The sequence below is a fragment of the Candidatus Regiella endosymbiont of Tuberolachnus salignus genome (assembly GCF_964020115.1).
Classification (GTDB): Bacteria; Pseudomonadota; Gammaproteobacteria; order Enterobacterales; family Enterobacteriaceae; genus Regiella; species Regiella insecticola.
This window is the reverse complement of record NZ_OZ026542.1, coordinates 57,672-173,014: the sequence shown is the minus strand read 5'-3', so window position 1 is coordinate 173,014 and position 115,343 is coordinate 57,672. Positions and strand designations below refer to the sequence as shown.

Annotated in this window: 100 protein-coding genes, 3 tRNA genes, 3 rRNA genes and 8 pseudogenes (1 of these 114 only partly in view); 69 read left to right on the top strand and 45 right to left on the bottom strand. The window is 42.9% G+C overall.

All coding sequences use genetic code 11. The features are described 5' to 3' along the window. Positions 1-76 precede the first annotated feature (76 nt). Positions 77-709 carry a ribonuclease T gene (gene rnt, locus AACL30_RS00885; protein WP_339057486.1) on the top strand — a complete coding sequence of 211 codons (633 nt, stop codon included), beginning with the start codon at positions 77-79 and terminating at the stop codon, positions 707-709. A 34-nt stretch (positions 710-743) separates the two neighbouring features. Here rnt and grxD read toward each other — a convergent pair whose 3' ends face one another. Then, positions 744-1,091, bottom strand: a complete 348-nt coding sequence (gene grxD / locus AACL30_RS00880) for a Grx4 family monothiol glutaredoxin (protein ID WP_339057485.1) — start codon at positions 1,089-1,091, stop codon at positions 744-746. Positions 1,092-2,221: 1,130 nt separating this feature from the next. Between grxD and leuO the strand changes: the two genes are divergently transcribed. The 5 genes from leuO to pfkA all read left to right on the top strand — a co-directional run bounded on the left by leuO (position 2,222) and on the right by pfkA (position 6,780). Further along, on the top strand, positions 2,222-3,157 hold the full coding sequence (gene leuO, locus AACL30_RS00875) for a transcriptional regulator LeuO (RefSeq protein ID WP_339057484.1): 936 nt from the start codon (positions 2,222-2,224) through the stop codon (positions 3,155-3,157). A 421-nt stretch (positions 3,158-3,578) separates the two neighbouring features. Continuing rightward, positions 3,579-5,069 carry a PhoPQ-activated pathogenicity-related family protein gene (locus AACL30_RS00870; RefSeq protein WP_339057483.1) on the top strand — a complete coding sequence of 497 codons (1,491 nt, stop codon included), beginning with the start codon at positions 3,579-3,581 and terminating at the stop codon, positions 5,067-5,069. Between the two features lie 162 nt (positions 5,070-5,231). Beyond that, positions 5,232-5,411: a hypothetical protein gene (locus AACL30_RS00865; protein ID WP_339057482.1), complete on the top strand. Its 180-nt coding sequence runs from the start codon at positions 5,232-5,234 to the stop codon at positions 5,409-5,411. A gap of 65 nt (positions 5,412-5,476) precedes the next feature. Further along, the gene (locus tag AACL30_RS00860; protein ID WP_339057481.1) at positions 5,477-5,767 is read left to right on the top strand and encodes a hypothetical protein; all 291 of its coding nucleotides are present in this window, start codon (positions 5,477-5,479) and stop codon (positions 5,765-5,767) included. 29 nt (positions 5,768-5,796) lie between these two features. Then, positions 5,797-6,780 (top strand): 6-phosphofructokinase, encoded by a 984-nt coding sequence (gene pfkA, locus AACL30_RS00855; protein WP_339057480.1) that lies wholly within the window; start codon positions 5,797-5,799, stop codon positions 6,778-6,780. Positions 6,781-6,825: 45 nt separating this feature from the next. Here pfkA and hda read toward each other — a convergent pair whose 3' ends face one another. After that, a complete protein-coding gene (hda, locus tag AACL30_RS00850; RefSeq protein ID WP_176488455.1) occupies positions 6,826-7,533 on the bottom strand; it encodes a DnaA inactivator Hda in 708 nt (235 codons plus the stop codon). A 252-nt stretch (positions 7,534-7,785) separates the two neighbouring features. On the opposite strand from hda, the gene AACL30_RS00845 reads away from it, so the two are divergent. The 5 genes from AACL30_RS00845 to pssA all read left to right on the top strand — a co-directional run bounded on the left by AACL30_RS00845 (position 7,786) and on the right by pssA (position 12,177). Continuing rightward, positions 7,786-7,938 (top strand): hypothetical protein, encoded by a 153-nt coding sequence (locus AACL30_RS00845; protein ID WP_339057479.1) that lies wholly within the window; start codon positions 7,786-7,788, stop codon positions 7,936-7,938. A 26-nt stretch (positions 7,939-7,964) separates the two neighbouring features. Then, the gene (gene purM / locus AACL30_RS00840) at positions 7,965-9,020 is read left to right on the top strand and encodes a phosphoribosylformylglycinamidine cyclo-ligase (protein ID WP_339057478.1); all 1,056 of its coding nucleotides are present in this window, start codon (positions 7,965-7,967) and stop codon (positions 9,018-9,020) included. A gap of 16 nt (positions 9,021-9,036) precedes the next feature. Beyond that, positions 9,037-9,693: a phosphoribosylglycinamide formyltransferase gene (gene purN / locus AACL30_RS00835; RefSeq protein ID WP_339058368.1), complete on the top strand. Its 657-nt coding sequence runs from the start codon at positions 9,037-9,039 to the stop codon at positions 9,691-9,693. Between the two features lie 239 nt (positions 9,694-9,932). Further along, positions 9,933-10,523: a spermidine N1-acetyltransferase gene (gene speG, locus AACL30_RS00830; RefSeq protein ID WP_006704715.1), complete on the top strand. Its 591-nt coding sequence runs from the start codon at positions 9,933-9,935 to the stop codon at positions 10,521-10,523. Positions 10,524-10,821: 298 nt separating this feature from the next. Further along, positions 10,822-12,177 carry a CDP-diacylglycerol--serine O-phosphatidyltransferase gene (gene pssA, locus AACL30_RS00825; RefSeq protein ID WP_339057477.1) on the top strand — a complete coding sequence of 452 codons (1,356 nt, stop codon included), beginning with the start codon at positions 10,822-10,824 and terminating at the stop codon, positions 12,175-12,177. A 230-nt stretch (positions 12,178-12,407) separates the two neighbouring features. On the opposite strand, the gene mukB is transcribed toward pssA, so the two are convergent. From mukB to nadK, 9 genes are all read right to left on the bottom strand, one after another. Then, the gene (gene mukB / locus AACL30_RS00820; protein WP_339057476.1) at positions 12,408-16,871 is read right to left on the bottom strand and encodes a chromosome partition protein MukB; all 4,464 of its coding nucleotides are present in this window, start codon (positions 16,869-16,871) and stop codon (positions 12,408-12,410) included. A 15-nt stretch (positions 16,872-16,886) separates the two neighbouring features. Beyond that, positions 16,887-17,579, bottom strand: coding sequence for a chromosome partition protein MukE (gene mukE, locus AACL30_RS00815; protein WP_039907235.1), 693 nt, complete (start codon positions 17,577-17,579; stop codon positions 16,887-16,889). Beyond that, positions 17,560-19,005, bottom strand: a complete 1,446-nt coding sequence (locus tag AACL30_RS00810) for a chromosome partition protein MukF (protein WP_339057475.1) — start codon at positions 19,003-19,005, stop codon at positions 17,560-17,562. The genes mukE and AACL30_RS00810 overlap by 20 nt, the downstream gene beginning before the upstream one ends. A gap of 180 nt (positions 19,006-19,185) precedes the next feature. Continuing rightward, positions 19,186-19,944, bottom strand: coding sequence for a 3-deoxy-manno-octulosonate cytidylyltransferase (gene kdsB, locus AACL30_RS00805; RefSeq protein WP_339057474.1), 759 nt, complete (start codon positions 19,942-19,944; stop codon positions 19,186-19,188). Beyond that, a complete protein-coding gene (locus tag AACL30_RS00800; RefSeq protein ID WP_006706874.1) occupies positions 19,941-20,123 on the bottom strand; it encodes a Trm112 family protein in 183 nt (60 codons plus the stop codon). Before AACL30_RS00800 ends, kdsB begins: the two co-directional genes overlap by 4 nt. A 182-nt stretch (positions 20,124-20,305) precedes the next feature. Continuing rightward, a complete protein-coding gene (gene bamE, locus AACL30_RS00795; RefSeq protein ID WP_006706875.1) occupies positions 20,306-20,641 on the bottom strand; it encodes an outer membrane protein assembly factor BamE in 336 nt (111 codons plus the stop codon). Next, on the bottom strand, positions 20,631-20,753 hold the full coding sequence (locus tag AACL30_RS00790; RefSeq protein ID WP_339057473.1) for a hypothetical protein: 123 nt from the start codon (positions 20,751-20,753) through the stop codon (positions 20,631-20,633). Before AACL30_RS00790 ends, bamE begins: the two co-directional genes overlap by 11 nt. Positions 20,754-20,894: 141 nt before the next feature. Then, positions 20,895-22,559 carry a DNA repair protein RecN gene (gene recN / locus AACL30_RS00785; protein WP_339057472.1) on the bottom strand — a complete coding sequence of 555 codons (1,665 nt, stop codon included), beginning with the start codon at positions 22,557-22,559 and terminating at the stop codon, positions 20,895-20,897. A 101-nt stretch (positions 22,560-22,660) separates the two neighbouring features. Then, a complete protein-coding gene (nadK, locus tag AACL30_RS00780) occupies positions 22,661-23,554 on the bottom strand; it encodes an NAD(+) kinase (protein ID WP_339057471.1) in 894 nt (297 codons plus the stop codon). A gap of 233 nt (positions 23,555-23,787) precedes the next feature. Between nadK and grpE the strand changes: the two genes are divergently transcribed. Continuing rightward, entirely contained in the window at positions 23,788-24,417 is a 630-nt protein-coding gene (gene grpE, locus AACL30_RS00775) for a nucleotide exchange factor GrpE (protein WP_339057470.1), read from the top strand. Between the two features lie 215 nt (positions 24,418-24,632). Here the strand turns inward: grpE and ung are convergent, their stop codons facing one another. From ung to AACL30_RS00755, 4 genes are all read right to left on the bottom strand, one after another. Beyond that, positions 24,633-25,313, bottom strand: coding sequence for a uracil-DNA glycosylase (gene ung, locus AACL30_RS00770; protein WP_339057469.1), 681 nt, complete (start codon positions 25,311-25,313; stop codon positions 24,633-24,635). A gap of 169 nt (positions 25,314-25,482) precedes the next feature. Continuing rightward, a complete protein-coding gene (srmB, locus tag AACL30_RS00765; RefSeq protein ID WP_339058367.1) occupies positions 25,483-26,829 on the bottom strand; it encodes an ATP-dependent RNA helicase SrmB in 1,347 nt (448 codons plus the stop codon). A gap of 230 nt (positions 26,830-27,059) precedes the next feature. Beyond that, entirely contained in the window at positions 27,060-28,664 is a 1,605-nt protein-coding gene (nadB, locus tag AACL30_RS00760) for an L-aspartate oxidase (RefSeq protein WP_339057468.1), read from the bottom strand. A 311-nt stretch (positions 28,665-28,975) separates the two neighbouring features. Further along, on the bottom strand, positions 28,976-29,125 hold the full coding sequence (locus AACL30_RS00755; RefSeq protein ID WP_339057467.1) for a hypothetical protein: 150 nt from the start codon (positions 29,123-29,125) through the stop codon (positions 28,976-28,978). A 28-nt stretch (positions 29,126-29,153) separates the two neighbouring features. On the opposite strand from AACL30_RS00755, the gene rpoE reads away from it, so the two are divergent. The 5 genes from rpoE (at position 29,154) to thiD (ending at position 31,971) form a co-directional block, all read left to right on the top strand. Next, a complete protein-coding gene (gene rpoE / locus AACL30_RS00750; protein ID WP_339057466.1) occupies positions 29,154-29,729 on the top strand; it encodes an RNA polymerase sigma factor RpoE in 576 nt (191 codons plus the stop codon). 147 nt (positions 29,730-29,876) lie between these two features. Then, complete coding sequence (locus AACL30_RS00745; RefSeq protein WP_339057465.1) at positions 29,877-30,494, top strand: RseA family anti-sigma factor; 618 nt, start codon at positions 29,877-29,879, stop codon at positions 30,492-30,494. 3 nt (positions 30,495-30,497) lie between these two features. Continuing rightward, positions 30,498-31,034 carry a SoxR reducing system RseC family protein gene (locus tag AACL30_RS00740; RefSeq protein WP_339057464.1) on the top strand — a complete coding sequence of 179 codons (537 nt, stop codon included), beginning with the start codon at positions 30,498-30,500 and terminating at the stop codon, positions 31,032-31,034. Next, a complete protein-coding gene (locus AACL30_RS00735; protein WP_339057463.1) occupies positions 31,031-31,174 on the top strand; it encodes a hypothetical protein in 144 nt (47 codons plus the stop codon). The genes AACL30_RS00740 and AACL30_RS00735 overlap by 4 nt, the downstream gene beginning before the upstream one ends. Then, the gene (gene thiD / locus AACL30_RS00730) at positions 31,171-31,971 is read left to right on the top strand and encodes a bifunctional hydroxymethylpyrimidine kinase/phosphomethylpyrimidine kinase (protein ID WP_339057462.1); all 801 of its coding nucleotides are present in this window, start codon (positions 31,171-31,173) and stop codon (positions 31,969-31,971) included. Before AACL30_RS00735 ends, thiD begins: the two co-directional genes overlap by 4 nt. A 193-nt stretch (positions 31,972-32,164) precedes the next feature. Here thiD and sixA read toward each other — a convergent pair whose 3' ends face one another. The 4 genes from sixA to AACL30_RS00710 all read right to left on the bottom strand — a co-directional run bounded on the left by sixA (position 32,165) and on the right by AACL30_RS00710 (position 35,494). Beyond that, positions 32,165-32,668 (bottom strand): phosphohistidine phosphatase SixA, encoded by a 504-nt coding sequence (gene sixA / locus AACL30_RS00725; protein WP_339057461.1) that lies wholly within the window; start codon positions 32,666-32,668, stop codon positions 32,165-32,167. Positions 32,669-33,882: 1,214 nt separating this feature from the next. Further along, positions 33,883-34,719, bottom strand: coding sequence for a hypothetical protein (locus tag AACL30_RS00720; protein ID WP_339057460.1), 837 nt, complete (start codon positions 34,717-34,719; stop codon positions 33,883-33,885). A 6-nt stretch (positions 34,720-34,725) separates the two neighbouring features. Further along, a complete protein-coding gene (locus tag AACL30_RS00715; RefSeq protein ID WP_339058366.1) occupies positions 34,726-35,376 on the bottom strand; it encodes an NEL-type E3 ubiquitin ligase domain-containing protein in 651 nt (216 codons plus the stop codon). Continuing rightward, positions 35,324-35,494 carry a hypothetical protein gene (locus AACL30_RS00710; protein ID WP_339057459.1) on the bottom strand — a complete coding sequence of 57 codons (171 nt, stop codon included), beginning with the start codon at positions 35,492-35,494 and terminating at the stop codon, positions 35,324-35,326. Before AACL30_RS00710 ends, AACL30_RS00715 begins: the two co-directional genes overlap by 53 nt. Between AACL30_RS00710 and istA the strand changes: the two genes are divergently transcribed. The 4 genes and pseudogenes from istA to AACL30_RS00690 form a co-directional block, all read left to right on the top strand. Further along, positions 35,493-36,671: an IS21 family transposase gene (gene istA / locus AACL30_RS00705; protein ID WP_339056344.1), complete on the top strand. Its 1,179-nt coding sequence runs from the start codon at positions 35,493-35,495 to the stop codon at positions 36,669-36,671. The genes AACL30_RS00710 and istA overlap by 2 nt on opposite strands. Then, on the top strand, positions 36,668-37,465 hold the full coding sequence (gene istB, locus AACL30_RS00700; RefSeq protein WP_339058365.1) for an IS21-like element helper ATPase IstB: 798 nt from the start codon (positions 36,668-36,670) through the stop codon (positions 37,463-37,465). The genes istA and istB (AACL30_RS00700) overlap by 4 nt, the downstream gene beginning before the upstream one ends. Before the next feature lie 159 nt (positions 37,466-37,624). Then, positions 37,625-39,165, top strand: a protein-coding gene (locus AACL30_RS00695; protein WP_339057458.1) for an IS3 family transposase whose coding sequence is annotated in 2 segments (ribosomal slippage) — positions 37,625-38,099 and positions 38,099-39,165 — 1,542 coding nt in all. Because the reading frame shifts where the segments join, the coding sequence is not laid out codon by codon here. A 35-nt stretch (positions 39,166-39,200) separates the two neighbouring features. After that, positions 39,201-39,425, top strand: a pseudogene (locus AACL30_RS00690) (integrase core domain-containing protein); the annotation flags it as partial. A 133-nt stretch (positions 39,426-39,558) separates the two neighbouring features. On the opposite strand, the gene AACL30_RS00685 reads toward AACL30_RS00690, so the two are convergent. The 4 genes and pseudogenes from AACL30_RS00685 to AACL30_RS00670 all read right to left on the bottom strand — a co-directional run bounded on the left by AACL30_RS00685 (position 39,559) and on the right by AACL30_RS00670 (position 42,101). Beyond that, positions 39,559-40,122, bottom strand: coding sequence for a type II toxin-antitoxin system death-on-curing family toxin (locus AACL30_RS00685; protein ID WP_339057457.1), 564 nt, complete (start codon positions 40,120-40,122; stop codon positions 39,559-39,561). Then, positions 40,122-40,478, bottom strand: coding sequence for a type II toxin-antitoxin system prevent-host-death family antitoxin (locus AACL30_RS00680; protein ID WP_339057456.1), 357 nt, complete (start codon positions 40,476-40,478; stop codon positions 40,122-40,124). Before AACL30_RS00680 ends, AACL30_RS00685 begins: the two co-directional genes overlap by 1 nt. 211 nt (positions 40,479-40,689) lie before the next feature. Continuing rightward, a pseudogene (locus AACL30_RS00675) lies at positions 40,690-40,983 on the bottom strand (integrase core domain-containing protein); the annotation flags it as partial. A gap of 35 nt (positions 40,984-41,018) precedes the next feature. Next, the gene (locus AACL30_RS00670) at positions 41,019-42,101 is read right to left on the bottom strand and encodes an IS481 family transposase (protein ID WP_339057455.1); all 1,083 of its coding nucleotides are present in this window, start codon (positions 42,099-42,101) and stop codon (positions 41,019-41,021) included. Between the two features lie 1,026 nt (positions 42,102-43,127). Here AACL30_RS00670 and minC point away from each other — a divergent pair. From minC to minE, 3 genes are read left to right on the top strand one after another with little or no spacing between them, the layout of a single operon-like run. After that, entirely contained in the window at positions 43,128-43,820 is a 693-nt protein-coding gene (gene minC, locus AACL30_RS00665) for a septum site-determining protein MinC (protein WP_339058364.1), read from the top strand. Between the two features lie 15 nt (positions 43,821-43,835). After that, on the top strand, positions 43,836-44,651 hold the full coding sequence (gene minD / locus AACL30_RS00660; RefSeq protein ID WP_339057454.1) for a septum site-determining protein MinD: 816 nt from the start codon (positions 43,836-43,838) through the stop codon (positions 44,649-44,651). Positions 44,652-44,655: 4 nt separating this feature from the next. Beyond that, positions 44,656-44,925 carry a cell division topological specificity factor MinE gene (minE, locus tag AACL30_RS00655; RefSeq protein WP_006705902.1) on the top strand — a complete coding sequence of 90 codons (270 nt, stop codon included), beginning with the start codon at positions 44,656-44,658 and terminating at the stop codon, positions 44,923-44,925. 6 nt (positions 44,926-44,931) lie between these two features. On the opposite strand, the gene rnd is transcribed toward minE, so the two are convergent. Further along, positions 44,932-46,053 carry a ribonuclease D gene (gene rnd / locus AACL30_RS00650; RefSeq protein WP_339058363.1) on the bottom strand — a complete coding sequence of 374 codons (1,122 nt, stop codon included), beginning with the start codon at positions 46,051-46,053 and terminating at the stop codon, positions 44,932-44,934. A 225-nt stretch (positions 46,054-46,278) separates the two neighbouring features. On the opposite strand from rnd, the gene gyrA reads away from it, so the two are divergent. Beyond that, a complete protein-coding gene (gyrA, locus tag AACL30_RS00645; protein WP_339057453.1) occupies positions 46,279-48,879 on the top strand; it encodes a DNA topoisomerase (ATP-hydrolyzing) subunit A in 2,601 nt (866 codons plus the stop codon). Between the two features lie 104 nt (positions 48,880-48,983). Here the strand turns inward: gyrA and AACL30_RS00640 are convergent, their stop codons facing one another. Next, positions 48,984-50,999, bottom strand: a complete 2,016-nt coding sequence (locus AACL30_RS00640) for an LTA synthase family protein (RefSeq protein ID WP_339058362.1) — start codon at positions 50,997-50,999, stop codon at positions 48,984-48,986. 340 nt (positions 51,000-51,339) lie between these two features. Between AACL30_RS00640 and AACL30_RS00635 the strand changes: the two genes are divergently transcribed. After that, positions 51,340-52,314, top strand: a complete 975-nt coding sequence (locus AACL30_RS00635) for a hypothetical protein (RefSeq protein WP_339057452.1) — start codon at positions 51,340-51,342, stop codon at positions 52,312-52,314. Positions 52,315-52,548: 234 nt separating this feature from the next. Here AACL30_RS00635 and nfuA read toward each other — a convergent pair whose 3' ends face one another. Then, complete coding sequence (nfuA, locus tag AACL30_RS00630; protein WP_006704391.1) at positions 52,549-53,124, bottom strand: Fe-S biogenesis protein NfuA; 576 nt, start codon at positions 53,122-53,124, stop codon at positions 52,549-52,551. A gap of 81 nt (positions 53,125-53,205) precedes the next feature. On the opposite strand from nfuA, the gene AACL30_RS00625 reads away from it, so the two are divergent. Then, on the top strand, positions 53,206-53,448 hold the full coding sequence (locus AACL30_RS00625) for a hypothetical protein (protein WP_339057451.1): 243 nt from the start codon (positions 53,206-53,208) through the stop codon (positions 53,446-53,448). Here AACL30_RS00625 and gntX read toward each other — a convergent pair. Continuing rightward, positions 53,389-54,072 carry a DNA utilization protein GntX gene (gene gntX, locus AACL30_RS00620; RefSeq protein ID WP_339057450.1) on the bottom strand — a complete coding sequence of 228 codons (684 nt, stop codon included), beginning with the start codon at positions 54,070-54,072 and terminating at the stop codon, positions 53,389-53,391. The two genes, AACL30_RS00625 and gntX, sit on opposite strands and share 60 nt — an antisense overlap. Before the next feature lie 161 nt (positions 54,073-54,233). Here gntX and AACL30_RS00615 point away from each other — a divergent pair. Next, a pseudogene (locus AACL30_RS00615) lies at positions 54,234-54,530 on the top strand (alpha/beta fold hydrolase); the annotation flags it as partial. A gap of 16 nt (positions 54,531-54,546) precedes the next feature. Here AACL30_RS00615 and AACL30_RS00610 read toward each other — a convergent pair. After that, positions 54,547-55,509 (bottom strand): IS110 family transposase, encoded by a 963-nt coding sequence (locus tag AACL30_RS00610; RefSeq protein ID WP_339056657.1) that lies wholly within the window; start codon positions 55,507-55,509, stop codon positions 54,547-54,549. A 326-nt stretch (positions 55,510-55,835) separates the two neighbouring features. On the opposite strand from AACL30_RS00610, the gene AACL30_RS00605 reads away from it, so the two are divergent. Beyond that, positions 55,836-56,219, top strand: a complete 384-nt coding sequence (locus tag AACL30_RS00605; RefSeq protein ID WP_339057449.1) for a hypothetical protein — start codon at positions 55,836-55,838, stop codon at positions 56,217-56,219. A 50-nt stretch (positions 56,220-56,269) separates the two neighbouring features. On the opposite strand, the pseudogene rnr reads toward AACL30_RS00605, so the two are convergent. Both rnr and AACL30_RS00595 read right to left on the bottom strand, forming a co-directional pair. Beyond that, positions 56,270-58,573: pseudogene (rnr, locus tag AACL30_RS00600) on the bottom strand (ribonuclease R); the annotation flags it as partial. A 293-nt stretch (positions 58,574-58,866) separates the two neighbouring features. Continuing rightward, a complete protein-coding gene (locus tag AACL30_RS00595) occupies positions 58,867-60,165 on the bottom strand; it encodes an adenylosuccinate synthase (protein WP_339057448.1) in 1,299 nt (432 codons plus the stop codon). A gap of 292 nt (positions 60,166-60,457) precedes the next feature. Between AACL30_RS00595 and AACL30_RS00590 the strand changes: the two genes are divergently transcribed. After that, positions 60,458-61,144, top strand: a complete 687-nt coding sequence (locus AACL30_RS00590; RefSeq protein ID WP_339057447.1) for a DUF1190 family protein — start codon at positions 60,458-60,460, stop codon at positions 61,142-61,144. A 10-nt stretch (positions 61,145-61,154) separates the two neighbouring features. Then, complete coding sequence (locus tag AACL30_RS00585; protein ID WP_339057446.1) at positions 61,155-62,318, top strand: glutathionylspermidine synthase family protein; 1,164 nt, start codon at positions 61,155-61,157, stop codon at positions 62,316-62,318. Here the strand turns inward: AACL30_RS00585 and ribB are convergent. Then, positions 62,305-62,949 carry a 3,4-dihydroxy-2-butanone-4-phosphate synthase gene (gene ribB / locus AACL30_RS00580; RefSeq protein ID WP_339058361.1) on the bottom strand — a complete coding sequence of 215 codons (645 nt, stop codon included), beginning with the start codon at positions 62,947-62,949 and terminating at the stop codon, positions 62,305-62,307. The genes AACL30_RS00585 and ribB overlap by 14 nt on opposite strands. Before the next feature lie 420 nt (positions 62,950-63,369). Between ribB and AACL30_RS00575 the strand changes: the two genes are divergently transcribed. Then, positions 63,370-63,720: an accessory factor UbiK family protein gene (locus AACL30_RS00575; protein WP_339057445.1), complete on the top strand. Its 351-nt coding sequence runs from the start codon at positions 63,370-63,372 to the stop codon at positions 63,718-63,720. 204 nt (positions 63,721-63,924) lie between these two features. Here the strand turns inward: AACL30_RS00575 and AACL30_RS00570 are convergent, their stop codons facing one another. Next, positions 63,925-64,794, bottom strand: coding sequence for a DMT family transporter (locus AACL30_RS00570; protein WP_339057444.1), 870 nt, complete (start codon positions 64,792-64,794; stop codon positions 63,925-63,927). Positions 64,795-65,202: 408 nt separating this feature from the next. Between AACL30_RS00570 and AACL30_RS00565 the strand changes: the two genes are divergently transcribed. From AACL30_RS00565 to AACL30_RS00525, 9 genes are all read left to right on the top strand, one after another. Next, positions 65,203-66,324, top strand: a complete 1,122-nt coding sequence (locus tag AACL30_RS00565) for a DUF3410 domain-containing protein (RefSeq protein ID WP_339057443.1) — start codon at positions 65,203-65,205, stop codon at positions 66,322-66,324. 6 nt (positions 66,325-66,330) lie between these two features. After that, the gene (gene truA, locus AACL30_RS00560; RefSeq protein WP_339057442.1) at positions 66,331-67,197 is read left to right on the top strand and encodes a tRNA pseudouridine(38-40) synthase TruA; all 867 of its coding nucleotides are present in this window, start codon (positions 66,331-66,333) and stop codon (positions 67,195-67,197) included. Between the two features lie 34 nt (positions 67,198-67,231). Then, positions 67,232-67,894, top strand: a complete 663-nt coding sequence (locus AACL30_RS00555; RefSeq protein ID WP_176487390.1) for a DedA family protein — start codon at positions 67,232-67,234, stop codon at positions 67,892-67,894. 97 nt (positions 67,895-67,991) lie between these two features. Continuing rightward, complete coding sequence (gene accD, locus AACL30_RS00550; RefSeq protein WP_339057441.1) at positions 67,992-68,927, top strand: acetyl-CoA carboxylase, carboxyltransferase subunit beta; 936 nt, start codon at positions 67,992-67,994, stop codon at positions 68,925-68,927. 170 nt (positions 68,928-69,097) lie between these two features. Further along, the gene (folC, locus tag AACL30_RS00545) at positions 69,098-70,369 is read left to right on the top strand and encodes a bifunctional tetrahydrofolate synthase/dihydrofolate synthase (protein ID WP_339057440.1); all 1,272 of its coding nucleotides are present in this window, start codon (positions 69,098-69,100) and stop codon (positions 70,367-70,369) included. A 34-nt stretch (positions 70,370-70,403) separates the two neighbouring features. Further along, entirely contained in the window at positions 70,404-70,913 is a 510-nt protein-coding gene (locus AACL30_RS00540) for an SPOR domain-containing protein (RefSeq protein ID WP_339057439.1), read from the top strand. Between the two features lie 26 nt (positions 70,914-70,939). Continuing rightward, positions 70,940-71,440, top strand: coding sequence for a colicin V production protein (gene cvpA / locus AACL30_RS00535; RefSeq protein WP_339057438.1), 501 nt, complete (start codon positions 70,940-70,942; stop codon positions 71,438-71,440). 22 nt (positions 71,441-71,462) lie between these two features. Next, a complete protein-coding gene (gene purF, locus AACL30_RS00530) occupies positions 71,463-72,992 on the top strand; it encodes an amidophosphoribosyltransferase (RefSeq protein ID WP_339057437.1) in 1,530 nt (509 codons plus the stop codon). 82 nt (positions 72,993-73,074) lie between these two features. After that, positions 73,075-73,650 (top strand): UbiX family flavin prenyltransferase, encoded by a 576-nt coding sequence (locus tag AACL30_RS00525; protein WP_339057436.1) that lies wholly within the window; start codon positions 73,075-73,077, stop codon positions 73,648-73,650. Here the strand turns inward: AACL30_RS00525 and AACL30_RS00520 are convergent. Further along, entirely contained in the window at positions 73,625-73,768 is a 144-nt protein-coding gene (locus AACL30_RS00520) for a hypothetical protein (protein WP_218015654.1), read from the bottom strand. The genes AACL30_RS00525 and AACL30_RS00520 overlap by 26 nt on opposite strands. 115 nt (positions 73,769-73,883) lie before the next feature. Here AACL30_RS00520 and hmpA point away from each other — a divergent pair, with 115 nt between their 5' ends. The 6 genes from hmpA (at position 73,884) to AACL30_RS00490 (ending at position 80,617) form a co-directional block, all read left to right on the top strand. Then, positions 73,884-75,074 (top strand): NO-inducible flavohemoprotein, encoded by a 1,191-nt coding sequence (hmpA, locus tag AACL30_RS00515; protein ID WP_339057435.1) that lies wholly within the window; start codon positions 73,884-73,886, stop codon positions 75,072-75,074. 528 nt (positions 75,075-75,602) lie between these two features. Further along, a 16S ribosomal RNA gene (locus AACL30_RS00510) occupies positions 75,603-77,145 on the top strand. 101 nt (positions 77,146-77,246) lie between these two features. Further along, positions 77,247-77,322, top strand: a tRNA-Glu gene (locus AACL30_RS00505). A gap of 110 nt (positions 77,323-77,432) precedes the next feature. Next, a 23S ribosomal RNA gene (locus AACL30_RS00500) occupies positions 77,433-80,343 on the top strand. Positions 80,344-80,413: 70 nt separating this feature from the next. After that, positions 80,414-80,529 (top strand): 5S ribosomal RNA (rrf, locus tag AACL30_RS00495). Together the 16S, 23S and 5S rRNA genes with 2 tRNA genes alongside form the textbook arrangement of a ribosomal RNA operon. Positions 80,530-80,541: 12 nt before the next feature. Beyond that, positions 80,542-80,617: transfer RNA gene (locus AACL30_RS00490), tRNA-Thr, on the top strand. A gap of 161 nt (positions 80,618-80,778) precedes the next feature. Here AACL30_RS00490 and clpB read toward each other — a convergent pair. From clpB to AACL30_RS00475, 3 genes are all read right to left on the bottom strand, one after another. Beyond that, entirely contained in the window at positions 80,779-83,349 is a 2,571-nt protein-coding gene (clpB, locus tag AACL30_RS00485; protein WP_339057434.1) for an ATP-dependent chaperone ClpB, read from the bottom strand. A gap of 278 nt (positions 83,350-83,627) precedes the next feature. After that, on the bottom strand, positions 83,628-84,896 hold the full coding sequence (gene glyA, locus AACL30_RS00480; RefSeq protein WP_339057433.1) for a serine hydroxymethyltransferase: 1,269 nt from the start codon (positions 84,894-84,896) through the stop codon (positions 83,628-83,630). 39 nt (positions 84,897-84,935) lie between these two features. Beyond that, the gene (locus AACL30_RS00475) at positions 84,936-85,061 is read right to left on the bottom strand and encodes a hypothetical protein (RefSeq protein WP_339057432.1); all 126 of its coding nucleotides are present in this window, start codon (positions 85,059-85,061) and stop codon (positions 84,936-84,938) included. Between the two features lie 155 nt (positions 85,062-85,216). On the opposite strand from AACL30_RS00475, the gene queG reads away from it, so the two are divergent. After that, entirely contained in the window at positions 85,217-86,374 is a 1,158-nt protein-coding gene (gene queG / locus AACL30_RS00470) for a tRNA epoxyqueuosine(34) reductase QueG (RefSeq protein ID WP_339057431.1), read from the top strand. A 169-nt stretch (positions 86,375-86,543) separates the two neighbouring features. Here the strand turns inward: queG and ygfZ are convergent, their stop codons facing one another. Continuing rightward, positions 86,544-87,521 carry a tRNA-modifying protein YgfZ gene (gene ygfZ, locus AACL30_RS00465; RefSeq protein WP_339057430.1) on the bottom strand — a complete coding sequence of 326 codons (978 nt, stop codon included), beginning with the start codon at positions 87,519-87,521 and terminating at the stop codon, positions 86,544-86,546. Positions 87,522-87,566: 45 nt separating this feature from the next. On the opposite strand from ygfZ, the gene sdhE reads away from it, so the two are divergent. Together sdhE and AACL30_RS00455 are read left to right on the top strand one after the other, a co-directional pair. Continuing rightward, complete coding sequence (gene sdhE, locus AACL30_RS00460; protein ID WP_339058509.1) at positions 87,567-87,833, top strand: FAD assembly factor SdhE; 267 nt, start codon at positions 87,567-87,569, stop codon at positions 87,831-87,833. Continuing rightward, positions 87,814-88,344, top strand: a complete 531-nt coding sequence (locus AACL30_RS00455; protein ID WP_339057429.1) for a protein YgfX — start codon at positions 87,814-87,816, stop codon at positions 88,342-88,344. The genes sdhE and AACL30_RS00455 overlap by 20 nt, the downstream gene beginning before the upstream one ends. A 26-nt stretch (positions 88,345-88,370) precedes the next feature. On the opposite strand, the gene AACL30_RS00450 is transcribed toward AACL30_RS00455, so the two are convergent. Genes AACL30_RS00450 through aspA form a run of 3 tightly spaced genes read right to left on the bottom strand, consistent with a single transcriptional unit; the run spans position 88,371 to position 91,751 of the window. Then, positions 88,371-90,089 (bottom strand): protein-disulfide reductase DsbD, encoded by a 1,719-nt coding sequence (locus tag AACL30_RS00450; RefSeq protein WP_339057428.1) that lies wholly within the window; start codon positions 90,087-90,089, stop codon positions 88,371-88,373. Then, positions 90,086-90,241: a hypothetical protein gene (locus AACL30_RS00445; protein ID WP_339057427.1), complete on the bottom strand. Its 156-nt coding sequence runs from the start codon at positions 90,239-90,241 to the stop codon at positions 90,086-90,088. The genes AACL30_RS00450 and AACL30_RS00445 overlap by 4 nt, the downstream gene beginning before the upstream one ends. A gap of 43 nt (positions 90,242-90,284) precedes the next feature. After that, a complete protein-coding gene (gene aspA, locus AACL30_RS00440; protein WP_339058508.1) occupies positions 90,285-91,751 on the bottom strand; it encodes an aspartate ammonia-lyase in 1,467 nt (488 codons plus the stop codon). Positions 91,752-92,218: 467 nt separating this feature from the next. Here aspA and AACL30_RS00435 point away from each other — a divergent pair, with 467 nt between their 5' ends. The 3 genes from AACL30_RS00435 (at position 92,219) to groL (ending at position 94,884) form a co-directional block, all read left to right on the top strand. Continuing rightward, on the top strand, positions 92,219-92,686 hold the full coding sequence (locus AACL30_RS00435; RefSeq protein ID WP_039906996.1) for an FxsA family protein: 468 nt from the start codon (positions 92,219-92,221) through the stop codon (positions 92,684-92,686). 190 nt (positions 92,687-92,876) lie between these two features. Then, the gene (locus AACL30_RS00430) at positions 92,877-93,167 is read left to right on the top strand and encodes a co-chaperone GroES (RefSeq protein WP_339057426.1); all 291 of its coding nucleotides are present in this window, start codon (positions 92,877-92,879) and stop codon (positions 93,165-93,167) included. A gap of 58 nt (positions 93,168-93,225) precedes the next feature. Then, positions 93,226-94,884, top strand: coding sequence for a chaperonin GroEL (groL, locus tag AACL30_RS00425; RefSeq protein WP_339057425.1), 1,659 nt, complete (start codon positions 93,226-93,228; stop codon positions 94,882-94,884). 212 nt (positions 94,885-95,096) lie between these two features. Here groL and dbpA read toward each other — a convergent pair whose 3' ends face one another. Further along, positions 95,097-96,491, bottom strand: a complete 1,395-nt coding sequence (dbpA, locus tag AACL30_RS00420) for an ATP-dependent RNA helicase DbpA (protein WP_422389561.1) — start codon at positions 96,489-96,491, stop codon at positions 95,097-95,099. After that, a complete protein-coding gene (locus AACL30_RS00415) occupies positions 96,488-96,676 on the bottom strand; it encodes a YoaH family protein (protein ID WP_422389560.1) in 189 nt (62 codons plus the stop codon). Before AACL30_RS00415 ends, dbpA begins: the two co-directional genes overlap by 4 nt. 1,375 nt (positions 96,677-98,051) lie before the next feature. Between AACL30_RS00415 and hha the strand changes: the two genes are divergently transcribed. The 10 genes and pseudogenes from hha (at position 98,052) to AACL30_RS00365 (ending at position 107,968) form a co-directional block, all read left to right on the top strand. Further along, complete coding sequence (gene hha, locus AACL30_RS00410) at positions 98,052-98,255, top strand: hemolysin expression modulator Hha (protein ID WP_339057424.1); 204 nt, start codon at positions 98,052-98,054, stop codon at positions 98,253-98,255. 17 nt (positions 98,256-98,272) lie between these two features. After that, positions 98,273-98,758 carry a tRNA (adenosine(37)-N6)-threonylcarbamoyltransferase complex ATPase subunit type 1 TsaE gene (tsaE, locus tag AACL30_RS00405; protein WP_339057423.1) on the top strand — a complete coding sequence of 162 codons (486 nt, stop codon included), beginning with the start codon at positions 98,273-98,275 and terminating at the stop codon, positions 98,756-98,758. Continuing rightward, positions 98,727-100,049 (top strand): annotated as a pseudogene (gene amiB / locus AACL30_RS00400) (N-acetylmuramoyl-L-alanine amidase AmiB); the annotation flags it as partial. The gene tsaE and the pseudogene amiB, both read left to right, overlap by 32 nt. A 37-nt stretch (positions 100,050-100,086) precedes the next feature. Further along, on the top strand, positions 100,087-101,928 hold the full coding sequence (mutL, locus tag AACL30_RS00395; protein WP_339058506.1) for a DNA mismatch repair endonuclease MutL: 1,842 nt from the start codon (positions 100,087-100,089) through the stop codon (positions 101,926-101,928). Beyond that, complete coding sequence (gene miaA, locus AACL30_RS00390; RefSeq protein WP_339057422.1) at positions 101,915-102,886, top strand: tRNA (adenosine(37)-N6)-dimethylallyltransferase MiaA; 972 nt, start codon at positions 101,915-101,917, stop codon at positions 102,884-102,886. Before mutL ends, miaA begins: the two co-directional genes overlap by 14 nt. Before the next feature lie 348 nt (positions 102,887-103,234). Then, a pseudogene (gene hxsA4 / locus AACL30_RS00385) lies at positions 103,235-103,540 on the top strand (His-Xaa-Ser repeat protein HxsA4); the annotation flags it as partial. 148 nt (positions 103,541-103,688) lie between these two features. Continuing rightward, the gene (hflX, locus tag AACL30_RS00380) at positions 103,689-104,987 is read left to right on the top strand and encodes a ribosome rescue GTPase HflX (protein ID WP_339057421.1); all 1,299 of its coding nucleotides are present in this window, start codon (positions 103,689-103,691) and stop codon (positions 104,985-104,987) included. 230 nt (positions 104,988-105,217) lie between these two features. Further along, the gene (gene hflK / locus AACL30_RS00375; RefSeq protein WP_176488190.1) at positions 105,218-106,447 is read left to right on the top strand and encodes an FtsH protease activity modulator HflK; all 1,230 of its coding nucleotides are present in this window, start codon (positions 105,218-105,220) and stop codon (positions 106,445-106,447) included. A gap of 3 nt (positions 106,448-106,450) precedes the next feature. After that, positions 106,451-107,458 carry a protease modulator HflC gene (gene hflC, locus AACL30_RS00370; protein ID WP_339057420.1) on the top strand — a complete coding sequence of 336 codons (1,008 nt, stop codon included), beginning with the start codon at positions 106,451-106,453 and terminating at the stop codon, positions 107,456-107,458. Between the two features lie 180 nt (positions 107,459-107,638). Then, entirely contained in the window at positions 107,639-107,968 is a 330-nt protein-coding gene (locus AACL30_RS00365) for a TusE/DsrC/DsvC family sulfur relay protein (protein ID WP_339057418.1), read from the top strand. 167 nt (positions 107,969-108,135) lie between these two features. On the opposite strand, the gene ubiF is transcribed toward AACL30_RS00365, so the two are convergent. After that, on the bottom strand, positions 108,136-109,329 hold the full coding sequence (gene ubiF, locus AACL30_RS00360; RefSeq protein WP_339057417.1) for a 3-demethoxyubiquinol 3-hydroxylase: 1,194 nt from the start codon (positions 109,327-109,329) through the stop codon (positions 108,136-108,138). 33 nt (positions 109,330-109,362) lie between these two features. Next, positions 109,363-109,494, bottom strand: coding sequence for a hypothetical protein (locus AACL30_RS00355; protein ID WP_339057416.1), 132 nt, complete (start codon positions 109,492-109,494; stop codon positions 109,363-109,365). A gap of 56 nt (positions 109,495-109,550) precedes the next feature. Between AACL30_RS00355 and miaB the strand changes: the two genes are divergently transcribed. The 6 genes and pseudogenes from miaB to AACL30_RS00325 form a co-directional block, all read left to right on the top strand. After that, entirely contained in the window at positions 109,551-110,978 is a 1,428-nt protein-coding gene (gene miaB / locus AACL30_RS00350) for a tRNA (N6-isopentenyl adenosine(37)-C2)-methylthiotransferase MiaB (protein ID WP_339057415.1), read from the top strand. Positions 110,979-111,071: 93 nt separating this feature from the next. Further along, on the top strand, positions 111,072-111,215 hold the full coding sequence (locus AACL30_RS00345) for a hypothetical protein (RefSeq protein ID WP_339057414.1): 144 nt from the start codon (positions 111,072-111,074) through the stop codon (positions 111,213-111,215). A gap of 149 nt (positions 111,216-111,364) precedes the next feature. Continuing rightward, positions 111,365-111,440 (top strand) — tRNA-Ala (locus AACL30_RS00340). Between the two features lie 196 nt (positions 111,441-111,636). Beyond that, positions 111,637-112,664 (top strand): annotated as a pseudogene (locus tag AACL30_RS00335) (tyrosine-type recombinase/integrase). 467 nt (positions 112,665-113,131) lie between these two features. Then, entirely contained in the window at positions 113,132-114,094 is a 963-nt protein-coding gene (locus AACL30_RS00330; RefSeq protein WP_339056657.1) for an IS110 family transposase, read from the top strand. A 32-nt stretch (positions 114,095-114,126) separates the two neighbouring features. Further along, positions 114,127-114,858, top strand: a pseudogene (locus AACL30_RS00325) (IS5 family transposase); the annotation flags it as partial. Between the two features lie 34 nt (positions 114,859-114,892). On the opposite strand, the gene istB (AACL30_RS00320) reads toward AACL30_RS00325, so the two are convergent. Continuing rightward, positions 114,893-115,343: the 3' portion of an IS21-like element helper ATPase IstB gene (istB, locus tag AACL30_RS00320; protein WP_339058365.1), read on the bottom strand. The gene runs 347 nt beyond the window's last position; 451 of the gene's 798 nt are visible here — the last part of the coding sequence; its start codon lies beyond the right edge, outside the window — the gene reads right to left on this strand; the stop codon is at positions 114,893-114,895.

Below are 115,343 nucleotides of genomic sequence, written 5' to 3'. Positions count from 1 at the left end.
GCTGACATCATTTCCTGCATCCTACTCAAAAATTTGACATAATAACCGGCGCATTTCATTACAGATAAGAAACTTAATGGCAAATAAAGACAATATTAACAACCTAAGCCAGCGTTTTCGTGGATATTATCCAGTTGTTATTGATGTAGAGACCAGCGGATTTGATGCACAAACTAACGCATTATTAGAAATAGCAGCAGTGATTTTACAAATGGATGATGAGGGAGGGTTACATCCCGCTGAAACTTTGCATTTTCATGTCACCCCTTTTGAAGGCGCTATTTTAGAACAAGACTCGTTATCATTTAATGGAATAGATCCCAGCAATCCATTGAGGGGGGATATCAGTGAGCACGATGCCTTGCAAGCTATCTTCAAAGCGGTAAGAAAAAGAATGAAAGGGGAAGGTTGTACTCGAGCTGTCGTCGTTGCCCATAACGCGACCTTCGATCACCGTTTTATTATGGCTGCCGCTGAACGCACGGGGTTAAGAAAACACAATCCATTCCATTCTTTTGTCACTTTTGATACCGCTGCACTCAGTGCTTTAGTGTTGGGACAGACCGTGTTGGCCAAAGCCTGTTTAGAAGCTGGCATCACTTTTGAAAGTAGTCAAGCACATTCTGCCTTATACGATACCAAACAAACCGCTGAATTATTTTGCGAATTGGTCAACCGTTGGAAACGCTTAGGTGGCTGGCCGCTTTGAATTCGTAACCGTTTTATTAGACCTCTAAAGAAGTCTATTGTGAAATTTTAGCTTCTGGGGAACGGTATTTCTCAGCCGTTTCTTTTAATAGTGGTTGTAATTCACCATTTTTATTCATGTCATTCAGAATATCGTAACCGCCGATTAATTCACCCTCTACCCAAAGTTGAGGAAAAGTAGGCCAATTAGCAAATGTTGGAAGTTCCGCCCGAATATCCGGGTTTTGTAAGATATCCACGTGGGCGAAGGGTTCCTTACAATCCATAATCATTTTCACTGCACGTGCAGAAAACCCGCATTGTGGAAACAGTGGTGAACCTTTCATGTACAATATGACAGGATTTTCTGCTATCTGGCGCTTAATTTTTTCAATCGTCGTCATTTTTTACCTCCTTAATTGATTAGCTTTTGCTGATGTTAACACAAAAATAGCGCACTAATGCCTAGATTATAGTGATGCATGATTGATGCACGAAGAGCCTATTCGAAATTTCTTGTGCTCGCTGATACTTCGTCAATAGCGCGCTCAAAATGCTCATTGATTCTATCTAAACCACGCTCTTTAGAGCGTTTTTTAATCAATTTAGCATTGCTAAAGAAAATTTCGAATAGGCTTGTTAATAAAGCAAGCTGAGACTTAGAATAAATTGAAATAAAAAAATATTAAGAACAGCTAAAAAAATCCAAAAATCAGGTAACCGATACTAGCGGATATTTTTCATTAACTCTCGTGGTAAAAGGGTTGAAGGCAGTTATCCACCATTCCTGTGGATAACCCTGTGTATTAGCTATAGACAACTCATCATAAGCGAATGTTTACGCGGCTTGTACTAATGTTGTATATATTCTCAGCTTCTTATTAAATTACTTTTATAACAATGTTTTAACTAAAATCAATCCTAAAATTTTTTATCCATAAAACCTAGTCTAGTTTTGGATAAATTAATTTTTGTCACCTCCTCTAAATCTTAATTTGAGCGCCGTATATTGAATAAAAAACCAGCAATAAATATTGTATACAGCTACAGATGAACATTTTTAACGCTTTTTTGATGAGAAAGATAAAAAGCAGAGAAGATTTTAAATTATATTAATTAATTAAATAATATGTACAAATAATATTGATGTTATGTATTTTTTATTTTAATAAATTTATTCTGTTTGAAGTGGTAATTAACTAAAATTGATTTATTTATGCGGCCTAAGTTTTTTATCGTACATGTGTTATCATTGTTATCAATCAATTGTTATAAATTAATAGTAGTTGATTAATAGTAAAGATTTTTAATAAATATTTTTTATGTTTGATAATAAAAATATTCATAAGTTATGGGATGTTAAATCAGATAAAACTCAATTTTAACAAGGAAGAGACTCAATTGTTGTCGATAAGTGATAATAATTTAGATCGTGGGGGGGATGAGTGATGGGTCTTAGAGCCTATTAATTGCTCATTTCTTTCATATCTTCGGCCAATAGTCTCATTTGCATAGGGTTTAGTGGGAGTTAAGTATGTCTGGATACAATTTAGTAACAACTAATGGAATCACACAAAAAGAACAATCTGATGTGCATTTGAGAAGTGTTGATCTTAATTTGCTGACAGTATTTGATGCGGTAATGCAAATGCAAAATGTGACACGTGCTGCACAGTCGTTAGGGATGTCACAGCCAGCAGTAAGTAACGCAGTTGCACGCTTAAAAATTATGTTTGATGATGAGCTTTTTTTTCGTTATGGACGCGGTATCCAACCTACTTCACGAGCACGTGAACTTTTTGGTCCGGTACGTCAGGCATTACAATTAGTACACAATGAACTACCGGGTGCCAGTTTTGAACCTAAAAATAGTGAGCGTCTGTTTAATCTATCGATTTGTAGTCCTTTAGATGTTCGCTTAACTGCCCAGATAATTAATGCTGTTCGGCAAGCGGCGCCCTACGTACAGTTAACTATTAAATCCTATCTAAATGATAATATTGAACACCAACTACGCTATCAGGAAACCGAATTCGAAAGTGCAAATTTTCATCGGCTCGCGTTGTTTCATGATGAGCTGGTTTTAGCCGTGGCAAAAGATCACCCACGTATCGAAAATTCGATATCGGCAGAACAATTATTCCTTGAATCTCACGCCGTTGTTTCTCTGGATCACAAGGGTTCTTTTAGCAAACCTTATTATCAATCCACTGAAAGTATACAAGCGATAGCTTATGAAAGTACGGATATGAATAGTGTACTCAGTGTGGTATCACAAACCTATTTTGTGGCTATTGCTCCTCGCTGGTTAGTGCAAGCTTGCAATGGAACACTTAACTTAAAACCCGTTCCATTGCCTTGGGAAAATGCAAAGCGTGCTTGTAATCTAACCTGGCATGAATCAACCGACAGAGACAAAGGTCATCAATGGATGAAATCATTATTAAAGCAATTTAGTTTATCAGTGTAATTATTAAAGTAGTAAGGTTAAGCCTGTTCGAAGTATCAACGAATACAAAAAATTTCAAATATACCCTTCGTCTTTTAAGTTGCCTTCGGCTGCCAGGGCGGGCGACCGATGAGCGTAGACAGACTACCTGATGAGGCGAGTACCCGCAGCCAACAACGCGGCGGCTTCAAAGGCGAACGGTAACTTCATTGCAAAATTATTGCGCGTATGCTTAAGTTAATGCGGCCTAGGCCTAGTTTTCGTTGTGTACACAACAATACAAGTACTAGGTAATCCAAAATTCGCTCCACACAGTAAATCTAATCAAGAGCGTGGCTCTCAATAATCAGACTGTGGGGTCAGTATTCATTTTCAGTAAGCTCATGAGATAAATTATGACATACGATATTGTTGCTGATTTATACAATTTAGAGGGTAAGCAATGCCGAAATCATTCCATATTATTGCGATCATATTAGCAATGATGAATACTTGCTATGCTCGGCCAAATATAGAGCAATTGTTCTATGTTGATCAAACAGAGGTGACTTTTACTAATACACTTCCGTCCTATCTTAAGGAATTAGCAACACGGCCTATTGAATACACGTTTTTACGTAAAGAAAAACGGCCACAGCTTGAGTTACATCAATACCAGCTTACATCACAACATTGGTCTCCAGTTAAAACCCTTCATCCCGCTAAATGGCAGCACAATGTTGATATATTCATTCCTGATAATCCATTTTTACAGCGCGCACTTGTTATTGTGAATAATGGAATTAATCACAATATAAAAGCAATGGACTCTGTTCCAGCAACTGATTTCAGCGTGAGTACGCTAGAGAATATCGCCCGAGCAACCAATACAATCGTTATTTCTGTTGATAATATTCCAAATCAATATCTCACCTATGAAGAAAATGGGAAGCCTCTGAAAGAAGATGATAGTGTTGCTCACAGCTGGACATTATTTATGGAGCAGCCAGACAAGCAGCAGCTTATGCCTTTGCATATTCCGATGGCAATTTCGGTATCACAAGCATTGACATTGGCTCAACGTGAATTAAAACAGTGGAATATCGATAATTTTATTGTTTCTGGTATATCGAAAAGGGGATGGACAACCTGGTTAGCCGCAATAGCTGATCCACGTATTGATGCTATAGTTCCCTTTGCTATTGATTTGTTAGGAACAACAGCTGCGTTGAAACATATGTATCAATCTTACGGTGGAAACTGGCCAGCTGTATTCCATCCTTATTATCAAGAACGTATAGATGAAAAAATAGCAACGCCTGAATTTTTTAAGCTAATGCAGATAGGAGATCCACTGCAATATCTGGGCTCCATGTATGAATCACGTCTGGCGATTCCTAAATATATAATTAATGCGAGTGGCGATGATTTTTATGTCCCTGATAACAGCAAATTTTATTATGAAAAACTTCCAGGAAAAAAATCTTTACGTGTAGCCCCCAATTCTGATCACCGCGGTATAGCAAAATTTGCTGAGCAATCATTGACTGCATTTATCCGTCGTTTCCAGCGTTCGACACCACTACCCATATTGCATACTACGTTAAGACAGCAAGCAGGTAAGCCAATTCTCACCGTAAACTTTTCAGAAAAACCAGAAAAAGTGCAGCGTTGGACAGCTAAAAATCCGTTGGCACGCGATTTTCGTCATGCATGTGGTATTAGCTATAACGCATCACCGATTAATCTTACCACCAAAAAAGAGATTGAAATTTCGTTAAATACTCCGGGCAAGGGATGGGAGGCAACCTACATTGAAGCAACCTATGCTGATGGCTATATTGCGACAACACAAGTCTATATTACGCCTAACGATAAATACCCAATAACTGCCCCCCAGGCTAATGGAAAAATGTGTCAAACATTACCGGGTCGTGGTTTGAGAGAAAAATAAACTAATATTAGACCTCTTTCCAAACCGTAGTGTGGTGGCCAAATTAACTATGCCACTACACTCTGGAGAACTCATAAGCCTGCGCAGTAAAGCATCACCGCTCCAAATACCTTTGCCCAACAGGAGCTCGTTACTATTTAATTACATGTATACCCACAGCCCTTGAAGTTGCCGTTAGGCGGCCAGAGTGTGAGACCGATGAGCGTAGATAGACTACGTGATTCGGCGAACACCCGCAGCCAACAACGCGGCAGCTTCAAAGGCGAAGGGTATAGTCATATTTATAGGTTCGATTCCGAGTCTGCCAATTTATATTTATCGCTTTTAGCTCTATCCTTTTAGGAGACCTTTAAATTTAATCCAAATTTATCTTAAAATGCTAGGTGACATATAATATGCCTGGCTACATGGAGCATATATATAATGCTGATGGCGATGCTGGGGCTGATGTTGATGCTGGTAATACTGGGGCTGACCACATGGAGCATATACATAATATTGATGCCGGTGCTGGCGCTGGTGATGATTCTGATAATACTGTGGCTGGCCACATGGAGCACATACATAATACTGATGGCGCTGCTGGGGCTAGGGCTGATGTTGATAATACTGGGGCTAGCCACATGGGGCATATACATAATACTGATATGGATAATGCTGTTGCTAATCATATGAGCTGCATGAATGATATTGAGTAGAAATTTTTATATCTTATATAGAGGCGGTTATGGTTAAAAAAATTGGCGTATTAACAAGTGGTGGGGATGCGCCAGGAATGAATGCTGCCATCCGGGGAGTGGTACGTACTGCTCTGGCAGCAGGAAAAGAAGTCTATGGTATTTATGATGGGTATAAAGGTTTATATGAAAAGCGCGGCAAAGAATTAGATCGCTATAGTGTTTCAGATATGATTAATCGAGGCGGCACTTTTCTCGGCTCAGCCCGCTTTCCTGAGTTTAAGGATAAAAACATACGAAAACAAGCCATTGATAATATGGATGCTCTCGGCATTGATGGTTTGGTGGTCATTGGTGGCGATGGCTCTTATGCCGGAGCAGATCTGTTAACAAAAGAGAGTGGGATCATCCCTTGCATTGGTTTACCAGGTACCATTGATAATGATGTGGCAGGCACCGATTATACGATAGGTTTTTTCACTGCGTTAGAAACGGTGGTGGAAGCTATTGACCGCTTACGAGATACTTCTTCCTCGCACCAACGTATCTCACTGGTTGAAGTCATGGGGCGACATTGTGGTGATCTAACACTCGCCGCCGCTATTGCCGGAGGCTGTGAGTTTATTATCGTACCCGAAGTCGAATTCAAACGAGAAGATCTCTTATCTGAAATCAAAGCAGGCATTAAAAAAGGTAAGAGACATACCATTGTCGCCATTACTGAACATGTGTGTGATATTAATAAATTGGCGCAATATATCGAAGAAAAAACGAAAAGAGAAACCAGGCCGACAGTATTAGGTCATATTCAACGCGGCGGAGCACCGGTAGCCTATGATCGTATTTTAGCTTCACGCATGGGAGCTCATGCCGTTGAATTATTAATAAATAATAGCGCTTGTGCTGAAGCACGTTGTGTCGGCATACAAAATGACAAAATGGTTAATGAATTAATTTCTATTTGTATCAATGCTGAAAATAGGGAAAGAAAATTCAAACAAGACTGGTTAGACACGGCACGGAAACTGTTTTAGCAGGATGATGAGATGAATAAGTTTTGCAAAAAGTTTTCTATTTTATTACAACCCGAGGATCTCTTTAACAAAAGGAATGGTTAATTTACGTTGAGCGGTGATCGAGGCACGGTCAAGCTGATCAAGCGTCATAAATAGTGTACGCATTTTTCGATCAAGACGTTTTAACATAAAACGTCCTACATCTTCTGGCAGTTCAAAAGCGCGTAATTTCGCCCGTAGCTGCAATGCTTGCAATTTTTCATCATCGGAGAGCGGCTGTAATTTATAAATTTGTCCCCAATCTAGACGAGAGGCTAGATCCGGTAAATGCAAATTTAGCTGCCGGGGGGGACGATTACCGGTAATCAACAGTCGAGTATGGCCGGTTTCCTGGATACGGTTATAAAGATTAAATATCGCCATTTCCCATTGTGGGATCCCGGCGACACACTCGATATTATCGATACATACTAAAGCCAACTGCTCCATGCCATCCAATACCTCTTCGACAAAATAGGCACGCTTCTCCAATGGAACATAACCCACTGCTTCACCTCGTTGCGAAAATTCAGTACAGGCCGCGTGTAACAAATGACTGCGTCCCCCCCCCTCCCCTGACCAAAAATAAATATAGCTACCATGAGAGTGGTGGATAACTGACTGGATTGCAGCTAACACGGATGCATTTTCACCGGGATAGAAGCTGGCAAAGGTTTCATCATCAGGCAAATAAAGTGGCAGTGAAAGCTGTGCTGGGCTGTTCAAAAACACCTCAATCAAAATCAAAACAGAGCCAAAATAGGCTAAAAAATCCTGCAAGCTTAACATAAAATTTTTACGATAACAGAATATTAACTTTTACCCGCGCTAGAGCGAATTGATGTCAGCAAGTTATCCGCAAATCTTTGGTAAAGCGTTACTTGCACTGTTAGAATTCAACAGTTTTTAAAAACATGGTTACGCAGCGCAAAAGTACAGTTTACATAGCGTAAATAAGCATTTTGGGCTCGTTTTTGACGAAGTATGCCCTTCGTCTTTGAAGTTGCCTTCGGCTGCCAGGGCGACCGACCGATGAGCGTAGATAGACTACCTGATGAGGGCGAATACCCGCAGCCAACAACAAGGCGGCTTCAAAGGCGAAGGGCATATCAGCGAGCACAAGAGATTTCGAAATAATAACTAACCGTCCTGGGGATCTTGTAGTGACCAATAAAAACTCTCTCAACTATAAAGATGCCGGTGTGGATATCGATGCTGGCAACCAACTTGTTGATCAGATTAAAGATGTAGTAAAACAAACGACACGTTCGGAAGTGATCGGTGGCTTAGGAGGCTTTGGTGCTTTGTGTGCTATACCGGAACAATATAGCGAACCGATTTTAGTTTCCGCGACCGATGGGGTTGGAACTAAACTGCGTCTGGCGATGGATCTAAACCGTCACGATACTATCGGCATCGACCTGGTGGCAATGTGTGTTAATGATTTGGTGGTTCAAGGGGCAGAGCCGCTGTTTTTTCTTGATTATTTTGCCACCGGGAAACTCGATATCAATATTGCCAAAAATGTCATCACTGGTATTGCTGAAGGCTGTAAACAATCAGGCTGCGCGCTGGTAGGGGGTGAAACCGCAGAAATGCCAGGGATGTATCAGGGTGAAGATTATGACGTGGCCGGTTTTTGCGTCGGTGTGGTTGAACGAAAAGCTATTATTGATGGTAGTAAAGTGGCAGCAGGTGATACCTTAATTGCGCTAGGTGCCAGTGGACCACATTCCAACGGCTATTCGCTGATCCGTAAAATTTTAGATAAAAATAAAACTGATCCACAGCAAACCTTGTTAAAAGAAAAATCGCTTGCCGATTGGCTATTAGAGCCGACTAAAATTTATGTTAAATCTATTCTCAAGTTAATTGCCGATGCCAAATTCGACATTCATGCTATTGCTCATCTTACCGGCGGGGGTTTTTGGGAAAATATTCCTCGCGTTCTGCCCAAAGGCACTCAAGCGGTGATTAAAGAAACGAGTTGGCAATGGCCTGAAATCTTTCGCTGGCTACAAAAGGAAGGTAATGTGAGCCGCCACGACATGTATCACACATTTAACTGTGGCGTGGGGATGGTCATTGCGCTACCCGCGTCGGAAGCCGACGACGCGATTACCTTACTGAAGGCCGAAGGCGAAAAAGCCTGGAAAATTGGCGATATTGCGCCGCTACCTGAAGCTGAAGGCACCGAGCGAGTGATCATTAATCCGTAGCGGAAAAAAACAGATGATGAAAAAAATCGTGGTATTAATTTCAGGTCAGGGAAGCAACCTGCAAGCACTGATTGACGCCCAGCAGGAGGGGCATATTAACGGTAAAATCAGTGCGGTTTTCAGTAATAAAGAGTTTGCATATGGGCTAGAGCGCGCGAGGAAAGCTAATATTCCTGCGTATTGGTTAGATGCTAAACATTACAGTGATCCAGCGAGGTTTGATCTAGCGTTGCAACAAGCCATCGACCACTATCAACCCGATTTATTGGTGCTGGCAGGTTATATGCGCATCCTTGGCTCGGTATTTGTGCAACACTATATCGGGCGATTACTCAATATTCACCCGTCGTTATTACCTAAATATAAAGGCCTGCATACTCACCGTCAGGTATTAGAGAGTGGTGATAAAGAACACGGCACCTCGGTACATTTTGTCACAGAAGAGCTCGATGGTGGCCCCATTATTTTGCAAGCAAAAGTACCGGTGTTCAAAGGTGACAGCGAAACTGATCTCATTCAGCGAGTGCAAGTTCAAGAACATAATATCTACCCACGAGTGGTCAACTGGTTTACTCAAGGGCGCCTCGTTATGCTTGATAACGCGGCTTGGCTTGATGCAAAGCCACTGCCGTTGCAAGGTCTACTCGATAACCATTATACCCACAGTCTTTGAAATTGCCGCTAGGGCGTGAGACCGATGAGCGTATACCCAATGAATTTCAAGTTACAGCAAGGCGGCAATCAATCGAATCGGTACATGACAGAGGATGAGTGATCGCTGCCAACGCCGCCGTAACTTGAAAGGTGAAGGGTATAGACATACTAGGTGATTCGGGAACCCCTCGCAGCCAACAATGCGGCGACTTCAAAGGCGAAGGGTATAGACTCTTCATTCTGTTTTAAGGAACTCACATGCCTACGACAAGTAATATTAGGTTACGCCCATTAGAACGTGATGATTTGTTGTTCGTCCATCAATTAGATAATAATGCTAATGTGATGCGTTATTGGTTTGAAGAGCCTTACGAAGCTTTTGTTGAACTCTCCGATCTGTACGATAAACATATTCATGATCAGAGTGAACGCCGATTTATTATCGAAAAACAAGACAAAGATAGAGAAAAAGATAATTTAAGAGTAGGCTTGGTTGAACTCGCGGAAATCAATTATATTCATCGCCGGGCAGAGCTCCAGATTATTATTGCTCCCGCTTACCAGGGACAGGGTTTTGCCTGTAAAGCCGTAAGGCTGGCAATGACCTATGGCTTTTCAGTGCTTAATTTACATAAACTTTATCTTATTGTTGATAAAGAAAATAAGAAAGCTATTCATATTTATGAGAAACTAGGATTCAAAAAAGAGGCGGAGCTGGAGCAAGAGTTCTTTATTAATGGTGAATATCATAATGTCATCCGTATGTATATTTTCCAAAAAGATGCCCTTAGTCAAGATAAGATACTCAATACTGTTGCTACGAAATTAGCCTGTGATTTTACGAAATAACGCTCCCTTCAGAGCCTATGTCCAATGAATTTCGCGTTACGGCAAGGCGGCAATCAATCGAATCCCAGGAGTCTTTGTCTTTGAAGTTGCCGCTAGGCGGCCGGGGTGACCGACCGATGAGCGTGGACATACCATGAGGCGAACATCCGCAGCCAACAACGCGGCGGCTTCAAAGACGAAGGGGATACAAGAGATTTCGAACAGACTCTAAGAGAGATAAGGACTAAAATTTTTCGCACATGGCTGATACGCATTGAACAATTTATGATTTATAACATAGAGAAAAAGACCTGCTGTGATGTTGTCAAAATTCAAACGTGCTAAATGCCTGCACCAGCTATGCTGCCTACCTAGGATCCCTCAGATAATCAATGATGTTCAAACATTGTATTGCCCTAAATCTTTCCGTTCTAAACTGTTAGAGTTAATTGCTCAAGCCGCTCAATATATTTGCTTAGTTGCCCTGTATTTTGAAAAAGACGAAGCAGGTAAAAGCATACTCAATGCTTTATATCAAGCAAAAAAACAACGACCTGAATTAAAAATTTTTGTCTTGGTCGACTGGCATAGAGCACAGCGTAGTCGTATCGGCACGGCTGCGATCAATACTAACGCAGATTGGTACTGTGAGATGGCAGAACAAAATCTAGCGACTTCTGTTCCTATTTACGGTGTCGCGGTCAATACACGTGAGGCGTTAGGGGTGCTGCATTTAAAAGGGAGCATCATCGACGATAACGTCATTTACAGTGGAGCGAGTATTAATGATATTTATCTCTATCAAAATGATAAATATCGCTATGATCGTTATCAAGTAATCAAAAATTCAATGCTAGCTAAAGTGATGCGAAGCTACATTGAGCAAGAAATTTTAAATTCGGGCGCTGTACAACGCCTAGATCGTCGTGATCGCCCTAAGAATTCTGAAATTAAGCATGAAACTAAAAAATTCCGTGTTAAGTTGCGGGAGGCAAGTTACCAATATATCAATCAAGCCAATCACGATGAATTGGCAGTGACCCCCTTGGTGGGATTGGGGAAAAAAAACCTGTTAAACAAGACTATTAATGATCTCATCTGCTCCACACAACAACGGCTTATTATTTGTACTCCATATTTCAATTTACCTTCATTACTTGTACGTAATATCACTACTTTATTGCGAGAAGGTAAACAGGTTGAAATTATTGTCGGCGATAAGACAGCCAATGATTTTTATATCCCAGAAGATCAGCCGTTTAAAATTATTGGCATACTCCCCTATCTCTATGAAATCAACCTGCGACGCTTCTTGAAACATCTACAACGTTATATAGATAGTGGGCAATTAACTCTCCGATTATGGAAAGATGGCAATAATAGCTATCATCTAAAAGGCGTATGGGTAGACAATAAATGGCAACTGATAACCGGTAATAATTTGAATCCACGTGCTTGGCATCTGGATTTAGAAAACGCGATTCTTATTCATGATCCTAAACAGGAAATGCACGAACAACAAACGAAAGAATTGGCTTGTATTCGTAAACATACCCGGATCATAACCCACCATCTTGAGTTAGAAAATATTTCACAATATCCAGTTAAAGTACATAAAATGATCCGCCGTATGCGCAGGATCCGGATCGATCGCTTAATTAATCGTATCCTTTAATATTTCAGTTATTTCTCCAACGTTTTTTATTGGTTCAAAAAAGAAAATTATTCTATCAGTGATATGGCCGAATCAGTTTAATTTGATTCAAGGCGGAGTAGCACAGACAGTACAAATAGTACGACAAGCGACGACAACACTATTTTTAGCTAAGCCTTTGTAACGCACTTTTCTAAAGTTGAACTTATTCTGGCCTAATAAATTTTTCCTTTCTTTAGTGTCCAAATTTATTAGGCCAGAATATCAGCAACAACAGCAAGCTGAGGAGGCGAGTTAACAAATCCACGTAAACCAACCACATGAACATGTTCATGACGATTGAAAACTTTACGCACCAATTTATAAGTGGTTCCTTTTTCAGGACTGATATTCTCGGGGGCTGCAATAATTAATTGCATTTCTAACCGCGCACAAAGTTCAAACAAGGTCGCAATAGACTTTGCATCCAATCGCGCCGCCTCATCAAGAAATAGCAAACGACAAGGTGAAATATCTTTACCACGTAAACGCTGTGATTCTTCTTCCCAACTTTGCACCACCATCACTAAAATCGACATCCCCGTACCGATCGCCTCACCAGTTGACAGCGCGCCACTTTCGGCGCGCAGCCAACCGTCAGCACCGCGATAAACTTCTACTGCTAATTCGAGATAATTACGGTAATCGAGCAAGGCTTCACCGATGGTCTGTGCGGAGCGCTGGCCAGGATCCAGCTGCGGATTCAAACGTTGATATAATTTCGCCAACGCTTCGGAGAAAGTCAGGCGGTTACTGTTGAATAAATCCTGATGTTGTTCTTGCTGCTCGGACAACACCGCTAATAAAGTCGCATGCGCTTCACGCACATTAACATTCAAGCGCACACTTTTTACCTGACCAAAAGAAACAGCACGTAATCCCTGATTTAACATAAGGATGCGGTTCTGCTCACGTTGAATCGTTTTACGGATAATATTAGCAACGCTTTTACAACTGATGGCCAATATGTGCTCTCGGGCATTCAATTCTTCAGTAAGGCGAGCCAATTCAATTTCCATTTGCTCGATGGCATCAATAGGATCATCCGTACGGAGAATATCTTGGCGGATACGTTCACGTAAATGCTGATAAACCGCGCTATAAAAGACAATTTTTCGCTCTGGACGTTTGGCATCTTCCGATGAGCGTAATAAATCACGCAGATATTCATTTTCTGCCACCGCAGGGCGTAATGCTCCCAATGCTTTATCTGACATAGAACGCAGTTCATCAGCGCTCTTATACGCCAATTCACGCCGATGCAGATGGCGTTCAACACCGTTGTCTTTCACCATCCTCATCACTCTGCACCAACCCGATTTAGCCTGCACAATCTGCGCACGCATTTGATGATAATCTCGGGTTGATTTGCGTTGTTTTTTTTCTAAATCCTCTATCTCTGCTTCACAACAAATCAATTTTTTTTCTAACTGATTACGTTGTAAGCGGACAGTGCGCAACGCCGTCTGGAGCTCATCACGGCGCCTAAGCGCGCGCGCCTGAGCATCGCTATCTGCCTGTACACCAATGTCTTTTAATTCCTGTTCTAATTCTCTGAGCAGATCACTTTTTGCTTCATAAGCGCTTTTGAATGACGCCAACATGTGCTGATTTTGCGTAAACTGGGCTTGATTCTGCCGTAATTGCTCACGGGCGTGGCTACGTTCAGTTTCCGCCTGTGCCAAACGTTGACGTAATTGATCATTCAGATCCGTGCTTTCTGTCACTACCTGGGTCGAATCAGCATAGTTAAAATGCGCGCGTCTTTGCACCACTTCACTTAAAGAAAAAACTTGTTTTTTGAGCAAATGCTGTTGCTGCTGAGCCTGGCTATAATCGTCTTGTAATTGTTGATGCTGTTGTGGATCACTCTGTAATGCCGCAAGTAGTGGCTCCAGTTTGGCCAAAGAAGCTCCCTGTTGTTTAATGTAGTGAGCGGCCTGCAACGCCTGTTCATGATCGGCAGTGATTTCTTCTATCTGATGTTGCAAACTGTCGTCGCGCAGTAACGACACCAGAGGGACTAATTTGTTAAGGCATAAAATAGCGGCTTTGGTCTGTTCAAACTGTTGCTGATGTTGCCGATGTTGCTCTTCATGGGCGCGTAAATTATTTTCTATTTCGCTGCACTGAATAGTGAGTAGCCGAATTTTCTCTTCAGGATCAGCATCAAACACCACCGACAAATGAGACGCAACAAAACAGCTAAATGCTTGATGTATACGCTGAGCCTTTTGCATATCAAATGATAATGTAGCGTAGTCTGTCTTTAAAGCATCACGGCTCTTACACAACGCCTTACAGCGATTTTCACGGGCAACACGACCAAATAAAGGCACGTCAGGATAGCGAGAATAGCGCCATTGACGATCAGCGGATCTCACGAGGATCGCTTTTTCCTGCGCTTCAAAAGTAAAAAAATCTTCATCAAATGATTGAGGATCGCCCTCAATTAAATAGAGGTCGTCTGGTGCCTCTGCCAAATTTTGTAACTTATCACGTATCAACGAAAGGTTTGGCACAACAATGCCATGGCGGGCAGGACCATAAAGCGCAGAATAATGAGGCGCATCATCCACAGCGATATCGTCATAAATTTCAGATAGCAGCACCCCTCCCAAATACTCAGCGAGGGAGACTAAGCGAGGATCTTCTGCGCCACTGGGTTGATTTAATCGCTCAATTTGTGTTTCAACTGCCCGTATTTCGGCGGCGATTTTATCGCGTTCAAGCGTAACTTTACGTTCACGCTCAAACCATTGCTGCATGTTTGCACTCACCTGATCACTATTTTCCAGTATCGCGCCATTTTGCTCACTGAGCTTATTAAGTGCCTCCTGTGCTGCTAGCCAAATGGGTGCCAGGGTGATCAATCTTTGTTTTTCTTGTTTAAACTGATCCAGCTGTTGGCGCATGGCCATCCGGCACTCTGCCACCTCGCTAACATGGTGCTCGAATTTGCCAATTTGCTGCTCTAGACTCAATTGCAATGCAACCAACTCATCGGCTTGATACTGCTTTCCCTGACGTTGACAAAATGCTTGCAACATACGTTCAGCATCTTGTTGCGCCTGCAAACGCAGTCTCAGCTCTGATAAGCGGATCTGCAAGGGTTGGATCCGCTCTGCTAGATGCTGTTGAGACGGCCAACGGCGTAATAATTCACGCGCTACTGACCAAGCTTCAGCACGATCGGCTGATCCGCTGATCTTCACGACCAATTGATAAGCTTGCTCAAATTGGTGGTGAGAAGCCGTCGCGATAGTCAATTTTTGCTGCAATTGCAGCAAAGTGGCCGTGGCTTCTTTGTCAGAGAGGTGAAAAGTCTCCAGCCAATGCTCTGCGTTATCGGTGGTTAATTCTGGCAATTGACATAATGCACCGGCGTTTTTTAGTGCCTCCTGTGCCTGCTGGTATTGAATGGCACGGGTTTGCTGAACATCTAAAGCTTGCTGGTAGTCCGCTAGCTGGCTTTTTAATTCATCCACTTCATTTACCGCCGCTTCTACCCGCATTTCATTTTCTGCCTGCCGCTCACAGGCTTCAACCACTACGATATTTTGTTCCTCGAGCCGATAACTCAGCTCTTCCAATTCTTCTTGATAGCGCGCTATTTTTTCTTGCTGACGCATAGCACTTTGCACTAAATTCAACTGTTCGTTGGCAGCTTCGTAATCGGCTTCTCGTTCTAACTCGGTGGCACTTTGATCTTTGAGTTCTTTGGCGATTTCGGAATGATGATATTGTTCCGCTAACCCTTTTTTACGCTGAGTAAACAGATCACGACGCAGGACTAATAGACTATCTAAATGACTACGACGCTCATTAATATGGCGCATATAATCAGCCGCAACATAGGAGGTCGATTCTGCAATCAGATGTTTAAATAAATCTCGATCCGATTGCGTCGTACGAATGGCCTCCAATGTCATCCGGTTTTCACGTAACGCCGCCTCCATATCTTGAAATGCTTTACGTACCCCGCTATTTTCCGGCAATAAATAATCACGTAATGAACGTGTGATGGCGCTGGAGATCCCACCGTATAAAGAGGCTTCAATGAGGCGATAAAATTTACTACGATCAGCAGCCGAACGGAGTCGTTTGGGGATCACCCCCAAATCAAACATCAGCGAATGGTAGTCAGTAATAGAATTAAATTGCTTGAACTGTACCCCTTCCATGGCTTCTAGCCGATTTTTTAGCTCGGGGAGAGACAGTACACGCGCCTGCTGATCGGCCAATATTTCTGTCAGCAACTGGGTAGGCTGGCAAGCAGCCGGCAATCCTTGGATAGTAAACGGCTTGATATCAACTTTACGATCACGTCCTGCCACCTGTTGTAAGCGAACACCGAGCAATATGCGCTGATGGCGTGAATTCATTACATAGAGCGCGGAATAACAAACACCAGCACGTAACTTACCATGCAGACCTTTGTCACGCGATCCTGTCGTCGAGCCGGCTTCCGTGGTATTACGAAAATGCAATAAGGTGAGATCGGGGATTAACGCGGTGATAAAGGCAGCCATGGTAGTGGATTTACCCGCTCCGTTTCCGCCTGATAAGGTAGTGACCCACTCATCGAGATCAAAGGTACGAGCAAAAAAACCATTCCAATTAATCAATGTCAATGAACAAAATTTACCGCGTTCGATTTTTCCTGATTTTATCATTATTACTGATCCTTATTACTCATCCTTTTCACTCTGCAGTCTGTCATCAACTTCGACCACCGTATTTTCCAGCACTACCCCTTCACTCTGTTGGATCATCTGTAATTGAGCTGTTTGGGGATCATCGCCATTACGTACATCGGCACCAAAACGAAACACTGCTTCAGTAATACGAAATTGGCTACTGTCATGACTGATAAAATAGATCATGCCTAAACGGCGCAGACGGTTAAGAGAAGCGCGTATTTTTTCTTGTAGCTTCTGTTTATCTAAATCAGAGCCTGCCGAGCGTTGATTCACCCATTTAAGCAATTTGCTTTCATCAACAAGGGCGATAAGTTCTTCATACAATTCTTGTTGGCTAAAAATGCCTTGATGCGCCAAACGCTCTGGACTGAGATAAAGATAGCAGAGCACTTTACCTACCATCATGTCTAATTCAGACAAAACAGATCGGGGAATTAAACTGGTAGAGCGCGCTCTTAAATAGAAAAAATTTTCCGGCGCATGGATCAAATCGACATTATAGCGACGATAAAATACTTCCAATTGCTCCTGAAAATCGGTCAAAAAAGCATGATTGTCCAGTTCATCAGCGCCAATATGGCGACCAGCACGCAGCTGGCTATCTAAAGAAGGAAAAAGTTGACTCGCCAATGCTTGCGCCAACTTAATGGGCATAACGGGTTCAATATCGGTCGATGACATGTGCCTGCACCTCAGCTCCGTAATCATTAATCGCTGACCATTCTGGCGCTAAGCCAGAAAAATCGGCGGCCGCCACGCCAAGGCGAATCGCTTGGTCAACGAGGATACGCGCGACATCAAAATGACGTGCTTGTGGATATTGTGCCAAATAATCGCGTAGGATTTGCCCCAAATTCAGCGGGGTTTCTTGGCGGGGAAAGATAACTAAGGCTTGAGTAATGGCGGTGGTGAGCTGTTGGCAAATTTGATTAAATTCTTCAAATTCTAGCTCCGGTGGTAATTCTCCCCTCACCTCTTCACTGCATAATGCCGCCCCTTCATCCCGCATGTCTAACATACGGTCAGCATTAACGAAAGTCAGTGCCCAGGGGTGCGAAAAATAATTTTGGATGGATTGCCTCAGTCGCTGCGCAAAAACACGGTTTTTATCCATATCAATCGCGGTACGGATAAATTTATGCACATGACGATCATAGTTGATCCATAAATCGATAGCCTGTTGTCCCCAACCAATGATCCGATCTAGTTTATTTTGTAAGCTAGCAACAAGATGCGTTATCCGATCTAATTTTATATCCCCTTCGCCTTTGAAGCCGCCGCGGTGTTGGCTGCGAGTGTTCGCCTCATCAGGTAGTTGTCTACGCTCATCGGTCTCACACTCTGGCTGCCTAGCGGCAACTTCAAGGGCTATGGGTATATTACCTAGGGTAGCATCTTGGATCCGCAGTAAATGGGTCTGGATTTTATCACCCACAGCAGACAAGGTATCTTGCAATTCACGCAACATCTGCGACGTTTCCGCAAGCAATGATTCACAGCTCGCAATAGCCGCGCGCCAATCTTGATTCAACAGTGAGGCGATCTCTTCTTTTACCGTATTTTGCTGTTCATCGAGTAACCGTTGGCTGATGTCAATACTGTCAAAAATTTCCGCGACCGAATATCTCAACGGTAGAAAAACACTGTGTTGCCAATGGCTGTCATCACCGGGCTCACAGGCCGCCAACGCTACGCGATGTAATTCTTCAGCGACCCGCGCTAATTGCGTGGAGAGACGCAGGGCTGAAAATTCACGTTGCCGAATATAATAATTGGTAATACTAATCCCCAGTGGCGTCAAACGGTAAATGGCATGACCCTCTGCTAAATCACTGCTAAAACGGTTTAGCAAACGCTGACGCACAACATCATTAATGGCATTATTCCCGCGTATCAGCAAGGTTTCCGGCGCTTGTTCAAAACCTTTACTCACATGCGAAAATGCCTCAATCAATTCGCCTTCACTCATTTCGCTGTCCAGCCGCTCACTGTTAAGTAAAGCAATGGTTAACAAAAAGGCTAAACGTTCAGGCGGGAGCGTAATTGAAAAATCATTTTTTCGCGCCCAAGCCACCAGCTCGGGTACCGTCTGGGAAATTTCATTCATATTCACTCGTTATGGATTCGAAAAAGGTTTCGTACATTAGACCTCTTCGGAAACCTACTGCGTGACGCGGATCCTGCGTTGCCCGGTGCGCGCAATCCTCATGTACTTATGGCAATGAAGGTTGCTGTGCGCCGGACGCCTTGACTCCGCATAACGAACTACGGTTTCCAAAGAGGTCTATTACTGTGCACCACTGAGAATTGATCGCACCTTTTGTAAATCTTCTGGGGTATCGATCCCGACAGCTGGAGCTTCTTTTGCTAATGCTACATGAATTTTTTCACCGCGTGACAAAACACGAAGCTGTTCAAGCGATTCTATTTTCTCCGATTTACAAGGTGCCCAAGCCACATAACGACGGATAAAACCGGCTCGATACGCATAAATGCCAATGTGCCGTAAAAAGTGCCCTTCGATATCTTCATGTTTCGCTGGGTGATACGGTTTTCCGTTGCCAGAAATAGGCGCACGAGAAAAATAAAGCGCATAACCGTCAGCATCAATTCCTACTTTCACCACGTGCGGATTGAAAACCTCTTCACTATGGTTAATAGGAACTGCCAATGTAGCCATTTCAGCGGCACAATTGGTTAAATTTTCTGCAACTTGCTGGATAATACAGGATGGTATGAGTGGCTCATCGCCCTGAACATTAACAATAATATCGTTATCCTCAAAACCATAATGCTCAATAACCTCAGCTAACCGTTCAGTACCTGATTGATGATCAGAACGTGTAAAACAAACTTCCCCTCTCGCCTTTTTTACCGCCTCCAGGATATCCGCATGGTCAGTGGCAACAATCACCCGTTTAGCCCCTGATGCTAATGCACGCTCCATCACATGCACAACCATCGGCTTACCATGAATATCAGCCAAAGGTTTAGCGGGTAAACGGTTTGAAGCATAACGGGCAGGAATAATAACGGTGAATTTCATGCCAGTTTCTCATCAATCTTGATAGCACGGGCTTCATTGGCTAATAGTACCGGGATCCCATTGCGCACAGGATAAGCCAATTGCTCAGCTTTACACACTAGCGCTAGATTTTTTTGATCAAAAGATAATTTACCGTTACAAATGGGGCAGGCAATAATTTCAAGTAAACGGCGATCCATAATCCCTCCTAAATATACCAGCGAGCACCAGAGATTTTTAATATACCCTTCGCCTTTCAAGTTACGGCGGCGTTGGCAGCTCGCACTCATCCTCTGTCATGTACTACTTGTACACTCCTGAGATTCGCTTGATTGCCGCCTTGCCGTAACTCGAAATTCATTGGGTATAGACGCTAAGAAGTCTATTTTTCTATATTAATCAGAGCACCATCAGCATCAAACAATAAGGTCAGTGTTCGTTGTGTTATTTTTTCATGGCCAGTTTGCTGACGAAAAACATAGAACCAGGTTCTGCTACCAAAAGGATCGCGTAACATGGGTGTACCTAGTATGTAGGCAACCTGTTGTTGTGTCATGCCTTTCTCTATTTTTTCCACGTCATGATGTGATAGATAATTACCTTGATTCATATCAGGCCGATAAACTACTTTTTCCAATGTGGAACAACCAACAATCAGCATCGACAGTAACAAGGGAGCAATAATCAACAGATTACGGTGAAACATTTTACAACACATGGTTATCAGATTCCTTTTTTGACAAAGTATCAGCGAGCACAAGCAATTTCAAAGTATACCCTTCGTCTTTGAAGCTGCCGCGTTGTTGGCTGCGGGTTCTCACCCGAATCACGTAGTAGGTCTACGCTCATCGGGTCTCACTCCCTGGCCGCCTAGCGGCAACTTCAAAGACAAAGGGTATAGAAGATCATAATAGAGCTTATCCTAGTTTAAAACCTTTGCTTACGTCTCCTTTTACAAATAAAAATTTGCATTAGACCGCCAATAATTCTTTTGCATTGGCTAATGTATTTTTTGTGATTTCTCCGCCACCCAGCAGACGCGCGAGCTCTTGCAATCTATCTTTGTTATCCAGTTTATCCATTCTAATTTCAGTTCCCATACCATCAGTTTGTTTACTAACAAAAAAATGTTGATGACCACAACCCGCAACTTGTGGCAAATGAGTGACACACATCACCTGAGTGAATTCACCTAATTGACGTAATAAGCGTCCTACGATTGCCGCCGTTGGGCCGCTAATACCCACATCTATTTCATCAAAAATTAATGTTGGGGTCTCCATTTTACGTGCGATAGCAACCTGAATCGCTAATGCGATACGTGAGAGCTCTCCTCCCGAAGCGACTTTATTTAATGGCTGTAATGGCTGACCGGGGTTTGTTGTAATACCAAATTCAATACGACTGGCTCCATCAACACACAGGTGCTCTGGTTCAAAAAATGTCGTAATAGTAAATTGACCATGCGGCATAGCCAGTTGCTGTATCCTTTTTGTCACTAAAGCTGCTAATTCCTGCGCATAATATTGCCGTTTTTGATGTAATTGATCGGCCATTGCTAACGCATTTTGATAACAGATATTGACCTGTTGGCTCAATTGTTCATGAGCCTGCTCTTGTTGCGCCAAAAATTGCTCTTCTTCTAATAATTGTTGATGGAATTGTGGTAGTTTTTCAGGCTCAATACGATGTTTGCGGGCTAAATTAAATTGACTTGATAACTGTTGTTCCAGATCAGATAACCGACTCGGTTTTACATCCAATTGTTGAATATAACGACTCAGTTCACCACTGATCTCATTAATTCGAATATTAGCTTCATCGAGCATGCTTAGCATATCTTGAAAATGGCTATCCATTCCCTCCAATTCAGTTATTTTTTCCTTAACGACATTAAGTTGACGCAAAATATTTTGTTGTTCGCCTTCCGAGAGCAGTTGCAATGCTTGTTGGCTCATTAATAACAATTGTTCGCGATCAGCTAAACGTTTGTATTCTTTATCTATCTGTTCATATTTCCCCGCCTGCGGCGCAAGGGCATTTAATTCTTGGAGGTGATACTGCAACAGTTGCTGGCGAGAGCTTAGCTCAAGGGTTCGTTGCTGATGCTGTGCCAATGCTTGACGGCTTTGTTGCCAGGTAGAGTAAACCTCTCGCATCTTGGCTAATAATACGGATTGATCGGCATAAGCATCGAGAAGTTTTTTTTGATGAGTAGATTTGAGTAATAACTGGTGAGCATGTTGGCCATGAACCTCAATAAGCAACTGGCCTAATTCACGTAATTGAGAAACAGGCACGGCGATGCCATTGATAAAAGCCCGAGAACGCCCATCGACACCTATAGCACGTCGTAATAAACATTCATCACCATTATTATCTAAAAGATTATCTTGCAACCATTTTAGAGCAGAAGAGGTATCGGTAAGTGAAAAACGCGCACAAATATCAGCCCGTGTTGCGCCCGATCGAACCATATTTCCTTCTAAGCGCGATCCTAAGCATAAACCCAAGGCATCAATAGCAATAGATTTACCCGCTCCCGTTTCCCCGGTAATCGCGGTCATGCCAGATTGGAAATCAATTGCTACCTCACGCACAATAGCAAAATTATTGATGGTTAGTTGAGCCAGCATGATAAATCTCCTGTATATCAATACATGTCTGTATCACTCATTTTTATAGCCAAATCATTTTAATTTGACGAAGGGTATACAATAAGACCCGCGATACTTTTTCAAAATAATGTCTTCGACCAACCTAATTTTTTATTTAACGTATTAAAATAACAATAATTTTTAGGATGAATTAAATCGAGATAAAACGCGCTACGGCGTATCCAAATCTCTACTTCTTCATCCTTTTGAATGGGAAGTTCAATGTGGCCGTCACAAGTGATTGCTAAATCACTACCCAAAACTTTTAAGTAAATCGTACTGCTACTACTCATCACCAAAGGTCTTGCCGAAAGGGTATGTGGAAACATAGGCACTAGTACCATTGCATCCAGTGTCGATGTTAAAATTGGCCCACCGGCAGAAAGTGAATAAGCTGTAGACCCGGTGGGTGTGGCAATAATCAGGCCATCAGAACGTTGAGAAAAAGCGAAACAATCGTCAATATAAACTTCGAATTTAATCATATGTACTTTTTTAGCGGAATGTAGCACAACTTCATTGATCGCAGTACGAGTGCAATATTGCTGATTGGAGTCCCGGACTTCAACTTCTAATAAAAAACGTTGTTCACTTGAGTATTCACCAATGAGCACTTTTGATAGCTGCTCTCGCGCCTTACCCGGATCTAAATCAGTCAAAAAACCAAGATTTCCTCGGTTAATACCGATAACTTTAATATCGGATTTATGCAATATTTGAGCGGCTCTCAGCATATTACCGTCACCACCAACGACGATAGCCAAATCCGCTTGTTGTCCAATTTCAGCCAGGCTGGCACCAATAGCACCTTTTAAATCGGGCTCCTTGGCAATATGCTCTTCTACAAGAATAGGATAATCAGATTTTAGCCAATGGTATAACATTTTATGAGTATCCAATGCACGCGGCTGACGCGGTTGACCGACAATAGCAATACAATTAAATTTTTTCGTCACTGTCGCTTCTTTCCTCATAGATATATACCCAATGAATTTCGAGTTACGGCAAGGCGGCAATCAATCGAATCCCAGGAGTGTACAGATAGTACATGACAGAGGATGATTGACCGCTGACAACGCCGCCGTAACTTGAAAGGCGAAGGGTATATTTTTGTTCCCCGACACTATTATCAATTCCCTTGAATCCACTGTTTTCATCCCCATAATAAACAAAGTTGCGAGATTAATGCTAACACTCGGAGATATCTATGAAGAATGACAATAAAAAACAGCACCCCCCTATCGATAAAACTGTAGAAGAAAAAAATGCACCCGCCATCGAGCCGCTAACAAAAGATAGTCCAAAAGACAATGTTGCTGAAAACAATGCTGCCGATGATCCACGGATCGCCACATTAGAAGCTAAATTAGCGGCATTGGAAACCGAATTGGCTGAAGCCTTGAAAAGAGAAAAGGAATCTGAGCCACGTCATCAGGCTGATATCGCTAATATGCTCCGTCGAACTCAAAACGATATCGAAAAAGCACACAAATTCGCGCTGGACAAATTTACCACTGCATTATTACCTACCCTGGATAATTTAGAAAAAGCGTTGGAAACAGCCGATCATGCTAATCCCGCATTAGCCGCAATGATTAAAGGGGTTGAGCTTACGCTGAAATCTTTTCAAGATACGATCAAAAAATTTGGCATTGAAATCATTGCTGATACTAACGTGCCACTGGATCCTAATTTGCACCAGGCGATGGCTTTAGCTGACTCAGAATATCAACCCAACCATGTGGTGACGGTAATGCAAAAAGGCTATAAGCTGAATGGCCGTTTGTTACGTCCCGCGATGGTCACCGTCAGCAAAGACAGTAAAGAAAAAACATAAGATTTATTCTTTTCTTAAGCTGAATCAGTCTCATTTGATTCAAGGCGGAGGAGCACAGACAGTACAAATAGTACGGCAAACGACGACAACGCTTAAATCAAATGAGACTGATTTAGCTATAGGCACTAGACTTCTTGCAAAATAGTAACTCGTGACGCGAAATCAAGACACGCACGGCAGTTTGTGCAAGAAGTCTGTGTCTTTCATTGACTTTTTTACTCTGTTAATTCCGGTTGCCACCGTATCGACGCCAATTTCTGCTGTTGCAGTAATTGATTTACTTGCGAAAAATGACGACAACCAAAAAAGCCTCGATGCGCAGACAAGGGGGATGGATGAGGTGCTTGCAACACAAAATGGCGCTTTCTATCAATGATACTGCCTTTTTTTTGCGCATGAGCCCCCCACAATAAAAAGATAACCCCGGTACGATGTTCATTTAGCGCCGCGACAACCCTATCGGTAAACTGTTCCCAGCCAAGATGAGCATGAGAATGGGCTTTGCCCGCTTCCACCGTCAATACCGTATTCAGTAATAGCACTCCTTGTTCCGCCCAACTTTGTAAACAACCGTGATCAGGATAGGTAAAATCAGCAATATCCTGTACTAATTCCTTATAGATGTTCACTAATGAGGGGGGTGCTGGCACACCGGGTAGCACCGAAAAGGATAAGCCATGTGCTTGATTTGGCCCATGATAAGGATCTTGGCCAAGAATGATGACCTTGACATGCGCAAATTGAGTAAAACGAAATGCATTAAAAACGTCTTTTTGGGCAGGATAGATTATTTTACCCGCATGACGCTGCGCTGCTACATAGTTCAGAGTGTCACGAAAATAAGGTTTTTCTTTTTCTTGACCGATAACGTCGTGCCAAGTAAGGACGGTCGACATTAGTACTCTCCTTTAATTTTTTTGCGCTTTTTAAGCCCTTTTTTTGACAAAAGACGGCTTGCAAAACTGTCGTCCGGAAGGGAATACACTTCGGGGATTCGATTGATTGCCGCTTTGCCGTAACTCGAAATTCATTGGGTATAGGCAAGAAGTCTAAAATATCAGCGATTCAACTAGTAGGAACATCCATATCTACTAATTTTTTAGTCGGCTGGCGTCGTTTACCGATATTTTTGCTATCACGATGACGTATTTTTTGCTTGGGTTTTTCTTTGCCCGCCTCTTTTTTTGCTTTACGCTTCTCCGAAACGGCTTTCGAGGGTTTACCTGTGAACTTCTTGCTTGGTGCCTTACTTTTCGGACGTAATTCATCTATCACACGCGGTTTTAGGGATTCATCGAAATAACGTCCTGCCTTGAGATAACGCCCTACCTTTTGTAACAACAGATAATCATGGTTTTCAATCAAAGAAATTGCCGTGCCCTTTCGACCCGCTCGGCCAGTACGGCCAATACGATGCAAGTAAACATCGGCAGTACGCGGCATATCGAAATTGAAGACATGGCTAATATCATCAATATCTAATCCGCGAGAAGCCACATCTGTTGCCACCAATACATTAATTCGACCGTCATTTAAACGAATGACCGCTTCTGTTCGTTTTGCCTGAATCATTTTTCCCTCAAGATACCAGGCATGAATGTCTGCTTCACGTAACCAGCCAACCAACTCATGTACCCGTTCGCACGTACGGACAAAAATAATAGATTTTTTTACCTCCGGCTGTGTTAACAAATGGCATAACAATGCTTTTTTATGCTCAATATCGTCAGCACGGTAATACCATTGAATAATTTTTTTACGTTCTCGTCTGGACGGATCAGCGTCTAGCTCTAGCGGATCTTTCAGGATCCGTTTCGCAAATTCACGTATCGCTTCACCTTCTAAGGTTGCTGAAAACAACAACGTTTGCTTACGGCAACAGGTTTTAGCGGCGATGGCTTCAATATCTTTCGCAAACCCCATGTCCAGCATACGATCAGCTTCATCAAGAATGAGCGTTTCCACAGCATGGCAATCAAAATTTTCTTCTTGAATATATTGCAATAAACGCCCGGTAGTCGCGACCACGATATCTTGATTTTCAGTAAATATCTCTGCGTGATTCATATAAGCCACCCCGCCAGTGATCGTCGTTATAGCAAGAGAGGTATTTACTGCTAATTCATTTGCTTGTTCAGCAACTTGCATAGCAAGTTCACGAGTGGGTGTTAAAATCAAAATACGTGGCGGACCCGATTTCCTACGTGGAAAATCTAATAAGTGTTGCAAAATCGGCAGTAAAAACGCAGCCGTTTTCCCGGTACCTGTGGGCGCAGAGCCCAGCAGATCACGCCCCTCCATCGCCGCTGGGATCGCCATTGCCTGAATGGCCGTTGGGCGCTGGTAACCTTTATCGTTCAACGCTTTAATTAGACGGTCATTAAGATCAAATTCCGAAAAATGGATCGCCATTGCCTGAATGGCCGTTGGGCGCTGGTAACCTTTATCGTTCAACGCTTTAATTAGACGGTCATTAAGATCAAATTCCGAAAAATGAATAGCAGTCATGGTATTCCTTGTATTAGTTTGCTGATGACAAAAAACAGCGCTTTTTCACCGATTTTTTTTCAATTCAGCGTAGCTCAAGAAGATTTTGAATAGTCTCTGAGTACTGTATTGATTTTACGGCACATTGGATAAGTTTAGGGAGCAAGAATAGTGGGTTGTGGGCTGCTTATCTGGTTCGGATAATCAAGGGTATAATGTAAACCTCTACTTTCTTTTCTTTCCATTGCACAACGGACAATTAATTCAGCCACTTGCACTAAATTACGTAATTCTAATAAATTATTTGAGAGTCGAAAATTAGCGTAATATTCATTTACTTCCTGCTGTAATATGTTAATCCGTCGCAGAGCACGTTCCAGCCTTTTCGTGCTACGTTCAATACCAACATAATTCCACATAAATAAACGCAATTCATGCCAATTATGCTGAATAATAACTCGTTCGTCAGAATTATCTACGCGACTTTCATCCCATTTTGGCAACTTATCGGCCAGTTTTTCGCGGGGCAAACGGGTTAAAATATCTTGTGCTGCAGACCAACCATACACCAAACATTCAAGCAATGAATTTGAAGCCATGCGGTTGGCGCCGTGTAAACCAGTATAACTGACTTCACCAATGGCATAGAGGCCATCGAGATCAGTACGACCATGTTGATCAACCATCACACCACCACAGGTATAGTGGGCAGCAGGTACGATGGGGATCTTATCTGTGGTTAAATTAATATCTAATGACAATAACTTTTCATAAATCATAGGAAAGTGTTGTATGACAAAATCAGCGGGCTTATGGCTGATATCCAGATACATACAATCGGTACCCAATCGCTTCATTTCATGATCAATGGCCCGAGCAACAACATCACGCGGCGCCAACTCACCCCGCGGATCAAAATCAAACATAAAGCGGCTACCATCAGGACGTTTTAGATAAGCGCCCTCACCACGTAGTGCTTCGGTTAATAGAAAATTGCGTGCGGAGGGATGAAACAAACAAGTGGGATGAAACTGATTAAATTCTAAATTAGCCACCCGGCAACCCGCACGCCAAGCCATCGCAATACCATCACCAGATGAAATGTCTGGGTTGGTGGTATATTGATAGACTTTAGCTGCTCCACCGGTGGCTAATACCAGCGCTTTGGTGCGAAAAGTTTCTACTCTTTCTAACTCTCGATTCCAAACATAAGCACCAACAACACGCTTGGTGCCCGGTAAGCCAATTTTGCTAGAAGTAATCAGGTCTACCGCATTACAGCGTTCTTTTACACAAATATTAGGATGGGTAGTGGTTTTACTTATGAGCGTATTTTGTACTGCCTTGCCGGTGGTATCTGCACTATGCAAAATACGACGGTGGCTGTGCCCCCCTTCACGCGTTAAGTGATAACGCTCTTTGCCCATAGTGCTGGTTTCAGTATCAAAAACAACACCCTGATCAATCAGCCACTGTACACAATGCCGTGCATTACTCGCAATAAATTCAACCGATTGGGGATCACATAGCCCAGCACCAGCAATAAGCGTGTCATTAACATGCGATGCGATACTGTCTGTTTCATCAAAAACCGCCGCTATACCGCCTTGAGCGTAAAACGTCGCACCCTCTTGCAGTAATTCTTTACTCAGAACAACGACTTTACAACCAGACGATGCCAGTCGCAAAGCCAAGGATAAGCCTGCGGCTCCACTACCAATAATCAAAACATCGCTAACGTATTCAGAACGTGCAGGCATAAGGTATCATATCAACAGAATAAAATTAGGTTTCATGTTAGCCTATTTGGTCAAGTAAAAGCTATGAATATACCCTTCGCCTTTGAAGCCACCGCATTGCTGTACGCCGGGCGCATCACTCGCTATGGTTTCAAAAGAGGTCTAATGTAGTACTACACTAAGAGCTGGTAAATTTTTTGTGCTCGCTAAAGAAAATTTCGAATAGTCTATAAGACAACAGATTTTAAATCTTTAAGGTGATCAAAGAAACGGTAGCAAAAGATACCACCTCAGCTTAAAAATAACGCTTACTTAGGAAAGATAAATATGATTCATACTCGCGTTCTGTATGTATACCCTTCGCCTTTGAAGCCGCCGTGTTGTTGGCTGCGGAGGCTCGCCTTGTCAGGTAGTATATCTACGCTCATCGGTCGATCGCCCTGGCAGCCGAAGGCAACTTCAAAGGCGAAGGGTATAGACATAACACTGGATATCGGGAGCTTAATTTGAATGCGTGAGCAGTTAACGGATCAAATACTGGTCGAGCGGGTTCAAAAAGGAGATCAACAATCTTTCAACCTACTGGTTATTCGTTACCAGAACAAAGTTGCCGGCCTTGTATCTCGATATGTTCCGCAAGGGGATATACCTGATGTAGTACAGGAAGCTTTTATTAAAGCCTATCGAGCGTTAACCTCATTTCGTGGCGAAAGTGCTTTTTATACGTGGTTGTATCGTATAGCAATAAACACCGCAAAAAATTATTTAATTACGCAAAAACGGCGTCCTCCATCAAACGATATTGATGTGGATGATGTGGAAAACAACGAAAATATAGCCGCATTGAAAGAAATATCGAACCCTGAGAATTTAATGTTGTCCGATGAGTTAAGACAGATTGTTTTCCAGACCATTGCGATTCTCCCGGAAGATCTTCGTATGGCAATTACACTCCGTGAGCTAGATAATTTAAGCTATGAAGAAATAGCGACTATTATGGATTGTCCGGTCGGTACGGTTCGTTCCCGTATTTTTCGAGCTAGAGAAGCTATTGATAGCAAAATTCAGCCATTGATACAAAGATAATATACCCTTCGCCTTTGAAGCTGGCTTCGGCTGCCAGGGCGACCGACCGATGAGCGTAGATATACTACGTGATTCGGCGAACACTCGCAGCTAACAACGCGGTAGCTTCAAAGGCGAAGGGTATAGACCTACAAAAGGTACTTAGGCATGAAAAAAGAAAAGCTTTCCGCTTTGATAGATGGAGAAAATTTTGATGCTGAATTGATAAATTCTTTATCAAAAGATGAAAAACTTCAGCAAAGTTGGCGTAGTTATCATTTAATTCGTGATATTTTGCGCACAGATGATAGCGCCAGTGGAGCCTTAAATTTAGATGTTTCACAGGCTGTCGCTGATGTGATCAAAAAAGAATCGGGGTTATATTTGCCACCAATGACCGAGGAAAGCCCGGCATCAGTAAAATGGCCTACTTTGCAAAAGATCTCTCCTCGCTGGATCAGTCAAATAACCCAAGTGGCGATTGCAGCCTGTGTATGCGTCGCTGTGCTCATTAGCGTTCAGTCATATGAGCAACCAGCAATATCAGATTTGCAACCTGAATCACCCACATTTAATACATTGCCAATATTTAATACCTTACCGGTGATGGGGATGAAAGCTTCACCCGTTGGTTTAAATGGGGATTTTAATAAAAATCAAACATCTCAGGTAGAAGAGCTGCTTCAACGTATCGCTGTATCACGACAGCAATATTTTGGGTCAGAGCCTCCAACACCTTATACTGGGCTAGACTACTACTCACCAAGCACTTATTCAGAAGATTAAAAAATGATGAGAGAATGGGCAACAGTGGTTTCGTGGCAACAAGGAGTGGCGTTACTGCATTGTCAGCCTCGCAAAGCTTGTAATAACTGTCATTCCTCCAGGGGATGCGGGGGAGCCTTTAGCAATAATGCAAATTCAAATAAAGTGCATCAGTTGCAAATACCTATCTCACAGGCCTTGGTGCCGGGTCAGCAGGTTGAGCTAGGTTTCAGTGAAAGCGGTTTATTAAGTTGTGCGTTGTTGGTCTATTTTTTACCTTTATTAGGCCTCATTAGCAGCAGTTTTTTTTGTCATATGTTGTTTGCTAAAGAAGCGATTACGGTTATCGGCGGATTAATGGGAGGCATTTATGGTTTTATTATCGCTCGTATGGCCGCTGCGAAAATAGCAACCAAGGATACTTATCAACCAGTAGTATTAAAGATTAATCTTCCTATACACCATGTAAGTGAAAAAATATGGAGTGATCCTTTTATACCCACAGTCCTTCAGGTTGCCGCTAGGCGGCCAGGGCGACCGACCGATGAGCGTCAACCATGAGGGCGAACACCCGCAGCCAACACCGCCGTAATTTGAAAGGCGAAGGATATACAGCCTGTTCGAAATCTTCTTTAGCAAGTACAGGAGATTTCGAACAGGTTGTTACTTGTATTTCGGTAACCAAGTGTGAAATACCTTGAAACATATCAATGCGCTTTCTATAGCGGGAACCGACCCCAGTGGTGGGGCGGGTATTCAAGCTGATCTAAAAACTTTTTCTGCATTACGTGCCTATGGCGCTAGCGTAATCACTGCATTAGTTGCACAAAATACCTGTGGGGTACAATCAATTTATAACATTGATCCAAACTTTATCGGTGCACAATTAGATTCAGTATTCAGTGATATGCGTATTGACACCACTAAAATAGGTATGCTAGTAAATAGTGCTATTATCAAAATCGTATCGGATAAATTATTGTGCTACAAACCCCGTTATGTCGTCTTAGATCCGGTGATGTTGGCTAAAAGCGGCGATGCTTTGTTAGCACCAGAAGCAGTAAATGCACTTAAAAAATATCTGTTACCACTCGTGTCTTTAGTCACACCAAATTTGCCAGAGGCAGCAGTATTACTCAATTGTTTACTGGCAAAAAATGAAGAACAAATGTATGAGCAAGGACTGGCATTATTGCATTTGGGCTGCAAAAACGTATTGATGAAAGGGGGGCACCTAAATGGTAACGAGAGTCCGGATTGGTTATTTACAGCAGAAGGTCAATACCGCTTTACGCATACGCGGATAGATAGCTGCAACACACATGGCACAGGTTGTACCTTATCAGCAGCATTAGCAGCATTGCGACCTAGACATCATAATTGGCAAGAAAGTGTTCAAACGGCCAAAGATTATTTGCAACAAGCACTGGTACAAGCGAGCAGTTTAAACGTTGGCAAGGGAAACGGACCCGTACATCATTTCCATCAATGGTGGTAATACTCTGAACAGAATAAAATTAAAATGATTTGGCTATAATACATCGGAGCACCGATAACATTTTAGCGACAGGGCAATACATCTTTGAAGGAGAAGTGCAGTCAAGCTGTCCGTTGAAGCAGGAGCCTGCTGTGATACAACTCAGATTTCGATCTGACGGTGGAGATCCTCGCCATTTATCGCTGGGAGGATGTCAGCTTGGAAGGGTTGGTTCCTGAACCTTAGCTGCGAGCTGTGAGGGACCAATTTGCCAATCGAAAGTGCCATGACCCGTATTCACATCTAGATCAATACAAGCAATAGCAGAAGTTGCAAACATGGGAGGGTATTGTCCAGGGCAAAGCTCCGCTACCAAGTAACCCACCAACGGGAGATGTGAAATTAACAGCACGGCAGAACAACCTTCTTTAGCTAAGGCCTGAAGATAACAAGTCATCAAAACAGCATCCCCCCCAGGAGTTAATTCAGGCATGATCTCCTGTTCTCCGGGTAAAATCAGTGCTTTACGTGTAACCTCAAGCGTTTGCGTGGCACGCAAATAAGGGCTGACTAGTATCTGCTCAATGTCCATTGACTGTTCATTTAACCAACTTGCTACCTGTAGAGACTCATCTTGACCACATAACGTCAAGGGTCTTTCTGCATCAGTAATGGCATCAAGTACCGCGTCACCATGCCTCATAATTAAAACTTGCATATCACACCGTTTTTGTTAACAAAAAACGTTATACAGAAACGCTTTGCGTACTGTACGTTAAAATCTCGTTCGTCAAGTAAAGCAGACTATCTTTTTATATGACGACTGTGTATTCTGCCTAAAATTTAACATAAATAAAATGTCTATTTTTCGTACACGCCGATTAATAATCAGTTATTTTTAAAGATTATTAAATCATATCAATATATTAATCATAAAAAGCAATCACACCAATGAGTGGTTACTACCTTCTTCTTTTTATCTACTAAAAAGAAGTAATCCCGTTGAGCAACACTCAATTGATGAAAAAACAAGCAAAAGCGCAATTTACATAAATTAAATAAGCGTTTTGAACTCGTTTTTGGCTAAAGTATCAGCGAGCACAAGAAACCTCACATAAACCATTAGACATCATTGAACTTGCTTAACATCATAATAGTATATAATTTGGTAATTTCCTGTATTCAGAGACTATCTTAGTAAATAATCGATTAATAGAAGCAATATCTACTTATTTCTATTAATTACATCTTCCTCTCACTAAAATTTAGCGAGAGGTTCCCTGTTCTAGAATTGGAAAACCACGGATCTATCTTGACCAGGTGCTTACCTTTTTTTGCTCAACGTTTCTATCGGCATTAAATGAAATTAATCCCAGAAAAACCTAGAAGAAAAATACTTAATATTAAAGAGCAAAAAATACTTATATAGCGTTGTTATTTACATCTTATGGAGAGGCTCTCTACCACGTTTAAACCGAAGCTTCACTCGCCTCGGTGTATTCTTCTTCAACGGACGACAAAGCCATAGCAGTATCGGGTCTGGTTAATATAGCCAAATCAGTTTAATTTGATTCTGCGTTGTCGTCGCTTGCCGTACTATTTGTACTGTCTGTGCTCCTCCGCCTTGAATAAAATTAAACTGATTCGGCTATAGCCTCAAAGGGTATCCCGCAGATTACTCCGAGTCTATTCGCATCACTGATACTCTAAATTTCTTGCATAATCTACTGAGTGTCGCGAATTCTACGTTACGCGATGCTCACAATCTTCATGTACTGGTATGGTAACGGAAGGTTGCTACGCGCTCCGGGCACCTTGATTTCACGCCACGAACTACGGTTTTGCAAGAAATCTTTTGTCAAAAACGAGCTCAAAAGGCCGAGGTTTCACAGCAGCACCGGATAATCATTAGTTTTTTCTTTGAAGATTACCTCAGATCAATTCAATTTTGCGTTTCTTGAAAGAGGTATTTTTCTCAACCTTTTCACCAAGACGATTTCCTATCTCTCTAATCGCATGACTACTGTATTCTGCAGCTAAATTCCTTGCTGAAGATCTCACAATAGATTGAATATGATAGGTGATTATTTCTATGTCCACTTTACTTCTAACCCATTCTTTCTCCTTGTTGGGATGATAATTTACTTCTGCAATTGGTTTATAAAGCCCCTTTAGTGCTCTATTTTGAATAGGATCATTTGTTTGTGGCATGGTGATTTTTTCTATAAATTTGCTGATACTACAGGGTAATCTTTTATCAAACTCTTGAAGTGTTTCTTCTCTTTTTTTTAAGATATGAATTGGTGAACTATACTTTTCTTTTAATGCTAAAAGTGCTTGATGGTATTTCTTATCCTCTACCGTTTTATTTACAATACCAGCATATATCTCATTGGCTTTTAAAATGATTTCTTTATTTTTTTCATACTCATCAGGTGATAATTCTTCTATTTCTAATGCTTTTATTTGTGACATTAAATGTATTGCATAATTATGCCTCATACAATCTTCTTTATATTTTATATATCCAGGAGCTAGTATGTGCCCTTGACTATATAAATCTTCAAGTCTTTTGAGTGAAGTTTGATACTCACATTCATTATCTGGATTTAATATTGCACTATTGAAAAGAAGATTCTCTTTAATCCTTGTTATTTTTTGTTTTTCTTTTTCCGGCACTTTATTTTCTATCCGTTTAATCTGTTCATAAAGTTTATATGATTCATTGCTTTCTGCTTTAGTGAAATAATGACTATGTAACGCCATCATGGTTTTTTAGTACAGACTTAACTCTCGGCTAGTTAAAAAAGCGTTGGTGCACTTAGCCATAATTTCACCCTTAATCTTACGCATGATAGGCGGCCCTAGTTTTGCTTCTAGCTCTGGCTCATTCATTGGTAGACCCTTAGCGCTAATTTCAGCAGCAAATTCTTGTTGGAAGCGCAAGGAAGTCTGCTCACTGTTGGATTCAGCGAGGGCTTTTTCATAATTTTCGCTATCAAGTTTTTTTAGCACTGATTGCCACACTGACCAGTCGGTTGAAAAGAAATCAAGCAATTCTGTTTTTTCTTTTTCCATCACAATGGCAGCGGCATTGTTTAAATCTGTATCAGTGACATAGGAAACATCATAAAAACGCATATCAACCGTATCCAGAGGAAGAGCAAGTCTCTCACGCAACTTCACTTGATAGGAAAGATAGACTTCGATTTCGTCAACCAATCGCAGTGATTTTGCTTTATTCCTTGCAATTTGTTCAAGCTTTTCTAAACGAAAACAGCCTCTGCCTAATTCAATTACATTAGATAACGCTATGGGATTATAGGATTTCTGCGCTTCAATATCGGCAATCAAGATTAACAACTTCATCTGATTATAGGCATGGGATACACGATCTTCGCAGGTTGCTGTTGCCTCTTCTGCAATTAAGTAGGTTTGCTGTCAGCGCTAATGATAAAAGACCGTAAATTGCTAATTTAATTTGTCCACTCAAGCCAGAATGCAGTTTCCTTTGTGGTGACAAAGCCATGAGGGAAATAAGCATGCTAAGAAGAGAGGACCACTACATGATAAAACAACGCCATCAACAGGGGGCATTTATTGTTGATATTGCCCATCAGATAGGGTGTTCAGAAAAAACGGTGAGACGGCACATTAGCTATCCTGCGCCGCCAACAGCAAAACGCGGTAAAAAACAGGTTGCTAAACTCGAGCCCTTTAAAGACTACATCGATTCAAGGTTGAGTGAACAGGTTTGGAATGCGGCGGTTATTTTTGAGGAAATCCGTGAAAAAGGCTACCGGGGTGGGAGTGCGATGCTCCGACGTTATATACATCCCAAACGTCCGCTCAGGGCCTCGAAAAACACGGTACGCTTTGAAACCCTCCCCGGTTATCAACTTCAACACGATTGGGGAGAAATCATCGTTGAGGTGGCAGGCTCTGCCTGTACGGTTAATTTTGCCGTTAATACGCTCGGTTTTTCGCGTCGCTTTCATGTCTTTGCTGCCCCTAAGCAAGATGCTGAGCACACGTATGAATCGCTGGTTCGCAGCTTCAATTACTTCGGTGGCAGCGTAAAAAATGTCTTGGTAGATAACCAAAAAGCCGCTGTTATCAAACATGGACAAAATGGCCACATCGAGTTCAATGCGGGCTTCCTGCAACTGGCTAATCACTATGGGTTTAGCCCTCGCGCCTGTAAGCCTTATCGACCGCAAACGAAAGGCAAAACCGAACGGATGGTGGGCTATGTTAAACACAATTTTTTCACTCGCTACCGTCAGTTTGAGAGTTTCGCTCATGTTAATCAACTGCTAGCGATGTGGCTGGCGAAAGTGGCAGACCAGCGTCATCTTCGTCAATTCAAGCAGACACCGGAAAATCGTTTTGCTGAGGAAAAAATAGCCTTGATGCCACTCCCTGCGACTGATTTCGATACCAGCTACTTCGACCTACGACAAGTGGCATGGGACAGCTATATCGATGTCAGAGGTAATCGCTATAGCGTGCCTTCATTCTGGTGTGGTCGTGCGGTTAATATTCGTATCGGTTTAGATAATACGCTACGTATTTACGGCGATGAGCAACTGCTCGCGACGCATCTCTTGCAGGAGGTAACGCAGGGCTGGCAAAAGGTGCCAGAACATCATCAAGCCCTTTGGCAACAGGTCAATCGAGTAGCGTCTCGTTCGCTCAGTGTGTATGAGGAGCTACTCTGATGGAAATGGAAAACTTGTTGATACGGTTAAAAATGGATTACCTGGGCGATGCGTTGGAGAGTTTATGTGAAGAAGCCACCAAGAAAGCACTGAACTACCGTGAATTTCTCCAGCAGGCATTAGCCCAGGAATGGAACGGGCGTCACCAAAAAGGCTTGGAATCGCGGTTAAAACAAGCACGTTTGCCGTGGATAAAAACCTTGGAGCAATTTGACTTTACTTTCCAACCAAGTATAGACAGGAAAATTATCCGCGAGCTGGCGGGGCTGAGGTTTGTCGAACATCATGAAAACGTCATTTTGTTAGGCCCACCTGGGGTAGGGAAAACGCATTTGGCGATAGCGCTGGCTGTCAAGGCAGCTACAGCTGGGCATCGGGTATTGTTTATGCCTCTGGATAGACTCTGCTGTACCTTAATGAAGGCAAAGCAAGAAAACCGTCTGGAACGCCAACTTCAGCAACTGTGCTATGCCAGGGTATTAATACTGGATGAAATCGGGTATTTACCGATGAATCGCGAAGAAGCTAGCCTATTTTTCAGGTTATTGAGCCGTCGTTATGAAAAGGCGAGCATCATTCTCACATCAAATAAAAGTTTTACTGATTGGGGGGACGTATTCGGTGATCACATTTTAGCAACTGCGATTTTAGACAGGCTTTTACATCATTCAACCACATTGAATATTAAAGGAGAAAGCTATCGACTCAAAAATAAACGCAAAGCAGGCATGTTGCCTATAAAAACGACTGATATTATCCAGGCGCCTGGAATAGAAACCCAACAGGAAAATTAGCAAAAACTGGACATTTTAAAGTAGCAAAAAGTGGTCAATCTAAAGTAGCGTTGACATTGCTGATAGCGTTCTTTGGTGGTGCATATTATCATCAAGAAGATCACCGAATAACCCCCTGTGTCAGCATAGTTGTCGCCTGTTAATATTAAGGAGAACACCATGCCGGCAAACCCCGTGCCTATCAATATCAAGCAACAAGGGTTGCTCTGGCTTCAACCTCCGTATAATTGGTCTCACCGGCAAATAGCGAAGAAGCTAGACGTGAGCCCTTCGGTTGTTTCAAGATGGAGAAACGAGTTAATGAGTGATGGCCTGTTATGTGAAGATGAGCAGTTTTTAAAGAATAACGAAGGTTGGTCGCCCGAACAGCGTTTTGCGGTGGTCATTGAAAGCGCAGTGATGTCTGAAATTGAGCTGGCCGAATACTGTCGGCACAAAGGATTGTTTGTTGAACAGGTAAAGGAATGGCGAACGGCTTCGCTCCGGGCTCATGAGCCGAAAGCCTTGAATAATCATAAAGTTGATAAAGTCGTCAAAGAATACAGACAAAAGATCCGTGAACTTGAAAAAGAACTCACCAGAAAAGAAAAGGCGCTGGCGGAAACCGCAGCGCTACTGGTATTAAGGGAAAAGTTCAATGCCCTCTGGGACAACAGCGAGGACGTCTAATACCTCTCCCGGAGCGGCTTAATATAGTTGATATGCTTAGGAATGCGATGAAACAGGGGGCTCGTAAGGCGCAAGCCTGCCAGGTCATTGGGATTTCAGTCAGAACACTGCAACGCTGGCGCAACAATTGTCACAACGCTCCCCTGGCCGACAAACGGTCAACGGCCGTTCGCAATGCCCCCAGCAACAAATTGTCTGATGCTGAACGACAGCGGATCATGGAAATCTGTAACTCACCAGAGTTTTCAAGTTTCCCTCCGAATGTCATCGTTCCGACGCTGGCTGATAGGGGAATTTATATCGCCTCTGAGTCTACGTTTTATCGCGTGCTCAAAGCGAACAAACTGTTAACACCTAGACGTCGAGAGAGAAGTTATAAACGTCCAGGCGCACAAAAAACGACAGCACCGAATCAGGTATGGTCCTGGGATAGTAGTTATTTGCCAACACCTATAAAAGGTCGGCATCTTTACCTCTACATGATGATGGACATTTTCAGTCGGAAAATTGTGGGGGCAGACGTTTTTGAACAAGAATCCGGCGAACAGGCTGCAGAGCTACTGCAACGATGCATCTGGAAAGAAAAATGCGCGGGCAAAAAAATCATTCTTCATTCAGATAATGGTGGCCCCATGCGTAGTTATACCCTGTTGGCGAAAATGTACGATCTGGGGGGAATCAGTTCATATTCTCGCCCACGAGTCAGCAATGATAACCCTTATTCCGAATCCTTGTTTCGAACGGTGAAATATTGTCCCCAGTGGCCAGCCGAGGGGTTTACTTTACTCAATGATGCCAGAGCCTGGGTAGCTCAGTTTGTGAACGGGTACAACCTTGAACATAAACACAGTGGTATCAAGTACGTTACTCCAGATGAACGTCATAGGGAGGCAGATAAAGAAATATTAGCTAAACGGAAAGCCATCTATGAATTAGCTCGAGCTAAAAAACCCGAACGTTGGAGCAAAGGCTGTCGTAACTGGAATTTTATTCATGAAGTGATGCTGAATCCGGAAGTAAGTGCTGCATAAAACAGTTTCAAGCGACAACTACATTGACAAACACCGTAAAACAGAGTATGAGCCGCCGGGGTAATTGTTGGGATAATGCCCCAATAGAGCGCTTTTTTGGCAGTTTAAAGTCAGAATGGATACCAAAACAGGGCTATAGTACCGTTCAACAAGCACAAGCTGATGTACTTCCCTACCTCACTCATTATTACAATCAAGTCAGGCTACATAGTGTTAATGATTACCAAACGCCAATGATTAAAGAATACCAGGCGGCATAAAACACCTGAATTTGTGTCCAAAATTATTTGACCAGAGCAGAGTGGGACAGGGGGAGATTAACTAAGTGCGGTCAGTTTTCTAATTTTTTTAATGAATTAGTATTAAATAAACGGGGGATTATTTATTCGTCGGTTAATACCGTTCCAAGATTTGCTTTGTTATGACGTTGAGTTCACCATCATCAAGTAATTTTTTTACTGTTTCAGCCATCATTTTTAATTTTTTTATATTGTTGCCATTTAGCACCATTGCTATTGCTAAATTATAATAAATACACTCTTCTTCATCAGTAAATTCACATTGATAATCAGTAAATTGAGTATAGTAATCGGATAGAAGAGCCAAAAGTATCGCTGTCTCTTTCTCAGTGACTTTATCGGTTGCTACCATAACCGTTAGCTTGGTTAGATAAAATGTCATTTCCTGTAATTGGATGCCATTTGCTCGCAGAAAGGTGGCACAAGATATAAAGGCTGTTCTTTTATTCGCATCTACGAAAGCGTGTGCTTTAGCTATTGCCGTTAAATATAAGGCTGCAAGTTCAAATTTACCATTACAGTTTTCATAATGTTGCCGATTTTGAATACGGTTTAATGCGCCAACAAGCTTGTTGTAATCGACCACAGCGCCTTGCGGTAAAGTATTTTTTTGAATATTAATTACTTGTTCAATGCTTAATAAAACGATCTCTTCCATTAGTTATCTTCTAAAGCTTTTATCGTTTTTGCATGGCGCATTCGGACTTCTTTTACTGCATCTTCTATGGTTATTTTTTGCTTATTAAAATAATCACTATCAGTCTTAATCATTTCTGAATGCTTAAGATTCATTACTGGTTTTATTTTGGTATTGAAAACATCTTTCCAATTGGTTTTCAATTTTAATTGGTTTGAGATATCTTTGATGAGAGACGGTGCTATCATTTCGTCATTTGATGAAAGCCTAACCGACGACTTCCCGCGCTGAGTAACAATGAATTCCTCTCCATTCCTCACTTTATTTAATACATGAGCGAGATTCTGTCTCAAACGGGTATAGGTTATTTCGTTCATTTTATACCTCACTATTTAAGCATGTCTGTGTGAAAGCAGATTAATGAGTTATATTCCCCCATAAATATGTACATGTACAGTTTATCCCATGATATTTAAAATAGATAGGTATATTTGTACTGTGTAAAAAAAATGGTTCATTTATGACGAGTCATTAGCCCACCAAATGCATTGCTCTGGTCAAATAATTTTGGACACAAATTCAGGTGTTTTATGCCGCCTGGTATTCTTTAATCATTGGCGTTTGGTAATCATTAACACTATGTAGCCTGACTTGATTGTAATAATGAGTGAGGTAGGGAAGTACATCAGCTTGTGCTTGTTGAACGGTACTATAGCCCTGTTTTGGTATCCATTCTGACTTTAAACTGCCAAAAAAGCGCTCTATTGGGGCATTATCCCAACAATTACCCTGGCGGCTCATACTCTGTTTTATCTGATATTTCCAGAGCTGTTGTCTATACGATAGGCTACTGTAATGACAGCCTTGGTCTGAGTGAAACAGGTGTAGTAGCTCAAACTTAACCTGACAGACACAAGCTAAGCCATGGAATTTGTCAGATGAATCTGACTGTCCGATGGTTTAAATAAATTATCGAGTTGTTTTTCTTTTACTAACTCTGTTGATGCAATCCAAGTTTCCCAGGGGGTTTTGCCATAACAATACCTGCCTGAATGAGGTCGCTCTGTGTTGTAGAATGTGAGCCATTTATCGATGTCTTGCTGAATGTCTTCCAATGATGAATAAATTTTACGCGGAAACATGACGTCATAACATTCATTTTTCATCGTTTTATGAAACCGCTCACAGAACCCATTGGTCTGCGGGCTGTACGCTTTTGTCCGCGTATGTTCGATATCTTCTCGCTCCAAGTAAAGCTGATAGGCATGGTTTTCCTTTTTACCCGAGTATTCTGAGCCTCTGTCAGTCAGGATACGCAATAAGGGAACCGCTTGCTCATCATAGAATGGCAGCACCTGGTCGTTTAACACATCTGCTGCAACCAAGGCATTTTTCTCTGTATAGACCTTAGCAAAGGCGACTCTGGAATAGGTATCAATAAAGGTCTGCTGATAAATTTTACCGACGCCTTTAATGTGCCCCACGTAGTAAGTATCCTGAGAGCCGAGATAGCCCGGGTGTTGCGTTTCAATTTCACCCTGTGCTTCCCGTTTATCTTGCACTTTTTCCAGTGCTTGCAGCTGGGCTTCGGTGAGTAAATATCCCTCCTGCGCTACCTTAGCTTCCAAGGCAGAAAGGCGTTTCTTGATATTTTCTAGGTCATGGCGCAACCAAACCGAGCGAACACCACTGCCCGAAATCATTATCCCCTGTCGGTTGAGTTCATTCGCTACGCGGTGTTGTCCATAAGCAGGATAGTCGTAAGCCATATTCACCACCGCTTGTTCTATATGCGGTTCTACCCGGTTTTTTTCGATAGGTTTTTTACGACTTATCTCTACCAGCGCTGGTTCACCTCCCTGCTCATACAGCTTTTTAAACCGGTAATAGCTGTCCCTACTGTAGCCCATGACTTTACACGCTGACTGAACATTACCCAATTGTTTCGCCAGTTCCAATAAGCCTAATTTCGGTTTGATTATTTTTGCTGTTTGATTCATCTCTAACACTCCTTTATCTCATACTAAACATATTAGAATGTCAGATTAAATTCAAACTTTTACAAATTAAATACAGTTTATTTACTAACTCATTCTTATTTGTTTCTACTGAATTATATTTAGCAAAAAATAATTAAACTCAATGTTATTGATGTGCTAAAAAAATAACAACGATTTTTAAATTTCGCATTAGATTATTTTTCATCTACTGTAAAATGGTATCGGATTATGGCATAACCTAATTTTTAGGTAAAAGCAGTGGCATTAAAAAATAGAATAAATAATAAAAATGGATGATTCTTCATCTTGATAAGATTAATAAATAAAAAATTACAGATAATAATACCAATATAAATTTTCATCAACAGGATCCAATTATTTCTCTCCTTTTTTACGTTTCATTTTTTCTATTCTCTCTTTTCGTTCTTTTTCTTTGTTTTATACCCAATTAATTTCGAGTTACGGCAAGGCTGCAATCAATCGAATCGATACATGACAGAGGATGAGTGATCGCTGCCAACGCCACCGTAACTTCAAAGGCGAAGGGTATATGCTTTTATAAAGCAATAATAAAGATAAACTAATCAAGCTGATACAGCACGCTGAAATACAAAATGCAAACAAATAGCAATATATAGATTTTCCAGACTGTATTTTTTTATTACCTATACCATACTTACTGTAGATCAGAATGTCATCGATATAGGGTTTGCTGTTCATTAGATTTCTGGGTATACCCTTCGTCTTTGAAGCCGTCGTGTTGTTGGCGGCGGGTGTAAGAGCGAATTACGTAGTATTTCTACGCTCATTGGCCTTACACCCTGGCCGCCTAGCGGCAACTTGAAGGACTGTGGGTATAACCGCTATTCGTAACGTGAATTCTGTGTTACGCGGTGCTCACAATCCTTATGTATTTTGTTAACAAAGGTTATTGTGCTCCGGGTGCCTTGACTTCACACCACGAATAGCGATTATGTAAAGTCTATTAACCTATCTGAAACTGAGTAAAAATAATAGATGTCATCATTGTCAAGTCAATACATTGAATTCAAAGGTAGTAATTTTACCCTTTCGGTCTTGCATTTGTACGATCCACGGCCAGAGGTCATTCGGCTAGCATTAGAAAAAAAAATGCTTGCTGCCAAGAATTTTTTTAAAAATGCGCCCATTGTGATTAATGTAGCGCTGTTGCCTCAGGATACAAATTGGCTAGCGTTACGGCAGGCAGTGAGCTCAGTAGGCTTGCATATCGTTGGTGTCAATGGTCATGATAGTGCACAAAGAATGGCGCTGATACAAGCAGGTCTGCCGTTGCTCAGCGAAGGTCAACATAAAAAAGATGAAAAGAAAAGTGAAGCGGTGAATTTCCCCGCAAAGAGCACGACAAAAACACGTGTCATCAACGCTCCTGTTCGCTCTGGTCAACAAGTTCGTGCTCCTTGTGATCTGGTTGTTATCGGTAATGTCAGTGCTGGGGCGGAAGTTATCGCCGATGGTAACATTCATATTTATGGAAAATTGCGGGGGCGGGCACTGGCCGGCGCCTCCGGTAATATTCAAGCTAGTATTTTTTGCATGGTTTTAGACGCAGAGCTGGTTTCTATCGCGGGAACCTATTGGTTGAAAGAACATATAGATGAAAAATACATTGGTAAAGCGGTGCGCTTGCATTTATTGGGCGATGCGTTAAAGATAGAATTACTGAATCCAAACCTTTGACAAGGAATTTATTTCATGGCAGCCCGTATCATTGTTGTTACATCAGGTAAAGGCGGCGTTGGTAAAACGACATCCAGCGCTGCCATTGCGACTGGCTTGGCGCAACATAACAAAAAAACCGTGGTGATCGATTTTGATATCGGCCTGCGTAATCTCGATTTAATTATGGGATGTGAACGGCGTGTCGTTTACGATTTTGTCAATGTGATCCAAGGAGAAATTAGCTTGAATCAGGCATTAATCAAAGATAAGCGTACCAAAAATTTGTATATTTTACCGGCTTCACAAACCCGCGATAAGGATGCACTGACCAAAGAAGGGGTTGAACAAGTTTTGAATGATCTAAAAAAGATGGATTTTGAATTTATCGTTTGTGATTCTCCCGCTGGTATTGAAACAGGGGCATTAATGGCGTTGTATTTCGCCGATGAGGCGATTATTACCACTAACCCTGAGGTTTCTTCGGTTCGTGATTCTGATCGTATTCTTGGCGTTTTGTCATCTAAATCACACCGTGCTGAAGAAGGCGAAGATCCCATTAAAGAGCACTTATTGCTGACTCGTTATAACCCAGGTCGTGTCAGTCGTGGTGATATGTTAAGTATGGAAGATGTTCTTGACATACTTCGCATACCGCTCGTTGGTGTTATTCCGGAAGACCCGTCTGTTTTGAGTGCTTCAAATCAAGGCGAGCCGGTGATCCTAAATACTGAATCTGATGCGGGTAAGGCATACGCAGACACCGTTGCTCGTTTATTAGGAGAAACACTTCCCTTTCGTTTCATTGAGGAAGATAAAAAAAGTTTTCTAAAACGGCTTTTTGGGGGGTGATGCTATGGCTTTATTAGATTTTTTTCTATCTGGGAAGAAACCAACGGCCAATGTAGCCAAAGAGCGGCTGCAAATTATTGTTGCCGAACGGCGTAGAGGGGAGCATGAACCCCGTTATTTACCTGATTTAAAACGCGATGTTTTGGCGGTAATCTGTAAATACGTTCAGATCGATCCTGACATGCTGCAAGTACAGTTTGAGCAAAAAGAGGATGATATTTCGGTATTGGAGCTTAATGTTATTTTGCCGGATACCGAGGAAGCACTAAAATAATAGACGCTAATACTGTTTGAGTATTTCTTGCAGGGACTGTGCTAATAACTTACTACGCCATCCTGTCATTAATTCGGGTGTCTCGCTGGTCGTTGTTAGCTGCCAATGCCATTTTAATAATTGATTAATTTGGCGTCGGGAAGCTAATAGTTCATTGCTCAACCCACTGCTGGTACTGATTTGCTGTATCACGGTTTTAATATCTTGGAATACCTTTTTATAAGCGGGTTGTTCGATCAGGTTGTTCGCTAAAGGGGGTAATGGTGTGGCTGATTGTGCATTGGCTTGCTTGACCAAAGCCAACAATATTTGACCGTAAAGCCTTCGCTCTCGTTCACTTAATCCTAGCGAACTTAGCTTGCTAAAAGAAGAAGGGCGGTGACGTGCAATTTGCCATAAGTGCTCTTCCCTGATCACAAAATTCACGGCTAAATCCTGTTTTCGTGCTTCAACTAAACGCCATTCGGCCAATTTTTGTAAACACACTAACTGATGGGGCAACAATTGCCCCGCATTAGCAATTTCACGATAGGCGAGTTCTGGCGGCAAAATTTTACTACGGCGTTGACAGAGTAATGCACATTCGTCTTTAACGGCATCCAACCAACCTGCAGCGGTAGTGTTTTTGAGCAATTGTCTGGCTAATGGCAGCAGATAAAATACATCTGCCGCCGCGTAATGGCATTGCTTTTGGCTAAGTGGTCTTATCAACCAATCGGTTCGTGTCTCACTTTTGCTGAGTTCAACATGACAATACTGTGCCACTAAGGTAGCAAAACCAGAGGACACCGGATGCCCAACAAAAGCCGCTAAAATTTGACTGTCGATCATAGGGGTAGGTAACTGATTAAAAGCATTTAAAAATACTTCAATATCTTCACTGGCTGCATGCAAAAATTTTACTGTATTTTGATTTTGTAACAATGCACAAAATGGTTGCCATTCTTTAATCTGCAATGGATCAATAAGAGAAAGGTTCTGGCCGTCGTACAGCTGGATAAGACCTAATTGCGGATAATAGGTTCTGGTTCTAATAAACTCGGTATCTAGCGCTACCTGTGTATGAGTACAAGCTTGATCGCAGATGTTTTTCAAGGCGTGGTCAGTTGTGATCAAACGGTAGTTCAAAATAGTATTCTCCAATTTAATTTATACCCTTCGCCTTTGCAGCTGTTGGCTGCGAGCCCTCATAGTATGTCCACGCTCATCGGTCGGTCGCCCTGGCCGCGTGCCTAGCGCCACTCAAGAAGATTTCGAACAGGCTCTGAGATAGGAACTCTGCTAAAATTTATGCTTTATGGTACAATTCACCACTTTTAAATCCAGTAATTATTGTAGAGGGATAGCGGCTTAATGAGCGATCTTGCCAGAGAAATTACCCCAGTCAATATCGAAGCAGAGTTAAAAGGCTCTTATTTGGATTATGCCATGTCCGTGATTGTCGGGCGTGCGTTACCTGATGTTCGTGATGGATTAAAACCCGTACACCGTCGTGTACTGTTTGCGATGAGTGTATTAGGTAATGATTGGAATAAAGCATATAAAAAATCAGCTCGTGTCGTTGGGGACGTAATCGGTAAATATCATCCACACGGCGACAGTGCCGTTTACGACACCATTGTACGTATGGCTCAACCGTTTTCACTACGCTATATGCTGATAGATGGGCAGGGTAATTTCGGATCAGTGGATGGTGATTCTCCCGCCGCCATGCGTTACACCGAAATTCGTATGGCAAAAATCGCCCACGAACTGCTAGCAGATTTAGATAAAGAAACGGTCGATTTTGTACCTAATTATGATGGTACTGAACAAATTCCAGCAGTAATGCCCACTCGGATCCCTAATTTATTGGTTAATGGCTCATCGGGTATTGCCGTGGGCATGGCAACGAATATTCCACCGCATAATCTTACTGAAGTCATTGAAGGGTGCTTGGCTTATATTGATGATGAAAATATAAGCGTTGAAGCACTGATGAGGCATATTCCAGGGCCCGATTTTCCTACCGGCGCTATTATTAACGGCGGTCGGGGGATTGCAGAAGCTTATCGTACTGGCCGCGGTAAAATTTATCTCAGGGCGCGTGCTGAGGTGGTAATCGATGCTAAAACTCAGCGTGAAACCATTCTTGTTCATGAGATACCTTACCAGGTTAATAAGGCGAAACTGATTGAGAAAATTGCTGAGTTAGTAAAAGAGAAGCGTGTAGAAGGTATCAGTGCCTTGCGTGATGAGTCTGATAAAGATGGAATGCGCGTGGTGATTGAAATTAAACGCGATGCGGTGGGTGAGGTTGTCTTGAACAATCTTTATTCGCTGACACAGCTGCAAATCACTTTTGGTATCAATATGGTGGCCTTACATGCAGGGCAACCAAAAATACTCCCTCTGAAAGAAATTTTGCAGTCATTTGTCAGTCATCGCCGCGAAGTGGTGACAAGACGCACGATGTTTGAACTGCGCAAAGCACGTGATCGGGCGCACATTTTGGAAGCCTTGGTGGTTGCATTGGCACATATTGATACGATTATCGAGCTTATTCGCCATGCCCCCACTGCTGCTGATGCTAAAAATGGTTTGATGGGAAATGCATGGCCGCTGAGCGATGTGGATGAAATGTTAAAACGTTCTTCCGGTGAACAAATCACCATCGGTCGTAATGAAGACGCTCGCCCTGAATGGTTGGAAAAAGAATTTGGTATTCACGACGAAAGCTACCATCTCACCGAGCAACAAGCTCAGGCCATTTTGGATCTACGTCTGCAAAAATTGACCGGCATGGAACATGACAAATTGCTTGATGAATATAAGGATTTGTTAATAAAAATTGTCGAATTAATCTCTATCTTAAAAACGCCTGAACGCTTGATGGAAATCATTAAGGATGAGTTGAACGCAATTAAAGAGCAATATAAAGATCCACGTCGTACCAATATCATTGTTAATAATTTAGAAATTAATAATGAAGATTTGATTAATCAGGAAGATGTGGTAGTGACGCTATCTCACCAAGGTTATGTTAAATATCAGCCATTGACGGATTATGAAGCTCAGCGGCGGGGAGGTAAGGGTAAATCCGCTGCCCGTATAAAAGGAGAAGACTTCATTGATCAACTCTTGGTTGCCAACACACACGACACTATCTTGTGTTTCTCCAGTAAAGGTAGTCTCTATTGGATGAAAGTTTATCAATTACCCGAGGCCAGCCGCGGTGCACGCGGACGTCCCATCATCAATTTATTGCCGTTGAAAGAAAATGAGCGCATTACCGCCATTTTACCGGTGCGTGAATATGACGCAGGGCATCACGTTTTTATGGCGACGGCCTGCGGTATAGTGAAAAAAACAGCACTGGATTGTTTTAGTCGTCCACGTAAAGATGGCATTATCGCTATTAATTTGAATGAAGGCGATGAGTTAATCGGTGTCGCTTTAACTGATGGCAGTAATGAGGTGATGCTGTTTTCTACCGATGGAAAGGCGGTACGTTTTTCAGAAAGTAAGGTGCGATCAGTCGGACGTAAGGCAGCCGGGATGCGTGGTATTAAGCTTAATGATGATGATCGCCTGGTGTCACTCATCATTCCACAGAAAGAGGGCGAAATATTAACGATAACCAAGAACGGCTACGGCAAGCGTACTTTGGCAGAAGAATATCCGACAAAAGGTCGTGCGACTAAAGGTGTACTCTCAATCAAAACCAGTGAACGTAATGGTAACGTTGTCGCTGCGATTCAGGTGATGACCAGCGACCAAATTATGATCATTACTGATGCAGGCACCTTGGTGCGTACCCGCGTATCAGAAATCAATGTTCAAGGGCGTAACACTCAAGGTGTTCGATTGATTCGTACGGCAAAAAATGAACATGTGGTTGGTTTGCAACGTGTAGCCGAACAAGACGATGATATCGTGAATGAAGAAAATGTCGTGAACGATCAACCAGAATGATCGTTGATTCCTGTGAGCGATAAAGAGATCGGCCAAGAGGTCTATTGGCCGATTCTATTTTAGTGTGATACAAAATTTCCCGTCATCATGCCATAGCGTGTTTGTTATTTTTGTCCACCCACCTGACGATTTAACTGCCACCACAATAGATCGGTAAAAGTACTCCAGCGGTTGCACTGTTTCTCCTGCGCAGGTGTCATGTCTTTTGGGTCGCCAAGAAGCAGCCCTTTCTGGTTTGCCCATGGACGGAATTCTTTGTGCCCTGTGAGGATACAAGCCCCTTCTGCTGTGATAGCGACTTCAGGGTTATAACCTTGACACCAGGTGTTATCTGATGTTTTCGACAGTAAATTGCATCCCGTTTGATAATATGTCGTCTCTGACAGGCTGAGCTGATAGAGCGTTGGCAAAATATCTTTATGGCTTCCCACCCGAGAAGAATCAAAATAACTGTTTTGACGATAGTCCTGAGGAACATAAAGGTAAAACGGCACGGCATGACCTAAAACCAATTCATGCGTATCAGGATAACCAATACCACGTATATTATGATCTCCTGTAGCAGCGATAATGGTGTGAGTCCCCAGGGCTTGCGATTTAACCCAACTGATGAACAGACCTAACTGATCATTGGCGTACGCTAAGGTATTCAGCACGGTTTTCAATTCATCGTCGGTTGCTAAATTACGCAAACGTTGTTTTTCTGTTTCAGTCAGCTCAACATCGGTTTTGCGATAACCCGTCGGTGTCTTGTAAGGAGGGTGATGTGTGGTGGACATAGACATCATGAAAATAGGTTCGCCTTTTTTGTCTGCTTCCGCCAAACGCTCTTTCATATAACGAAACATATATTCATCAGGAACACCCCATGTTCCGATAGAAGCATCAGGATAGCGTTTTTTTAAACCATTTTGCTCCATAAATTCACTGACACCTAAGCGTGGAAGAAATTGGTTGAGATTCTGCCATGCGCCGTTACCTGAAGTGACGAAGATAATTTTATATCCGTTAGCCAAATAAGGTGTAAACATATTACTGATAAAGGCAGCCGTTTGAGTGCTAGATTGGCTAATACTGCTCATTGGACTACGGACAAAGAAGCGATTTAGGCTATCAATGGTGCCATCCCCTTCAGAAATAAAACGCTCAAAATGCCAGTCGGTTAACCAGTGTTGCCGGAGTGCTCCAAGTAGATCACGCTGATGGTGATCTAAACTTTGCAAGTGGTAACCCATGCTTTCCATAACAGCCAACACCACATTCGGCGGATTTTTTTTCGCCACTCGGTTTGTATCTGTCTTAGCGATAAACGGCGTCAAGCTGGCTTGCGTAGGTCGCTCTAGAAAACGGCTTAATAACTCCGTGCCTTTTTCATTGGTAGCGGTGACAAATTGGTTATTTTTTTGGTGGGCATTGACCGCCCAGTACATCGCTATCAAACCGTTTGGCGTTAGCATATTCAGCATTTTTATCGTTGAAACCTGTACATCATGCTGACGTAGGGGAAAAGTGCCGACAGAGCCACGCATACCAAGAAAGCAGATGAAAAGAATAACCATGGTAATGATAATAGATATCGATAAGCTTATTTTATATTCTGGTTTAGTGCCGAGCCAACGTTGCCAGCGGCGATAAAACCAGAAAACAATAATGGAAAATAGCCCGAGGCAAAACAAAACACCAATAACCGGATAGGATTGCCACACCGTGCTTAATACGGCAACGGTATCATCTTCAATTAAGCCGAATACAAAAACATCAATGAAGCGTTCGTAGGTTGCGTAATAGAAAACGTTCACTACCGTCATAATAAGGACTATTACGCTTAAAATAGCCGCCACCCAGAGCCAAAAACGCTGCCAAATAAGAAAACTGTGGTTGCTGACCGCAAGACAGCCCGCCATCAATAAGCAAGGAACAAAAAGCAAACTGGCGATACGTATATCAAACAGGCCGCCAATCCAAAACATTCGTGTTACATCTAGAGAAAAATCCTCGAGTGTTTTAGATGCTCCGTGAGTGAACAGCAGATAAGCCCTGCCCGCAGATTGCGTAAGAACAGCCAATAACCAAGGAAATAATAATGCAAGACATGCTTGCCTGAATCGGTAAAACCACATGATATCTGCTTTAGTTAAGTAAATTATCTCAGGGCAATCCGCTAGGGAGATATACCCTTCGCCTTTCAAGTTACGGCTTTGTTGTCTGCGGGTGCTCGCCGAATCACGTAGTATGTCTACGCTCATCGGTCGGTCGCCCTGGCCGCCTTGCCGTAACTCGAAATTCATTGGGTATATAGCGCGATTGTTCTGCCTATTCCTTTTTTAATAAAAATGACCTTTTTTCAAAAATAGGTCAATATTTTTTTTCTATATTTAATTAAAAGGATTTAAAAGTTTTTAATAAAAATAGTTTGGTTTATGACTACCACTATTTTTACGATACAGTGAGGAAATGTATATGATGATATCTAATAATGTATCACACAACTCATTACATTTTAATCATCACAATGTTCTTTCTCTATGTACTGGCGTCTATCGTGAAGATTTTAAACCTGATTTAACGGTTCGTGATGCATTCGTTAATTTTTTCAAAAAAATATTTTTACTAGAAGATAAAGAAAAACGACTGATTAAATTGTATAAACGTATACATTCTAATTGTTTAGATGACCAACTGAATGCATTAATTGAATTAAAAAATAATACGTGTCCTGCATTAAAAAATAACTATAAAGTCACTGTTATTTACGGTGAAGATTATGTTGAAACTAATATGAAAAGTATTGAAGTGAGCTATGATGGTTTTTTATTAAAAAAAATAGAATTACCGGCCAGTGTGATAGAGTTACATGAAAATAAAATTGACGATGTTAGACAAAATAAATTTGAAGAATTTATAGAATACGGTGGATTTAAAATAGAAGAAAAGTTTAATGGTACCTATTTTTTTACTGCTCTCAATCTTGGTTTGAAAAAATTACTTGTTGATATTAATGATATGAGAAAGATCGTTAAAGACTATCAAAAAATTAATAACTTTTCCGCTGATAAAGACAAGAATCAAATCTGTAGTTATGTGCAAATAACGATGACAACAAGTATCATGAAAATTTTGACAGACATAGCGAAAAAAATCCCCTGTTATTTGGTGACTATTAGCAAAATGTTTGAATTGGATTCTGAACACAGTGTTTTATCGGCTGCGAGTAAACAAGCATTTATCGCTCAACTAAAAAACAACATTATTTCATCAGAAATGTTATCCGATGTTATAAAAGGAACAAGCGGGCTATTGTATCAAGACAATATAGACAAATTAGGTGTTGAATTAAATATGCTGAGTAAAAAAGTTTGCGAAGTTACCATGTTGTTTTATGAGAGCCATATTGAAAAGTCCTGTGCTACTTTCTGTGATCAAGATCCTAATTAGCTAATAACCTATTTTCAATCTCTTATGCTCGCTGATATAGCCGAATCCGTTTAATTTTATTCAAGGCAGAGGAGTACAGACAGTGCAAATAGTACGGCAAGCGACGACAACACGGAATAAAATTAAACTGAACTTCGTCAAAAAAGATTTCGAATAGGCTCTAAGGACATTAACAATAATCAACACCATAAAATGCTTTGGATTAATTGATACTGATCAGTAAATTAAAAATGATTAATAATAAGAATGCTCACCCCGTTGATGCTCGGTTGAATCTTTTACGCCTTTTAATTCAGGGAAGGTTTGTAATAGTTCTTTTTCAATACCATTTTTTAAAGTGACATCAACCATAGAACAACCGTTACAACCTCCACCAAACTGTAAAACAGCAAAGGCATCGTCGGTAATTTCCATTAGCGTTACTCGCCCGCCGTGACTGGCCAATTGTGGGTTGATTTTTGATTGTAAAACGTACTCTACCCGTTCCATCAAGGGCGCATCATCGGCCACTTTACGCATTTTTGCATTAGGTGCCTTCAACGTGAGTTGAGAGCCTAGCTGGTCAGTAATAAAATCAATTTCTGCGTCAACCAAAAAAGGTGCACTCAATTGATCAACAAAGACAGAAAAAGGATCAAATTTCAGCTCAGTATCGCTGGCTTCGATGGCATCTGGCGGGCAATAAGACACGCCGCATTCCGCCGTGGGGGTGCCTGGGTTGATAACAAATACTCGAATTTGAGTGCCTGTCTCTTGATTGGCCAATAATTTGCTAAAGTGGTTTTGCGCCTGCTCTGTTATTTTAATCATAGATTAACTCGCTAATTAATTTCCTGCTATGCTGGTTATACCCACAGTTCTTCAAGTTGCCGCTACCAGGGTGTGAGACCGATGAGCGTAGATATACTACTTCAAAGGCGAAGGGCATATGATACGCTGCTTGATGACATATACCCAATGAATTTCGAGTTACGGCAAGGCGGCCAGGGCGCCCGACCGATGAGCGTAGACATGCTACCTGATGAGGCGAGCGCCGGCAGCCAACGCCGCCGTAACTTGAAAGGCCAAGGTAAACTACAAGGTTCGGCAAAGACACCATACTTGTACGGATGTCGCTCCCTGCGCCAGAAGTAATTTAGCCATTTCTTTCATCGTGCTGCCGGTGGTTATCACATCATCTAATAGCGCGAGATGCTGTCCACGAACATTATCAGTACAATGAAATACCCCGCGTAAATTTTTTCGGCGGGTGGTAGCACTCAATTCCCGCTGTGATGGCGTAGGGTATAAACGTATTAAACTGCCAGGGTGATAATCACAATTGAGCCAACGCGCCAAGGGGCGGGCTAATAAATCGCTTTGATTAAATCCCCGTCGCCAACAACGATATTTATGTAGGGGAGTGCTGATGATACGTTGCGGTTTTATCATTGATCCACGATGCTTTTCCTGTAGCCAGCGTAACAACAGTAGCCGCGCCAGTATCGGAGCCAATTGTGTCACTCCATCAAATTTCATTTTTTTTATCAGCGTGCTGATAGGGGGTTGATAGTGACTGACAAAGGTAAGGCTTTGCCAGCAAGGCGGGTCACGTAAACAACGCCCACAGAGTAAGTACCGCTGTGTTGAAGGCAAGCCACAACCAATACAGCATGACGATTGATTGATTAAATTCCGTAGACAAAAACAGCAAATACCATGATGGAACAAATATAAGGGTTGTCGGCAAAGCCAACATTGGCTGGCGATAGTGAACATAATCTTCTTCCTTGATGATGAAAACAATGATGGATATAAAAAGGATATACCCTTCGCCTTTGAAGTTGCCTTCGGCTGCCAGGGGGTGAGACCGATGAGCCTGGAAATACCATGAGGGCGAGCACTTGCAGCCAACACAAAGGCGAAGGGTATAATAGTTTATGACAGCGCTCTATTGGCATACTTGTGGTGAAGGAAAGCGTGATTTTGTGTTGTTACACGGATGGGGACTGAACGCTGATATATGGCATTGCATAATTAATCGACTTGCGCCGCATTTTCGCTTGCATTTAGTCGATCTTCCTGGCTATGGCCGCAGTAGTGGATATGGTGATATGTCTCTTAGCGAGATGGCGACTGTGGTACTGAATCAAGCGCCAGAAAAAGCACTGTGGTTAGGATGGTCGATGGGAGGACTGGTTGCGAGTCAGATTGCACTGAACCAGCCAGAACAGGTGATAGATACCGTCTTGCCTACGTCTTTGCAAGCGCTATTTTTTCATCAAAAGGGACGCCTGATTTCAGCACGCCATACGCCAGTTGAAGTAATTTGCGCATTGCAGCACAGACGCCTATTTTTCCTCCTTTATTGCGTTTTACCAACCGTTCCCATTGAGACTTTATTATTGGGTTATAAGTGATTGAGGTAAGGGCTGGCATGTATAGTGCTTTTCTGAGTTCTGTACACCCGATTTTTGAGAGACGGCTTCGTCCTTTAAATACGCCTGATTCGCACAGTTTCGGATTAAGCCCTGCGTAGGCTACCACTTGCTTGCTGCTAGTGAATTTTGATACATCACCGACAAACGCCAATAAAGTGGCACTCAATATTTCGCCTATACCGGGAATACTTTCCAAGAGCTGCTTATTTTTTTTCAGCTCGGGGGAGTCATTGATATGCTGTTTAATTTTTTGTTTTATCTCGCGTATTTGCTTTTCTAATGCACAGATACTTTCTGTCAAAAAAGGCTGGACGATTTCATCTGCGCCCTCTTTTCGGTTATATTCCATCTGTTTCATTTCGACTAAATGATTAAGACGACGTATCAGTGCAGTAAGCTGACGTTCATTTAACGGGGCGGGAAACCAGCGTGCGGGTGAATAAAGCGCGCAATAACGGGCAATCATCTTCGCATCCCCTTGGTCCGTTTTATTACGACTCAGCTCACTTTGAGCAAAGGCATGAATGCGGGCGGGGTTTTCCACACTGACCTCAACCCCGTTATCCACCAAAAAAGTGGCCAGTGGCAGACTGTAATGGCTGGTTGCTTCCAGACAAATGTGGCAGTCACCGTAAGGAAGTAGCCACTTCAGCAAGTCGCTAAAACCGGAGGGGGTATTATCAAACACTTTTGTTTTGTATTTTTTTCTTTCAATCCAGACAGCCACATCGAACTTTAATTTTGCTATATCAATACCGACGGGGGTTTTGTCCATCAGAGACACTCCAGACATGACAGTAAAAATCAGAGAATTCGCCAAGATCATCCTTATAAATAGGTGCTCGAAGCACAAGATACCGTTCGGTCTTGAAGGCGATGATGAATATGTCACCGGGGTTTTATCTATTCAACAAGCTTTAAGCTTAAGGACTTACCCAAACTCACCGGTGACATCGCGATGATCAGTCGGGGAGCATCAACCTTTGAAAGCTAATGATCAAGATATAAGGACTTATCACGGTTTCTTCTTCACCTTGTTTTAGTGCACAAGGTGATTGGCCTGGGATCAAGCCAGAAATACTGGCTGGATTTAAGCAACAATTGCATGATAATTTTCCGCGTACTATTGAACGCTTTTTATCATTACAGACGTTGGGTATTGCCAGTGCACGAAAAGATACCAAATTTCTGAAATCATTGGTGAGCTATCAGCAAAGTGCTGAGGTGCTGATAAGGGGATTAGAAATAGTGCAAACCACCGATCTGCGTTCGGCATTGGCTCATTGTTCAGTGCCTTTTTTACGTATTTATGGTGATCGAGATGAGTTAGTCCCTTCTAGAGTGGCTACCTTGCTCGATGGTGCATGGCCAACAACACAATCAGCGATTATAGATAACGCGGCTCATGTTCCGTTTATGTCTCATCCGGATGATTTTTTAGCATTGATTATTCATTTTTCTCAACGAGATGATTTGCTTTATTAGAGCCTGTCGGAATTTTTTCTGCTTGCTCATTTTTTCCGTGCCTTATTGGCTTTTTTCTTTGTGACGGTTGTATTACTTATTGCTAAACCATCATCGCGTGACATTCTTGTGTTGTTTTTCTTCGCTTTATCTCGTTTGGTTTTACCTTCTCTTCGTGGCTTACGGAGGCTAGAAACCAAAGAAAAATCAATTTTACGTTCATCGAGGTGTACGGCCTCTACCCGAATTTCTACTGTATCGCCTAAATGGTAGGCCTTCCCTGAGGCTTCGCCGGTAAGGCGTTGACCAATGTTGTCATAACGATAGTAATCATTATCTAAACTGGAAACATGGACTAAACCGTCGATGAAAAGATCGTCCAAACGGACGAAAAAGCCAAATCCAGTCACCGCAGCGATAATACCGGTAAATGTTTGCCCTACTTGATCGAGCATAAAATCACATTTCAGCCAGTCAGCAACATCCCGCGTAGCGTCATCCGCTCGGCGTTCTGCCATTGAGCAATGTTGACCCAACTGTAACATATCGTTGTGATCACTGTGCCAACCACCCCCTGCTGTCCAGCACTCTTTCTGGGCGGTTATTGACTGTGCTAATTGATATTTAATCGCTCGATGCAGAGCGAGATCAGGATAACGTCGGATGGGTGAGGTGAAATGCCCATATGAATTGAGCGCTAAGCCGAAATGCCCTCGATTTTCCGGATCATAAATTGCCTGTTTCATCGAGCGTAATAACATAGTTTGTAGCCTATGATGATCGGGTCGATCCGCGATTTCATCCATCAATACGGCATAATCTTTCGATTGTGGTTTTAAACCACCGCCTAAGGTTATCCCTAACTCATTTAATACGCTACGCAGTGCTTCAATATGATCATCACTTGGTCGGTCGTGCACACGAAATAGCGCCGGCTCTTTATGTTTTTCTACAAAAGATGCTGCGGCAATGTTGGCCAAAATCATACATTCTTCGATCAATTTATGCGCATCATTACGTACTACGTGTTCGATGCGCTCAATGCGTTGCTCGGCGTTAAAGATAAATTTAGCTTCTTCTTTTTCAAAAGCGATGCCCCCTCGTTTTGCTCGGGCTTTATCCAATATTTTATACATTGCATGCAGTTGTTCCAGATGTGGCACCAGTGGCTGATATTGCGCACGCAACGCTGGATCACCCTCAATGATTTTCCAGACTTTGGTATAGGTTAAACGTGCATGAGAGTTCATGACGGCTTCATAAAATTGGTAAGAGCAGAGTTGTTCCTGCACGTCGATGACCATTTCACATACCATACACAAGCGATCGACCTGTGGATTAAGTGAACACAAACCATTAGACAATACTTCTGGTAGCATCGGGATCACTTGTGACGGAAAGTAAACAGAATTGCCGCGACTGCGTGCTTCATCGTCCAATGCGGTTTGTGGGCGTACGTAATAACTGACATCAGCGATAGCAACCCACAGGCGCCAGCCTCCGCTGCATTCTTTTTCACAATAAACCGCATCATCAAAATCACGGGCATCTTCGCCATCAATGGTGAGCAATGGGAGGTGACGTAAATCAACCCGTCCTTTTTTTGCCTCTTCTGGCACGTCTTTTTGCAGCTTCGCTAATTCTTTTTCTACTGCCGATGGCAATATATAAGGGATCTCATAGCGACGTAAGGCAATGTCTATCGCCATGCTAGTGCCCATCTTATCACCTAATACTTCCACTATTTTGCCAACCGCTTTAGTGCGGCGCGTTGGGCGTTGGGTGAGTTCAACAACTACCACAGTGCCCATACGCACACCGCAAATAGCATCATCAGCAGGGATCAGAATATCAAAACTGAGGTGACTATCATCAGGAGCGACAAAACCGGTACCTGCGTCAGTGAAGTAGCGCCCAACAATTTGGCTTGTTTTGGGAACGAGTATCCTGACAATCCGTGCTTCACGACGCCCCTTGCGGTCGCAGACTAAAGGTTGAGCTAACACCAGATCGCCATGGATCGCCGTTTTCATTTGTTCAGCGGAGAGGTAAAGATCATCTTTGCTGCCTTCAATGCGTAAAAAACCATATCCGTCACGGTGACCAATAACAGTACCACGCAACAGATCAAGCCTTTCTGGTAAGGCGTAGCATTGGCGGCGTGTAAACACCAATTGGCCATCACGCTCCATTGCGCGTAGACGTCGCCGAAGTGCCTCAAGGGATTCATCACTGGATAAATTCAGCTCTTTAGCTATTTCTTCACGTCGGGCGGGGGTTTCACGTTTTGTCAGATGCGCTAAAATAAACTCGCGGCTGGGGATAGGTGAGCCGTATTTTTCTCTTTCTCTTTCTAAGAATGGATCCTGTGACATTAAACTGGTCTCTCCATTATCATCAGCATGAAATGTTTTCATTTGACTTTTGCGTATGTGGTGTATGGAATGTAGCGCTGCATTAAATATACGTTGGCAGCGATCACTCATCCTCTGTCATGTACTACCTGTATCCCCTTTGCCTTTGAAGCCGCAGTGTTGTTGGCTGCGGGTGCTGCCCTCATGGTCTATCTACGCTCATCGGCCTTACCCCTGGCCGCTTAGCGGCAACTTCAAAGGCGAAGGGTATAGATCGCGCGCCCCAAACCACGGTTTTGCAATGAAGTCTAATGCTATGTGTTGAATGGATTACGACGGATGATGGTTTCACTCCGCTCCGCTCCGGTAGAGATGATGTCGACTGGTATCCCTGTCAGCTTTTCAATATGTTCAATATAACTCCGCGCATTTTGGGGTAATTTTTCATACTCTGTTACCCTATGAGTTTTTTCTGACCAGCCTGGCAGAGTTTCATAAATGGGTTCTATTGTTTGCCAGATTTCTATTGACGACGGGGTGTTTGCGATTTCTTTACCCTTTTTATTTTTGTAGCCGGTACAGATTTTTATTTCATCCAAACCATCTAACACATCTAATTTAGTCAAACAAAAACCGGAAAGTGAGTTGATTTGAACCGCGCGGCGTACCGCGACTATATCTAACCAGCCGGTACGGCGTTTACGCCCGGTTGTGGCGCCGAGTTCTTTTCCTGTTTCACTTAGATAGCTACCGATTTCATCGTTGAGCTCGGTAGGAAAAGGCCCTGCGCCTACACGTGTTGAATAGGCTTTAACGATACCCAAAATATAATCGATATGAGCAGGTCCGATGCCTGAACCCGCAGCAACCCCACCGGCAGTGGTGTTAGAAGAAGTCACATAGGGATAAGTACCATGGTCAATATCGAGCAACGTACCCTGAGCACCTTCAAACAGAATCGCCTCTCCCTTTTTACGACCTTCATCTAATATTTGCGTTACATCAATCATCATGGCAATTAAACGATCAGCAACGGTGGATACGTCATTCAATACTTTTTGGTAATCAATGGCGTCTGTTTGGTAGTAATGGACTAATTGAAAGTTATGGTAATCGACAATTTCTTTGAGTTTAGTAGCAAAGGTTTCTTTATTTAATAAATCACAAACCCGTAATCCGCGCCGCGCGACTTTATCTTCATAAGCGGGGCCGATACCTCGACCCGTGGTGCCAATTGCCTGCCCTCCCAGTTTCTTTTCCCGCGCGTTATCCAAAGCAGCATGGTAAGGCAGGATCAAAGGACAGGCTGCCGAGATTTTAAGTCTCTCTTCTACAGGGATCCCACGTTTTATAAGCCCATCGATCTCTTTGATTAAAGCGGCGGGATCCAAAACGACACCGTTAGCGATAATACTGGTCACGTTTTCACACAAGATGCCGGAAGGGATCAAATGAAGAACGGTTTTTTCATTATTGACTATTAATGTATGCCCGGCGTTATGACCGCCTTGATAGCGAACGACATATTTAGCCTGTTTTGTCAATAAGTCTACAATCTTGCCTTTGCCTTCATCACCCCATTGAGTGCCTAATACGACGACGTTTTTTCCCATCTGAATAATCACCAGCTTGCTTAAAAAAGAATGTTAACATTCCATCGATACTTGGTCAAAACGGGCTCTAAGAGCCTGTTCGAAATCTCTTGTGCTTGCTGATACTTTAGATTTCGAACAGGCTTTTACATAACCTACTGCGCGGTATGAATTTCTGCGTTACCGGTGCTCGCAATCCTCATGTACTGATTGTACACTGAGGTTACTGTGTTCCGCGGGCGCTTTGACTTCAAACCCCTGGCAAGGCGTCTATTTTTGAGCCACTCTATCAATAACAATAGGATGAATTACGATGAAACGGAGTAAAAATATTAATCGAGAAAAATTTCGTAAATCTTGGCGCTATTATCGTCTTGCTCCTTTAGCTTTGTCCATGAGTGCCGTTTTTATATTAACCGGATGTGAACAAACGGATGAAACGGTGGCGATGTATCAAAATGCTGACGATTGTTCAAAAGCCAATCCATCGAAAGAAAATCAGTGCGCTAAAGCCTATCATGATGCGTTGAAAGAAGCAGAAAGAACAGCGCCTAAGTATGCCAGCCGTGCTGATTGTGTGGCTGAGTTTGGTGAAAATCAATGTATTCAACCTTCGACTAGTACCCCAGCTCCTGCTCAAGCAGGGGGGACAACTGCTACTGCTGCTACTGAAGGAAGTAGCCCGTGGATGCCATTATTGGCGGGTTATATGATGGGGCGTTTGATGGGGGGCGGGGGTTCTCCACAACCCTTGTTTACTTCTCAAGCGCCTAACAGCCCTGCTAACGGTAAATTTGTTGATGCCAGTGGTAAAAGCTATGGTGCCGCCACACCGGGTCGCACTATGACAGTACCTAAAACAGCAATGGCTCCTAAACCTACGGTGACGAATACCATTACGCGCGGTGGATTCGGTGAATCGGTAGCCAAGCAGGCATCAATGCAGCGTAAGAATGAGCGCACTTCATCAAGCTCTCGTGTTCGTAGTATGGGGAGTTAAGGTTTAAAAAATGAAACGTGTAGAGATTAGTGAACGCCCTGATTGGCGTGAAAAAGCCAACGAATACGGTTTCGATTTTCATACGATGTATGATCAACCCTACTGGTGTGAAGACGCTTATTACCAATTTTCTTCGGCTCAAATTGAAGAGCTGGAAGACACTAGCGTTGAGTTGCATGAAAGGTGTTTAGACGTAGTGGAAAAAGTTATTCATAGTGATAAGTTGTTGACTAAATTTAGCATCCCTCAACATTGTTGGTCTTTTTTACGCGCTTCATGGCATCCCCGGCAACCCTGTCTTTATTCTCGTCTTGATTTGGCTTATGACGGTAAAAACCCGGCTAAGTTGTTAGAAAATAATGCAGATACCCCCACTTCGTTATATGAAACCGCATTTTTTCAGTGGATGTGGTTGGAAGATCAGATTAAAGCCGGCCATTTGCCTGTGAATGCCGATCAATACAATAGCTTACAAGATAAATTGATTGAACGTTTTATTGAATTAAAGGAAAAGGAGGGATTTCATTCATTACATTTGACTTGCTGCCAGGATTCGATAGAAGACCGCGCTACGGTAAAATACCTAGAAGATTGTGCGCAGGAAGCGGGTTTATCGACTAAATTTTTGTTTATAAACGAGATTGGTATAAATAAAGAAAAGGGACAATTTATCGATTTAGATAATCAGGTAATCTGTAATTTTTTTAAATTATACCCTTGGGAATTCATGTTTCGTGATGAATTTTCCACCAAGTTAAAAAACGCCGGCGCACGTTGGCTCGAACCGGCTTGGAAAAGCATCATTTCCAATAAAGCACTATTACCCTTGTTATGGGAAATGTTTCCTGGTCACCCTAATTTGTTGCCTGCTTATTTCGCTGACGATGATCACCCATCAATGGATAGCTATGTTATCAAGCCGTTATTTTCACGCGAAGGGGCTAATATTCAGATCATCAAAAACGGCCAACAAGTATTGCAAGTCGATGGTCCTTATGGCAAGGAAGGCATGATTGTGCAGCAATTCCATTCATTACCTAAGTTTGGTGAAAACCACACCTTAATTGGTAGTTGGTTGGTTAATGATAAGCCCTGCGGTATCGGCTTACGTGAAGACCGATCATTAATCACCCAAGATTTATCACGTTTTTATCCACATATTATTTTGGATTAGCTAGCCGATAGCTGACAAGATCTTCAATGGTCAAAACGGGCATATTATGCTGCTTGGCAAATTGAATAACTTCTGGCATGCGCGCCATGCTGCCATCGTCGTTAGTCAATTCACATAACACACCAAAGGGGTTGAAACCGGCTAATTGTGCTAAATCGATAGCCGCCTCTGTGTGCCCACGGCGTTTGATGACACCTTCTGCTTCGGCACGCAATGGGAAGACATGGCCAGGCCGGTGTAGATCAGTCGGTTTAGCATTATCCGCGATGGCAGCTTGGATAGTTTTCAGTCTATCAGCGGCAGAAACGCCAGTTGTGACGCCCTTTGCCGCTTCAATCGTTACGGTAAATGCGGTTTGAAATTGGCTCGAATTCTGACTGACCATCATGGGCAATTCGAGTTGTTTACGGCGTTCATCGGTGATGCAAAGGCACACGATGCCACTGCCATGACGGATAGTCAGTGCCATTTGTTCTTCTGTCATTGTTTCTGCCGCAAAAATTATGTCACCTTCATTTTCACGATTTTCGTCATCCAGCACCATGACGCCACGTCCCTCACGTAAAGCGTCCAATGCTTGTTTTACCCGTTTGGGAGCATCCCCGAATTCAAAAAGTGGTGATTGATTCACAGCAAAAACCTCATTGAATGAGCCATTACAGGTTGTTACAACGGAGTTATACCCTTCGCCTTTGAAGCCGCTGCGTTGTTGGCTGAGGGTGTTTGCCCTCATGGTCTATCTACGCGCTCATCGGTCTCACGCCCTGGCCGCCAGCGGCAACTTGAAGGACTGTGGGTATATCACAGGGTACCACCTTGAAAAGAAGGTGCAGAACTATAGCGTTAATCATTTACCCAAGCAATCTTAGAGTCTGTTAGAAATTTTTTGTATTGCATTAAAATTGCACAGATAGCGCTTTATCTTATAATGAAGTGGGTATTACACTGAAATAGACTTCTTTCATAATGCCACTGCGTGGCGCGAATTCTACATTATGCGAGAAGTCTACTATATTCTCATTACAGGGTAGTTTCGCTTAGAGAGGCATATATGTTTGGTCTAAAAATAGTTGAAATGATCACCAAAAAAGTGCAGGGGTCTTTGCCTGAAACTGCTAATCGATTTAAAGACAATATTGAAAAAAAAGTCGGGAATGCATTGCAGGCTCAGCTGCCACGTCTTAATTTGATTAATCGTGAAGAATTTGACGCTCAAAGCAAAATATTGTCAGATATCAGTGAAAAATTAACCCTTTTGGAGAGAAAATTAGAAGCGTTAGAAGGAAAATCAGGCTCTGGTATACAAGAAGCAAAATTAGGCTCTGGTATACAAGAAGCAAAATTAGGCTCTGATACACCAGAAGCACAATCAGGCTCTGATATAGAAAAAACCATTCCCTGATTTTCCTTTAGAGCTTGCTGAAATCTTTTGTGCTCGTTTGTCAAAAAAGGGCGCAAAATGTTCATTTACGTCCTTGTTTTTATAAAAAAGCAACTGGGCTTTTCGCCCATTTTTTCCTCGTTGTCTCATCAGCTTCTCTCAAGAATATTTCGAATGTGCTCTTACGGTATTTTAGAGCGGCATGGGTGGGATACTCTGTGGTGTTTATTGGCTTGATTTAGACAAATATTGTGCCAAAACGACTCCAGCCAAAGTAAGGCTGCCGCCGATTAGATGATAAGTCATCAATTTTTCATTCAAAAAACTAATGGCAATAATAGCAGTGAACACCGGGGTAAGATTCATCAGCACAGCGGTGATATTGGCTCCGATACGTGTAACACCTAAAATCCACAAATAGGGTGCAATGATTGAGGCAGGGATCCCTGCATATAGCACGAGAGGAATATTTTGTGTGTTTAGTTTTATATCGGTAGTGAGTAAAAAATTAGGTAGCAGCAACAGCACGCCGAAGACAATCTGCATATATAACAATTGCCAGCAAGGAAGTTTTATTGCCCAATGTGCGATTAACACACCGTACAAAGCGTAAGAAGCAGAGGCGCACAGCAGCATAAACTCACCGCTACCAACACCTTGATGCAGTAATTGTGTAGGATCACCTGCACTGACTAGCCAAACTAATCCGACTAAAGACAATATGCTACCTAATACAACCCCCAGAGTGGGTGCGGTTCTTAATATTATAATGCTGATCAATACGGTTAATAGAGGAATGACTGAGCTGAATATACCGATAAATACTGCGCTAACACTCTGTGCTGAATAATAAGCTAGACTTTGGAAGAGCACCATCCCCAATAGACCGAGGGTCATTAATTTCCACCAATATTTTCGGATAGTTGGCCAATTACGAATCACACTCATGAATACGAATGGTGTTAAAATCACTAATGCCAAAAACCAGCGGTAAAAAGAGATAGCCGCTGGATCTATCACGCCTGCCGCCATTTTACTTACCACCACATTGGCCGACCAAATTATGACCGCTAACAGAGGATAGATTATATACATATCTTTTATCTTAAGATCCAAGTCTTTTGTGCTGGCTGACAATTAGCCAAAATGAGCTTTAAAATACGCATTTACCTCGTGTAAACTGCGCCCTTTTACTTATTTTCCTCTTTTAAATGTTGCTAAAGAAGATTTCGAATAGGCTCTTAAACGCACCAAAAGAGGATAGACTTTTTTTTTCATTTTCACCAATAATACTGCTCGCAAAATCATGGTACGGTAAAATATCATTAGACCTCTTTCCAAACCGTAGTTCGTTATGCTAAGTCAAGGCGCCCGGCGCACAGCAACCGGAATGTATATAAAGTACATGAGGATTGCGAGCACCGGGCAACGCAGGATTGGCGTCACGTAGTAGGTTTGGAAAGAGGTCTATTTGCGAATTAACCCTTCGCTGGAGAATAGTAAGTGAAAATTTTAGTTGATGAAAATATGCCGCATGCGAAACAGCTGTTTCAGCGGATAGGTAACGTTGAAATAGTGTCTGGACGCGCTATTCCACGTACCGCGTTATGTGAAGCATCAGCTTTGATGATACGGTCGGTCACGTCAGTGAATGCTGAATTATTGCAAGGCACTGCGATTAAATTTGTTGGTACTGCTACTGCGGGTACTGATCATGTCGATAAGGCATGGCTACGTCAGCAGGGCATCGATTTTTTTTCTGCCTCCGGTTGCAATGCCATCGCAGTGGTCGAATATGTTTTCTCTGCTTTGTTAGCGATGGCTGAACGCGGTAATTTTTCACTGAGTGGTAAAACGGTCGGGATTGTTGGGGTGGGTAATGTAGGATCCCGCCTGAATGCGCGTTTAAAGGCACTCGGAATAAAGACCTTATTATGTGATCCACCTCGAGCGGATCGAGGGGATAAAGAGCAATTTTGGCCATTGGAAAAACTGGTGCGTGAAGCGGATATATTAACGTTACACACGCCATTACATCAAACCGGTGCTTACCAAAGCTTTCATTTAATTAATGACGATGTATTGGCAGCTTTACCGGATGATCGCATTTTAATCAATACGTGTCGTGGTGCGGTGGTGGATAATACTGCCTTGTTGCAAGGATTAAAAAAAGGAAAAAAACTGGGCGTAGTATTGGATGTTTGGGAAAACGAACCCCATATTCCTCAGTCCTTACTGGAGAAAGTGGCTATTGGTACACCCCATATCGCAGGTTACACTTTGGAGGGGAAAACCCGAGGGACAACGCAATTATTTGAAGCATTTAGTCATTCTTGTGGATGCCCACAATCGGTTGAATGCAGCTCTTTATTACCGCCTTCTAAACTTGGGCATTTTCGGCTTGATAGCCCACTCAATGAGAAGCAATTAAAACGATTAATGCGCTTAGTGTATGATGTGCGCCTTGATGCTTGCAATTTGCGCCGTAAAGGTAGCAGTGAGTTTGATGACTTGCGTAAGCGATATGGGATCCGTCGAGAATGGTCATCTTTTTGTATTCAATGTGACAGCATGGCCGACGCCGATCTTTTGCAAAAAATAGGTTTCTCTATTGAGATGATATAAATCAACATGTTTAACAATAATAAAATTGCCCTGGGAATCGAATATAGTGGTAGTAACTATTCTGGCTGGCAGCGCCAGAAAGACGCGAGCAGTGTACAGGGTTGTTTGGAAAACGCTTTATCTAAGGTGGCTGATCATCCCGTCACGGTATTCTGTGCCGGACGCACTGATGCAGGGGTGCATGCGACGGGTCAGGTCGTTCATTTTACCACCCATTCGATGCGCCCCGAACATGCATGGACGATGGGAGTCAATGCGAATTTACCTCAAGATATCGCTGTTCGTTGGGTAAAATCGGTTCCAGAAGAGTTTCACGCTCGTTTCAGTGCCCTGGCTCGATGTTATCGTTATATTATTTTTAATCATTGCTATCGTTCGGCGATCCTTGCCGGTGGTATTAGTCATTATCATCTGCCACTGGATGAACAAAAAATGGCTCGCGCGGCTCAACATTTGCTGGGTGAACATGATTTTACTTCATTCCGAGCGTTACAGTGCCAATCGAAAACGCCGTTGCGCAACGTGCAACAGATTAATATTAGCCGCTATGGCGCTTATATTGTTGTCGAAATAAAGGCTAATGCGTTTTTGCATCATATGGTGCGTAATATTGTCGGGAGCCTGATAGAAATTGGTAGCGGTCGTCAAAATGAAGATTGGTTGAAGCAATTGTTGGCATTAAAAGATCGCAAGCAAGCTGCTGCGACAGCGAAAGCCGAAGGCTTATATTTGGTAGCGGTCGATTATCCTGCCTGTTTTGCGTTGCCTCAGACATCATTAGGTTCTTATTTTTTGCCATTTATACCCTTCGCCTTTGAAGCCGCCGTGTTGTTGGCAGCCGAAGGCAACTTCAAAGATGAAGGGTATAACTAGTTTCTTGGACGAATATTATTTAAGAGAATAACAAATGGATATTATCGTTTTCATCATCGACTTTATTTTGCATATTGACGTCCATCTAGCGGAATTGGTGGCGCAATACGGTGTATGGGTTTATGGCATACTCTTTTTGATTCTATTTTGTGAAACCGGTTTAGTCGTCACTCCGTTTCTACCGGGTGATTCACTTCTTTTTGCCGCAGGTGCTTTGGCAACCCTGCCTTCTAATGACCTGAATGTGCATTTAATGGTGGCTCTGATGCTGATTGCGGCTATTACAGGTGATGCACTTAATTACACGCTGGGACGACGATTTGGCAAAAAATTATTTCAGGATCCAACATCAAAAATATTTCGTCAGGTCTATTTGGATAAAACGCATCTTTTTTATGAAAAATATGGAGCTAAAACCATTATTTTGGCTCGTTTTGCCCCTATTATTCGTACTTTTGCTCCCTTTATCGCAGGAATGGGAAAAATGTCTTATCGTCATTTTACTGCCTATAACGTGATAGGGGCATTAGTATGGGTCATGTCATTTACTTATGCAGGGTATCTTTTTGGTAACTTGCCGATAGTACAAAAAAATCTGAAATTATTTATTGTTATGATTATTATACTGTCTATTTTACCGGCGATACTTGAAATCTATAGACATCGGCGTGCGGTGGCCGATCAAAAAAATCAATAGACTGATGATGAGAGTCAATTAAATTCGGTTAGTTTTTTATCTAGCTTGTTAGGCCAATAGGGTTTAACGCACGATATGATGACAGGAAAGAATAGCGATGAGCTGGATTGAGCGAATTATTAATAAAAGTACCCTAGAAGCCTGTAAAGCGAATATACCTGAAGGGGTATGGACAAAATGCGATAGTTGCGAGCAAATACTCTATCGTATTGAATTACAAAAAAATTTAGAAGTTTGCCCTAAATGTGATCATCATATGCGCATCTCTGCCCGTGAACGTTTGGATTTGTTGCTAGATAAACCTTGTGATGGATCCTGTAAAAAAGAGTGTAGAGAAGAAGCCTGTACAACAAAGTGTAAAAAAGAAAGAATAGAATTGGGTGCTGAGCTAGAGCCAAAGGATCCCCTGAAGTTTAAGGACAATAAAAAATATAAAGATAGACTGACTGCGGCACAAAAAATTACTAAAGAAAAAGATGCGCTAGTGGTGATGAAAGGCACCTTGTTTGATATGCCTATTGTAACAGCCGCGTTTGATTTTTCTTTTATGGGCGGATCCATGGGATCGGTCGTTGGAGCGCGTTTTGTCGCGGCAGTTGAACAAGCATTGACAGATCATTGCCCGTTAGTGTGTTTTTCTACTAGTGGGGGCGCTCGTATGCAAGAAGGATTGATTTCGCTGATGCAAATGGCAAAAACGAGCGCTGCTCTGGCCAAAATGCAAGAACGTGGTCTGCCTTATATCTCAGTATTGACTAACCCAACGATGGGTGGGGTTTCTGCCAGTCTAGCGATGTTAGGTGATATTAATATTGCAGAGCCGAAGGCACTGATTGGTTTCGCTGGACCACGGGTTATCTTACAAACGGTAAGAGAAGTATTGCCGCCGGGTTTTCAAAGTAGTGAATTTTTGATCGAAAAAGGGGCGATTGACATGATTGTACGTCGTTTAGACATGCGCCAGACATTGGCGAGTATCTTATCTAAGCTGATGCATATACCCACAGTCCTTCAAGTTGCAGCGTCGCGATAAGGGCGTGAGACCGATGAGCGTAGATAGACGACGTGATTCGGCAGAACCCCCGCAGCCAACAACGCGGCGGTTTTAAAGGCGAAGGGTATATAATAAAAAGTGAGTAAATGGGTCGTTATGGTAAATAATAAAAAAGGCAACACTTTATCGCCTCTTGAAAAGAGATAGCTATGAATAATTATCAGCCTCCTCAAACCCGGTCTTCTTTGACGTCATGGCTTTCTTATATAGGTTCCATACATCATCAGGCTATTGATCTAAGTTTAGAACGCATCAGAACAGTGGCTGAACGGCTCGACTTGCTTAAACCTGCAGCTAAAATACTGACTGTTGCGGGCACTAACGGCAAGGGTACAACCTGCTGTGTACTGGAGGCGATATTACTTAGCGCGGGTTTACGAGTAGGCGTTTATAGCTCACCCCATCTGCTGCGCTATACCGAGAGAATACGCATTCAGGGCTTGGAATTGCCTGAAACCGCGCACTGTAATTCTTTTGCTGACATTGAAGCTGCGCGAGGCACGGTCTCGTTGACTTATTTCGAATTCAGCACGTTATCAGCACTGCATCTGTTTAAACAGGCCGCACTTGATGTCCTGGTGCTAGAAGTAGGGTTAGGCGGTAGGCTAGATGCGACTAATATTATCGATGCAGATGTTGCTGCGATTACAAGTATTGGTCTTGATCATATAGATAGGTTAGGTGCTGATCGAGAAAGTATTGGTCGTGAAAAAGCAGGAATATTTCGGCGGGGTAAACCGGCAATAGTGGGGGAGCCTGATATGCCTCACTCTGTTGCAACCATTGCGGCAGAGATCGAGGCTAAACTTTATCACTGTAATGATGACTGGCAATTTAGCCGGCAGACTGACGACTGGTGCTGGCAAAGTGGTTCACGCATACTCACTCATTTGCCTTTGCCTAAAGTACCACTGCAAAATGCCGCCACGGCGTTAGCAATATTGCATTACTTAGCATTACCGCTGAATGACTCAGCAATTTATCAAGGTTTGCAGACTGCTTTTTTACCAGGGCGTTTCCAAATACTCACTGAACAGCCGCTGTTAATTTTGGATGTTGCTCATAATTCTCACGCTGCCCGTTATTTAATCGAGCGGTTTGATCAATTGCCAAAACGATCAGGAAAAATACGTGCAGTAGTGGGGATGTTAGCTGATAAAGATATTGCCAGTACGCTGACTTGCTTATCTGAAAGGGTTGACGAATGGTATTGTGTATCATTGACCGAGCCGCGGGGTGCCAGTGCTGAATTATTGGCGCAACATGTGTCAAAACCACGCTTGTTTGCTGATGTTGAAAGTGGTTGGTATCAGGCAATGAAAGATGCCGATTCGCAAGATGTAGTGATTGTTTGTGGTTCTTTCCATACGGTTGCACAGGTGATGACAGCTTACTACTCCTCGTCTAGTGCCGCTAAATAAGATTTCGGATAAACTGTTAGCGAGAGTGAGCCCAGTGGCAAATCAGTTTAAAAACCGTTTGGTTGGCACTATTATTTTGGTTGTATTAGGTGTCACAGTGTTGCCAATGTTATTTGATGGCAAAAAAAAGCACTATGAAGATCAGCTTATCGCTATTCCACTCATATCCACTGTTGATTTTCTGGAAGAAAATGATGTGGTGATGCCAGTCAATCAATTTTTTCCCGCTCAACAGCCAGAGGAAATAGTGGCCGAATTAAATCCCCAATTCCCCCCATTAAAAGAAAACGCACTAACCAAGCCGAGTTATGTGGTACAACTTGGCGCATTGAAAAATGCCGCTAAAGTTAATGAGATTGTCGCCAAATTACGTTTGTCTGGTTACAACGCTTATACTCTACCGGCGATCCCTTTACAGGGGCAGATAACCCGCATTATGGTGGGACCTAATGTGTCGAAGCAGAAATTACAATTAACATTGCCTGAGCTGAATTCCCTTAGTGGTCTTGATGGTCAGGTAAAGGAATATGGTGTTGGACTTTAAACTAACATAATTTTATCGGAGTGATCATGACCTGGATTGATTACATTATTGTTAGCATTATCGGATTCTCAGCGCTAATCAGTTTGAAACGGGGGTTTGTTCGCGAAGCACTGTCACTGGTGATATGGGGATGTGCATTTTATATCGCCAGTCATTTTTATCAATACCTGGCTGTTTATTTAACGGGTTTTGAAAATGAATTGATCCGCCAGGGTATCGCGATCGGTATTTTGTTTATCGCTACTTTGGTGGTTGGCGCTATTGTTAATTCTGTTATTAGCTCATTGGTTATGAGTACTGGATTATCAGGAACGGACAGAGTGCTTGGTGTATTGTTCGGCGTATTGCGCGGTGTTTTTATTGTCTCTGTTGTCTTGTTTTTTCTCGATACATTCACTGGTTTCGCACAAAGTATGGATTGGAAAAATTCACTTCTCATCCCAAAATTTAGTGAAATAATTAGATGGCTCTTTAACTACTTGCAAAGTACTTCGAGTTTTTTGCCCAATCAATTGAAGAGCGATTAACATCAATAAAGGATAGACAAACATGTGTGGTATTGTAGGGATTACTGGTTTTACATCAGTAAACCAGTCGATTTATGATGCCTTGATGGTGCTTCAACACCGAGGCCAAGATGCGGCAGGGATCGTCACCCTTGATGCAAATAATAGATTTCGTCTGCGTAAAGCTAATGGCTTGGTAAAAGATGTCTTTGAAACTCGCCACATGCTGCGTTTACAAGGCACCCGCGGGATTGGCCATGTACGTTATCCAACGGCAGGGAGTGCCAGTGTTTCAGAAGCACAGCCTTTCTACGTCAACTCACCGTTTGGCATTACTTTGGCACACAACGGTAACCTGACGAATGCTAACGAGCTAAAAGACTATTTATTTAAACAAAAACGTCGTCATATCAATACGACATCTGACTCAGAAATTTTGTTGAATATCTTCGCGAGTGAACTGGAAACAGCTGAAAAAAAAGAAGAAGAAGCTATTTTTTCAGCTGTAACGAGAACCCATGAATTAGTGAAAGGTGCTTATGCTTGTGTCGCTATGATCATCGGCCATGGCATGCTCGCCTTTCGTGACCCTAATGGTATTCGGCCATTGGTGATGGGAAAACGAAAACACATTTTAGAAGATGGCAACGTTAAATATGAATATATGGTCGCTTCGGAAAGTGTCGCCCTTGATACATTAGGTTTTGAACTTTGCCGTGATGTAGCACCCGGTGAAGCGGTGTATATCACAGAAAAAGGCGAATTATTTTATCGACAATGCGCAAAAAAACCACAATACCGACCCTGTCTATTTGAATATGTTTATTTTGCCCGCCCGGATTCCTGCATAGATAAAATTTCGGTTTACAGTGCTAGGATATCGATGGGGAAAAAATTAGGGAATAAGATTAAGAATTCTGAAGAGTGGAAGAATTTAGCCATTGGCGTAGTTATTCCGATTCCGGAAACCTCTTGTGATATCGCGCTCGAAATTGCTCACATTCTAGGTAAGCCCTATCGTCAAGGATTCGTCAAAAACCGCTATGTAGGCCGTACTTTCATTATGCCTGGTCAACAGGAACGCAGTAAATCAGTGCGCCGTAAATTGAATGTTAACCGCGCCGAATTTTATGATAAAAATGTATTACTCGTCGATGATTCTATTGTACGTGGCACTACTTCTAAGCAAATTGTGCAAATGGCACGTGAAGCGGGTGCTAAAAATGTTTATTTTGCCTCAGCAGCGCCAGAAATTCGCTTTCCCAATGTATATGGTATTGACATGCCAAGTGCTAATGAGCTCGTCGCGAATAATCGAACACCGGATGATCTTAAAAAATTCATCGGTGCTGATGCGCTAATTTTCCAAGATCTTGAGGATTTGAAGGCCGCAGTGACAGAAGGTAATCCTGATATCACAGAGTTTGAATGTTCTGTATTCGACGGTAATTATGTTACCAAAGATGTTAATAAAGAATACTTGAAATATCTACAATCACTGCGCTCTGATGATGCTCAGGCCTTAAGCCAGCAGCATGAAGCAGAAAACCTTGAAATGTATAACGAAGGCTAGTTGTGTATATCTCATACTGATTTTTTATTAAAAAAGTATAAATTTTGTGGTGCGCTACGCCATGTAAGCAAGGCAATTTATGATGAAGCGACTTATTGTAGGTATATCAGGGGCTAGCGGCACTATTTACGGTGTTCGATTGTTAGAAGTATTAAAAGATGTCGACGAGGTAGAAACTCATTTGATTATGAGCAATGGTGCGGAACAAACGCTAGCTGCAGAGATGAAAGATATAACCGTGAAGGAAGTGCAGGGACTGGCCAATGTAGTACATAAAGTCGGTGATCTTGCTGCCTCAGTTTCCTCGGGTTCGTATAAAACACTAGGGATGGTGATATTACCTTGTTCGATAAAAACCCTATCGGGTATTGTTCATAGTTATACCGATAATTTATTAACTCGAGCGGCTGATGTGGTATTGAAAGAACGCCGCTGCTTACTGTTATGTGTGCGAGAGACCCCGTTACATTTGGGACATTTACGTTTAATGTCACAGGCAGCTGAGCTCGGCGCTGTTGTTATGCCACCCTCCCCCGCCTTCTATCACGTCCCCCAGACAATAAAAGATCTTGTCGATCAAAGTGTTAATCGAATCATTGATCAATTCGATATCCCATTGCCTAAGGATTTGTTTAAACGTTGGCAAGGTAATAATTAATATACCATTCGCCTTTGAAGCCGCCGCGTTGTTGGCTGTGGGTGCTCGCCGAATCACGTAGTATGTCTACGCTCATCGGTCTCACCCCCTGGCCGCCTAGCGGCAACTTCAAAGGCAAACGGTATATGTTCTTCTAAAAAAATATTCATTTACAGCAATGAAAAGTGATTTCAGATATATTAACAATGCACTGATTAGATGACACATTAAAGTACATATTAAGGAATCTCTTTATGCTCGATAGCCAAACTATCGCCGTAGTAAAATCGACTATCCCCTTGCTTGTTGCTACTGGCCCGAAATTAACCACTCATTTTTATGAGCGAATGTTTACTCATAATCCAGAATTTAAAAATATTTTTAATATGAGTAATCAGTTTAATGGTAATCAGAGCGAAGCCTTATTTAATGCAATTTGTGCGTATGCTAATAATATTGAAAATATAAAAACATTGTTACCCGCTGTTGAACGTGTAGCGCAAAAGCATACTAGTCTCAATATCCAACCCGAATATTATCAGGTAGTTGGTGAACATTTAATCGCAACACTTGATGAAATGTTTCATCCTGGGGCAGAAGTTTTAGATGCTTGGGCGAAAGCTTATGGTGTGCTCGCTGAAATATTTATCCAACGTGAAGAGCAAATTTATCAAAAAGGTGAAATGAGTACGGGTGGTTGGCGTTCTTTGCGTCGTTTTCGGATTATTAAAAAAGTGCAAGAAAGCGAAGTCATTTGCAGTTTTGAATTCACGCCACTAGATGGAGAGTGTGTAGCTGATTTTAAACCGGGACAGTATCTTAGTATTTACATTGAAGATGATAGCTTAGCCTTTCAAGAGATCCGCCAGTATTCTCTAACCACGGCCGCTAACGGTAAATCTTACCGTATTGCTGTTAAACGCGAGGTGGGGGGAACTGTCTCAAATTATTTGCACCATAAACTACAAGAAGGTGACATTATTCGTGTTTCACCTCCTCGTGGAGATTTTTTTCTAGATGTAGAGTCAAATACACCAGTGGTTTTAATATCTGCTGGAGTGGGGCAAACACCCATGCTCAGTATGTTAAATACATTATATTTGAGTCAGCATAAGGCATCAGTATATTGGTTACACGCATCAGAAAATGGTCGTGTTCATGCATTTTCTAATGAAGTGGCTACTATTGCTGAAAAAATGCCTAACCTTAATAGTCATATTTGGTACCGTGAACCTACTGAACAAGATGTGCGTGGTATTGATTATCACACACAAGGTTTGATGGATCTTGCAAACCATCAGTCAATGATTTTTGATAACGATATGCATTATTACTTCTGTGGCCCAGTACAATTTATGCAATATTTAAGTCGACAATTGATAACTATGGGTGTAAAAACTGAAAAAATGCACTACGAATGCTTTGGCTCCCATAAAATCATTTGACGGAGTATCGATCTTACTTATTAGTGTTTTTTAACCGTAATTTTTACACTTATAGCCAAATCATTTTAATTTGATTAAAGACGGAGGAGCACAGACAATACAAATAGTACGGCAAGCGACGACAACACAAAATCAAATTAAAATGGTTTGGCTATATCGCCTGAAAAATAGGCGAATAAGGTTCAATTGATGGAATAAAGACCATCTAATTTTTTTTCTTAAATTAAAGGTTGCGGGCGTTAATAAAGGGGCTATAATGCGACCCCACAGAAGAAGGGGAGCTTAGTAAAAGAAGGCCTTGACTCTGTGAGAAGAAAGGGTAGAATGCGCCCTCTCGTTGTAAGGCTAGACGAGAAGCTCTTTAACAATTTATCAGACAATCTGTGTGGGCACTGGCGAGTGCGCTGTTGTGCTGCGCTGTAATATTGGGGCAGTAGAAGCAGTATAAAAACAAACAGCGGATTGGATTTTGTTTTTTTATGGAAACATAATAGAAAGCAGGGTTTATGAAGTTGTTAAAAAAGTAATAAATTGAAGAGTTTGATCATGGCTCAGATTGAACGCTGGCGGCAGGCCTAACACATGCAAGTCGAGCGGCAGCGGGGAGTAGCTTGCTACTCTGCCGGCGAGCGGCGGACGGGTGAGTAAAGTCTGGGGATCTGGCTTATGGAGGGGGATAACCATTGGAAACGGTGGCTAATACCGCATGATGTCGCAAGACCAAAGTGGGGGACTTTAGAGCCTCACGCCATAAGATGAACCCAGATGAGATTAGCTAGTAGGTGCGGTAATGGCGTACCTAGGCGACGATCTCTAGCTGGTCTGAGAGGATGACCAGCCACACTGGAACTGAGAAACGGTCCAGACTCCTACGGGAGGCAGCAGTGGGGAATATTGCACAATGGGCGGAAGCCTGATGCAGCCATGCCGCGTGTGTGAAGAAGGCCTTAGGGTTGTAAAGCACTTTCAGCGGGGAGGAAGGAGGTAAGAGTAATATGCTTATCGATTGACGTTACCCGCAAAAGAAGCACCGGCTAACTCCGTGCCAGCAGCCGCGGTAATACGGAGGGTGCGAGCGTTAATCGGAATAACTGGGCGTAAAGGGCATGTAGGCGGTAAGTTAAGTCAGATGTGAAATCCCCGAGCTTAACTTGGGAACGGCATTTGAGACTGGCTGGCTAGAGTTTTGTAGAGGGGGGTAGAATTCCAGGTGTAGCGGTGAAATGCGTAGAGATCTGGAGGAATACCGGTGGCGAAGGCGGCTCCCTGGACAAGGACTGACGCTGAGGTGCGAAAGCGTGGGTAGCAAACAGGATTAGATACCCTGGTAGTCCACGCTGTAAACGATGTCGATTTGGAGGTTGTGACCTAGTGTTATGGCGTCCGAAGCTAACGCGATAAATCGACCGCCTGGGGAGTACGGCCGCAAGGTTAAAACTCAAATGAATTGACGGGGGCCCGCACAAGCGGTGGAGCATGTGGTTTAATTCGATGCAACGCGAAGAACCTTACCTACTCTTGACATCCACGGAATTTAGCAGAGATGCTTAAGTGCCTTCGGGAGCCGTGAGACAGGTGCTGCATGGCTGTCGTCAGCTCGTGTTGTGAAATGTTGGGTTAAGTCCCGCAACGAGCGCAACCCTTGTCCTTTGTTGCCAGCACGTGATGGTGGGAACTCAAAGGAGACTGCCGGTGATAAACCGGAGGAAGGTGGGGATGACGTCAAGTCATCATGGCCCTTACGAGTAGGGCTACACACGTGCTACAATGGCGCATACAAAGAGCGGCGAGCGTGCGAACGTAAGCGAACCTCATAAAGTGCGTCGTAGTCCGGATTGGAGTCTGCAACTCGACTCCATGAAGTCGGAATCGCTAGTAATCGTGGATCAGAATGCTACGGTGAATACGTTCCCGGGCCTTGTACACACCGCCCGTCACACCATGGGAGTGGGCGGCAAAAGAAGTAGGTAGCTTAACCTTCGGGAGGGCGCTTACCACTTTGTGGTTCATGACTGGGGTGAAGTCGTAACAAGGTAACCGTAGGGGAACCTGCGGTTGGATCACCTCCTTACCAAAGATGGCGGCTACGCTGAGTGCTCACACAGATTGTCTGATGAAAGTAGCTAGTGGTTTTTATGGAGAGAGCGTTCTTCATAGGGACGATGTAGCCATGTCCCCTTCGTCTAGAGGCCTAGGACACCGCCCTTTCACGGCGGTAACAGGGGTTCGAACCCCCTAGGGGACGCCAATTTGCAAAGACAAGGGTCTATGCGTATTGAATATGCTCTTTAACAATCTGGAACAAGCGAGTAATGAACAGCGAGAAGTGTTTATTAGTAAGACACTTTCGGGTTGTGAAGTTAAGTGATAGAAGCGTACAGGGCGGATGCCTAGGCAGTCAGAGGCGAAGAAGGGCGTGCAAATCTGCGAAAAGCGACGGTGAGCTGATAGGAAGCGTTATTAGCCGTTGATACCCGAATGGGGAAACCCAGTGCAAGCAGTTGCACTATCGTTAGATGAATAAACTAGTTTAACGAGGCGAACCGGGAGAAGTGAAACATCTAAGTACCCCGAGGAAAAGAAATCAACCGAGATTTCCTGAGTAGCGGCGAGCGAAAGGGAAGCAGCCCAGAGTGTGCATCATTGTTGTTATCAGAGGAAGGGTCTGGAAAGGCCTGCGAAAGAGGGTGATAGCCCCGTACTCGAAGGTAGCAATAGTGTGAGCTCGAAGAGTAGGACGGGACACGAGAAATCCTGTTTGAAGAAGGGGGGACCATCCTCCAAGGCTAAATACTCCTGACTGACCGATAGTGAACCAGTACCGTGAGGGAAAGGCGAAAAGAACCCCGGGAGGGGAGTGAAATAGACCCTGAAACCCTGTACGTACAAGCAGTGGGAGCCTGAATCATACGCGAGTGTGGTAAGGGTGACTGCGTACCTTTTGTATAATGGGTCAGCGACTTATATTCTGTAGCGAGGTTAACCGAATAGGGGAGCCGTAGGGAAACCGAGTCTTAACTGGGCGAATAGTTGCAGGGTATAGACCCGAAACCCGGTGATCTAGCCATGTGCAGGCTGAAGGTTGGGTAATACTAACTGGAGGGCCGAACCGACTCCTGTTGAAAAAGTAGCGGATGACGTGTGGCTGGGGGTGAAAGGCCAATCAAACCGGGAGATAGCTGGTTCTCCCCGAAAGCTATTTAGGTAGCGCCTCGTGGGTTAATCTTTGGGGGTAGAGCACTGTTTCGGCTAGGGGGCCATCCCGGCTTACCACCCCGATGCAAACTGCGAATACCGAAGAATGTGACCACGGGAGACACACGGCGGGTGCTAACGTCCGTCGTGGAAAGGGAAACAACCCAGACCGCCAGCTAAGGTCCCGAAGTGAGGGTTAAGTGGGAAACGAAGTGGGAAGGCGAAAACAGCCAGGATGTTGGCTTAGAAGCAGCCATCATTGAAAGAAAGCGTAATAGCTCACTGGTCGAGTCGGCCTGCGCGGAAGATGTAACGGGGCTAAACCCTCCACCGAAGCTGCGGCAGTAGCGTTGGAGACGACGTTATTGGGTAGGGGAGCGTTCTGTAAGCCGTAGAAGGTGAGCTGAGAGGCGAGCTGGAGGTATCAGAAGTGCGAATGCTGACATAAGTAACGATAAAGCGGGTGAAAGGCCCGCTCGCCGAAAGACCAAGGGTTCCTGTCCCACGTTAATCGAGGCAGGGTGAGTCGACCCCTAAGGCGAGGCTGAAAAGCGTAGTCGATGGGAAACGGGTTAATATTCCCGTACTGGTTGTGACTGCGAAGGGGGGACGGAGAAGGCTAGGCTATCCGGGTGACGGTAATCCCGGTTTAAGCGTGTAGGTGGAAAGAGTAGGCAAATCCGCTTTTTCATAGACACTGAGGCGTGATGACGAAGCACTTAGGTGCAGAAGTAGTTGATGCCCGGCTTCCAGGAAAAGCCTCTAAGCTTAGGTTACAGTCAATCGTACCCGAAACCGACACAGGTGGTCAGGTAGAGCATACTAAGGCGCTTGAGAGAACTCGGGTGAAGGAACTAGGCAAAATGGTGCCGTAACTTCGGGAGAAGGCACGCTGGCATTAGGTGAGGGGACTTGCTCCCTGTAGCTGAAGTCAGTCGCAGAGACCAGCTGGCTGCAACTGTTTATTAAAAACACAGCACTGTGCAAACACGTAAGTGGAGGTATACGGTGTGACGCCTGCCCGGTGCCGGAAGGTTAATTGATGGGGTTAGTAGAGATACGAAGCTCTTGATCGAAGCCCCGGTAAACGGCGGCCGTAACTATAACGGTCCTAAGGTAGCGAAATTCCTTGTCGGGTAAGTTCCGACCTGCACGAATGGCGTAATGATGGCCAGGCTGTCTCCACCCGAGACTCAGTGAAATTGAAATGGCTGTGAAGATGCAGTGTACCCGCGGCAAGACGGAAAGACCCCGTGAACCTTTACTATAGCTTGACACTGGGAGTTGAAACTGACTGTGTAGGATAGGTGGGAGACGTTGAAGCGATGACGCCAGTTGTTGTGGAGTCGCCGTTGAAATACCACCCTGTGAGTTTTGGTTTTCTAACTCAGCGCCGTAATCCGGTGCGAGGACAGTGTCTGGTGGGTAGTTTGACTGGGGCGGTCTCCTCCTAAAGCGTAACGGAGGAGCACGAAGGTTAGCTAATCACGGTCGGACATCGTGAGGTTAGTGCAAAGGCATAAGCTAGCTTGACTGCGAGAGTGACGGCTCGAGCAGGTACGAAAGTAGGTCTTAGTGATCCGGTGGTTCTGAATGGAAGGGCCATCGCTCAACGGATAAAAGGTACTCCGGGGATAACAGGCTGATACCGCCCAAGAGTTCATATCGACGGCGGTGTTTGGCACCTCGATGTCGGCTCATCACATCCTGGGGCTGAAGTAGGTCCCAAGGGTATGGCTGTTCGCCATTTAAAGTGGTACGCGAGCTGGGTTTAGAACGTCGTGAGACAGTTCGGTCCCTATCTGCCGTGGGCGTAGGAAGATTGAGGGGGGCTGCTCCTAGTACGAGAGGACCGGAGTGGACGCATCACTGGTGTTTGGGTTGTCATGCCAATGGCATTGCCCGGTAGCTACATGCGGAAGAGATAACCGCTGAAAGCATCTAAGCGGGAAACTTGCCCCGAGATGAGTCTTCCCTTGAGGGACGTTTAAGACTAAGACGTTGATAGGCTGGGTGTGTAAGTGTGGTGACACATTGAGCTGACCAGTACTAATGACCCGATAGGCTTAACTTCACAACACCGAAAGTGTTTTGGTTTACGCGCTTGTTAACAGATTAGCTGTGTACGCAGCATACAGAATTTGCCTGGCGGCTATAGCGCGGTGGCACCACCTGAGCCCATTCCGAACTCAGCAGTGAAACACCGTTGCGCCTATGGTAGTGTGGGGTCTCCCCATGTGAGAGTCGGTCACCGCCAGGCTACCAATTTAGTGCTGATATGGCTCAGTCGGTAGAGCACACCCTTGGTAAGGGTGAGGTCCCCAGTTCAAATCTGGGTATCAGCACCAGACAGATTAAAGCTCCTATGGGCGAATAAAGCTTGGTGAAGAATCTCTAGGTAATGGTGTAGTCCTAGGTCAAGTACATCAATCTCAGAAATGAAACTCCCTAGCATCGGTTGTAGATACCGCTGACTATGAAAAAGGATCCTATAAAGTAGGATCCTTTTTTATTGCTTAATAATGATACTCCCATCTTTAGTGTCTATGACAATAGGCATATTCGTTTTTAATTTATTAGCAAGGATTTGTTGAGCCATCGGGTCTTCGATTTCCTTTTGGATAACTCGTTTTAATGGTCGTGCACCATACACAGGGTCAAAGCCTCGTTGACTTAATAAGTCTAATACAGCTTCAGTCGCACTGATTTGATAATTTCGCCCTGCCAAGCGTTGCTGTAATCGTTGCACCTGAATTTTTGCAATGGAGATGAGATGGTGTTGTTCTAATCGATGGAAAACAATGATCTCATCTATACGGTTAATAAACTCAGGGCGAAAATGATTACTGACATTTTCCATTACCTTATTTTTGATTTTAGAGAAATCAGTTTCAGTGGAATGCTCTAGAATTAACTCAGAACCCAAATTAGATGTCATAATAACTACAGTGTTACGAAAATCGACAGTTCTCCCTTGCCCATCCGTTAAACGCCCCTCATCCAAGACTTGTAATAAAATATTGAACACATCGGGATGTGCTTTCTCCACTTCATCAAATAAGATAACAGAGTAGGGACGACGACGTACTATTTCTGTTAGGTAACCTCCTTCTTCGTAACCAACATAACCAGGAGGTGCTCCAATTAAGCGTGATACAGCATGTTTCTCCATAAATTCAGACATATCAATTCGTATCATTGCTTTGTCAGTGTTGAATAAAAAAACCGCTAGGGCTTTACATAATTCTGTTTTACCTACTCCCGTTGGACCGAGAAATAAAAAGGAGCCTGTCGGGCGATTATCATCAGCAAGTCCAGCACGGCTCCGTCGGATTGCATTAGACACTGCCTCTATGGCTTCATCTTGCCCAATCACCAGATTATGCAGCTCTTGTTCGATGCGTAATAGTTTACTTCGTTCACCTTCCAACATTTTGGATACGGGGATGCCTGTCCAGCGTGCTACCACTTTGGCAATTTCCTCCTCAGTGACTCGATTAGGCAGCAGTTTCATTGTTTCGTTTTCGAGTTGATTGGCTGTATCGAGTTCTTTTTCTAGTTCTGGAATTTTGCCGTATTGTAGCTCAGACATTTTTGTTAGATCACCGACACGTCGTGCTTGCTCTAAGGTAATTTTAGCCTGTTCTAATTCGGTCTTGATCTTTTGGGTGCCTTTCAATGCAGCCTTTTCGGCTTTCCATTTTTCTTCCAGGGTCGAATATTCCCGTTCTTTTTGTTCTAATTCGTTATTGAGTTCTTGCAAGCGTTTTTTGCTGGCATCATCAGATTCTTTGTTTAATGCTTGTTGTTCTAATTTTAATTGAATAATTCGACGATATAGGCGATCAAGCAGTTCGGGTTTTGAATCGATCTGCATTCGGATGCTAGAGCCTGCTTCATCGATCAGATCGATGGCTTTATCAGGTAATCGACGATCTGAAATATAACGGTGTGATAAGGTCACCGCTTCTACAATTGCCGGATCTGTGATTTGGACATGGTGGTGGAGTTCATAGCGCTCTTTTAAACCGCGTAGAATGGCAATGGCATCTTCTACGTTTGGTTCTGCAACATACACTGTTTGAAAACGACGTTCTAAAGCAGCATCTTTTTCGATATATTGGCGGTATTCATTCAGAGTAGTTGCCCCAACGCAATGTAGTTTTCCACGTGCTAAGGCGGGTTTTAGCATGTTACCGGCATCCATTGCGCCGTCACTTTTCCCTGCACCGACCAGTGTATGCAGTTCGTCAATGAATAAAATCACGTTGCCTTTTTGTTTTTCTAATTCATTAAGTAATGCTTTCAGGCGTTCTTCAAACTCACCACGGAATTTGGCTCCGGCCAGTAATGCGCCGATATCTAATGACAATACACGCTTACCTTTTAAACCTTCTGGCACTTCACTATTGATAATACGTTGTGCTAGCCCCTCAACAATCGCGGTTTTGCCTACACCGGGCTCACCAATGAGCACGGGATTATTTTTGGTGCGGCGTTGTAATATTTGCATGGTATGACGAATTTCTTCATCTCGACCGATAACAGGGTCAAGTTTGCCTTGTTCTGCCTGTTCGGTTAGATCGATAGTGAATTGTTTTAACGCCTGCCGTTGATTTTCTTCACTGGCGCTTTTTATGGTATTACCATTTCGTAGCTCTTCAATCGCTTTAGTGATTTTATCTGTTGAGGCTCCTGCTGCTTTTAATAAATCCGTTAAGGTGCTGCTCTCTTCAAGCGCTGCTAACGGAAACAGTTCTGAGGCAATAAATTTATCACCTCTTTTTTGTGCTAATTTTTCACACAAATTAAGTGTTCTTTCTAATTTTTTTGATACCTGAACATCAGCGGTACCTTCCACACGTGCAAGTCGATCTAGGGTTTGATCGATTTTATCCTCTAAGTCTTGAGCGTCAATGCCGCTGGAAGTGAGTAAGGGGAAAACGGTTCCTCCCTCTTGACAAAGCAAAACACTCATGACGTGAAGTGGTTCAATAAATTGATGATTACAACTGAGCGCTAAAGAATGAGCACCACCTAAGGCTTCCTGAAATTTTTGGGTAAAACGCTCCAAAAGCATAATAAACTCCGTATTAATTGAAATTTATAGTGACAGTTTCCAGTTATTGTGAGGTCTCTAACTTTCAAGGGCGTGGCTCGTGCGAAGAGCTACACTCGCTTTTAACACTAGACCTCTTCGGAAACCTACTGCGTGATACGGCTCCTGCGTTGTCCGGGGCGCGCAATCCTCATGTACTTTATGTTAACGAAGGTTGCTGTGCGCCGGGCGCCTTGACTCCGCATAATGAACTACGGTTTCCAAAGAGATCTATTCAGAAATACCGCTGATTGTTGCTCTTAAAGTTTTGTAGTATTTGAATAAACAGGAAAACGCCGACAGATTTCCACAACTTGATTTTTAGTTTTTTGGATCAGGTTTTCATCGTTAATGTTATCCAAAACATTACATATCCAACCCGCGAGTTGCTTAGATTCTGTTTCTTTAAAACCACGGCGTGTTATCGCCGGGGTGCCTATTCTGATGCCAGAAGTAACAAACGGTTTTTGAGGATCGTTAGGAATGCTATTTTTGTTAACGGTGATATTAGCGCGTCCTAAAGCAGCATCGGCGTCTTTACCTGTTAAATTTTTATTCACTAAATTGAGTAAAAAGAGATGGTTTTCAGTCCCGCCTGAAACCACTTTATAGCCTCGATCTAAAAAGACTTCAACCATTGCCTTCGCATTCTTCACTACTTGCTGCTGATAAATTTCAAATTCAGGTTCCATCGCTTCTTTAAAGGCTATTGCCTTAGCAGCGATGACATGCATTAACGGACCGCCTTGTGAACCGGGGAAGACGGCTGAATTGAGTTTTTTATAGAAGGCTTCGTCACCATTTTTAGCCAGGATTAATCCTCCACGAGGACCCGCTAATGTTTTATGGGTGGTGGTGGTCACTACATGCGCGTGAGGCAGGGGGTTAGGATAAACACCCGTGGCTACTAAACCCGCGACATGCGCCATATCAACAAACAGATAAGCACCGATACTGTCAGCGATTTCCCGCATTCTCGCCCAATCAACCACGCCAGAATAGGCAGAAAAACCGCCGATAATCATCTTAGGTTTATGCGATTTAGCTAGCTCTGCTAATGCGTCGTAATCGATCTTGCCTGCTGCATCAACACCATAAGAGACGATATTATATAATTTGCCAGAAAAGTTGACCGGTGAACCATGCGTTAAATGCCCCCCGTGATTAAGATCCATGCCGAGCACAGTATCACCCGGTTGCAGTAACGCCATATAAACGGCCGCATTTGCTTGTGAACCGGAGTGAGGTTGCACATTGGCATAGTCAGCGCCGAATAATTTTTTCGCTCTCTCAATGGCAAGTTCTTCAATAACATCGACATGCTCACAGCCGCCATAGTAACGTTTGCCTGGATAACCCTCAGCATATTTATTGGTTAATTGCGAGCCTTGAGCCTGCATAACGCGCTGGCTAGTGTAGTTTTCAGAAGCAATCAGCTCAATATGCTCTTCTTGACGTGTTACTTCACTTTGCATCGCCTTCCATAACTCTAGATCATAATGAGCGATATTGTTTTTATTTTCTGGCATTTCTATCTCCTGATTTAACTAACTTATTAATGTCTCTTTTCAGACTCTATACCCTTCGCCTTTCAAGTTACGGCTTTGTTGTCTGCGGGTGCTCGCCGAATCACTTAGTATGTCTACGCTCATCGGTCGGTCGCCCTGGCCGCCTTGCCGTAACTCGAAATTCATTGGGTATAATTTTATTGAAAGAGTATAACTGAGGTCGCCAGAAAAACGCACTGCTTAAGCGAGATTGAAGCCAGTGCCGCCCGATTCTGTAGTGTTTATTCAGTAGAAAAATTCAGTGTGATAGACTGGAATTTTTTCTGTTTCGATGGTTTTTTATGACAGATCAACTTGATTTAAATCAACTTGCCAGAAATATCAAACAATGGGGACAGGATCTCGGTTTCCAGCAGGTGGGGATATGTGATACCGATTTGTCTTTAGAAGAGCCGAGATTGCAGGCATGGTTAGATAAACAATACCACGGTGAAATGGCATGGATGGCACGCTATGGTATGTTACGCGCCCGTCCACACGAATTACTGCCCGGTACCTTGCGTGTCATTAGCGTGCGTATGAATTATTTACCCGCCGAAGCTTCTTTCGCTCGTACTTTAAATAACCCTGAATTGGGTTATATCAGTCGTTATGCATTGGGTCGAGACTACCATAAATTGCTTCGCCAACGGTTAAAAAAATTAGGCGATAAAATCCAAATGTATTGCAGTGAATATTCTGAGGGGAGCGATACCCATTTCCGTCCTTTTGTTGATTCCGCCCCCATTATGGAACGTTCATTAGCAGTAAAAGCGGGGCTCGGGTGGGTAGGTAAGCATTCTTTAGTTTTAAATCGCGATGCGGGTTCATGGTTTTTTCTTGGCGAATTATTAATTGATTTGCCTCTTCCGGTTGATAAGCCATTACCGGAACAATGTGGACGTTGTGTGGCTTGTATGACTATTTGCCCAACAAAAGCGATTGTGGCACCTTATGTCATCGATGCGCGTCGTTGCATTTCTTACCTTACAATCGAACTACAAGGGGCTATTCCAGAAGAGTTTCGTTCGTTAATGGGGAATAGAATTTATGGTTGTGATGATTGCCAGTTAATCTGTCCGTGGAATCGTTTTTCACCTATTACTGATGAAAAAGCGTTTAATCCTCGCGCTCAATTACATACACCGAAATTGTTGGATCTCTTTGCTTGGGATGAAGAAACATTTTTGCAAATGACGGAAGGCTCAGCCATCCGGCGTATCGGTCATTTGCGCTGGTTGCGTAATATTTCGGTGGCATTAGGTAATGCCGCTTACCAATCCAGTGTGGTATTGGCCTTGGAAAAACGTCGAGGATTAGATCCCATGTTGGATGAGCATATTCAATGGGCGATTGATCAGCAATTAGCGCGCCGTTCTGCACAAGCGGTTAAAGTGCAATCTGCACAAACGAGTCGTCTGATCCGCACCGTTGAGAAAGGCTTACCACGTGATGCATAATTTTCACCGAAACCGGCCAACAGCGACGCTGGTGTTGGGTAATCAGTAGGGTATAATCCTTCGCCTTTGCAGTCGCCGCGTTGTTGGCTGCGGGCGTTCGTCCCATCAGCTAGTATGTCTACGCTCATCGGTCTCGCGCCCTGACCCCGCCTAGCGGCAACTTGAAGGGCTATGGGTATAAAGGTTGTATCCTGAGCTGGCTGCTGTTGTCGTCTCGTACGCGCAGATTCGTGTTTTCAGTGAAATCATTATTGAGCACCGCTTGGATCCACAGGGTGCCGTCACTCAGTTGTACTGCTGATAATACCGTTCCTGTTCGGCGCCAACTATTTTCATTTAATTGCCATTCAAGATCGTCGCCAGGTAGGGGAACACGATTGGCGTTGCCCGCCAGCCAATATAACGCTCTTTTGTTAGCGCCCCGGTATTGCGCCCTCGCGACAGTTTCCTGCCCGGTATAACAGCCTTTAGTGAAACTAATACCACCTAAAGTTTGGATATTTGTTGCCTGAGGTATAAATAATGCGCTGGTTTTTTCATCGATAATAGGAAAGCCTGCCTGGATATCTAATGCCATCCACTGATTACTATTGTTAAATTGAGTGCGAGAACGCAATATTTCTATCCATTGCTGTGCCTGGAAGGCGTCAGTTACTAGCAGAAAACGTTCTGTAGGTTGAGTGAAATGTAATAATGTCGTGATGCCTTGCTGTACCACGGGATGCTTTGTGTTTGGTAGCGTTGAAAATAAAGTGGCTAATGTTTCTCTTGCCGTTAATCCTGCAACGCCCAATAGTACTGCTTTTGTATCTAGACTAATGTTAACTTTAGAAAACACCGCATATTTTTTTAATTCTTTTAGTTGATTGTCCAATACACTACGGCGTTCAATAAACGCGAGTCCTTTTTCTCGATGAAACAAACGTAAATTACTCCACATTTTTCCACGCGGATCGCAATGTGCAGTCATAATATGTTGTTCAGCTGTCATTGCTGCGACATCAGCGGTGACTTGACCTTGAAGATAGTTTACTCTGTCCACTCCTGTTATTGTCACTAAAACCCAGTCATCTAAAGTCATAAGGGTTAAGGGTAATTGGGATGAAGCATGAGGAATTTGTGCAGGAAACGAAATTATATGAGCCATAATGATATTACCTGAGGTATCTATCAGGATATGAAAATCCAGAATGTGAAAATCGATAATAAAGCCCGTGTTTACTGGGCGTGTCGCCGTGGTATGCGTGAGTTAGACATCGTCATTATGCCGTTTTTTGAATATGAATACGAGACTTTAAGTGATGATGATAAAGGCTTGTTTATGCGCTTGCTAAAGAGTGATGATCCCGATTTGTTTAATTGGTTAATGAATTATGGAGAGCCACAAGATAGCGAGTTACAAAGAATGATTAAATTAATTCAAATGAGAAATAAAGCGCGTGGCTCGCTGGCAATGTAAGTTGCGTGTTTCATTGCGCACTCGTTGGTTTTCACTTTTGATATATGTAGGGTTAGCCTGCTTGGTTTTGCTTACGCCTTGGCCGACAGGTGGTGCCGTTGTTTGTTTTCTATTATTGACGTTGATTACATTTGAATATTTTCAGTGTCAGATAAAGTACCGTCCCATGATAATAAAATTGAATACTGATAATGTGTTGGAATGGAATCAGCAACAATGGAACATCATCCAACCTCCTTGGATCACCCGTTATGGCGTATTGCTAGCGCTAAAACAGCAAGCTAATCATAAAATATACCCTTCGCCTTTGCAGTTGCCGCTAGGCGGCCAGGGGGTGAGACCGCTGAGCGTAGATGACTACGTGATTCGGCGAACACCCGCAGCCAACAACGCGGCAGCTTCAAAGGCGAAGGGTATATATCAGCGTTTGTGGTTGGCATCTGACAGTATGACAGAAAGGGAGTGGCGTATGCTTTGTCAGCTTATGCAAGGCTTAGGCGATTGCGAATAAGCGCTTAAAGCCTATTGGCCATTGCGTCAGAATAAAATATTCTGTAGATGAATGGTAAAGTCGCGAGCATTAATAAATCCGCTGATCCGTGCTTGATTTATCTCCTGCCCTTGTGGATCAAAAAAGAGGATGCTGGGTAATCCTAATACCTGTAGTTTTTTTAGTATTGCCAATTGTTCGGGGCTATTTTTGGTCAGATCGACTTGTAATAATACCGTATTTGCCAATCGTTTCTGTACTTCTAGATCACTAAAGGTATATTTTTCTAATTCTTTACAAGCACCACACCAATCGGCATATAAATCCAACATCACCGATTTTCCTTTTGCCTGCCTGAGTGCTTCATGTAATTGTGATAAATTTTCAACACGCTGGAAACGTAAAGAATGATTAATGTTTCTAGAAAATAAATCCGCAGTAAATACCCAGTTTTGTAGCGGCTGTACTGCGATTAACAAACTAACTAATAGTAATATTTGGATCAAACGCTTCCAACGTTGCTGGAAGGTTAAACTTGAGACGAATGCCCAACTAAAGAAGATGACAGCTAATAAGCTCCAAAGCCGCGCTCCCCAAATGTTGCCTAATACTCGCTCGAGCAGAAATACGGGTAAAGCCAGAATAACAAAACCAAATGCTTCCTTAGTGTACTGCATCCACAGGCCGCTACGGGGTAATATTCGGTTGCCGAAGAGGGTCACTATAATTAAAGGGAGACCCATTCCTAATGCATACAGGTATAGGGTAGCTCCCCCGGCGAGTGTATTGCCGCTCTGTGCAATATACAACAAGATAGCGCTGAGGGGCGCTGTAGTACAGGGAGAACAGATCAGACCCGCTAATGCTCCCATAATAAAAACGCCTGCCACTGAACCACTTTTTTGATGGTTGCTCCACGCTACTAAGCGCGTCTGCCAGTGGCTAGGTAAATTGATTGAATAAAAGCCAAACATCGATAGTGCCAATAGGATGAAAAGTGCAGATAAAGTAAAAAGCACGTAAGGGTGCTGTAGCGCAGTTTGGAATTGTAGTCCTGCCCGCGCGACAACCCATCCCAAAAGAGTATAAGTCAGTGCCATGCCCTGCACGTAAGTTAAAGCTAACCAGAAGATTTGCCGCGGACTTCGAGGCTTTTCAGACCCCAAAATAATCGCGGCAATTAGGGGATACATCGGTAATACACAAGGGGTAAAGGCAATGGCTATACCGATCAATAAAGCCCAAAACGGAGAGAAAGGCAGTTCAGTGGGGTTGAGCGATCTCTGTAAGGGAAGTTGTGGTTCTTTAGGCGTAATAGCATGCAGTGGAATAGTACGGGTTTCTGGTGGATAGCAAAATCTTGCCGCCGCGCATCCTTGATAAGTTATTTGGATATGGGAGCCTTCTGCTGCTCGCGTGATGGGGAGGGTTACCGTCAATTCTTGTTCAAAAATAGGTATTGCGCCATAAAATTCGTCTTGATAACTGATGCCATCAGGTATCACAAATGCGCCTAATATGGCTTGTTGCGGTACTATTTTTAATTGTTGACGGTAGAGATAATAACCGGGCTGAATTTGCCAATGCAGCACAAGTTGATTGTCTTGTTGCTTAAAATCAAAGGCAAACGCACGTTGGGAAGGCATAAATTCGTTCTGTTCAGCCTCTTGGTTCAATGGTTTGATAGACTCAGCATGGAGATATTGTAGTGTCGATAAAAAGACGCTACAGAGCAGTAGCGTCAAGGAAAAAATACGATGCATCATAACAGTGATATTGATTTCCCTATGAAGCGAGACTTATACCCTTTGTCTTTCAAGTTACGGCTTTGTTGTCTGCGCGTGTTCGCTGAATCACGTAGTATGTCTACGCTCATCGGTCGGTCGCCCTGGTCGCCTTGCTGTAACTCGAAATTCATTGGGTATAAAAGTGATAGTGGTTCTAGTCATTTTTTTATCGTTTTATAGGTTGGTTGGATTCATCAGATTTTCGACAGAGAAAATACTGTCAAGTTTCTTTTCGGATAGCAAACCTTTCTCTAATACTACTTCACGCACGCTTTTACCGGTTTCAGCACAAATTTTACCGATCTCATCACCTTCATGATGACCAATATGCGGGTTAAGATAAGTGACGATCCCTATTGAATTAAAAACAAAATTTTCACAAACTTCTTTATTGGCGGTGATACTAATAACACATTTATCCAGCAGAGCGTAGCAGGCATTTGTCAGAATATGGATCGATTCAAACATTGCCTGTCCGATGACCGGTTCCATGACATTTAACTGTAGTTGACCCGCTTCCGCCGCCATTGTTACACAAAGATCATTACCTATCACCTTGAAACAGACTTGATTAACCACTTCAGGGATCACTGGATTGACTTTAGCTGGCATGATCGAAGAGCCAGCTTGCAACGCCGGTAGATTAATTTCATTCAAGCCTGCCCGTGGGCCTGATGAGAGTAGACGTAAATCATTGCAAATTTTCGATAGCTTAACCGCTAAGCGCTTGAGTGCGCTATGTACCATAACGTAAACACCACAATCAGATGTGGCTTCAATTAAATCTTCCGCTGGGACACATTTCAATCCACTCACTTCACGTAATTTTTCTAACACCTTATCTTGATAATTGTCTGGTGTGTTAAGTTTGGTTCCAATCGCAGTCGCCCCTAGGTTTACTTCAAGTAAAAATTCAGCAGTACGTGCTATATTTTTTATTTCTTCACTCATTAATACCTGAAAAGCCTTAAACTCTTGTCCTAATGTCATTGGGACGGCGTCCTGTAACTGGGTGCGTCCCATTTTTAAAATTTCGCAGAACTCTCCCGATTTTCTGCCAAAACCTTCCCTAAGACATGCGATTGCATCGATTAACTTCAGGATTGAATTATAAACGGCGATTCGAAACCCTGTGGGGTAAGCATCGTTAGTCGATTGAGATTTATTAACATGATCATTGGGGTTGAGATATTGGTATTCTCCTTTTTTACGTCCCATCAATGTTAATCCAATATTAGCAAGCACTTCATTAATATTCATATTGAATGAAGTGCCCGCCCCACCTTGGAACACATCAATGGGGAACTGATCCATGTATTTTCCTTCGAGCATTATATCGCAAGCCTCTATAATGGCGTGGGCTATTCTTTCTGCATTTTTTATTTTTTCTTGATCATTTTCTTCTTCTGTTGAAAGAAAGGCGTTCAGTTCTTTATTTGCCATGGCCGCTGCTTTTTTTACCATCACCATGCCACGAATAAATTCAGGGATATCATTGATTTTACTATCACTAATACAAAAATTTTCAATCGCCCTTTGAGTATGAATACCGTAATATGCCTCTATGGGGACTTTTTTCTCACCTAATAAATCCTTTTCGGTACGGTATTCTGCGGCTGCCTGATTTTTTTTGATACCCATGCTATTTGACATAAAACCCTCGGTAAGTGTTATCTAAATTTGGGGTGATTATTGACAGGTTAATTTTAGTTGGTGTAGGCGATTAGTGTAATAATAAAGCGTTTTATTTATTGCTGGTATGGTATAGCTTCCTGAGTGAAGCAATAATGAAAATTCGCACCGTTAGACTTGAAAGCATCCTAAACACCCACAATGTTAATCTGGTTGGCTCAAATTTTACCTCCAGTGTTTATAGTATTTATTTGTATCCCCTTCGCTTTTCAAGTTACGGTGGCGTTGGCAGCGATCACTCATCCTCTGTCATGTACTACCTGTACACTCCTGAGATTCGATTGATTGCCGCCTTGCCGTAGTAACTTGAAATTCATTGGGTATACGCTTATCGGTCGGTCGCCCTGGCAGCCGAAGGCAACTTCAAAGGCGAAGGGTATATAAGCTTGATTTTTTAAATCATTAGGGAGAGCAGGGTGCGTTGGTTACCGTTTATCGTAATATTTTCATTAGCATACATAGAAATTTCTTTATTTATTAAAGTCGCTGCGGTTTTGGGTGTGGCTATCACGTTATTATTAATCATTTTTACCTCCTGCGTTGGTATTTCTTTGGTACGCAATCAGGGGATAAAAACGTTAATACAAATGCGACAAAGATTAGCGACAGGTGAGAGCCCAGCCCAGGAAATGGTGAAAAGTGTTTCATTAATTCTAGCTGGATTTTTATTGTTGATACCAGGATTTTTTACTGATTTTTTGGGATTATTATTGTTATTACCATTAGTGCAAAAGTTATTGATAATTAAATTAATGCCTCATTTAAATATTTATGCTTCTGCTACTACAGGGAGCTCTCGTACTGGCGAGATTTTTGATGGTGAATATCAACGTAAAGATGACGTTCCCGATCGGCTAGAAAAGCGTCAAAACGATAAAGAGTAAGAAAAATAGGAGCTTTTTGAGCGCGTTTTTGACCTTTTTCAAAGAAATGTTTGCTCCTGAAAAATTTTTTCGCTTCTCCCTTGAAGGAAGTGATAATGCCCCCACTTAGTGAACCATGGTCCCGCTGATTAAAATAAACGGGTATCAATTCTAAATTCGATACGAACTTTTCTACAGGAGAGCGATAAAGATGAAATTTCGTCCATTGCATGACCGTGTTATCGTCAAGCGCAAAGAAGCTGAAAGCAAATCTGCGGGTGGTATTGTTCTGACTGGCTCAGCGGCGGGTAAATCAAACCGTGGTGAAGTCATTGCCGTCGGTAGCGGTCGTATCTTAGACGGTAAAGTCGTACCGTTAGATGTAAAAGTAGGTGATGTTGTTGTTTTCAATGATGGCTACGGCGTAAAAGTAGAAAAAATCGATAATGAAGAAGTTTTGATCATGTCAGAAAGTGACATTTTGGCAGTTGTTGAAGCGTAAAGCGTAAGTAGTACGATCAATCAATTTTCTGAACTGAACGAATTTGAGGGAAAGAACCATGGCAGCTAAAGATGTAAAATTTGGCGATAACGCCCGCAAAAAAATGTTGCGCGGTGTGAATATTCTTGCTGATGCAGTAAAAGTAACCTTGGGACCTAAAGGCCGCAATGTGGTGTTAGATAAATCTTTTGGTTCCCCTACTATCACTAAAGACGGTGTTTCTGTTGCTAAAGAAATCGAACTCGAAGACAAGTTCGAAAACATGGGCGCGCAGATGGTAAAAGAGGTTGCCTCTAAATCTAATGATGCCGCGGGTGATGGTACTACTACAGCAACTGTATTGGCACAAGCTATCATTACTGAGGGCTTAAAAGCCGTTGCTGCCGGCATGAATCCAATGGATTTAAAACGTGGTATTGATAAGGCGGTGACTGCTGCTGTAGAAGAGCTGAAAAAACTTTCTAAGCCTTGCACCGATAGCAAAGCTATCACCCAAGTTGGGACTATCTCTGCTAATGCTGATGAAACCGTCGGTAAATTGATTGCGAGAGCGATGGAAAAAGTCGGTAAAGAAGGTGTTATTACCGTTGAAGATGGCTCCGGTTTAGAAAATGAGCTGGATGTGGTAGAAGGTATGCAGTTTGATCGTGGTTACTTGTCTCCTTATTTCTGTAATAAGCAAGATACTATGACTGCTGAGCTTGACACTCCGTCTATCCTGTTAGTCGATAAGAAAATAAGTAATATTCGTGAACTGCTGCCTATCTTGGAAGCTGTCGCGAAAGCAGGTAAATCACTGCTCGTTATTGCTGAAGATGTTGAAGGTGAAGCATTGGCAACACTGGTAGTTAACACCATGCGTGGTATTGTCAAAGTAGCTGCGGTTAAAGCACCTGGCTTTGGTGACCGTCGTAAAGCCATGTTGCAAGATATTGCTGTACTAACTAAAGGTACTGTTATTGCTGAAGAGATTGGTCTAGAGCTTGAAAAAACTATTTTGGAAGATTTAGGTCAAGCAAAACGTGTCATTATCACTAAAGATAATACTACTATTATTGATGGCGCAGGTGATCCAGCTGCTATAGCTGACTGTGTTTGTTCTATCAAGAAACAGATTGAAGACGTCACATCCGATTACGACAGAGAAAAACTACAAGAGCGTGTGGCGAAACTTGCTGGTGGCGTAGCGGTGATTAAGGTAGGTGCTGCTACTGAAATAGAAATGAAAGAGAAAAAAGCGCGTGTGGAAGATGCGCTGCAAGCCACTCGTGCCGCAGTAGAGGAAGGTGTGGTTGCTGGTGGTGGGGTAGCCTTGATCCGTGCTGCTGCGTTGATCTGTAATCTGAAAGGTGATAACGAAGACCAAAATGTCGGTATTAAAGTTGCCTTACGCGCGATGGAAGCCCCATTACGTCAAATCGTGATCAATGCGGGTGAAGAAGCCTCTGTTATCGCTAATAATGTAAAAAGTGGTAAAGGTAACTACGGCTACAATGCACAGACTGAAGAGTACGGTGATATGGTAGAAATGGGCATTTTGGATCCAACCAAGGTGACACGTTCTGCATTGCAATATGCTGCATCTATTGCCGGCCTAATGATTACTACTGCTTGTATGATTGGTGATTTGCCGAATGATAAAAACAAAGGTGCTGATATGGGCGCTGCTGGTATGGGCGGAATGGGTGGTATGGGCGGAATGGGCGGAATGATGTAATCTCCGCTGTGTAGAAAGTTTCTACTTTCTACAAAGTCCACTATCTATAGTACAGCGAACAGATCATCTGTTCGCTGTTTTTTTATTGTCTATACCCTTCGCCTTTCAAGTCGCCGCGTTTTTGGCAGCGATCATTCATCCTCTGTCACGTACCACACCCCTGGGATTCGATTGATTGCCGCCTTGCCGTAACTCGAAATTTATTGGGTATATTACAACAAACGCACTTTATAATTTTTACCCTTTATTTTTCCTTGTTGTAGCTGTTGTAAAGCGTGTTGAGCATTGTTTGTGCGAATAGCAACGTAAGTATGCAGTGTAAAGGTGTCGATTTTTCCTATATCAGCGGCGGCTAACCCGGCCTCTCCTGTTAAGGCGCCGAGAATATCCCCAGGGCGTATTTTTGCTTTACGCCCCCCGTCGATACATAAGGTCATCATCTCTGCTGCTAATTTTTCACTATTATTGATACCATCAGTATCGTTTATTTTTTCCGGTGATAGCCAAGTCAATTTAGTCTGTAAATAATCTTCTATAGCATGTGCTCTATGCATTTCTTGTGGCGTACAAAGTGTTACAGCACAACCTCCGATCCCTGCTCGTCCGGTACGACCTATACGATGAATATACACTTCTGGATCAAAAGCCACTTCAAAATTAACCACTAATGCTAACTGCTTGATATCCAAACCACGGGCTGCTACGTCGGTTGCGACTAAAATTCGGCAGCTGTGGTTAGCAAATCTCACCCATACTTGATCTCGTTCATGCTGATCCAAATCACCGTGCAAAGCTAACACACTCATCTGGCAAGATTTGAGGGCTTGATAGAGACGCTGGCAATCTAATTTTGTATTACAAAAAACCAGACAGGAGTCGGGCTGATAATGTTTGAGTATCTTAATCAGTAGCGGCAAACGTTTCTCATTAGTACTTTCGTAAAAAAGTTGTTCAATAGCGGTTTCATTTTTTTGCGGTGAAACGACGACACTTAATGGTTGATGTTGTATACGGTTGCTAATTTGCTCAATGCTATCAGGATAAGTTGCTGAGAATAATAAGGTTTGACGTGTTTTTGGCGCGTAATCAATAATATTATCAATAGAGTCGTTAAAGCCCATATCTAACATACGATCAGCTTCATCCAAAACCAACACCTTCAAATTCGTTAATACTAAGGTATGTTTTCGCAAATGCTCTTGAATACGGCCAGGTGTGCCTACCACAACATGTGGAGCATGTACCAAAGAATCTAATTGGCACCCCATCGATTGACCTCCACACAAGGTCAAAATTTTAATATTTTGTGTAAAACGCGCTAAACGCCGTAATTCCTTACTGATTTGATCTGCTAATTCACGAGTTGGACAAAGTATCAGTGCTTGTGTGACGAACTGCTCTACAGCGATTTTATCTAGCAAACCAATACCAAAGGCTGCTGTTTTACCACTGCCTGTTTTGGCTTGGGCTCGAACATCTTTCCCTTTAAGGATCGCCGGTAATGTTGCAGCCTGTATCGGTGTCATCGAGCTATAACCCAGCGCGTTAAGATTGGCCAATTGTTTGGGAGGCAGGGTTGTTGGGAAAAAACACGGGTTAATACTCACGGTAATTTCCTAAAACCTGTTGATATACTTTGTCCTTCACGATGGTTTTGATGCTGTTCGCGGATTTTTTGTGCTACCAATGCAATTGCTTCGGTGCTGCGCATCCCTGTTGATATTAATTGGTGAATTTGTTCAGCGGCTTCCTGTTGTTCTTGATGAGGAATCGATGGCATATTTGCTAGCATTAATCTATCTCCTATGTATATGCTGCGAGTATACCTTTTTCTCTACAGTATCCATACACTATCTATGGTCTGGTACTTTAGGGTGTTGATCCCTAGTAGGATAAAATAAGTGCTAGGAAACATAACTATCAAAACATTGGGTGTTGAAGAAGTTGTGACAGAAAAAGAACCTATGCCACGTTGTCTACGCCTAAAAATAAATCGAACGCAAAAATCAATGCTCAACATTTTTTTTCTATCCTTATATTGGCTAGCCCCTAAATGGATTATTCCTAGGGATTACGCATCAAAAAGTTGATTTAGCATTTATAGAGCGTGGTGATTGCATTGAGTACATGAAGAATAATAAAGATATCAATCTAATAACTGGAATCCATTAAATCGAGTTAATTTTAACCAGAACCTTCTGCTTCGGTAGAAAAGCGATTGGGTGATAATTTTATTAACTAATTGAATATAAACATCTTAATCTATATGGCATCGGATTATAATATTTTTTTAATAAAAAAACGAATGATTATTAACGCTAACTGAAATAGGATGAGAATTTATTTTAAGCAGTCTATCGGCTGTGACAGCGAATAAATTCATTCTTGATAAAATGTAAAATTAAGTAATAAAATTAGATGTGATACCAAAAAATGTGATTTACATTCCGTATAATCACTTTATTTAGCTTTTGATCTCCTTCTTACACTTACTTTAATGATTGAATTCTATTAGAATGGAGCAAAACATAATGGAGTGGGTAAAATTGCTAGTTGTTTGCATAATAAATGAGACCCTATTGCTGAATTGAAATTCTTATGCAAAAATTCTTACTATCAAAGTAGTTTTGAACTGATGATTGGCCTTCCTCTATGAAGTACCTGGATTTAGTTGACAGATTACTATTTCCTGTTAAGTTTTTTTAAATAAATCTATTTAAATGAAAGGATTTTTTTCGGTGAGTCGATGCATGTTCGGAAGCTGTGTATATAACGCTGTTCAGCGGTTATGAGATCAATAATATGAATTCAAGACTGAACTAGAAAACAATATAGTATATTTTTGCTAAGGAAGTATAAAAAATTATTGTATTTGCTGATACTTGGTTTTATAAAGAGTTCAATACGTTCGTTGATGCTTTGGTGTTGTATAAGAGCCTATTCGAAATCTCTTGTTGCTGGCTAATTTTTTACTTAAAGGGAATGCAACATGTTCATTTGCTTCCTTAAAGTTGTAAGGGCTAACTACCTTCTTTGCCTATTTTTTCTTATTTTTCGTCTTGCTAAAAAAGATCGCGAATAGGCTATTAGGGAATATTTTTCATCAGAGTCAGAATTTAACAGATATTTATCCTATATTTATTAATATATCGAGAAGACTATTCATCATGACAAAAACAGACCATTTAATGCGTTTAAGGAAGTGTAGAACTATTGCTACTTTAGACAGGGTAATTGAAAATAAGAAATACAAACTTTCTGATAATGAACTAGAATTATTTTATTCAGCTGCAGATCACCGGTTAGCAGAACTTATCATGAATAAACTTTATGATAAAATTCCACCTTCGGTTTGGCAACATGTTAAGTGATATATAGATATTACAGCATGAAAAAACGCGTTATATCTTTATTCGATGAAGCGGCAACCGCTGCGTTGGGTGCATCGATGGCACACGCTTGTAATAATGCCAGTATTGTTTACTTATTAGGTGATTTGGGGACTGGAAAAACTACTTTCAGTCGTGGTTTTCTTCGTGCTTTAGGTCATGACGGGAAGGTAAAAAGCCCCACTTATACTTTGGTCGAACCTTATATTTTAACACCAAGAACGGTTTATCATTTTGATTTGTATCGTTTGGCTGACGCGGAAGAATTAGAGTTTATGGGCATTCGTGATTATTTCGACCAACAGGCGATTTGTTTAGTGGAATGGCCGCAACGAGGTGCGGGAATTCTGCCTAAAGCGGATGTTGAACTTTATTTGAGTTATCATCAACAAGGGCGCCAAGCACAGTTAATAGTGCGCTCTGATTATGGTGCTGAAATATTAGATCGTTTGGATGCGCAAAGATATGCAAACGATAATCTATAGTATTCGACATTTTATCATCCTGCTGTTGGCTCCTGTTTTTTTTATTGTAGCCGCATCTACTTCATCGTGGGCGGTGACGTTGCCTGCTATCGATCTCAGTATTGGGCATCCGGGAACCAAAGTGATATTGAGCTTTGATCAATCTCCTCATTATGATTTTTTTCTATTGCATAACCCTGAACGTATTGTGCTCGATATACCAGATAGTAGTCACTCGTTAGATTTGCCTTTGGTGTTTAATGAACAAAATCTACTGAAAAAAATTCGTTATAGTCAGCCCAAAGAGAAAGGAAGTACGCGTTTAGTTTTTGAGTTGACACAAAAAGCAAAAATTGGGACAACTACCCAGAAAATAAGCAACTTGTATCAGGTGATTTTTACCCTTGTGACCGAGGGAGAAACGTTGTCACCGCTAACGGATACACAATCTCAGCTACCCAGTAAACGGAATAATCCATTTAATAGTCAATCTGTACATTCTAAAATACCGCGCAGTGCGGTGAAAAAATCGGCTTCATCTGTTGCCGAACAGGCGGCTAATCATCAAGTTATTGTTGCCATTGATGCTGGACACGGTGGCCAGGATCCAGGTGCTATTGGTCAAAATGGGTTGCAAGAAAAAAGGGTAACGATGGGTGTAGCACGTAAGCTAGAAAAATTACTCAAAGAAGACCCATTGTTTAAACCCATACTGACCCGTAATGGTGATTATTTTCTTTCCGTAATGGGGCGTTCTGATGTGGCACGTAAGCAGCGTGCTAACGTATTGGTCTCTATTCACGCTGATGCGGCACCTAATCGCGCTGCTAGAGGCGCGTCAGTTTGGGTATTGTCTAATCGCCGAGCTAACAGTGAAATGGGTAATTGGTTAGAACAACATGAAAAACAATCCGAATTATTAGGAGGGGCGGGTGACTTACTGGCGAATACGGCAGTAGATCCGTATCTTAGTAAAACAGTGTTAGATCTGCAATTTAGTCATTCGCAGCGTGTGGGTTATGCGGTTGCGGTTGATATGCTACGGGAATTAGGTCACGTCGGATCAATTCATAAAACACAACCTGAACACGCTAGCCTTGGGGTATTGCGTTCACCTGATATTCCCTCGGTATTGGTAGAAACCGGTTTCATTAGCAATAGTATGGAAGAGCGGCTATTAAGTAATGATATCTACCAAAATAAAATTGCCATAGCTATCTATCAGGGTCTTCGACATTATTTTTTAGCCCATCCATTACAAGCTTCACCAAAGAATAAAGTTGAAGATCATAGGGTTAATTCCTCTGCGCGTTCTCACGAATTAGCCAAAATGGGAGGAGGAAATGGCGATGCTGATTAAAATGCTACCGCCACAAATCACTAACCAAATCGCGGCAGGAGAGGTGGTAGAGCGCCCTGCCTCGGTGGTCAAAGAGTTGTTAGAAAATAGTTTAGATGCGGGTGCAAAGTGGATTGATATTAATATCAAAGGGGGAGGTAGTAAGCTTATTCGCATACAGGATAATGGCACTGGTATTGCTAAGGATGATCTGCCTTTGGCGTTGGCTCGCCATGCTACCAGTAAAATTAGTGCATTAGACGATCTTATGACGATACGTAGCATGGGATTCCGTGGAGAGGCGCTGGCCAGTATCAGTTCAGTATCTCGTTTGTTGTTAACTTCCCGTACTGTTGAACAAACTGAAGCTTGGCAGTCCTATGCTGAAGGCCGCGATATGCTTGTCAAGATTAAGCCGGCTGCGCATCCGGTTGGCAGTACGCTGGAGGTATTTGATTTATTTTATAATACGCCCGCGCGTCGCAAGTTTATGCGTACGGAAAAAACAGAGTTTGCTCATATTGATGAAGTGGTACGACGTATTGCGCTAGCGCGTTTCGATGTGACCATCCATCTTCACCATAATGAAAAATTAATACGTCAATATCGAGCGGTTTCTGATCCCGCACAATATTCACAGCGTTTAGCGAGTGTTTGCGGTAATGTATTTTTACAACATATGTTAGCTATCTCATGGCAGCATGAAGATTTAGCGATTCATGGTTGGTTAGCGGATCCGCAGATGTTACACAATGCGCGGAGCTTAAATGAAATACAATATTGTTATGTTAATAATCGTGTGATACGTGACCGACTAATAAATCACGCTATTCGCCAAGCTTATCAAGGATTATCAAAAGACGGTCAGCAGATCGCCTATGTTCTTTACCTCACTATCGAACCGAGTCAAGTAGATATTAATGTACATCCGGCAAAACATGAAGTCCGTTTTCACCAAGCGCGGTTAGTGCATGATTTTATTTATCAAGCCGTGACGATGGCTTTACAAGACAAGGGGTTGCAACCAGCTTCCATTCCCGCAGGGAATGGCGATACTGAGTCAAAATCGCCTCACAGGCAGCCCGAAACACGTGTGGCGGCGGGGGTTAACAAATATGCGCCATCTGAGCCCTGTCGTCAGTATAGTGCTGCTAATAGTCCACGAGAGTATTTATCACGGCAGGGGGAATTGTATGGCCAATTATTGCAATCCACTACGCCGAGTAATACCGCTACGGTGAAATATAAATTACCTCAGGCAGCTTGCTCTTCGTTGGATGCTCATGGTAGCAGTAGCTTTGGTCCAGTATTAGGTATTTTTCCGCCTTGTTATGCGTTAATTAAGCGGGGTGATGAAAAAATTGCATTATTGGCTTTATCAGTGGCAGAACGTTGCTTAAAACAGGCGCAGCTCACTCCCCCGCGTGAGGGATTACGAGCACAGCCATTGCTTATTCCGTTAAAACTTAATTTGGATAAGGCAGAAATCACGGCGGGTAAATATCATAAAGATTTATTATCTACGATGGGGATTGAATTGCTTTTCGAGCAAAATCGAGCCACGTTGCGCACGGTATCCTTGCCATTACGCCAGCAAAATTTACAAAAATTGATACCGGAATTGTTAAGTTATCTTTCTCAACATGAAAAAATAGCACCAGAGAAATTGGCTGCATGGATTGCTCAACATCTCGGCAGTGAACATGAGCAGTGGAGCGTCTCTCAAGCGATACAGTTATTAACGGATGTTGAACGCCTTTGCCCACATTTGGTGCAGTCGCCACCGGCAAGACTTTTACAGTTTATTGACATACAAGCTCCATTGGCAATATTGATACATGAACAAAATTGAGCCCCTGACTCAACCGCCGGCCATTTTTATTATGGGGCCAACAGCGTCAGGTAAAACAGTATTATCAATAGAGTTATGGCAACATCTACCGGTAGAATTAATCAGCGTTGATTCTGCACTGATCTATCGTGGTATGGATATTGGTACTGCCAAGCCCAGTGCTCAATTACTTGCACAAATTCCGCATCGTTTGATTGATATTCGTGATCCCAGCGAATCTTATTCGGCAGCTAATTTTCGTCAAGATGCATTGAAGGCAATGGCAGATATCACCGCCGCAGGGCGTATTCCGTTATTAGTGGGTGGCACGATGTTATATTTTAAAGCCCTTTTGGAAGGGTTATCGCCGCTGCCTGCCGCCGATCCTGTTGTGCGAGCGTATATCGGACAGCAAGCAGAAAAGTGGGGCTGGGAAACGCTACACCAACAATTAGCGATAATTGATCCGACGGCTGCACAACGAATTCATCCTAATGATCCTCAAAGATTGATCAGAGCACTGGAAGTTTTTTTTATTTCGGGTAACACTTTAACGGAACTGGTAACTGTTTCGGGTAATCCCTTGCCTTATAACGTTTATCAATTTGCAATTGTGCCTAGTAACCGTCATCTTTTGCACCAGCGGATTGAATCTCGTTTTCATCAGATGCTGGCTGCTGGATTTGCAGCAGAGGTTAAGATACTTTTTGAACGTGGTGATTTACACGAAGACATGCCTGCTATTCGTTGTGTTGGTTATCGCCAGATGTGGTCTTATCTTGCGAATCATTATAGTTATGATGAGATGGTTTATCGTGGCATTTGTGCGACACGTCAATTGGCAAAACGTCAAATAACTTGGCTCAGGGGATGGCCTGATGTTCATTACTTTGATAATGATAACCCACAGCAGATTTTAGAAACGATTATACAGGTTGTTAGATCCGCTTCGAAATCTTCTTTAGCAACGCTGAACTGACTGAAAGATAGCCGAGAAGCGCTGTTATTTTTTACAACTCAAGTAGGTAAATAATCATGTTGTGTCCATTTTGATAGAGTATTAGCGCGTCCCAAAATTTCGCATAGGTGCTTGGTACAGCTGTTGAATGATTGTGTACAGTTGGTTATATACCGTTCGCCTTTGAATCCGCCGCGTTGTTGGCTGCCAGCTCTCGCCTCATGGTATGTCTACGCTCATCGGTCGGTCGCCCTGGCAGCCGAAGGCAACTTCAAAGGCGAACGGTATAGCCAGGGCTCAAATTTTTACATAGATTATTTTCGAACCGTCAGGTTTTTACTTAAAAACAACAAATAAGGAAAAAATAGAATGGCTAAAGGACAAAGTTTACAAGATCCTTTCCTGAATGTGTTACGTCGTGAACGTATTCCAGTTTCTATTTATTTGGTCAATGGTATTAAACTTCAGGGACATGTTGAGTCTTTTGATCAGTTTGTCATTTTATTAAAAAATACGGTTAGTCAAATGGTTTATAAACATGCCATTTCTACTGTTGTTCCTTCTCGGCTAGTACCATACCCTAATCACGGTTCGCACGGTTCGCACGGTTCGCACGGTTCGCACGGTTCGCACGGTTCGCACGGTTCGCATGGTTCGCACGGTCCGCATGATTCTCATGGTTCACATGATCCTCATGGTTTGCATGGTTCTCATTGTTCTCATGCTAATACTGGGCAGGTTATGCCACCATCGCCGCCGGAAAGACAGATTGAATAATATTTTTTATTAACCGAACATTGAATAATACCAGAGAGGTTATGGTTTGTTTGACCGTTACGAAGTGGGAGAGCAGTCTGTATTGGTGCATATCTCTTTTTCACCGTACCCCGACGCATCAAATAAAAATAATGAAGACTTACAAGAATTCGAATCCTTAGTTTTTTCTGCTGGTGTTGAGGTGTTAAAAACGGTTACGGGCAGTCGTAAAGTACCCGATGCCAAATATTTTGTTGGTAAAGGTAAGGCAGAAGAAATTGCCGATACTGTTAAAACGATGGGCGCTTCTGTGGTGCTATTTAATCACGCACTTTCACCGGCTCAGGAAAGAAATCTTGAACGCTTGTGTCAATGTCGTGTCATTGATCGAACGGGTTTGATCCTAGATATTTTTGCCCAACGTGCGCGTACTCATGAAGGTAAATTACAAGTCGAATTGGCGCAACTTCGTCATCTTGCTACTAGATTGGTACGAGGTTGGACACATCTTGAACGTCAGAAAGGCGGTATTGGTCTGAGAGGTCCCGGTGAAACTCAACTAGAAACCGACCGTCGCTTACTTAGTAAGCGTATTAGCCTTATCCTCAGCAGATTGGAACGTGTCGCTAAACAGCGTGAACAGGGAAGGCAAGCCCGCTGTCGTGCACAGATACCAACGGTTTCGCTGATTGGTTATACTAACGCGGGAAAATCAAGCCTGTTTAATAGTATGACAGCAGCAGATGTCTATACTGCTGATCAATTATTCGCCACTCTTGATCCTACTTTACGTGGTATATATGTCACCGATGTGGGTGATACCGTATTGGCGGATACAGTCGGTTTTATCCGGCACTTACCCCATGATTTGGTGGTTGCTTTTAAAGCGACATTACAGGAAACACGGCAAGCTTCATTGTTACTGCATGTTATTGATGCCAGTGATCCACGTGTGGCTGAAAACATCACGGCAGTAGATGTGGTGTTAGCAGAAATTGCTGCTGATGAAATCCCTAGGCTATTAGTGATGAATAAAATTGATCGACTGGCAGATTTTACGCCGCGTATTGATCGTAACGAAGAAAATATCCCTGTTCGGGTTTGGCTTTCAGCGCAAACCGGTGCGGGTATTCCGTTGCTTTTTCAAGCGTTAACGGAATGTCTCGGGGATGAGATAGCGCAATATGAATTGGATTTACCACCACAGGAAGGCCGTCTTATCAGTCGTTTCTATCAGCTGAAGGCTATTGAAAAAGTTTGGCCAATAGCACAGAGTGGCCATATCGGTATGCGGGTTCGTATGCCGGTGGCTAAATGGCAGCGCCTGTGTAAAAAAGAAAAAAAATTAGTGAATTATATTGTTTGAGCCACAGGTAACACTAATAGTGTATTATTGCTCGAATTAGATTTTTTTATAGAGTGGATTTCTTGCATAACCTACTGAGTGGCGCGAATTCTGCGTTACGCGATGCTCACCTGTCGCATATACTTTTGTTTACACTGTGGTTGCAGCGCGCGGGCTTCGCACCACGAACGAGATTTCGAATAGGCTCTAAGATAAATAAAATAATCATACTATTATAATGGAGTTAAAACATGGCGTGGAATCAGCCAGGTAATAACGGACAGAACCGCGATCCCTGGGGAAGCAGTAATAATAGCGGCAACTCTGGCGGAAATAGCAATAAAAATAATCGCGATAAAAAACCACCCGATTTTGATGCTCTATTTCGTAAGTGGAGTAAAAAACTTGGCGGTGGGGGGGGTAACGATAACAAACAAACATTAGCGCAGGGAGGCAATGGCGGTCGCATGGTCGTTATTGCGGCGGTGGTGGCGACCATTGCTTGGGCGGCCAGTGGTTTTTACACTATCAGGGAAGCAGAACGGGGTGTTGTAACCCGTTTGGGGAAGCTTAGCCATATCGTGCAGCCGGGATTGAACTGGAAACTGACATTTATTGACAAAGTTCGAGCGGTGAATATTGAATCAGTTCGTGAATTGGCCGCTGCCGGTGTGATGTTGACCTCTGATGAAAATGTCATTCGTGCCGAAATGAACGTGCAATACCGGGTGACTGATCCGGCTGCTTATCTCTTTAGTGTCACTCATCCGGATGATAGCCTGCGTCAGGCCACTGATGCCGCAGTGCGGGGTGTTATTGGTAAATACACCATGGACAAAATCCTGACGGAAGGGCGTACTATTGTTCGTAGTGATACCCAACGAGTACTAGAAGAAACGATTCGCCCTTATAAAATGGGGATTACTTTACTTGATGTTAACTTCCAGGCTGCCCGTCCACCGGAAGAAGTAAAAGCCGCTTTTGATGATGCGATTGCAGCACGTGAAAACGAACAACAATATATTCGTGAAGCTGAGGCTTATGCTAATGAAGTTCAACCTCGTGCCAATGGTCAGGCAGAACGCCTACTAGAAGATGGTAAAGCTTATGCGTCACGTACCGTGCTAGAGGCACAAGGTGAAGTGGCCAGTTTTGCTAAATTATTGCCGGAATATAAATCTGCACCTGAAATTACCCGTGAACGTTTATACATTGAAGCGATGGAAAGAGTGCTAAGTCATAGCCGTAAAGTCCTGGTTAATGACAAAGGCGGCAATCTGATGGTACTCCCTTTAGACCAAATGCTGCGGCAAACCGGCGGGAATAAGGTAGACAGAAATACCAATAATCATTTACCTGATCTGGATCGTTCTTCGGCGGTGAACCGTAGTCAAAATAAGAATATGAATACGGGAAGTATCTCGGGGAAGATGATGGATCAAAGTCGAGATAGCATACCCATTCGGGTAGGGAGAGAATAATCTATGCGTAAACCTTTTTTACTTATCATCGCTTTGCTGATGATAGCGCTTTACGCTTCACTTTTCGTCGTACAGGAAGGTCAGCGGGGTATCGTGCTGCGTTTTGGTAAGGTACTACGTGATAGCGACAATAAGCCACTGGTCTATACGCCAGGTTTGCACCTTAAAATTCCGTTGATCGAAACGGTAAAAACACTGGATGCTCGCATTCAAACCATGGACAGCCAAGCCGATCGTTATGTGACTAAAGAGAAGAAAGATCTTATTGTTGACTCCTATTTGAAATGGCGTATCAGTGATTTTAGTCGTTATTATTTAGCCACTGGTGGTGGGGATTTTGATCAAGCTAGAGTGATGTTGCGGCGTAAATCCAGTGACCGGATCCGTTCCGCCATTGGTCGTTTAGATGTGAAAGAGATTGTGACTGACTCTCGTGGCAAACTCACTTCTGATGTACGTAGTGCGTTAAATACGGGTACTGCAGATGATGATGCAATGACGACGACGGAGGCGGACGATGCTATTGCTGTTGCGGCGGCACGTGTTGAACAGGAAACGCACGGTAAACAAGCAGCGCTCAATTCAAATAGCATGGCAGCGTTAGGGATCGAGGTGATTGATGTACAGATTAAGCAGATCAATTTACCCACGGAAGTCTCTGAAGCCATTTACCTACGTATGCGTGCGGAACGTGAAGCCGTCGCTCGTCGTCATCGCTCGCAAGGTCAGGAAGAAGCGGAAAAATTACGTGCCATTGCTGATTATGAAGTGACGCGTACATTGGCAGCCGCAGAGCGTCAAGCGCGTATCACGCGCGGTGAAGGCGATGCTGAAGCCGCTAGATTGTTTGCTGAGGCTTTCAGTAAAGATCCTGAATTTTACGCATTTATTCGGAGCCTGCGCGCCTATGAACAGAGCTTTAGCAGCAGTAATGACGTGATGGTTCTCAGTCCAGACAGTGATTTTTTCCGTTTTATGAAATCACCGGAAAAATTCGCTAAACGTCCATAGACTTTGGTTTGGTATTATTAAGGCTCGCAGACGCGAGCCTTTTTGAGTCTGTCTAAGAGACTATTCGAAATCTCTTCTGCTCGTTGATACTTTACTAAAATTTTATTGAGTAGACTGTTTGTGAAACGGTTAATTCTTTAGTTAAGCTTTGCAAACACTCTATTGTCGATGAGGTCTACTATGTTAGTGCTTGACGATCGCGTCATTGATACTGATGAGCAAGGTTATCTAAAAAATAGCGCCGACTGGTCTACCCATTTAGCCTCTCTATTAGCAGAACGGGAAGGCATTATACTCACCGAATCACATTGGGAGGTGCTCCTTTTTATGCGTGATTTTTATCAGCAGTATAATACTTCGCCTGCAATTCGTTTGTTGGTCACTGCGCTAGCACAAAAATTTGGCTACGATAAAGGTAACAGCCGTTATTTACATCGTTTATTTCCTAAGGGGCCCGCGCAACAAGCAAGCAAAATCGCGGGGCTCCCTAAACCCGTAAAATGTCTTTGATCCGAAAATCTGTGCAAAATCTTCCTTAGCGCCCATTCGAAATCTTCTTGAGCGATGCTCAATTGAGGAAAAAATAGGTGAGAAAGCGCAGTTTACATGAGTAAATGAGCATTTTGAGCGCGTTTTTGACGAAGTATCAGCGAGCACAAGAGATTTTGAACAGGCGCTTAGCGATACTCAAATAAACCAAGAGCATACCTTAGCGCATACTCTTTTAACTTACCGGATCGCTGAGCGGCCATTAGCGCCATATTACGCATTATTTTTACTGGCAGTAATGAATGACTAAAGGTGGCATAAAAGCAATCGATGCCATTTTGCATGATCAAATTATCGGTTCTGCGCTTACGTTGGTAGCGCAATAACACTTTTTCACTATGCCATTCCTGTGCTAAATCACGTGCATGGTTTAGCACATCAATCAGCGCGTCAACATCTCGATAGCCTAGATTAACCCCTTGTCCTGCAAGGGGATTAATCGTATGTGCCGCATCGCCTAAGAGTGCCAATCCAGATTTAACGTAATTTTGAGCGTGATGACGAAGGAGTGGGAATGAACCTGTTGCGATAGCTTCTATTCTACCAAGCCGAGGAGGAAATGCGGCAGTGATTTCTCGATTCAACTTCTCCAGAGGCATGGCTTGTAATTGGCGGATCCGCTGTGGGGCGTCGTACCAAACTAAGGATGCCCGGTGATCTGACAAGGGTAAAAAAGCACGCGGGCCAGATGGAAAAAACTGTTGCCAGGTTACCTCCTGCTGTGGCGCTTCCGTTTTCACTGTGATCAGTAGGCAAGATTGGCGATATTGCCAGCCACAGGTGCCGATCCCCGATAAACGCCGTACCAGCGAATGGCTACCATCAGCCCCCACTACTAAACGTGTTTGTAGTTGTTGTTGATCACTGAGAGTGAGCTGCCAGTGATCATCGATTCTTTGCATATTTTGCAATTGTGCTGGACATAATAATGTTAAATTGGAACACAGTATCATTTGTTGCCATAACGCCAGCTGTAATAATCGATTTTCAACCATAAATCCGAGTTCTGGCAGCGCCAGCGCTGCGGCATCAAAAACCACCTCACAACCGCTTAATTCCCAGGTTTCCAGGCGGCGATAAGGCGTACAGCGCATTTTTTGTACCTCTGCCCATACGCCAAGTTGTTTAAGTAAGCCCACCGCTGAGCAGCCTATAGCCGATACTCGTAAATCTGGCGCACTCTGACGATCAAAAGGTAAAGGGGATTGTGGTTCTAACAAAGCAACAGACCAACCACATTGCGCTAAACCGAGTGCGGTAGCGGCGCCGATCATGCCGCCGCCTACGACTATTACTTCATAATTTTGTTGAATATCACTCATATTAATTATGCTTTTTTTCCTCTGGTTATGATGCTAGCAAATGAATACAATGTTATACCGTTCGCCTTTGAAGCCGCCGCGTTGTTGGCTGCGGGTGCTCGCCGAATCACGTAGTCTATCTACGCTCATCGGTCGGTCGCCCTGGCCGCCTAGCGGCAACTTCAAAGGCGAACGGTATAAGCCGCTAACCTTTCCAACCGCACGAAGCAGATAGGCTCTCAATGATTAAAAAACTACACATTAAAACCTGGGGTTGCCAGATGAACGAATATGATTCATCGAAAATGGCAGACTTACTAGCGAAAACTCACGGCTATCAACTGACTGAAGTACCGGAAGAAGCTGATCTTCTGCTACTTAATACCTGTTCAATACGTGAGAAAGCACAGGAAAAAGTTTTTCATTTATTGGGGCGTTGGAAACTGTTGAAAGACAGTAACCCGAACCTACTGATTGGTGTCGGCGGTTGTGTTGCATCACAAGAAGGAGAAAACATCCGTCAGAGAGCGCCCTGTGTTGATATTATATTTGGACCACAAACTCTACATCGCTTACCTGAAATGATCAACCAAGTGCAGGGAAGTCGTAGCGCTGTCGTTGATATTAGTTTTCCTGAAATTGAAAAATTTGACTGTTTACCAGAACCGCGGGCTAACGGGCCATCTGCGTTCGTCTCCATTATGGAAGGGTGCAATAAATACTGTACTTTTTGTGTGGTGCCCTATACGCGTGGAGAAGAGGTGAGTCGACCCTGTGATGATATTTTATTCGAAATTGCTCAATTGGCAGAACAAAACGTTCGTGAAGTCAATTTACTGGGGCAGAATGTAAATGCTTATCGTGGGGCGACCTATGACGGTAATATTTGCAGCTTTGCTGAATTATTGCGTTTGGTAGCAGCGATTGATGGCATTGATCGCGTGCGTTTTACCACCAGTCATCCCATCGAATTTACTGATGATATTATTAAAGTATACGAAGATACCCCTGAACTAGTGAGTTTTTTGCATTTACCGGTACAAAGTGGTTCTGACCGTATATTAACGATGATGAAACGTGCTCACACCGCATTGGAGTATAAGGCAATCATTCGAAAATTACGTAAAGCCCGCCCGGATATTCAGATTAGTTCCGATTTTATCGTTGGTTTTCCTGGTGAAACACAAGACGATTTCGAACACACCATGAAATTAATCGCCGAGGTTAATTTTGATACCAGCTATAGTTTTATTTATTCACCGCGTCCTGGCACGCCAGCTGCGGATTTGCCAGACAATGTCTCTGAAGAAGAAAAGAAACAACGTTTACATATTTTACAGCAACGCATTAGTCAACAGGCTATGCATTTTAGCCGCACGATGGTTGGCACGATACAGCGTGTTTTAGTTGAAGGCCCCTCACGGAAAAACCTGATGGAGCTGGCCGGCCGCACTGAAAATAACCGCGTGGTTAATTTCGAAGGGTCACCTGACATGATAGGTAAATTTGTTGATGTAGAAATCGTCAGTGTTTACGCTAGCTCATTGCGCGGCGTTCCAGTACGTACTGAAGCACAGATGGCATTGCGGGTGAATGAATCACCAGGCGCCGTTATCACTCGGACACGTAAAGAAAACCCGCTTGGTGTCAATTTTTATCAGCCTAGTTAGTCATTCAGTTCAGGCTGGAAAAACAGCCTATAAAAAATTAAGCTCGATTTTTAAAATCAAATTTTTGCCGAAATGCTGCATCACATATACCCAATGAATTTCGAGTTACGGCAAGGCGGCAAGGGTGTGAGACTGATGAGCGTAGACATACTACGTGATTCGGCGAGCACCCGCAGCCAACGCCGCCGTAACTTGAAAGGCGAAGGGTATAGACCATCTGTGACGGGGTTCGATTGATTGCCGCCTTGCCGTAACTTGATTTGGCTATACACCGCAAATTGATGTTTTTTACAACGTTTAAACCTAGGATTTGGATTTAATCATTGACAGCATTTCAGTGGTTTCATATGATGCCGGCCGGTTCAAAGCAAATACATTGATGCCTTGGGGCTATAGCTCAGCTGGGAGAGCGCTTGCATGGCATGCAAGAGGTCGACGGTTCGATCCCGTCTAGCTCCACCAAATAAACTATCGGCACTTACCAGCGAGTACCGGTAAACCAAGAAAAACCCGCATTCCAGTTAGGTTTGCGGGTTTTTTATTGCCTGTTTTATTTGAGTGTGGCATGGTTATACCCTGTTTTTTTAGGACTACATAAAGGACTCTGTTTTTTAGATCCCAAAATAGGTAGTTCCATAGTTCTGAAAGGGTGATGAACATGGCAGTACAGGCAAAACCCCTAACGAATACCGAAGTAAAAGCAGCAAAAACCATCGGCAAAGATTTATCATTACATGATGGTGGCGGCTTATTATTATTTGTCAAAACATCGGGTGTTAAAACATGGCGCTTTCGCTACTATCACCCCCTGAGTAAAAAAAGAACGACGGTCACTTTTGGCCATTATCCCGCCCTCTCACTGGCTGAGGCCAGGTAGGGATACAGGAGATTAAAGCACGCACGCTTATTACTGCTTTGGAGCCCGTCAAGGCCAAAGGCGCGCTGGACACCGTCAGAAGATTAACGCAACGGTTAAATGAAATCATGATTTTTGCCGTTAACTGTGGATTAATTGATGCCAACCCCGCGGGCGGTATCGGTAAAGCTTTTGAAAAACCAAAAAAGAAAAACATGCCCACATTGACACCAAGGGAATTACCGGAATTGATGCAAGCCCTGTCGGTTGCCAGTATAGAATTACAGACCCGATTACTTATCGAGTGGCAATTGCTGACAATCACTCGCTCCTCTGAAGCTGCTGGCGCGAGGTGGTCAGAAATCAATTACGACTTGCGGGAATGGCGGATACCGGCCGAACGGATGAAAATGAGACGCGATCATGTTATTCACCTGTCATCTCAAGCGCTAGCTGTACTTGACGCCCTGAAACCGATCAGCGCTCATAAAAACTATTTATTTCCAAGCAGCAAAAATGCACTTCAGCCAATGAGCAGTCAAACCGCTAACGCCGCCATTAAGCGAATGGGATACGGTGGGCGATTAGTGGCACACGGGATGCGATCGATTGCCAGTACTGCACTGAATGAACAAGAATTTAACCCTGATGTTATCGAAGCCGTGTTAGCACATATCGGTAAGGATTCAGTCCGCAATGCCTACAATCGCAGCACTTATTTGGAACAACGCAAAGCCTTGATGGATTGGTGGGGCGAGTTTGTCGAGCGGGCTGCCACCGGGAAATTTACGGTTGCCGAGAGTGTTAAAGGTCTTTTATTGATATGGTAATTATTATCTTGAGTACATAATACTCCTGTTAAATATTCATCAATACGGACTGATATGGAAACCCTGAAAAACCGCTAAAAGTAGTCTATTCTGTTAGCAATAATTTTTTTAGGTTAATAGTGAAATGAAAACGAAATCGACGAGACGAGCCGACTTTTAAGCGCAAATGAATAGGATAGTTCCCCGGGAAAAGATTCTGGCCAAACTCAGTCGTCATTACCCCAAGGCAAGTCCTTATATCTTGATCATTAGCTTTCAAAGGTTGATGCTCCCCGACTGATCATCGCGATGTCACCGGTGAGTTTGGGTAAGTCCTTAAGCTTAAAGCTTGTTGAATAGATAAAACCCCGGTGACATATTCATCATCGCCTTCAAGACCGAACGGTATCTTGTGCTTCGAGCACCTATTTATAAGGATGATCTTGGCGAATTCTCTGATTTTTACTGTCATGTCTGGAGTGTCTCTGATGGACAAAACCCCCGTCGGTATTGATATAGCAAAATTAAAGTTCGATGTGGCTGTCTGGATTGAAAGAAAAAAATACAAAACAAAAGTGTTTGATAATACCCCCTCCGGTTTTAGCGACTTGCTGAAGTGGCTACTTCCTTACGGTGACTGCCACATTTGTCTGGAAGCAACCAGCCATTACAGTCTGCCACTGGCCACTTTTTTGGTGGATAACGGGGTTGAGGTCAGTGTGGAAAACCCCGCCCGCATTCATGCCTTTGCTCAAAGTGAGCTGAGTCGTAATAAAACGGACCAAGGGGATGCGAAGATGATTGCCCGTTATTGCGCGCTTTATTCACCCGCACGCTGGTTTCCCGCCCCGTTAAATGAACGTCAGCTTACTGCACTGATACGTCGTCTTAATCATTTAGTCGAAATGAAACAGATGGAATATAACCGAAAAGAGGGCGCAGATGAAATCGTCCAGCCTTTTTTGACAGAAAGTATCTGTGCATTAGAAAAGCAAATACGCGAGATAAAACAAAAAATTAAACAGCATATCAATGACTCCCCCGAGCTGAAAAAAAATAAGCAGCTCTTGGAAAGTATTCCCGGTATAGGCGAAATATTGAGTGCCACTTTATTGGCGTTTGTCGGTGATGTATCAAAATTCACTAGCAGCAAGCAAGTGGTAGCCTACGCAGGGCTTAATCCGAAACTGTGCGAATCAGGCGTATTTAAAGGACGAAGCCGTCTCTCAAAAATCGGGTGTACAGAACTCAGAAAAGCACTATACATGCCAGCCCTTACCTCAATCACTTATAACCCAATAATAAAGTCTCAATGGGAACGGTTGGTAAAACGCAATAAAGGAGGAAAAATAGGCGTCTGTGCTGCAATGCGCAAATTACTTCAACTGGCGTATGGCGTGCTGAAATCAGGCGTCCCTTTTGATGAAAAAATAGCGCTTGCAAAGACGTAGGCAAGACGGTATCTAAAGGCGGCAGACCGGCGAAACCGTTAGAAGTGATGCTGCGGATTTATTTTTTACAGAATGGGTTTAATTATGCTGATTTATCGATGGAAGAAGCGTTATACGACATCCCCTTATTACGTCAATTTGCGGGGGTATGTGTCGATGCCATTCCCTCCGATCCCACAATCCTGCATTTTCGTCATTGGTTGGAAAAACATCATTTAAGCGAAGCGCTGTTTGAAGAAGTTAATACGCATTTAGCTTCGCTTCAGCTATTTATCAAACGGGGTAGCATTGTCGATGCTACGATTATTCATGCACCCAGTTCAACTCAAAACCGGCAAAATACTCGTGAGCCAGACATAAAAGCCACCCGTAAAGGCAATCAGTGCTACTTTGGCATGAAAGCGCATATTGGCGTGGATGCACAGACGGGGCTGGTGCATTCCCTGGTGGGAACCTCGGCGAATGTAGCCGATGTGACGCAAGTTCATCACCTTCTTCACGGCCAAGAAGAGGTTGTTCATGGTGATGCCGGTTATAAAGGCGTGATGCGACGCAGTGAACATCAACATCGTGCGGTCACCTGGCACATCCCCCGACGGAGGGTATTGGCCTTGCCCGGGCAGGAGCAGCAGGTATGGGAAAAACATCGGCATCAGCAAAGTCTCAACGCGAAAATCCGGGCTAAAGTAGAACACCCCTTCCGTGTATTAAAATGCCAGTTCAACTTTAGAAAAGTGCGTTATGTCAACGCTACTTTAGATTGACCACTTTTTGCTACTTTAAAATGTCCAGTTTTTGCTAATTTTCCTGTTGGGTTTCTATTCCAGGCGCCTGGATAATATCAGTCGTTTTTATAGGCAACATGCCTGCTTTGCGTTTATTTTTGAGTCGATAGCTTTCTCCTTTAATATTCAATGTGGTTGAATGATGTAAAAGCCTGTCTAAAATCGCAGTTGCTAAAATGTGATCACCGAATACGTCCCCCCAATCAGTAAAACTTTTATTTGATGTGAGAATGATGCTCGCCTTTTCATAACGACGGCTCAATAACCTGAAAAATAGGCTAGCTTCTTCGCGATTCATCGGTAAATACCCGATTTCATCCAGTATTAATACCCTGGCATAGCACAGTTGCTGAAGTTGGCGTTCCAGACGGTTTTCTTGCTTTGCCTTCATTAAGGTACAGCAGAGTCTATCCAGAGGCATAAACAATACCCGATGCCCAGCTGTAGCTGCCTTGACAGCCAGC

What these genes read in the sequence shown, in the direction of transcription:
- nadK (WP_339057471.1), bottom strand. Translation starts at nt 23,554, where the DNA reads ATGAGGAAAGAAGCGACAGTGACGAAAAAATTTAATTGTATTGCTATT.
- AACL30_RS00590 (WP_339057447.1), top strand. Translation starts at nt 60,458, where the DNA reads ATGAAACGGAGTAAAAATATTAATCGAGAAAAATTTCGTAAATCTTGG.
- AACL30_RS00680 (WP_339057456.1), bottom strand. Translation starts at nt 40,478, where the DNA reads ATGAACGAAATAACCTATACCCGTTTGAGACAGAATCTCGCTCATGTA.
- hflC (WP_339057420.1), top strand. Translation starts at nt 106,451, where the DNA reads ATGCGTAAACCTTTTTTACTTATCATCGCTTTGCTGATGATAGCGCTT.
- miaB (WP_339057415.1), top strand. Translation starts at nt 109,551, where the DNA reads ATGATTAAAAAACTACACATTAAAACCTGGGGTTGCCAGATGAACGAA.
- AACL30_RS00735 (WP_339057463.1), top strand. Translation starts at nt 31,031, where the DNA reads ATGAGGGCGAACACCCGCAGCCAACACCGCCGTAATTTGAAAGGCGAA.
- bamE (WP_006706875.1), bottom strand. Translation starts at nt 20,641, where the DNA reads ATGTGTTGTAAAATGTTTCACCGTAATCTGTTGATTATTGCTCCCTTG.
- AACL30_RS00445 (WP_339057427.1), bottom strand. Translation starts at nt 90,241, where the DNA reads ATGAATTTCGAGTTACAGCAAGGCGACCAGGGCGACCGACCGATGAGC.
- clpB (WP_339057434.1), bottom strand. Translation starts at nt 83,349, where the DNA reads ATGCTTTTGGAGCGTTTTACCCAAAAATTTCAGGAAGCCTTAGGTGGT.
- AACL30_RS00610 (WP_339056657.1), bottom strand. Translation starts at nt 55,509, where the DNA reads ATGGACAAAACCCCCGTCGGTATTGATATAGCAAAATTAAAGTTCGAT.
- grxD (WP_339057485.1), bottom strand. Translation starts at nt 1,091, where the DNA reads ATGACGACGATTGAAAAAATTAAGCGCCAGATAGCAGAAAATCCTGTC.
- speG (WP_006704715.1), top strand. Translation starts at nt 9,933, where the DNA reads ATGCCTACGACAAGTAATATTAGGTTACGCCCATTAGAACGTGATGAT.
- AACL30_RS00525 (WP_339057436.1), top strand. Translation starts at nt 73,075, where the DNA reads ATGAAGCGACTTATTGTAGGTATATCAGGGGCTAGCGGCACTATTTAC.
- ubiF (WP_339057417.1), bottom strand. Translation starts at nt 109,329, where the DNA reads ATGAGTGATATTCAACAAAATTATGAAGTAATAGTCGTAGGCGGCGGC.
- AACL30_RS00585 (WP_339057446.1), top strand. Translation starts at nt 61,155, where the DNA reads ATGAAACGTGTAGAGATTAGTGAACGCCCTGATTGGCGTGAAAAAGCC.
- AACL30_RS00555 (WP_176487390.1), top strand. Translation starts at nt 67,232, where the DNA reads ATGGATATTATCGTTTTCATCATCGACTTTATTTTGCATATTGACGTC.
- ung (WP_339057469.1), bottom strand. Translation starts at nt 25,313, where the DNA reads ATGTCGACCGTCCTTACTTGGCACGACGTTATCGGTCAAGAAAAAGAA.
- rpoE (WP_339057466.1), top strand. Translation starts at nt 29,154, where the DNA reads ATGCGTGAGCAGTTAACGGATCAAATACTGGTCGAGCGGGTTCAAAAA.
- queG (WP_339057431.1), top strand. Translation starts at nt 85,217, where the DNA reads ATGACAGATCAACTTGATTTAAATCAACTTGCCAGAAATATCAAACAA.
- AACL30_RS00670 (WP_339057455.1), bottom strand. Translation starts at nt 42,101, where the DNA reads ATGAATCAAACAGCAAAAATAATCAAACCGAAATTAGGCTTATTGGAA.
- AACL30_RS00450 (WP_339057428.1), bottom strand. Translation starts at nt 90,089, where the DNA reads ATGATGCATCGTATTTTTTCCTTGACGCTACTGCTCTGTAGCGTCTTT.
- AACL30_RS00365 (WP_339057418.1), top strand. Translation starts at nt 107,639, where the DNA reads ATGTTAGTGCTTGACGATCGCGTCATTGATACTGATGAGCAAGGTTAT.
- nfuA (WP_006704391.1), bottom strand. Translation starts at nt 53,124, where the DNA reads ATGATTAAAATAACAGAGCAGGCGCAAAACCACTTTAGCAAATTATTG.
- mutL (WP_339058506.1), top strand. Translation starts at nt 100,087, where the DNA reads ATGCTGATTAAAATGCTACCGCCACAAATCACTAACCAAATCGCGGCA.
- miaA (WP_339057422.1), top strand. Translation starts at nt 101,915, where the DNA reads ATGAACAAAATTGAGCCCCTGACTCAACCGCCGGCCATTTTTATTATG.
- istA (WP_339056344.1), top strand. Translation starts at nt 35,493, where the DNA reads ATGCTAAGAAGAGAGGACCACTACATGATAAAACAACGCCATCAACAG.
- AACL30_RS00870 (WP_339057483.1), top strand. Translation starts at nt 3,579, where the DNA reads ATGCCGAAATCATTCCATATTATTGCGATCATATTAGCAATGATGAAT.
- mukE (WP_039907235.1), bottom strand. Translation starts at nt 17,579, where the DNA reads ATGTCATCGACCGATATTGAACCCGTTATGCCCATTAAGTTGGCGCAA.
- cvpA (WP_339057438.1), top strand. Translation starts at nt 70,940, where the DNA reads ATGACCTGGATTGATTACATTATTGTTAGCATTATCGGATTCTCAGCG.
- mukB (WP_339057476.1), bottom strand. Translation starts at nt 16,871, where the DNA reads ATGATAAAATCAGGAAAAATCGAACGCGGTAAATTTTGTTCATTGACA.
- hha (WP_339057424.1), top strand. Translation starts at nt 98,052, where the DNA reads ATGACAAAAACAGACCATTTAATGCGTTTAAGGAAGTGTAGAACTATT.
- recN (WP_339057472.1), bottom strand. Translation starts at nt 22,559, where the DNA reads ATGCTGGCTCAACTAACCATCAATAATTTTGCTATTGTGCGTGAGGTA.
- AACL30_RS00570 (WP_339057444.1), bottom strand. Translation starts at nt 64,794, where the DNA reads ATGTATATAATCTATCCTCTGTTAGCGGTCATAATTTGGTCGGCCAAT.
- AACL30_RS00635 (WP_339057452.1), top strand. Translation starts at nt 51,340, where the DNA reads ATGATGATATCTAATAATGTATCACACAACTCATTACATTTTAATCAT.
- leuO (WP_339057484.1), top strand. Translation starts at nt 2,222, where the DNA reads ATGTCTGGATACAATTTAGTAACAACTAATGGAATCACACAAAAAGAA.
- AACL30_RS00755 (WP_339057467.1), bottom strand. Translation starts at nt 29,125, where the DNA reads ATGTCTATACCCTTCGCCTTTGAAGTTGCCTTCGGCTGCCAGGGCGAT.
- nadB (WP_339057468.1), bottom strand. Translation starts at nt 28,664, where the DNA reads ATGCCTGCACGTTCTGAATACGTTAGCGATGTTTTGATTATTGGTAGT.
- tsaE (WP_339057423.1), top strand. Translation starts at nt 98,273, where the DNA reads ATGAAAAAACGCGTTATATCTTTATTCGATGAAGCGGCAACCGCTGCG.
- AACL30_RS00845 (WP_339057479.1), top strand. Translation starts at nt 7,786, where the DNA reads ATGCCCTTCGTCTTTGAAGTTGCCTTCGGCTGCCAGGGCGACCGACCG.
- AACL30_RS00800 (WP_006706874.1), bottom strand. Translation starts at nt 20,123, where the DNA reads ATGGATCGCCGTTTACTTGAAATTATTGCCTGCCCCATTTGTAACGGT.
- truA (WP_339057442.1), top strand. Translation starts at nt 66,331, where the DNA reads ATGTTTAACAATAATAAAATTGCCCTGGGAATCGAATATAGTGGTAGT.
- srmB (WP_339058367.1), bottom strand. Translation starts at nt 26,829, where the DNA reads ATGGCGATCCATTTTTCGGAATTTGATCTTAATGACCGTCTAATTAAA.
- hflK (WP_176488190.1), top strand. Translation starts at nt 105,218, where the DNA reads ATGGCGTGGAATCAGCCAGGTAATAACGGACAGAACCGCGATCCCTGG.
- AACL30_RS00745 (WP_339057465.1), top strand. Translation starts at nt 29,877, where the DNA reads ATGAAAAAAGAAAAGCTTTCCGCTTTGATAGATGGAGAAAATTTTGAT.
- folC (WP_339057440.1), top strand. Translation starts at nt 69,098, where the DNA reads ATGAATAATTATCAGCCTCCTCAAACCCGGTCTTCTTTGACGTCATGG.
- AACL30_RS00720 (WP_339057460.1), bottom strand. Translation starts at nt 34,719, where the DNA reads ATGATGGCGTTACATAGTCATTATTTCACTAAAGCAGAAAGCAATGAA.
- AACL30_RS00415 (WP_422389560.1), bottom strand. Translation starts at nt 96,676, where the DNA reads ATGCTAGCAAATATGCCATCGATTCCTCATCAAGAACAACAGGAAGCC.
- AACL30_RS00740 (WP_339057464.1), top strand. Translation starts at nt 30,498, where the DNA reads ATGATGAGAGAATGGGCAACAGTGGTTTCGTGGCAACAAGGAGTGGCG.
- purN (WP_339058368.1), top strand. Translation starts at nt 9,037, where the DNA reads ATGAAAAAAATCGTGGTATTAATTTCAGGTCAGGGAAGCAACCTGCAA.
- AACL30_RS00430 (WP_339057426.1), top strand. Translation starts at nt 92,877, where the DNA reads ATGAAATTTCGTCCATTGCATGACCGTGTTATCGTCAAGCGCAAAGAA.
- glyA (WP_339057433.1), bottom strand. Translation starts at nt 84,896, where the DNA reads ATGCCAGAAAATAAAAACAATATCGCTCATTATGATCTAGAGTTATGG.
- sixA (WP_339057461.1), bottom strand. Translation starts at nt 32,668, where the DNA reads ATGCAAGTTTTAATTATGAGGCATGGTGACGCGGTACTTGATGCCATT.
- AACL30_RS00710 (WP_339057459.1), bottom strand. Translation starts at nt 35,494, where the DNA reads ATGCTTATTTCCCTCATGGCTTTGTCACCACAAAGGAAACTGCATTCT.
- AACL30_RS00575 (WP_339057445.1), top strand. Translation starts at nt 63,370, where the DNA reads ATGTTTGGTCTAAAAATAGTTGAAATGATCACCAAAAAAGTGCAGGGG.
- groL (WP_339057425.1), top strand. Translation starts at nt 93,226, where the DNA reads ATGGCAGCTAAAGATGTAAAATTTGGCGATAACGCCCGCAAAAAAATG.
- gntX (WP_339057450.1), bottom strand. Translation starts at nt 54,072, where the DNA reads ATGTTCACTATCGCCAGCCAATGTTGGCTTTGCCGACAACCCTTATAT.
- purF (WP_339057437.1), top strand. Translation starts at nt 71,463, where the DNA reads ATGTGTGGTATTGTAGGGATTACTGGTTTTACATCAGTAAACCAGTCG.
- hmpA (WP_339057435.1), top strand. Translation starts at nt 73,884, where the DNA reads ATGCTCGATAGCCAAACTATCGCCGTAGTAAAATCGACTATCCCCTTG.
- aspA (WP_339058508.1), bottom strand. Translation starts at nt 91,751, where the DNA reads ATGGGTATCAAAAAAAATCAGGCAGCCGCAGAATACCGTACCGAAAAG.
- gyrA (WP_339057453.1), top strand. Translation starts at nt 46,279, where the DNA reads ATGAGCGATCTTGCCAGAGAAATTACCCCAGTCAATATCGAAGCAGAG.
- minD (WP_339057454.1), top strand. Translation starts at nt 43,836, where the DNA reads ATGGCAGCCCGTATCATTGTTGTTACATCAGGTAAAGGCGGCGTTGGT.
- AACL30_RS00330 (WP_339056657.1), top strand. Translation starts at nt 113,132, where the DNA reads ATGGACAAAACCCCCGTCGGTATTGATATAGCAAAATTAAAGTTCGAT.
- pfkA (WP_339057480.1), top strand. Translation starts at nt 5,797, where the DNA reads ATGGTTAAAAAAATTGGCGTATTAACAAGTGGTGGGGATGCGCCAGGA.
- kdsB (WP_339057474.1), bottom strand. Translation starts at nt 19,944, where the DNA reads ATGAAATTCACCGTTATTATTCCTGCCCGTTATGCTTCAAACCGTTTA.
- ygfZ (WP_339057430.1), bottom strand. Translation starts at nt 87,521, where the DNA reads ATGGCTCATATAATTTCGTTTCCTGCACAAATTCCTCATGCTTCATCC.
- grpE (WP_339057470.1), top strand. Translation starts at nt 23,788, where the DNA reads ATGAAGAATGACAATAAAAAACAGCACCCCCCTATCGATAAAACTGTA.
- AACL30_RS00860 (WP_339057481.1), top strand. Translation starts at nt 5,477, where the DNA reads ATGGAGCATATATATAATGCTGATGGCGATGCTGGGGCTGATGTTGAT.
- minE (WP_006705902.1), top strand. Translation starts at nt 44,656, where the DNA reads ATGGCTTTATTAGATTTTTTTCTATCTGGGAAGAAACCAACGGCCAAT.
- AACL30_RS00640 (WP_339058362.1), bottom strand. Translation starts at nt 50,999, where the DNA reads ATGTGGTTTTACCGATTCAGGCAAGCATGTCTTGCATTATTATTTCCT.
- AACL30_RS00810 (WP_339057475.1), bottom strand. Translation starts at nt 19,005, where the DNA reads ATGAATGAAATTTCCCAGACGGTACCCGAGCTGGTGGCTTGGGCGCGA.
- AACL30_RS00625 (WP_339057451.1), top strand. Translation starts at nt 53,206, where the DNA reads ATGAGCGTAGATATACTACTTCAAAGGCGAAGGGCATATGATACGCTG.
- accD (WP_339057441.1), top strand. Translation starts at nt 67,992, where the DNA reads ATGAGCTGGATTGAGCGAATTATTAATAAAAGTACCCTAGAAGCCTGT.
- AACL30_RS00595 (WP_339057448.1), bottom strand. Translation starts at nt 60,165, where the DNA reads ATGGGAAAAAACGTCGTCGTATTAGGCACTCAATGGGGTGATGAAGGC.
- AACL30_RS00685 (WP_339057457.1), bottom strand. Translation starts at nt 40,122, where the DNA reads ATGGAAGAGATCGTTTTATTAAGCATTGAACAAGTAATTAATATTCAA.
- AACL30_RS00345 (WP_339057414.1), top strand. Translation starts at nt 111,072, where the DNA reads ATGAATTTCGAGTTACGGCAAGGCGGCAAGGGTGTGAGACTGATGAGC.
- rnt (WP_339057486.1), top strand. Translation starts at nt 77, where the DNA reads ATGGCAAATAAAGACAATATTAACAACCTAAGCCAGCGTTTTCGTGGA.
- AACL30_RS00475 (WP_339057432.1), bottom strand. Translation starts at nt 85,061, where the DNA reads ATGAATTTCGAGTTACGGCAAGGCGGCCAGGGCGACCGACCGATGAGC.
- pssA (WP_339057477.1), top strand. Translation starts at nt 10,822, where the DNA reads ATGTTGTCAAAATTCAAACGTGCTAAATGCCTGCACCAGCTATGCTGC.